Source organism: Actinosynnema sp. NPDC020468 (genome assembly GCF_040642015.1).
GTDB lineage: Bacteria > Actinomycetota > Actinomycetes > Mycobacteriales > Pseudonocardiaceae > Actinosynnema.
The window spans coordinates 7,092-107,207 of the sequence record NZ_JBFAEO010000027.1 but is presented as its reverse complement, the minus strand read 5'-3'; the positions used below and the strand labels follow the sequence as shown (position 1 = coordinate 107,207).

At 71.2% G+C, this 100,116-nt stretch carries 88 protein-coding genes and 1 riboswitch; of the genes, 47 read left to right on the top strand and 41 right to left on the bottom strand.

Annotation, left to right across the window (positions count from 1 at the left end; genetic code table 11):
* Positions 1 to 436 precede the first annotated feature (436 nt).
* On the top strand, positions 437 to 1,915 hold the full coding sequence (locus AB0G50_RS20630; RefSeq protein WP_360110858.1) for a histidine kinase N-terminal domain-containing protein: 1,479 nt from the start codon (positions 437 to 439) through the stop codon (positions 1,913 to 1,915).
* Between the two features lie 133 nt (positions 1,916 to 2,048).
* On the opposite strand, the gene AB0G50_RS20625 is transcribed toward AB0G50_RS20630, so the two are convergent.
* Both AB0G50_RS20625 and AB0G50_RS20620 read right to left on the bottom strand, forming a co-directional pair.
* A complete protein-coding gene (locus AB0G50_RS20625) occupies positions 2,049 to 2,303 on the bottom strand; it encodes a WhiB family transcriptional regulator (RefSeq protein ID WP_015104912.1) in 255 nt (84 codons plus the stop codon).
* Positions 2,304 to 2,528: 225 nt separating this feature from the next.
* Positions 2,529 to 3,473 (bottom strand): diacylglycerol kinase family protein, encoded by a 945-nt coding sequence (locus AB0G50_RS20620; protein ID WP_360110842.1) that lies wholly within the window; start codon positions 3,471 to 3,473, stop codon positions 2,529 to 2,531.
* 220 nt (positions 3,474 to 3,693) lie between these two features.
* Between AB0G50_RS20620 and AB0G50_RS20615 the strand changes: the two genes are divergently transcribed.
* The 3 genes from AB0G50_RS20615 to AB0G50_RS20605 all read left to right on the top strand — a co-directional run bounded on the left by AB0G50_RS20615 (position 3,694) and on the right by AB0G50_RS20605 (position 5,976).
* Positions 3,694 to 4,125 (top strand): hypothetical protein, encoded by a 432-nt coding sequence (locus AB0G50_RS20615; protein WP_360110839.1) that lies wholly within the window; start codon positions 3,694 to 3,696, stop codon positions 4,123 to 4,125.
* Positions 4,126 to 4,249: 124 nt separating this feature from the next.
* A complete protein-coding gene (locus AB0G50_RS20610; protein ID WP_360110837.1) occupies positions 4,250 to 4,990 on the top strand; it encodes a trypsin-like serine protease in 741 nt (246 codons plus the stop codon).
* 188 nt (positions 4,991 to 5,178) lie between these two features.
* Positions 5,179 to 5,976: an SAM-dependent methyltransferase gene (locus AB0G50_RS20605; protein ID WP_360110834.1), complete on the top strand. Its 798-nt coding sequence runs from the start codon at positions 5,179 to 5,181 to the stop codon at positions 5,974 to 5,976.
* Position 5,977: 1 nt separating this feature from the next.
* Here AB0G50_RS20605 and AB0G50_RS20600 read toward each other — a convergent pair whose 3' ends face one another.
* The 3 genes from AB0G50_RS20600 to AB0G50_RS20590 are packed head-to-tail and all read right to left on the bottom strand — an operon-like array spanning position 5,978 to position 7,750.
* Positions 5,978 to 6,466, bottom strand: coding sequence for a GNAT family N-acetyltransferase (locus AB0G50_RS20600; protein ID WP_360110831.1), 489 nt, complete (start codon positions 6,464 to 6,466; stop codon positions 5,978 to 5,980).
* Entirely contained in the window at positions 6,459 to 7,061 is a 603-nt protein-coding gene (locus AB0G50_RS20595) for a histidine phosphatase family protein (RefSeq protein ID WP_360110828.1), read from the bottom strand. The genes AB0G50_RS20600 and AB0G50_RS20595 overlap by 8 nt, the downstream gene beginning before the upstream one ends.
* Complete coding sequence (locus AB0G50_RS20590; RefSeq protein WP_360110825.1) at positions 7,058 to 7,750, bottom strand: uridine kinase; 693 nt, start codon at positions 7,748 to 7,750, stop codon at positions 7,058 to 7,060. The genes AB0G50_RS20595 and AB0G50_RS20590 overlap by 4 nt, the downstream gene beginning before the upstream one ends.
* A 115-nt stretch (positions 7,751 to 7,865) precedes the next feature.
* Here AB0G50_RS20590 and AB0G50_RS20585 point away from each other — a divergent pair, with 115 nt between their 5' ends.
* From AB0G50_RS20585 to AB0G50_RS20575, 3 genes are read left to right on the top strand one after another with little or no spacing between them, the layout of a single operon-like run.
* Entirely contained in the window at positions 7,866 to 8,423 is a 558-nt protein-coding gene (locus AB0G50_RS20585; RefSeq protein ID WP_360110822.1) for a PadR family transcriptional regulator, read from the top strand.
* Positions 8,420 to 9,295: a hypothetical protein gene (locus AB0G50_RS20580; RefSeq protein WP_360110819.1), complete on the top strand. Its 876-nt coding sequence runs from the start codon at positions 8,420 to 8,422 to the stop codon at positions 9,293 to 9,295. The genes AB0G50_RS20585 and AB0G50_RS20580 overlap by 4 nt, the downstream gene beginning before the upstream one ends.
* A 42-nt stretch (positions 9,296 to 9,337) precedes the next feature.
* Positions 9,338 to 10,327, top strand: a complete 990-nt coding sequence (locus AB0G50_RS20575; RefSeq protein WP_360110816.1) for a DUF3578 domain-containing protein — start codon at positions 9,338 to 9,340, stop codon at positions 10,325 to 10,327.
* Between the two features lie 25 nt (positions 10,328 to 10,352).
* On the opposite strand, the gene AB0G50_RS20570 is transcribed toward AB0G50_RS20575, so the two are convergent.
* Together AB0G50_RS20570 and AB0G50_RS20565 are read right to left on the bottom strand one after the other, a co-directional pair.
* Positions 10,353 to 10,664, bottom strand: a complete 312-nt coding sequence (locus tag AB0G50_RS20570; protein ID WP_360110813.1) for a HEAT repeat domain-containing protein — start codon at positions 10,662 to 10,664, stop codon at positions 10,353 to 10,355.
* Between the two features lie 156 nt (positions 10,665 to 10,820).
* On the bottom strand, positions 10,821 to 11,168 hold the full coding sequence (locus tag AB0G50_RS20565; protein WP_360110810.1) for a hypothetical protein: 348 nt from the start codon (positions 11,166 to 11,168) through the stop codon (positions 10,821 to 10,823).
* Positions 11,169 to 11,526: 358 nt separating this feature from the next.
* Here AB0G50_RS20565 and AB0G50_RS20560 point away from each other — a divergent pair, with 358 nt between their 5' ends.
* Entirely contained in the window at positions 11,527 to 12,084 is a 558-nt protein-coding gene (locus AB0G50_RS20560; protein WP_360110807.1) for an NUDIX hydrolase, read from the top strand.
* Here AB0G50_RS20560 and AB0G50_RS20555 read toward each other — a convergent pair.
* Entirely contained in the window at positions 12,058 to 13,404 is a 1,347-nt protein-coding gene (locus AB0G50_RS20555; RefSeq protein ID WP_360110804.1) for a helix-turn-helix transcriptional regulator, read from the bottom strand. The genes AB0G50_RS20560 and AB0G50_RS20555 overlap by 27 nt on opposite strands.
* Before the next feature lie 1,022 nt (positions 13,405 to 14,426).
* Between AB0G50_RS20555 and AB0G50_RS20550 the strand changes: the two genes are divergently transcribed.
* Entirely contained in the window at positions 14,427 to 15,551 is a 1,125-nt protein-coding gene (locus AB0G50_RS20550; protein WP_360110801.1) for a toll/interleukin-1 receptor domain-containing protein, read from the top strand.
* 689 nt (positions 15,552 to 16,240) lie between these two features.
* Here the strand turns inward: AB0G50_RS20550 and sodN are convergent.
* Positions 16,241 to 16,660: a superoxide dismutase, Ni gene (gene sodN, locus AB0G50_RS20545; protein WP_360110798.1), complete on the bottom strand. Its 420-nt coding sequence runs from the start codon at positions 16,658 to 16,660 to the stop codon at positions 16,241 to 16,243.
* Between the two features lie 103 nt (positions 16,661 to 16,763).
* Between sodN and AB0G50_RS20540 the strand changes: the two genes are divergently transcribed.
* A complete protein-coding gene (locus AB0G50_RS20540; protein WP_360110795.1) occupies positions 16,764 to 17,051 on the top strand; it encodes a S26 family signal peptidase in 288 nt (95 codons plus the stop codon).
* Between the two features lie 33 nt (positions 17,052 to 17,084).
* On the opposite strand, the gene AB0G50_RS20535 is transcribed toward AB0G50_RS20540, so the two are convergent.
* Positions 17,085 to 17,678, bottom strand: coding sequence for a dTDP-4-dehydrorhamnose 3,5-epimerase family protein (locus AB0G50_RS20535; protein ID WP_360110792.1), 594 nt, complete (start codon positions 17,676 to 17,678; stop codon positions 17,085 to 17,087).
* A 305-nt stretch (positions 17,679 to 17,983) separates the two neighbouring features.
* On the opposite strand from AB0G50_RS20535, the gene AB0G50_RS20530 reads away from it, so the two are divergent.
* Together AB0G50_RS20530 and AB0G50_RS20525 are read left to right on the top strand one after the other, a co-directional pair.
* The gene (locus tag AB0G50_RS20530; protein WP_360110789.1) at positions 17,984 to 19,165 is read left to right on the top strand and encodes an NADP-dependent malic enzyme; all 1,182 of its coding nucleotides are present in this window, start codon (positions 17,984 to 17,986) and stop codon (positions 19,163 to 19,165) included.
* A gap of 216 nt (positions 19,166 to 19,381) precedes the next feature.
* Positions 19,382 to 22,558 carry an EAL domain-containing protein gene (locus AB0G50_RS20525; protein ID WP_360110786.1) on the top strand — a complete coding sequence of 1,059 codons (3,177 nt, stop codon included), beginning with the start codon at positions 19,382 to 19,384 and terminating at the stop codon, positions 22,556 to 22,558.
* A gap of 77 nt (positions 22,559 to 22,635) precedes the next feature.
* Here the strand turns inward: AB0G50_RS20525 and AB0G50_RS20520 are convergent, their stop codons facing one another.
* Positions 22,636 to 24,189: a bis-aminopropyl spermidine synthase family protein gene (locus AB0G50_RS20520; protein WP_360110783.1), complete on the bottom strand. Its 1,554-nt coding sequence runs from the start codon at positions 24,187 to 24,189 to the stop codon at positions 22,636 to 22,638.
* 102 nt (positions 24,190 to 24,291) lie between these two features.
* Between AB0G50_RS20520 and AB0G50_RS20515 the strand changes: the two genes are divergently transcribed.
* The 4 genes from AB0G50_RS20515 to AB0G50_RS20500 are packed head-to-tail and all read left to right on the top strand — an operon-like array spanning position 24,292 to position 27,575.
* Positions 24,292 to 25,326 carry an ABC transporter ATP-binding protein gene (locus tag AB0G50_RS20515; RefSeq protein ID WP_360110781.1) on the top strand — a complete coding sequence of 345 codons (1,035 nt, stop codon included), beginning with the start codon at positions 24,292 to 24,294 and terminating at the stop codon, positions 25,324 to 25,326.
* Positions 25,327 to 25,375: 49 nt separating this feature from the next.
* Entirely contained in the window at positions 25,376 to 25,978 is a 603-nt protein-coding gene (locus AB0G50_RS20510) for an ABC transporter permease subunit (RefSeq protein ID WP_360110855.1), read from the top strand.
* Positions 25,975 to 26,694 (top strand): ABC transporter permease, encoded by a 720-nt coding sequence (locus tag AB0G50_RS20505; protein WP_360110852.1) that lies wholly within the window; start codon positions 25,975 to 25,977, stop codon positions 26,692 to 26,694. The genes AB0G50_RS20510 and AB0G50_RS20505 overlap by 4 nt, the downstream gene beginning before the upstream one ends.
* Positions 26,691 to 27,575 carry an ABC transporter substrate-binding protein gene (locus tag AB0G50_RS20500; RefSeq protein WP_360110778.1) on the top strand — a complete coding sequence of 295 codons (885 nt, stop codon included), beginning with the start codon at positions 26,691 to 26,693 and terminating at the stop codon, positions 27,573 to 27,575. The genes AB0G50_RS20505 and AB0G50_RS20500 overlap by 4 nt, the downstream gene beginning before the upstream one ends.
* Here the strand turns inward: AB0G50_RS20500 and AB0G50_RS20495 are convergent.
* Entirely contained in the window at positions 27,572 to 28,354 is a 783-nt protein-coding gene (locus AB0G50_RS20495; RefSeq protein ID WP_360110775.1) for an IclR family transcriptional regulator, read from the bottom strand. The genes AB0G50_RS20500 and AB0G50_RS20495 overlap by 4 nt on opposite strands.
* A 45-nt stretch (positions 28,355 to 28,399) precedes the next feature.
* On the opposite strand from AB0G50_RS20495, the gene AB0G50_RS20490 reads away from it, so the two are divergent.
* From AB0G50_RS20490 to hutI, 9 genes are all read left to right on the top strand, one after another.
* Complete coding sequence (locus tag AB0G50_RS20490) at positions 28,400 to 28,879, top strand: SigE family RNA polymerase sigma factor (protein ID WP_360110772.1); 480 nt, start codon at positions 28,400 to 28,402, stop codon at positions 28,877 to 28,879.
* Entirely contained in the window at positions 28,876 to 29,769 is an 894-nt protein-coding gene (locus AB0G50_RS20485; RefSeq protein WP_360110769.1) for a hypothetical protein, read from the top strand. The genes AB0G50_RS20490 and AB0G50_RS20485 overlap by 4 nt, the downstream gene beginning before the upstream one ends.
* 214 nt (positions 29,770 to 29,983) lie before the next feature.
* Complete coding sequence (locus tag AB0G50_RS20480; RefSeq protein WP_360110766.1) at positions 29,984 to 30,892, top strand: hypothetical protein; 909 nt, start codon at positions 29,984 to 29,986, stop codon at positions 30,890 to 30,892.
* A 45-nt stretch (positions 30,893 to 30,937) separates the two neighbouring features.
* Positions 30,938 to 31,735 carry a hypothetical protein gene (locus AB0G50_RS20475; protein WP_360110763.1) on the top strand — a complete coding sequence of 266 codons (798 nt, stop codon included), beginning with the start codon at positions 30,938 to 30,940 and terminating at the stop codon, positions 31,733 to 31,735.
* A gap of 134 nt (positions 31,736 to 31,869) precedes the next feature.
* Complete coding sequence (gene hutH / locus AB0G50_RS20470) at positions 31,870 to 33,375, top strand: histidine ammonia-lyase (protein WP_360110760.1); 1,506 nt, start codon at positions 31,870 to 31,872, stop codon at positions 33,373 to 33,375.
* Entirely contained in the window at positions 33,375 to 35,021 is a 1,647-nt protein-coding gene (gene hutU / locus AB0G50_RS20465; RefSeq protein WP_360110757.1) for a urocanate hydratase, read from the top strand. Before hutH ends, hutU begins: the two co-directional genes overlap by 1 nt.
* Positions 35,014 to 36,189 carry an allantoate amidohydrolase gene (locus tag AB0G50_RS20460; protein ID WP_360110754.1) on the top strand — a complete coding sequence of 392 codons (1,176 nt, stop codon included), beginning with the start codon at positions 35,014 to 35,016 and terminating at the stop codon, positions 36,187 to 36,189. The genes hutU and AB0G50_RS20460 overlap by 8 nt, the downstream gene beginning before the upstream one ends.
* Positions 36,186 to 37,466 (top strand): formimidoylglutamate deiminase, encoded by a 1,281-nt coding sequence (locus AB0G50_RS20455; protein ID WP_360110751.1) that lies wholly within the window; start codon positions 36,186 to 36,188, stop codon positions 37,464 to 37,466. Before AB0G50_RS20460 ends, AB0G50_RS20455 begins: the two co-directional genes overlap by 4 nt.
* Positions 37,463 to 38,611, top strand: coding sequence for an imidazolonepropionase (gene hutI, locus AB0G50_RS20450; protein ID WP_360110748.1), 1,149 nt, complete (start codon positions 37,463 to 37,465; stop codon positions 38,609 to 38,611). Before AB0G50_RS20455 ends, hutI begins: the two co-directional genes overlap by 4 nt.
* On the opposite strand, the gene AB0G50_RS20445 is transcribed toward hutI, so the two are convergent.
* From AB0G50_RS20445 to AB0G50_RS20430, 4 genes are all read right to left on the bottom strand, one after another.
* Entirely contained in the window at positions 38,608 to 39,423 is an 816-nt protein-coding gene (locus AB0G50_RS20445) for a helix-turn-helix transcriptional regulator (RefSeq protein ID WP_360110745.1), read from the bottom strand. The two genes, hutI and AB0G50_RS20445, sit on opposite strands and share 4 nt — an antisense overlap.
* A 405-nt stretch (positions 39,424 to 39,828) precedes the next feature.
* Positions 39,829 to 42,285, bottom strand: a complete 2,457-nt coding sequence (locus AB0G50_RS20440) for an NACHT domain-containing protein (protein ID WP_360110742.1) — start codon at positions 42,283 to 42,285, stop codon at positions 39,829 to 39,831.
* 92 nt (positions 42,286 to 42,377) lie between these two features.
* Complete coding sequence (locus tag AB0G50_RS20435) at positions 42,378 to 42,560, bottom strand: DUF6104 family protein (RefSeq protein WP_360110739.1); 183 nt, start codon at positions 42,558 to 42,560, stop codon at positions 42,378 to 42,380.
* 2 nt (positions 42,561 to 42,562) lie between these two features.
* Positions 42,563 to 46,267, bottom strand: a complete 3,705-nt coding sequence (locus tag AB0G50_RS20430; RefSeq protein ID WP_360110736.1) for a multifunctional oxoglutarate decarboxylase/oxoglutarate dehydrogenase thiamine pyrophosphate-binding subunit/dihydrolipoyllysine-residue succinyltransferase subunit — start codon at positions 46,265 to 46,267, stop codon at positions 42,563 to 42,565.
* A gap of 337 nt (positions 46,268 to 46,604) precedes the next feature.
* On the opposite strand from AB0G50_RS20430, the gene AB0G50_RS20425 reads away from it, so the two are divergent.
* Positions 46,605 to 46,958, top strand: a complete 354-nt coding sequence (locus AB0G50_RS20425) for a metalloregulator ArsR/SmtB family transcription factor (protein ID WP_360110733.1) — start codon at positions 46,605 to 46,607, stop codon at positions 46,956 to 46,958.
* Positions 46,955 to 47,437, top strand: a complete 483-nt coding sequence (locus AB0G50_RS20420) for an SRPBCC family protein (RefSeq protein ID WP_360110730.1) — start codon at positions 46,955 to 46,957, stop codon at positions 47,435 to 47,437. Before AB0G50_RS20425 ends, AB0G50_RS20420 begins: the two co-directional genes overlap by 4 nt.
* A gap of 81 nt (positions 47,438 to 47,518) precedes the next feature.
* On the opposite strand, the gene AB0G50_RS20415 is transcribed toward AB0G50_RS20420, so the two are convergent.
* The 6 genes from AB0G50_RS20415 to ald form a co-directional block, all read right to left on the bottom strand.
* Entirely contained in the window at positions 47,519 to 51,259 is a 3,741-nt protein-coding gene (locus AB0G50_RS20415) for an ABC transporter ATP-binding protein (protein ID WP_360110727.1), read from the bottom strand.
* Between the two features lie 86 nt (positions 51,260 to 51,345).
* Complete coding sequence (locus tag AB0G50_RS20410) at positions 51,346 to 52,221, bottom strand: ABC transporter permease subunit (RefSeq protein ID WP_360110724.1); 876 nt, start codon at positions 52,219 to 52,221, stop codon at positions 51,346 to 51,348.
* Complete coding sequence (locus AB0G50_RS20405; RefSeq protein ID WP_360110721.1) at positions 52,221 to 53,423, bottom strand: ABC transporter ATP-binding protein; 1,203 nt, start codon at positions 53,421 to 53,423, stop codon at positions 52,221 to 52,223. Before AB0G50_RS20405 ends, AB0G50_RS20410 begins: the two co-directional genes overlap by 1 nt.
* Before the next feature lie 48 nt (positions 53,424 to 53,471).
* Positions 53,472 to 53,840 (bottom strand): hypothetical protein, encoded by a 369-nt coding sequence (locus tag AB0G50_RS20400; protein ID WP_360110718.1) that lies wholly within the window; start codon positions 53,838 to 53,840, stop codon positions 53,472 to 53,474.
* A 5-nt stretch (positions 53,841 to 53,845) separates the two neighbouring features.
* Complete coding sequence (locus AB0G50_RS20395) at positions 53,846 to 54,028, bottom strand: hypothetical protein (RefSeq protein ID WP_360110715.1); 183 nt, start codon at positions 54,026 to 54,028, stop codon at positions 53,846 to 53,848.
* Positions 54,029 to 54,324: 296 nt separating this feature from the next.
* Positions 54,325 to 55,431, bottom strand: coding sequence for an alanine dehydrogenase (gene ald, locus AB0G50_RS20390; protein ID WP_360110712.1), 1,107 nt, complete (start codon positions 55,429 to 55,431; stop codon positions 54,325 to 54,327).
* Positions 55,432 to 55,629: 198 nt separating this feature from the next.
* Positions 55,630 to 55,721: riboswitch (glycine riboswitch) on the top strand.
* A 122-nt stretch (positions 55,722 to 55,843) separates the two neighbouring features.
* Here ald and gcvH point away from each other — a divergent pair.
* Together gcvH and AB0G50_RS20380 are read left to right on the top strand one after the other, a co-directional pair.
* A complete protein-coding gene (gene gcvH, locus AB0G50_RS20385; RefSeq protein WP_360110709.1) occupies positions 55,844 to 56,224 on the top strand; it encodes a glycine cleavage system protein GcvH in 381 nt (126 codons plus the stop codon).
* A gap of 6 nt (positions 56,225 to 56,230) precedes the next feature.
* Positions 56,231 to 57,589, top strand: coding sequence for an L-serine ammonia-lyase (locus AB0G50_RS20380; protein ID WP_360110705.1), 1,359 nt, complete (start codon positions 56,231 to 56,233; stop codon positions 57,587 to 57,589).
* A gap of 74 nt (positions 57,590 to 57,663) precedes the next feature.
* Here the strand turns inward: AB0G50_RS20380 and AB0G50_RS20375 are convergent, their stop codons facing one another.
* The 3 genes from AB0G50_RS20375 to AB0G50_RS20365 form a co-directional block, all read right to left on the bottom strand.
* Positions 57,664 to 58,437 (bottom strand): hypothetical protein, encoded by a 774-nt coding sequence (locus tag AB0G50_RS20375; RefSeq protein ID WP_360110702.1) that lies wholly within the window; start codon positions 58,435 to 58,437, stop codon positions 57,664 to 57,666.
* Positions 58,438 to 58,528: 91 nt separating this feature from the next.
* On the bottom strand, positions 58,529 to 59,014 hold the full coding sequence (locus AB0G50_RS20370) for a glutathione peroxidase (RefSeq protein ID WP_360110699.1): 486 nt from the start codon (positions 59,012 to 59,014) through the stop codon (positions 58,529 to 58,531).
* Positions 59,015 to 59,053: 39 nt separating this feature from the next.
* On the bottom strand, positions 59,054 to 59,410 hold the full coding sequence (locus AB0G50_RS20365) for an SSI family serine proteinase inhibitor (protein WP_360110696.1): 357 nt from the start codon (positions 59,408 to 59,410) through the stop codon (positions 59,054 to 59,056).
* A gap of 139 nt (positions 59,411 to 59,549) precedes the next feature.
* On the opposite strand from AB0G50_RS20365, the gene AB0G50_RS20360 reads away from it, so the two are divergent.
* The gene (locus tag AB0G50_RS20360; protein WP_360110693.1) at positions 59,550 to 60,830 is read left to right on the top strand and encodes an MFS transporter; all 1,281 of its coding nucleotides are present in this window, start codon (positions 59,550 to 59,552) and stop codon (positions 60,828 to 60,830) included.
* Here the strand turns inward: AB0G50_RS20360 and rdmE are convergent.
* Positions 60,816 to 62,345: an aklavinone 12-hydroxylase RdmE gene (gene rdmE, locus AB0G50_RS20355; protein WP_360110690.1), complete on the bottom strand. Its 1,530-nt coding sequence runs from the start codon at positions 62,343 to 62,345 to the stop codon at positions 60,816 to 60,818. The genes AB0G50_RS20360 and rdmE overlap by 15 nt on opposite strands.
* A gap of 26 nt (positions 62,346 to 62,371) precedes the next feature.
* Positions 62,372 to 63,382 (bottom strand): Gfo/Idh/MocA family oxidoreductase, encoded by a 1,011-nt coding sequence (locus tag AB0G50_RS20350; protein ID WP_360110687.1) that lies wholly within the window; start codon positions 63,380 to 63,382, stop codon positions 62,372 to 62,374.
* A gap of 219 nt (positions 63,383 to 63,601) precedes the next feature.
* Here AB0G50_RS20350 and AB0G50_RS20345 point away from each other — a divergent pair, with 219 nt between their 5' ends.
* The gene (locus AB0G50_RS20345) at positions 63,602 to 64,891 is read left to right on the top strand and encodes a bifunctional o-acetylhomoserine/o-acetylserine sulfhydrylase (RefSeq protein ID WP_360110684.1); all 1,290 of its coding nucleotides are present in this window, start codon (positions 63,602 to 63,604) and stop codon (positions 64,889 to 64,891) included.
* A complete protein-coding gene (locus tag AB0G50_RS20340; protein ID WP_360110681.1) occupies positions 64,888 to 65,937 on the top strand; it encodes a homoserine O-acetyltransferase in 1,050 nt (349 codons plus the stop codon). Before AB0G50_RS20345 ends, AB0G50_RS20340 begins: the two co-directional genes overlap by 4 nt.
* A 70-nt stretch (positions 65,938 to 66,007) precedes the next feature.
* Here AB0G50_RS20340 and AB0G50_RS20335 read toward each other — a convergent pair whose 3' ends face one another.
* Both AB0G50_RS20335 and AB0G50_RS20330 read right to left on the bottom strand, forming a co-directional pair.
* Positions 66,008 to 67,573, bottom strand: a complete 1,566-nt coding sequence (locus AB0G50_RS20335) for a cellulose binding domain-containing protein (RefSeq protein ID WP_360110678.1) — start codon at positions 67,571 to 67,573, stop codon at positions 66,008 to 66,010.
* A 288-nt stretch (positions 67,574 to 67,861) separates the two neighbouring features.
* A complete protein-coding gene (locus AB0G50_RS20330; protein WP_360110675.1) occupies positions 67,862 to 68,362 on the bottom strand; it encodes a hypothetical protein in 501 nt (166 codons plus the stop codon).
* A 159-nt stretch (positions 68,363 to 68,521) separates the two neighbouring features.
* Between AB0G50_RS20330 and AB0G50_RS20325 the strand changes: the two genes are divergently transcribed.
* The 3 genes from AB0G50_RS20325 (at position 68,522) to AB0G50_RS20315 (ending at position 71,025) form a co-directional block, all read left to right on the top strand.
* The gene (locus tag AB0G50_RS20325) at positions 68,522 to 69,640 is read left to right on the top strand and encodes a histidine kinase (protein WP_360110672.1); all 1,119 of its coding nucleotides are present in this window, start codon (positions 68,522 to 68,524) and stop codon (positions 69,638 to 69,640) included.
* On the top strand, positions 69,637 to 70,284 hold the full coding sequence (locus AB0G50_RS20320) for a response regulator transcription factor (protein WP_360110849.1): 648 nt from the start codon (positions 69,637 to 69,639) through the stop codon (positions 70,282 to 70,284). The genes AB0G50_RS20325 and AB0G50_RS20320 overlap by 4 nt, the downstream gene beginning before the upstream one ends.
* 63 nt (positions 70,285 to 70,347) lie before the next feature.
* Complete coding sequence (locus AB0G50_RS20315; RefSeq protein WP_360110669.1) at positions 70,348 to 71,025, top strand: alpha/beta hydrolase; 678 nt, start codon at positions 70,348 to 70,350, stop codon at positions 71,023 to 71,025.
* A gap of 740 nt (positions 71,026 to 71,765) precedes the next feature.
* Here the strand turns inward: AB0G50_RS20315 and AB0G50_RS20310 are convergent.
* Positions 71,766 to 73,772, bottom strand: a complete 2,007-nt coding sequence (locus tag AB0G50_RS20310) for a phospholipase A2 (RefSeq protein WP_360110666.1) — start codon at positions 73,770 to 73,772, stop codon at positions 71,766 to 71,768.
* A gap of 582 nt (positions 73,773 to 74,354) precedes the next feature.
* Complete coding sequence (locus tag AB0G50_RS20305) at positions 74,355 to 74,957, bottom strand: TetR/AcrR family transcriptional regulator (RefSeq protein WP_360110846.1); 603 nt, start codon at positions 74,955 to 74,957, stop codon at positions 74,355 to 74,357.
* Positions 74,958 to 75,141: 184 nt separating this feature from the next.
* On the opposite strand from AB0G50_RS20305, the gene AB0G50_RS20300 reads away from it, so the two are divergent.
* The 4 genes from AB0G50_RS20300 to AB0G50_RS20285 all read left to right on the top strand — a co-directional run bounded on the left by AB0G50_RS20300 (position 75,142) and on the right by AB0G50_RS20285 (position 80,733).
* On the top strand, positions 75,142 to 75,933 hold the full coding sequence (locus AB0G50_RS20300) for an SGNH/GDSL hydrolase family protein (RefSeq protein WP_360110663.1): 792 nt from the start codon (positions 75,142 to 75,144) through the stop codon (positions 75,931 to 75,933).
* Positions 75,934 to 76,057: 124 nt separating this feature from the next.
* Positions 76,058 to 77,662: a carboxyl transferase domain-containing protein gene (locus AB0G50_RS20295; protein WP_360110660.1), complete on the top strand. Its 1,605-nt coding sequence runs from the start codon at positions 76,058 to 76,060 to the stop codon at positions 77,660 to 77,662.
* A gap of 5 nt (positions 77,663 to 77,667) precedes the next feature.
* Positions 77,668 to 79,578 (top strand): acetyl/propionyl/methylcrotonyl-CoA carboxylase subunit alpha, encoded by a 1,911-nt coding sequence (locus tag AB0G50_RS20290; protein ID WP_360110657.1) that lies wholly within the window; start codon positions 77,668 to 77,670, stop codon positions 79,576 to 79,578.
* 3 nt (positions 79,579 to 79,581) lie between these two features.
* Positions 79,582 to 80,733 carry an acyl-CoA dehydrogenase family protein gene (locus AB0G50_RS20285; RefSeq protein WP_360110654.1) on the top strand — a complete coding sequence of 384 codons (1,152 nt, stop codon included), beginning with the start codon at positions 79,582 to 79,584 and terminating at the stop codon, positions 80,731 to 80,733.
* 27 nt (positions 80,734 to 80,760) lie between these two features.
* Here AB0G50_RS20285 and AB0G50_RS20280 read toward each other — a convergent pair whose 3' ends face one another.
* Both AB0G50_RS20280 and AB0G50_RS20275 read right to left on the bottom strand, forming a co-directional pair.
* The gene (locus AB0G50_RS20280; protein ID WP_360110651.1) at positions 80,761 to 81,516 is read right to left on the bottom strand and encodes a crotonase/enoyl-CoA hydratase family protein; all 756 of its coding nucleotides are present in this window, start codon (positions 81,514 to 81,516) and stop codon (positions 80,761 to 80,763) included.
* Positions 81,513 to 83,105 carry an acyl-CoA dehydrogenase family protein gene (locus tag AB0G50_RS20275; RefSeq protein WP_360110648.1) on the bottom strand — a complete coding sequence of 531 codons (1,593 nt, stop codon included), beginning with the start codon at positions 83,103 to 83,105 and terminating at the stop codon, positions 81,513 to 81,515. Before AB0G50_RS20275 ends, AB0G50_RS20280 begins: the two co-directional genes overlap by 4 nt.
* A gap of 86 nt (positions 83,106 to 83,191) precedes the next feature.
* Here AB0G50_RS20275 and AB0G50_RS20270 point away from each other — a divergent pair, with 86 nt between their 5' ends.
* Together AB0G50_RS20270 and AB0G50_RS20265 are read left to right on the top strand one after the other, a co-directional pair.
* Positions 83,192 to 84,523 carry an FAD-binding oxidoreductase gene (locus AB0G50_RS20270; RefSeq protein WP_360110644.1) on the top strand — a complete coding sequence of 444 codons (1,332 nt, stop codon included), beginning with the start codon at positions 83,192 to 83,194 and terminating at the stop codon, positions 84,521 to 84,523.
* A gap of 14 nt (positions 84,524 to 84,537) precedes the next feature.
* The gene (locus AB0G50_RS20265; protein WP_360110641.1) at positions 84,538 to 85,770 is read left to right on the top strand and encodes a cyclopropane-fatty-acyl-phospholipid synthase family protein; all 1,233 of its coding nucleotides are present in this window, start codon (positions 84,538 to 84,540) and stop codon (positions 85,768 to 85,770) included.
* Here AB0G50_RS20265 and AB0G50_RS20260 read toward each other — a convergent pair.
* Both AB0G50_RS20260 and AB0G50_RS20255 read right to left on the bottom strand, forming a co-directional pair.
* Positions 85,767 to 86,054: a chorismate mutase gene (locus AB0G50_RS20260; protein ID WP_360110638.1), complete on the bottom strand. Its 288-nt coding sequence runs from the start codon at positions 86,052 to 86,054 to the stop codon at positions 85,767 to 85,769. The genes AB0G50_RS20265 and AB0G50_RS20260 overlap by 4 nt on opposite strands.
* 7 nt (positions 86,055 to 86,061) lie before the next feature.
* Complete coding sequence (locus tag AB0G50_RS20255) at positions 86,062 to 86,616, bottom strand: helix-turn-helix domain-containing protein (RefSeq protein WP_360110635.1); 555 nt, start codon at positions 86,614 to 86,616, stop codon at positions 86,062 to 86,064.
* An 80-nt stretch (positions 86,617 to 86,696) separates the two neighbouring features.
* On the opposite strand from AB0G50_RS20255, the gene AB0G50_RS20250 reads away from it, so the two are divergent.
* Positions 86,697 to 87,077: a nuclear transport factor 2 family protein gene (locus AB0G50_RS20250; RefSeq protein WP_360110632.1), complete on the top strand. Its 381-nt coding sequence runs from the start codon at positions 86,697 to 86,699 to the stop codon at positions 87,075 to 87,077.
* 55 nt (positions 87,078 to 87,132) lie between these two features.
* Here AB0G50_RS20250 and AB0G50_RS20245 read toward each other — a convergent pair whose 3' ends face one another.
* The 5 genes from AB0G50_RS20245 to AB0G50_RS20225 form a co-directional block, all read right to left on the bottom strand.
* Complete coding sequence (locus tag AB0G50_RS20245; protein ID WP_360110629.1) at positions 87,133 to 87,960, bottom strand: trypsin-like peptidase domain-containing protein; 828 nt, start codon at positions 87,958 to 87,960, stop codon at positions 87,133 to 87,135.
* 221 nt (positions 87,961 to 88,181) lie between these two features.
* The gene (locus AB0G50_RS20240) at positions 88,182 to 90,260 is read right to left on the bottom strand and encodes an EAL domain-containing protein (protein WP_360110626.1); all 2,079 of its coding nucleotides are present in this window, start codon (positions 90,258 to 90,260) and stop codon (positions 88,182 to 88,184) included.
* 246 nt (positions 90,261 to 90,506) lie between these two features.
* Positions 90,507 to 91,433 carry an ABC transporter substrate-binding protein gene (locus AB0G50_RS20235; protein WP_360110623.1) on the bottom strand — a complete coding sequence of 309 codons (927 nt, stop codon included), beginning with the start codon at positions 91,431 to 91,433 and terminating at the stop codon, positions 90,507 to 90,509.
* 5 nt (positions 91,434 to 91,438) lie between these two features.
* A complete protein-coding gene (locus tag AB0G50_RS20230) occupies positions 91,439 to 91,915 on the bottom strand; it encodes a GNAT family N-acetyltransferase (protein WP_360110620.1) in 477 nt (158 codons plus the stop codon).
* Positions 91,912 to 93,060, bottom strand: coding sequence for an LLM class flavin-dependent oxidoreductase (locus tag AB0G50_RS20225; RefSeq protein ID WP_360110617.1), 1,149 nt, complete (start codon positions 93,058 to 93,060; stop codon positions 91,912 to 91,914). The genes AB0G50_RS20230 and AB0G50_RS20225 overlap by 4 nt, the downstream gene beginning before the upstream one ends.
* Before the next feature lie 363 nt (positions 93,061 to 93,423).
* Between AB0G50_RS20225 and AB0G50_RS20220 the strand changes: the two genes are divergently transcribed.
* From AB0G50_RS20220 to AB0G50_RS20205, 4 genes are all read left to right on the top strand, one after another.
* Positions 93,424 to 94,260, top strand: coding sequence for an amino acid ABC transporter permease (locus AB0G50_RS20220; RefSeq protein ID WP_360110614.1), 837 nt, complete (start codon positions 93,424 to 93,426; stop codon positions 94,258 to 94,260).
* Positions 94,257 to 95,018: an amino acid ABC transporter ATP-binding protein gene (locus AB0G50_RS20215; RefSeq protein WP_360110611.1), complete on the top strand. Its 762-nt coding sequence runs from the start codon at positions 94,257 to 94,259 to the stop codon at positions 95,016 to 95,018. Before AB0G50_RS20220 ends, AB0G50_RS20215 begins: the two co-directional genes overlap by 4 nt.
* Positions 95,015 to 96,856, top strand: coding sequence for an FAD/NAD(P)-binding protein (locus AB0G50_RS20210; RefSeq protein ID WP_360110608.1), 1,842 nt, complete (start codon positions 95,015 to 95,017; stop codon positions 96,854 to 96,856). Before AB0G50_RS20215 ends, AB0G50_RS20210 begins: the two co-directional genes overlap by 4 nt.
* Positions 96,857 to 97,018: 162 nt before the next feature.
* The gene (locus AB0G50_RS20205; RefSeq protein WP_360110605.1) at positions 97,019 to 97,612 is read left to right on the top strand and encodes a DUF2867 domain-containing protein; all 594 of its coding nucleotides are present in this window, start codon (positions 97,019 to 97,021) and stop codon (positions 97,610 to 97,612) included.
* Positions 97,613 to 97,630: 18 nt separating this feature from the next.
* Here the strand turns inward: AB0G50_RS20205 and AB0G50_RS20200 are convergent, their stop codons facing one another.
* The gene (locus AB0G50_RS20200; protein ID WP_360110602.1) at positions 97,631 to 98,545 is read right to left on the bottom strand and encodes a LysR family transcriptional regulator; all 915 of its coding nucleotides are present in this window, start codon (positions 98,543 to 98,545) and stop codon (positions 97,631 to 97,633) included.
* A gap of 298 nt (positions 98,546 to 98,843) precedes the next feature.
* On the opposite strand from AB0G50_RS20200, the gene AB0G50_RS20195 reads away from it, so the two are divergent.
* A partial coding sequence (locus AB0G50_RS20195) for an MFS transporter (RefSeq protein WP_360110599.1) occupies positions 98,844 to 100,116 on the top strand: 1,273 nt, incomplete at its 3' end.

Genomic DNA, 100,116 nt, shown 5'->3' with positions numbered 1-100,116 from the left:
GAGAGTTGCGGCGCCCCCGTGCCAAATGCGGTTGGGCTTCGCCCGGGCCATACGGGAGGGAAACACAGCGCTAGGGGTTTGCGCTGCGCGCCTGGCTGGGTTTGTTGCTGGTTTGGTCCTGGCATGCGTGTGGCCCGGGACTGGTGTCCCGGGCCACACGGCACGTGTGCCAACCGGTCAGGCGTTGGGGCGCTTACCGTGGTTGGCGCCGCCCTTCTTGCGGTCGCGGCGCTTGCGGGCACGCTTGGACATGGGGATCTCCTATAGCTCAGACTGCTTCACTCCAGTGTGTCACGCCCCCACCTGCGCAGAACAACGGGCCTGAGTCCGTGGTTGGATTGGACCACCGAGCTGAGGGAGTGACCATGGTGGTGCAGATCCGGGTGGGGATCGTCGGTGTCGGGTGCGGTTCGATCGGCGTCGGGGAGTAGCGGCCCTGTCCACGCTCACCGATCTCCTGGCCGAGCACACCAAGCTCTCCGGGCACGCCGTCGACCACCTCCAGCTGGTGGTCGCGGAGTGGCAGCTGCTCAGTGATCTCAGCTTCGCGGACTTCCTCATGTGGGTGCCGCTCGACGACGACACCTTCCTGTGCGTCGCGCAGGCCCGGCCGACGACCGCGCCCACCGCGCACCCCGAGGACGTGGTGGGGAGCATGGTCGACGCCGAGGAGCACCCGCAGCTCCGGCGGGCCATCGGCGAGCAGCGGATCTGCCGCGAGGAGGACCCGCGCTGGCACCTCGGGGTGCCCGTCCGGCGCGAGGTGATCCCCGTCCGGCGCAACGGTCAGGTGATCGCCGCGCTCAGCCGGAACACCAACCTCGCCGTGCCCCGGGTGCCGAGTCCGCTGGAGATCTCCTACCTCGGCAGTGCCGCCGACCTCTGCCAGATGATCGCCGACGGCACGTTCCCGACCACCGAGCCCAGCCCCGACGTGCACACCAGCCCTCGGGTCGGCGACGGGTTGATCCGGCTCGACGCGTCGGGCGCGGTCGTGTTCGCCAGTCCCAACGCGCTCAGCGCGTACCACCGCATGGGGCACGCGAGCGATCTCGTCGGCGTGCACCTCGCGCCGCTCACCCGGTCCCTCATCGGCGACCCGTTCGACGCGACCGAGGTCGCCCAGCGCATCCGGCAGGCGCTCGACGGTCAGCCGAGCATGCGCATCGAGGCCGAGAGCCGCCGCGGCGCGGCCGTGCTCTTCCGCGCGCTTCCCTTGCGCCCCAGGGGAAGCGCGGCCGGCGCGATCGTGCTGTGCCGCGACGTGACCGAGGTGCGCCGGCGCGACCGGGCGCTGATGTCCAAGGACGCCACCATCCGGGAGATCCACCACCGGGTGAAGAACAACCTCCAGACCGTGGCCGCGTTGCTGCGCCTGCAAAGTCGGCGCACCAGCAGCGAGGAGGCGCGCGAGGCGCTCGCCGAGTCGGTCCGCCGCGTCACGTCCATCGCCCTGGTGCACGAGACGCTGTCGATGTCGGTCGACGAGCGGGTCGACCTGGACGACGTGGTGGACAAGGTGATCCCGATGATGTCCGACGTCGCCGCCACCGAGTCCAAGGTCGTGGTGCGCCGCGAGGGCGAGTTCGGCATCGTCACCGCCGAGTTGGCCACGCCGCTGGTGATGGTGCTGACCGAGTTGGTGCAGAACGCCTTCGAGCACGCCTACGCGCCCGGCCAGCGGGGTGAGGTCGTGGTGAACTCCGAGCGGTCGGCCAAGTGGCTCGACGTGGTGATCTCCGACGACGGTCGGGGCCTTCCGCCGGGTTTCTCCCTCGAACGCACGGATCGGCTCGGCCTCCAGATCGTGCGCACGCTGGTGGAATCCGAACTGAGGGGCTCGTTGAGCTTGCGACGACGGCCCGCAGGCGGTACAGAGGCGGTCCTGCGCGTACCGCTCCGGGCGCGGCGTTAGACTGCTCCCCGTGCACACGTGACGACCTACCTCAGCGGAGTCACGTGGTCATGCGGGAGGGTGTGCAACACAAGCGAAAGGCCCGACACCTGGCACGGTGTCGGGCCTTTCGGCTCAAAGCTCTAGGTGAGGCTCAGGCGTTGCTGCGGGCCCTGGTCCGGGCGTTGCGACGCTTGAGAGCGCGACGCTCGTCTTCGCTCATCCCGCCCCACACACCGGCGTCCTGGCCGCTCTCCAGTGCCCAGGCGAGGCAGTCGGAGACGACGGGACAGCGGCGGCAGACGGTCTTCGCCTCGGCGATCTGAAGCAGCGCAGGACCACTGTTCCCCACGGGGAAGAACAGCTCGGGGTCCTCGTCGCGGCAGATCGCGCGGTGGCGCCAGTCCATTGGAACTACTCCTCAGCTAGGCGCGCGCGCAGGCGCGCCACTCGTCAGCGGTCGGTTTTGGGGTGCTTGTGAATGCTTTCACGAACGGCGGGGATGTCAAGGGTTTAGCACTAACCCGGTGAGTGAACTCACCCGAAAGATCGACTGAGTTCATCGGCGGTTTCACCCACCGAAGTCACCGCCTGCACTACGTCGCGAACGGGTAGCGAGTCGGTCACACGACGGTCACACAGCCACCGTCAGTGCGCCCGGCACGGAGGTGAACTCCACCTCGGTGCACTCGCCGAGCAGGTCCCCGTCGACCTGGAGGTTGACCGGGTCCGGGCTCGTGACCCGCACGAACCCGACGTCGTCACGCCGGAGCAGGTTGCCGCCCCTGGGGTTCCCGTCCGTCGCCAGAAGATGCGCGACGTACCTCATCACAGTCGGAAATCCGAGCGCGCGCAACGCGAAAACGCCCAAACCACCGTCGAAGGACGTGCTCGGGTTGAGCCGAATGGCCTTGCCGCCCAGGTAGGTCCACGGATCCGTGTTCGACACGAACGCCAGTCGAACACCCTCGACCGGAGGTTCGTCCGGGATGTTGACCGTCAACGAAGGTGCCTGTCGCCGTTGCGACACGTAACTGGTGAGTGCGGAGCGCACATAAAGAAGGGGTGAAGCCTCGCGGCCCTTGGCGCGTTGCGCCTCGACGCCCGCCACCACGTCCGCGTCCCAGCCGACGCCCGCGTTGAAGGTGAACCAGCGGTCGTGGTCCGCGCCGGCGCCCGCGGAGGCGACCTTGCCCAGCCCGACCTTGCGGCTGGTGCCGTGCTCGATGGCCTGGAGGAGTCGGTACGTCGCCTCGACCGGGTCGCGCGGCAGGCCGAGCGCGCCCGCGAACACGTTCGCCGAACCGCCGGGCACCACGCCCAGCATCGGCAGGCCGGGCACCGCGCCGCCGCGCAGCACGCCGTTGACGACCTCGTTCACCGTGCCGTCGCCGCCGTGCGCCACGACCATGTCGTAGCCGTCCACCACGGCGCGCGCGGCGGCGTCCGCCGCGTGACCGCGGTAGTCCGTCTCGACGATGTCGAGTTTCACGTCGCTGGCCAGCGCGTGCGCCAGCACGTCGCGACCGGCAGGCGTCGTTGCCGTCGCCTGCGGGTTGACCACCAGAAGTGCGCGCACTACTAGAGGGTAGGACAGCGCGTGACCTGTGACAGGTTGCGCTTCACCCGGTAGGAGGGTTCAGAGCGCACGAAAGTGGTCCAAATCTCCTTTCCCGCGTCGCACTGCGGAACGTCTGCGACAAGTGCACCCCGACCCGACCGCCGGCTCGCCGAAGACCCATTGATCTTCCGCCCTGGGGCGGTCGAACGGGACACGCCAACCGGGTGGCCTACGATGCGTGACGAGTACGCACGGTGAGGAAAGGCGCAGCGTGACGGTGGACGAGCGGGTTCCGGGCGCGGTGCGCGTGGCCGGCGTGCTGACCGCGGTGCAGGGCCTCGCCGGCCTCGGCTTCGCGGTCGTGCTGGTGGTGCACGCCTTCACCGCCTCCGAGACGGGCAACGTGCTGGGTGAGGCCGGCTACTTCGCGGTGCTCTGCGCCGGGGTGCTGGCGTGCGGGATCGGGCTGGTGCTCGGCCGCCGGTGGGCGCGGTCGCCCGCGGTCGTCGTGCAACTGCTGCTGCTGGGCGTGGCCTGGTACATGTACGGGCCGTCCGGGCGGCAGCTCTGGGGCGGGCTGCTCGCGGCGTACGTGGTGGGCGTGGTGGCGCTGCTGTTCACCAACGCGGTGCGCAGGTGGGCGCTGGGCATGGACGAATCGGACGAATAGGGCCATTCGTACGCCGACTGCCGTCCGGTTGTCCGCCGACTGACGACGGGTGTCGATCTTCACTGAGAAGCGTGACGCTGAGGGTGGTGAATTCACCACTCCCTGCGTTCGTCGAGGTGACCCCATGCGTCTCAAGCGCACCCTGACCGCGGTGGCCGGTGCGGCCGTCGCGGTGCTCTCCACCCTCGTAATGGCCCCGACCGCGTCCGCCGTGCCCGCCGACGGCGTCACGCCCTACATCATCGGCGGCGGCAACGCCTCCGACGCGCCCTGGGCGGCGCGCCTGTTCCACAACGGGCAGCAGAGCTGCTCGGCCACCATCATCGCCCCGCAGTGGATCCTCACCGCGCAGCACTGCGTGGCGAGCGGCGGCACGTTCTCGTTCCGGATCGGCAGCCTGGACCAGACCACCGGCGGCTCGCTTGTCACCGCCACCCAGGTCATCCAGCACCCGTCGGTCGACCTCGCCCTGGCCAAGCTCGAACGGTCGGTGACCGCGACCTACGCCCCGCTGGGCGAGACCTCCGCGGTCGCCAACGGCCAGACCGTGCAGATCTACGGCTGGGGCGCCACGTCGCGCTGCGGCTCGGAGATCAACTGCCAGTCGCGCTACCTCAAGGTCGCCGACACCAGGGTGACCACCGTCAACGGCCGGGACTACCGCGGCGGCGTCGCCATCACGGTGACCCGGGGCAACGGCATCGCCGCCGGCGGCGACTCGGGCGGCCCGATGTTCGCCACGAGCCCGGTCGACGGCAAGCGCTACCAGATCGGCGTCGCGTCCACGAGCGACCGCTCCAGCACGTCCAACTACACCGCGGTGACGCGCTACCGGCCCTGGATCAAGACCAACGCCGGCGTCTGACCTCCGACCCCCCGGCCGGGCCGTCCCATCACTCGGCCGGGGGTGTCAATCCGTTTGGATTTCGGGCACTCACCAGTCATAATCACCCTGCGTGTTCACTTTTGGCGGATGGACACGAACGGAGTAGCCGGATACGGTTCGGCAGGCGTTTTCACGCCACTCCGGTAGCCGGCAGGGTGAGGTGAGCGGTGCAGAACCCCCCGAGATGGGTGTCCACGAGCGGCGACCTGGAACGTCCGAACGCGGCCCGCCTGTACGACTACTACCTGGGCGGGGCGCACAACTTCGCCGTCGACCGCGAGTTCGCCGAGCACACCATGAAGCTCGTGCCGACCGCCGCGCTCGTGCAGCACTCCCGGGCCTTCCTGCGCCGCGCCGTGCAGGCCTGCCTGGCCGCCGGCATCCGCCAGTTCCTCGACCTGGGCTCCGGCATCCCGACCGCGGGCAACGTGCACGAGGTCGCCCACCGCGTCGACCCGACGTGCCGCGTCGTGTACGTGGACAACGAGCCCGCCACCGTCGCGCACGCCCGCACGATGCTGCGCGACAACCCGTGCGTGGCGTTCGCCGAGGCCGACGTGCGCGACCCGGAGGCCGTGCTCGGCTCGCCCGAGGTGCGCACCGTGCTCGACCTCGACCGGCCGATCGCGGTGCTGATGGTCGCGATCCTGCCCTACGTCCGCGACGAGGACCGGCCGGTCGAACTGGTCGCCGCGTACCGGGACGCGGTCGTGACCGGCAGCCACCTCGTGCTGAGCCACCTGACCGCCGACTACCGCCCCGAGGTGGCCGAGGCGCTGATGCACGTCGCCGCCGAGACGCAGTCGCCGGTGGTGGCCCGCGCCCGCGCCGCGATCGAACCCCTGCTCAAGGGCTTCGACCTGCTCGAACCCGGGCTCGTGCCGGTGACCGAGTGGCGTGCCGAGGAGGAGCCGAGCGCGGGCGACGAGACGGTCAGCTACGGCGCCGTCGGCGTGAAGCGCTGACTCAGGCCCCCTGCCGCGCCAGCGCCACCAGCGCGTCGTCGGTGACCCGCTGCACGGTCCACTCGTCCATGGGCACCGCGCCGATCGACCGGTAGAAGCCGATCGCGGACGCGTTCCAGTCCAGCACGGTCCACTCCAGCCGCGCGTACCCGCGTTCGACCGACAGCTGCGCCAGCGTCACCAGCAGCGCCTTGCCGAGGCCGGTACCGCGCCGGGCCGGGCTCACGTAGAGGTCCTCGAGGTAGAGCCCGTGCGTGCCGCGCCAGGTGGAGAAGCTCAGGAACCACAGCGCGATGCCGACGACCTCGCCGTCCACCTCGGCCACGTGGCCGAACAGCGCGGGCTCCGGCGCGAACAGCGCGTCGTGCAGCTGCCGCTCGGTGAGCAGGCACTCGTGCCGCGCCTTCTCGTACTCGGCCAGTTCCACGACCAGCCCGACGACGGCCGGCACGTCGTCCTCGCGGACGCGCCGGATCCTCGGGTCAGACACCGTCGGACTCCCACGCGGGCACGTTGAGCCGGCGGACCTGCGGGTCGCCGCGCTCGTCGCCCAGGACGGTGGTGCCGGCCGGGTCCAGTCCGAAGTGGACACCCTCGCTCGGCGGCAGGTTCAGCCAGGTGGCGATGAGCACGCGGCTGAAGTGGCCGTGGCCGACCAGGACCACGTCACCGCCCGCGAGCGCGGCCCGCGCCTGCGCGACGACCGCCTGCGCCCGCTCGGCGACCTGCTCGTGGGTCTCGCCGCCGGGCACCGGGTGCGTCCACACCGTCCAGCCCGGATCGGTCTCGCGGATGTGCGGCGTGGTCAGGCCCTCGTAGTCGCCGTAGTCCCACTCGGCCAGCGACTCGGTGCGTTCGGCGTGCAACCCGGCCAGCTCCGCGGTCCGCCAGGCGCGGGCGCGCGGGCTGGACAGCACGAGCGCGGGCGGCAGGTCGGTTCCGCGCAGCCGGGCGAGCACCGCGCCGGCGCGCCGGGCCTGCTGCACGCCCTCGTCGGTGAGCGGTACGTCGGTGCGGCCGGTGTGGCGACCGCTCTCCGACCACTCGGTCTGGCCGTGCCGGAGCAGGTAAACGTGTGCGGTCACGGTCTGGATCCTAGTTCCGGACGTTCGTACGCGGTGTTGTCGATGATCACATCGGCGCGTCGCACGGGGTCCACCTCGGCGAGGTACAGGCGTGCCGCGGGCAGGTACCGGTGCCGGTGGAGTTCGTCGTCGCCGTCCCGCCGCCGGGCGCGTTCGAGTGACGTCTCCGGGGTCACCTCCAGCCAGATCCGGAAGTCCCAGTGGTCGTCGAGCTCCGGGCGGAACGCGAACATACCGTCGAGCAGCAGCACGGCGGTGTCGGTCGTGGTGGTCGTGACGGCGCGGTGGTCGACCTGGGTGAGCGGGTCGATCGAGGTCAGCGCCACCGGCTCGCCGCGGGTGAACGGGCCGAGCAGCAGTTCGCGGACGGCGGCCAGGTCGTAGGCGTTGCGGTAGTAGCCCTCGCCGGTGAAGCGGTCGTAGAGGTGCCGGTCGCGCCACGGCTGCTTGAAGTCGTCCAGCGCGGCCCGGTGGACGTCGCGGCCGTGCCGGGTGAGGTGGTGGGCGAGTTCGTGGCCGAAGCTGGTCTTGCCCGCGGCCGACAGCCCGTCGACGGCCACCTTGAGCCGGCCCGGGCGCAGGGCGTGGATCCGGGCGGCGAGGTCGGTCAGGAGCGCCGTGCGCCCGGGTGAGGCCGGTTCGGGCACCGGCTGCTGCCACGTGGAGGGTCCGAGGTGCACGTCTGCCACGGGGTCGAGGCTAGCCGCCGGCGACCCCTGTCCGCCCGCCGTGTTCGCGGGGTGGACGCCGGGGTGCGGCGTTGAGCGGGTGGCGTTAGTCGAAATCGACTGATAGTTTTCTGATATGCCACGTCGTGCGTTGGACAACCCGTTGGTGCTGGCGGTGCTCGGGTTGCTGCTGGAAGGACCGTCCCATCCGTATCAAATGCTCGCCGACCTGCAAAAACGTGGTTCCTCGCGGTTGAACAGGGGCACCCTGTACGACATCGTCGACGCGGTCGCGGCCGCCGGGTGGATCGCGCCGGAGGACCGGTCGCGGGCCGGGAACCGACCGGAGCGGACCGTGTACGCCGTCACCCCGTCGGGGCTCACCGAGTTGCGGCGGCGGTTGGACGAGCAGATCCGCACGCCGGAACGCGAGTTCTCCCGGTTCCTGGGCGCGGTGAGCTACCTGGGCGCGTTGGGCGCCGAGGGCGCCGCGGACGCGCTGACCGAGCGGGCGGAGCGCCTTTCGTCGCGGATCGCGGCGGATCGGGAGGTGCTGACCTCGATCGTGTCGTCGGGCGTGGCGCGGCTGCACATGATCGAGGGCGAGTACGCGCTGGCGGTGGCGCAGGCCGAGCTGGACTGGGTGACGACGGTCGTCGCGGAGATCCGGGCGGGTGAGCTGACGTGGCCGTGAGGTTCGGGGCCTATCCCGGTGGGGTGCTCGGCGGTCCGTTCGACCCGCCGGGGGAGACGGTGCGGTTGCTGGACGAGCTGGCCGGCGGGCGGCCGTTCCTGGTGCGCACTTATGTGCCGTTCACCGACACGACCGTGCTCGGTTCACCGCACCCGACCACGACACCGTCCGCCGGGTTGACCGGGAACGGCCGAATGCTCGACCTGGTGGCCCAATACCAATCCCGTTCGGGTGACGTGGACGGTTACTGCCGGTTCCTGTGCGACCTGGTGGACCAGTACGGCGCGGTGACGCGGTGCCTCCAGGTGACGGAGGAGCCGAACTTCGTGGGCGACCCGTCGTTGGACGGCGACTACCCGGGGGTGCTGGACGCGCTGCGCGAGGGCGTGTCGGCGGCCCGCGCGCACGCCGCCCGGTCGGGCCTGACCCTGGAGGTCGGCTTCAACACCACCGTCCTCTTCGGACCGTCGGCGGACTTCCTGTCGCGCCTGGGCCGGGTGGACGTGGACTACGTGGGCCTGGACCTGTTCCCGGACGTGTTCGTCCCGGCACCCGACCTCCCGGTGGCGGCACTGCTGACCCACCACCGAACCCTGCTCTCCGAGGCGGGCTACGCGAACGTGCCGCTGCACATCACCGAACACGGCTGGCCGACCGACGGCGACCGCTCGTGGGACCGCCAGGCGGAAGTGGTCGACACCGTGGTCCGCGCGGCGGTGGCGGCGGGAGTGCACACCTACACCCACTTCGCCCTCCGCGACGTGGCCCCGTCCCTCCCGGGCCCGTTCCACGAGTACGGCCTGGTGGCGTGGGACCACACCCCGAAACCCGCCTTCGAGGTCCTCCGCACTTTGGTGTCGGAATTCGGCTAGTCCCGCCCGCAGACGTGTGGATATTCCGGCTACGGTCGGGTGATGCGCGAGGTGCTGGAGCGGCTGTTACCCCTGCAACCCCTGTTCAGCGACGCGAGCACGCCGGACATGCGGGAACGCGGCCGCCTGCTCAACGAGGGCATCCGCCCGTGGTTGGCCGACCGCGCGCCACTCCTGAACGCCGAACTGCCGTTCCCGATCGCGGACCTGGAGGTCGGCTCGAGCGACGGCATCGGCCGGCGGAGCCGCATCCCGTGGGCGAGGGTGCACTCCGCCGGCCACTCGCCGAACGCGACGTCGGGCTGGTACGTCGTCCTGCTGCCGCACGCGTGGGGCGAGTGCGCGTACCTGTGCCTGATCCAGGGCGCGATGGACGAGCAGAACGAACACCCGCGCCCGGTGGCGGAACTCGAGCGGCGGGGCAGGTGGGCGCGTGCGCAGCTGTCCGACCACCTGCGCACGCGCCCGGACCTGCTGCACGCGATCGACCTCGGCGCGCCGAAGTTCAAGCGCGCCAAGGCTTACGAGGTGAGCACCGCGCTGGCGTTCGGCTACCCGGCGGGCGCGGTGCCTGCGGAGTCGGTGCTGGAGGCGGACCTGGCGTTCCTGCTGGGCGCGCTCAGCGCGTTGTACCGGGAGGAGGAGGACGTGCCGGAGCGGGTTTTCCTGACACCGGCCGATCGTCGCGCGGTGCGGCGGCGGGCGGTGGAGGTGACGTCGGAGTTGTTGCGCGACCAGGGGTACGAGGTGTCGGACATGGGCGGGACCCGACCGTACGACCTGCACGCGCGCAAGCCGGGCAGCCGGGTGTTCGTACTGGCCCGGGGCACCACCGAGCCGTCCGCCGACATCGAAGTCGACCTGACCGCGGACGAGGCCGCCGTGCGCCCGAACACCCTCCTGTCGATCGTCACCGCCGTGAAGGTGGACCCCACGACGGGCACCGTGTCCGGCGGAACACCCCACCTGCACCACAACTGGCACCCGGACCCGACCCGCCTGATCCCACTGACCTACCGATACCGCGTATGAGGTCCTCGAGTCAGCCCGACCCCCGTCACTGCCCGTTGGCCAGCTCCCGCCACAGCTCTTGTCGAGCCTCTCTGGTGTCGAGCAACTCCAAGCCCCTCCTCGCCCAGTCCCGCAGCGCCTCGTCGTCGCCGTGGAGCTGCTCGACCAGCAACGGAAGGGCTCGCTGGGACCGGGCTTCTCCGATGAGTTCGAGCAACCAGCACCGAAGCCCGTGATCCCCCTCGTGCCGGAACTCGACCACCAACTCCTCGACATGCTCACCGACGTGCGCCCTTAGCATCCCGAACCCGTCCTCCTGAGCCTGTGGATCCTGCCGCCGCATCAGCTCCATCGCCATCCGAAAACGCTTGGTCGCTTCCATATTTCCCCTCTCCCGCATCCGATTATCGGACTTCGAACAGATCATCGAATTGCATCGGCGCAAGCGCGGTCAGCGCGCCCCCGATGAAGGCTGGTCAGGCTTCGGGCGTGACCACACGCCCCGAAAGGCCGGCTACAGGGCGGAGCCCGCACCGACGAACGCGTTCCGGGCGGAGTCAGTCAGCCCCACCCACCACCTGATGGACAGCCCGTCCTCCGAGGTGGACCGCACAGCCTCAGCTCGTGGCCGCACGATCCCGAACTGCTGGAGGAAGTCACACGCCAACCGAGTCGAGGACTCGTCCCGACCGATCGCGACCGCCAAGCCCTCCCGCAACACCTCGCGATCCGCCTGGCCGTGGAGCTCCACGACGACCGCCTCGATCGTGTCGTTCAGTTCGTCCGGGAACCCGAAGGCCGGCAAACCATCCGACGTGACATCACCGGCCTCGAACTCCTCTTCCTCCGCGAGGCCGTCCATGGTCATCCCGTCACCCGCCCCGCAGCACAGCGGCCCTGAACTCCCTCGGCCGTGCCCGCCTCGGCGCTTTCCTCCACCTGGAGAACCACGTACAACCTCATCGGCCTCTTCTCCACGTGCAACCCGGAACCTGCCAAACCAGGTTGCCGCGAATGGAAGCCGAACCCCATGACGGCGGCTGTTGGGTATATCAACGCCACTCTTGGATCCTGGCGGGCCGGGTTTGGTGACGAGAATCCGCATCGAGTTCATTCCACAGTGCTCACCCGGGCGTCGTGCCAGGAATGGTCACACTTTCCTCCGACCAGCCCACCCGAAACCGCGGTCCGACAGATCCACTCGGGTAGCGTTGCGACACGTGGCCGACGAGCAGACCCCCGCCGAGTTGACCCGCTGGACGATCCACGGCGAGCGCCTGGTGGACGACACCCGCAAGCTCAACGTCAGCATCGCCGAGGTCGAACTACCCGACGGCGTGCACTTCGAGCAGTGGGTCCTGCGGATGCCCAAGGCCGTCATGACCCTGGTCCTGGACGACGCCCGCGACCACGTCCTGATGATCTACCGCCACCGCTGGATCATGGACCGCTGGACCTGGGAACTGCCCGGCGGCTACCTCGACCCGGGCGAGGACCCCGCCGCGTGCGCGCAACGCGAGGCGATCGAGGAAACCGGCTGGAAGCCCCGCAACGTCACCCAGCTGACCACGTTCCAACCTCTCACCGGCACCGCGGACTTCGAGAACCTGATCTACCTCGCCGAGGGCGCGGAGGACACCGGCCAGCCCGCCGACGTCAACGAGGCCGAACGCGTCGCCTGGATCCCGCTGGACAGGATCAAGGACATGCTCGCCAACGGCGAGATCATCGGCGCCGCGGCCCAGATCGGCCTACTGCACGTGCTGGCCTTCCGCTGACCCCGTGATCCCCGCAGCCCGCATCCCCGCGAACAACTCCTCCACGGCTGGCTCACCGCGGAACGGCACCAACCGCGTCACCACGTCCATCAGATACGCCACGGTCCGCACGGAGTCGAACGTCCCGGCCATCCGCAACGCGGCCAACCCGACCTCGCACGCCTCCTCCACCCGCCGCTGATCGGCCAGGATCGAGGCGAGCAACGCCGTGTTGAACAACCGCCCCCGCTCATACCCCTCGATCATCTTCAACGACCGCCGAGCAAACCCCTCAGCCTCATCAGGCCGCCCCAGATCCCGGAAACAGTGCGCGAACTTCGCCGCCAGGTATGCAGCGTCGAAGTACCCCAACCACTCCGGCACCTCCCCATCGGCCGCGGAGAACAACCGCTCCGCATCGTTCAACGCCGCAACGGCACCCTTCACGTTGCGCTGCAACGCAAGCCCATGCGCCTCCATCACCGCGGCCTCGGCCTGAAGCACCCCGAACGGCGTCCGAGAAGCGGTCACCCGAGCCCCACGCGCCAAGTCGACCGCCAACACCGGCACCCGACAGAACGCCGCGTGATGACTCATCCCGGCCAACATCTCCGCAGCCAACGCGTCGTCCCCGACCTCCTTGCACAACGCCAACGCCTGCCGCAGATGCCGCCGCCCGGAATCCACATCCCCGGTGTCGTAAGCCATCCACCCCGCGAGCTGGTTCAACTCCGCAACCGCAGCAAACAACTCCCGCCGCACCCCGTCCCGAAACCGCCCACCCCGCAACATCGGCACGGCCTCGCCCACCAGGTAGTTCCCCACGACCGACCGAGCGTGCCCACCACCAAACCGGTTGTCCAACTGCCGAAACGTCCGAGTCATCCCCCGCATGACCTCAACCTCCGGCAGCCCGACACCCCGAGCATCAGGCACGAACGGCACGGTCTCGGTGAACCACCCGAACCCACGACTACCACCGCCCCCACGACCCGAACCGGGAGCCTCACTCAACCGAAACCAGAGAAGCGCTTCAGGCACCCGAAGCGCCCGAGCCCACCGCTCAAGCTTCACCAGCTCCTGAGGAGCCCGAACCGCCCGCTCCAGGTTGGACACCTGCCCTTGCGACAGGTTCAGCCACCGGGCGACCATGTCCTGGGTCAACGGCGGGTTGTGCGCGTACCGGTAGGCGTAGATCACCCGCCCAAAATGGCGATCAACGAAGGCATCCCGAAAATCAGACGCCATCCAAAACTCGGTCGGCTTCTCAGGAGCACGCACCAAGCGTTCGTCCTGCCGACCACAAGCAGCGCACAGCGAGCAGTTGTTGTCAGTCGCCAACTTCGCCCCACACATCGAACACCACCGACGCGTCCGCATCACCACCACCGCTCTGAGCCGTGAAGACGAGTGTAGCCACCTGTACGGCCAATGACCTGCCTTTATGAACGAGATCGATATTCCATTCGGTGATTCACCCGTTTGGTGACGCAGTGCCATCCGTGCAGGTTGCGACCACGACATTTGTCGGCCAAGAGTAGATCCGATTGATGCTTTCCCGTCAGTGGTGAAGATAAGGAGTTGCCGTCGATCAATCGCGTTGTTCGACGGCAACGGGTTGCCCGCGCGAGCCTTCCCTCGGCACTGGCCAGCCACAGATCGGGCCCAGATGCGGCCACAGTGCCGCCAGGTCAGGGCGATCCGGCTCCGTCCGCGTGCTGACGGTTGGTGCTGGCCTGATGGTGGCTCCCGTGTAGTGCTGACCGCCCAAGGCCACCTGGCGGTATCCGAGCGTGCCGCGCAGGGCTTGGGCACCTGGTGCCGTTGTCGGCGAGGAACGACCGGCCCCGAAGAGTGCAGAAAAGGATCAAAGAACCACTTGCCGAGCGGCAAGCCGACCTGATGCGAGGACAGGCACTTCCCTCCCGACTCTGCGGGAGACTGAGGTCCGTGCTGCGCCCAAGTCGACATGATGACGCGAATGCCTGCTTTTCGAGACTGTGTCGAGCCTGATCGGTACGGTTCTCTCATGTATAGTCCATGCGCACGAAACGCCTTCTCGCACGTGCCGGTATGGCCATCCCGCGCACCGTCGCAATGCTTCGAAGGTAAATGTAGTTTCCCGGCGTTGACCGAGATGGTCCGCGTCGGCTCGGGGCGCTCGGAGGGAAGAATAGAAATACTATTAGTGCTTCCTCGTTCGCCAGTGTGGGCCGCAACCATTGGTCGGCGACTAGCAGGCGGCAAGTAGGCGCGCCTTCCTTCGGCACGTGTCCTGGCGTAGCCCTCGCTCGCCGGGCCATATATGCGCACCTCTTCGCCTGGCGACGCCGTCTGTGCTCAAGTCAATTGAAGGAGTACCCTTGTCCGATGTCTACACCTTTTTCTCGTATGCGCGTATCGATAATTCGGCAACGCATGACCGCCTCCGAATGCTGAGTGAGGACATCGCTACCCAGTACATGAGCATGTCCGGACTGAAGGCCGATGTGTTCTTCGATAGCGAATCGATTTCCTTGGGTGAAAGGTGGCGTCAGCGCATCGAATCCGGCCTCGTGGCCTCCACCTTTTTGTTCGCCATCATTTCCCCTGCTTACATGCGTAGCCTTTGGTGTCGCGACGAACTTCGGACTTACCTCACGCTTGTTGGCGGCGGGCAAAGCAGGATGATCGTTCCGCTCCTTCTGTATCCGATGGAGGAAATCGATCGCCGTTTTCCAGGCGACGAATTGTGGAACGAGATCAAGGAGCTCAAGTTTCGGTCGATCCACAGTTTGCGTGCCGAGGAGCGCGGATCGCGGGAATGGATGTTCACGGTAATCGAAATTGCTAGCAAGATGGACGAAATTGTTGGCCCTCTAAATATGAGTGCATCGAATCCGGAATCGAATGGCGTCGGCCAAGTACTCCTTCTGGGGAAATCAACCCCGAGTGGCGAACTTGCCAGCCCGGCCGGCATTCTTGAGTTGCAGGCCGCAGCGGAGAATGCACTACCCCGACTGACGGAGGTGGCTGCCAGGTTCAGCCACTTCGTGAACCAGGTCGGCGACGAGATGACCGCTGCCACTCCACGCGCCCGGCAGGCGACTTCCTTCAAGGACAAGCTTGCGGCTGCGAACTCTCTCGCAAGCAAGTTGGAACCAATCGCAGAAGCGGCATTGGGTGCATCTAACGAGATGCGCCAAATTGTCGCAGATGTTTCGCCCGGGATTTCGGCCATCCTCGGGCAGGTGGCAAATTCGCCAACCGAACGAGCAGACCCGGGCATGCAGGAGTTTATCTCGAATGTGAAGGGGATGATCGAGGGAATTGCTGCTTCCTATGAAAGTTCGATTGTATTTCGTGACTCGATGGAGGGGAACAAGGGGTTTTCCAGGAGTCTTGACCGGGTTTTGATCACTCTTCAGGACTCGCTTCTCGCCATGGTCGATCTGAACGCAATGGCGCAGGCGTGGGGGGGAATTATCGAATCCTTCGAAGAGGACTAGGCGGTGTCGTACCCCTCCCTTTCGGGAGGCGTCAAACGATCACCGCCGCCGCTACGCAGAGCAGGCGGGCGCAGGGAGATCGACGGGTTGACGGTTGTCAGGAGGGTGGTACTCGTCCGCACAGCGGAGCCGACACTGTTCGGTGTCGAAACGCCGAACAGTGAACGTGTACGGCGGAGTGTCGGTGAGCTGGTTCAGTTTGGTGCGAGTGGGCCAGGCACCCGTGAGATGCGTGGTTGTGGTGGGGAGCCCCGCCTGATTCCCAAGTCGCATCGTCGTCCGCCGACTGTCGATCGGCCGATGTGCCGCTGCGGATCTAGGTGGGTTTCGCGGGGCTACCGGCAGGACCACGACGCGCCACGCGTGCACGTCGCATCCGGCCTGGATGACAACGCTTCCCCTGGCATTGGTCGCAACGTCGTGAGTGTTCGGCGGTTCGGCCAGGCCGCAGGTGGACATACCGGGCCTCGCCTCCCGAGTTGTCGCCGCCTAGTGCTGACCACGCGCGGATCGGTCTCACGTGTGTCGGGCACGGTGTTGGTCAGGCCTGACCGCTGCCGCCGTCCACAGTGGGCTGATCTGCCCGTCCGGAGATCATGGGACAGCCTTGGGTCACGGCGGAGAACGAAGAACGACGCCGGCCGGGCGGAGTGGTGTCCGTCTGGCCGGCGTCGCGGTGGAGAAGAAGGTCAGGCCGCGGCCTTGGTCTCCCAGAAGATCTTGTCGATCTGGGCGATCAGGTCGAGCAGTTCCTGGCCCTTCGCCGGGTCCATCGAGCCCTTCGTGCCGGAGGCGCCCGCGGCCTTGGTGGCGCGGTTGAAGAGGTCGTGGAGGTCCGGGTACTTCTCGAAGTGGGGCGGCTTGAAGTAGTCGGTCCAGAGGACCCACAGGTGGTGCTTGACGAGTTCGCTGCGCTGTTCCTTGATCAGGACGGCGCGCTCGCGGAACTCCGGGTCCTCGTTCGCCTGGTACTTCTCCTGCACTGCCTTGATCGATTCCGCTTCGATCCGGGCCTGCGCCGGGTCGTACACACCGCACGGGAGGTCGCAGTGCGCGGTGACCTCCGTGAGCGGGCGGCGGAGTTCACGGATGTACGACATGAGTCGCATCATTTACTCCCTGACAGTGGATGCTCCGACGTGCCGAACCCTACTCCCGGGGCTCTCGGCGGGCAGGTGGAGGTGATCGTTGGCACGACCTGGCGGACACCCGTTGCCGCTGGTTCGGGTGGTCGGGCCGTCGATGGTCCCGACCCTCAGGACGGGCGACCTCGTGATCGTCTCGTATCGCGGGAACCCGGCGCCCGGCGACGTGGTGCTGGTGCGGTGGGCGGCGCGGCCGGGGCAGCTCTCGGTCAAGCGGGTGGTGCGGGCGGAACCGGGTGGGTGGCACGTCGAGGGGGACAACCCGTTCGGGTCCACCGACTCTCGGACGTTGGGCGCGGCCGAGGTGGTCGGGGTGGCGCGGTTCCGGTTGTGGCCCCGGCCCCGGCGGTTGTGAGGACTCCCCGGGAGGGGAGTCCTCAGGGGCGACTCAGGACTTCAAGGACGCGTACCAGGTCTGGCAGTCCTCGTACGACGGCAGGAGGCCCTGCGCGAGCGCCTCCTCCAGCGACGGGGCCAGGGTGTCCTTCTCCGACAGCACCGGCTCGACGTCCGCCGGCCACGGCAGGTCGAGCGTCAACGGGTTCAGGCCGCGCTCGGCGCGCGGGTTGAAGCCCTCGGTGCACAGGTACGACGTGATCGTGCCGTCCTCCAGCGCCATCAGCGCGTGGCCGAGGCCCTCCGGCAGGTAGACCGAGTTGAACTTGCCCGGCTCCAGCACGACCGCGTCCCACTCGCCGAACGTCGGCGACCCCGCGCGCACGTCGACGACCACGTCCAGCAGCCGCCCGCGCGGGCAGTACACGTACTTCGCCTGCCCCGGCGGCACGTCCGCGTAGTGCACCCCGCGCACCACGCCGCGCCGCGACTCGCTGTGGTTGGTCTGCGCGACCTTCAACGGGTGCCCGACGGCCGCCGCGAAGGCCTGCTCCTGGAACGGCGCGACGAACAGCCCCCGGTCGTCGGGGAACACCGATGGGGTGAACTCGAAAGCGCCGGAAATTTTCAGCTCACGTGCCTGCATGGCGCACACCCTAGAACGGCCGGGATCTTGACCGATCCTGCCTGCGTAAACCGACCGGTCGGTGCAGAAAACCGGACGTACGTTCTGTGAAACCCCCTCTGAACTGCGGAAAGAGTGTGATCCCCGCCGCAGACAGCCGCCGTTCGCACTGCCACACTGACCCGCACACCGCCGCCAGGGCCGCCGCGTGGTCGTAATCCGACCGACGTCCAAGCCCGAAAATCTTTCCGTAATGGCCCCGTCGATCCGCGATTACCACGCCGGTCCGGTGCGCCGAACGCTCGCGCACCGCAGGAGGGACTCCCGTGACCGCTCTGAACGACCCGCTGACCACCGAACCGACCGACGAAGAGATCTTCGGCGCCCACGTGGGCGGCAAGCTGGAGATCGGCGCCACCGCCTCGCTCGCCGACCCGCGCGCGCTGGCCATCGCCTACACACCCGGTGTGGCTCGGGTGAGCCGGGCGATCGCCGACGACGCGAGCCTCGCCGCGAAGTACACGTGGGCGCACCGCCTGGTCGCCGTGGTGAGCGACGGCACGGCGGTGCTGGGTCTGGGCGACATCGGCCCGAGCGCGTCGCTGCCCGTCATGGAGGGCAAGGCGGCCCTGTTCAAGGCGTTCGGCGGGCTCGACTCGATCCCGCTGGTGCTGAACACGACGGACGTGGACGAGATCGTGGAGACCCTGGTCCGGCTGCGGCCGAGCTTCGGCGCGGTCAACCTGGAGGACGTCTCGGCGCCGCGCTGCTTCGAGTTGGAGAAGCGGCTCATCGAGGCGCTGGACGTGCCGGTCATGCACGACGACCAGCACGGCACCGCGGTCGTGGTGCTGGCGGCGCTGCGCGGCGCGAACACCGTGCTGGGCAAGGACCTCGCGAACCAGCGGGTGGTCGTGTCCGGCGCCGGCGCGGCGGGCGTGGCGTGCGCGAAGATCCTGCTCGCGGCGGGCATCGGCGAGGTCACCGTGGTCGACTCGCGCGGCATCGTGCACGCCGGTCGCGACGGGCTGAACCCGGTGAAGGCGGACCTGGCCGCGGTCACCAACGGGAGCGGGCTGCGCGGCGGCATCGCCGAGGCGCTGGTCGGCGCGGACGTGTTCGTCGGCGTCAGCTCGTCCACGGTGCCCGAGGAGCTGATCGCGACCATGGCGAAGGACTCCATCGTCTTCGCGCTGTCCAACCCGGACCCCGAGGTTCACCCGGACGTGGCGGGTCGGCACGCGGCGATCGTCGCCACGGGTCGCAGCGACTTCCCCAACCAGATCAACAACGTGCTCGCGTTCCCGGGCATCTTCCGCGGCGCGCTGGACGTGGGCGCGCGTCGGATCACCGAGAACATGAAGCTCGCGGCCGCCGACGCCATCGCGGCCGTCGCCTCGGACGACCTCGCCGCCGACCGCATCGTGCCCAGCGCCCTGGACCCCAGGGTCGGACCCGAAGTCGCCGCCGCCGTGGCCTTGGCAGCACGGGAAGACGGAGTAGCCTGACCGCTGTCGGAGTTGGGAGAGCTCCGGCCGCGTCCGTTCTCGCCCTCGGAAGACGAAACCACTCTTGTGCCGTTTCGTTAGCCCGTTGAGGGGTGGGCGATGACGCTCCGAAACGATACGGTCCCTCTCCTTGGGTGAACAGCCCGTGGAGAGGGACGCCGTGCCGCCGGAGCGTCTGGCCGGTTCGTCCCTGCCGTAGACACGGAAGGTGGGACCGTGCCCAAGCGGGTTGGACGCGCTCCGGTGGTGCTCGACCCTGCGCGGCCACCGCACACCCCGGTCGCACTCGACGGGATCGAGTTGCCGGAGGGGCCTGCTCTGCTGTGCGACCACAAGGGCGTCGTGATGCGGGCGAACGCGGGCGCGGTCGAGCTGGCCAAGGCCGCGGCCGGCGGCCTGGTCGGTCGTCCGCTGGGCGAGCTGCTGCTGGGCGACCCGACCGACCTGCGGCTGCACCGGACCGACGGCACGCTGCTGCCCGTCCGGGTGGCCCGCTACCCGGTTCCCGGCGCGGGCTTGCAGGCGGTCCTGCTGGTGGACGTCTCCGACCTGGCCCGCTCGGCCGCCGAGCTGCGCGACGAGCAGCGCCGGCTCGAGGCCGTGCAGCGGGTCGCGCGGATCGGCTCGTGGGAGTACGACCCGGTCACCGGCGTGACGGTCTGGTCCCAGTCGCACTACGAGATGATGGGCCTGGACCCGACCTCGACCGTGCCGGGCGCGCAGGCCGTGCTCGACATCGTGCACCCCGACGACTACGACATGGTCGCGAGCTACTGGGCGAACCGGGAGCTCGACGGCAACCCGATCGACATCGTCTACCGGATCGTGCCGCCCGACGGGGGCCTGCGGTGGATCCGCGGCGTGGCCGAGGCGAAGCTGCGCTCCGACGGGCGGACCCAGTTCATCACCGGGTACATCCAGGACATCACCGAGCAGTGGCGCACCGACCGCGAGCTGGCCACCGAGCGCGCCCGGCTGCTGGAGGCGCAGCGGATCGCGCGCATCGGCAGCTGGAGCTACGAGATCGGCACCGGCATGGTGCACCGCAGCGAGGTGCTGCTGGAGATGTACGCCGAGGTCGAGCTGGTGCCCGACGAGGACCTGCTGTGCGGCGTGCACCCGGACGACCGCGCGATGCTGGAGGACCTCAAGCGCGCGCTGCTGCACGCGAAGGACGGCGCGACCAGCGAGGTCGAGGTGCGCAGCGCGTTCGCGGACAAGGTCTACGTGTGCCGGGCCCGGGCCGAGCTGGACGGCGGTCGGGTGAAGCGGCTGCACGGCACCATCCAGGACGTCACCGAGGCCCGCGCGCTGGAGCGCCAGCTGCGCGAGGACCGGCGCCGGCTCGCCGACGCCCAGGCCGCCGCCCGGTTGGGCGTGTGGGAGTGGAACCTGCAAACCGGCGACGTCGTGTGGTCGGACATGCTGCACGACCTGTTCGGCGTCGAACGCGGGCAGCGCACCCGCTACCAGACCTACCTCGACCTGGTGCACGACGACGACCGGGTGTGGGTGGACGAGCTGTGGCAGCACCTGGCGACCGACGGCGAGCCCGTGCAGGCCGAGCACCGGATCGTCCGCCCGGACGGCCGGGTGCGGGTGTTCCGCAGCCACGGCGTGGTGGTGAAGGGCCCGGACGGGCTGCCGCTGGCCGTCGGCACGGCGCAGGACATCACCGAGCAGCGCGCCGCGGAAACCCGGATGAAGCGGTCCAGCCAGCGGTTCGCCGACCTGGTGTCGCTCACCCCGGTCGGCATCGGCCTGTTCGATGAAGGTGAACGGCTGGTCGACGCGAACGACGCGTTGTGCGACCTGCTCGGCATGGACCTGGAGCAGTTGCGCGGGATGACCGCCGAGCAGCTGACCCTGCCCGAGGACAACCCCAACCGGCTCCGGTCGGTGGAGCGGATGACCGCGCTCGGCGCCGACCGCACGCACAAGATCCCGCAGCGCATCCTGATCCGGCCCGACGGCGTGCTGGTCTACTGCGAGCTGCACATCGCGCTGTCCGTGCAGGACGACGGCCGCCGGTTCTGGCTGATCGTGTTCCAGGACATCACCGAGCGCCGCCGCACCGCCGAGGCGTTGCGGCACCAGGCGACCCACGACGAGCTGACCGGCCTGCCCAACCGCGCGCTGGTCAAGGAGCTGCTGGGCGGGCTGCTGGAGTCGCCGGACCGGGCGCGGGTGGCGGTGCTGTTCTGCGACATCGACAACTTCAAGCGGGTCAACGACTCGCTGGGCCACGACGCGGGCGACGAGCTGCTGGTGGCGTTGGCGCGCCGGTTGGAGGGCGGGCTTCCCGAGCGCTGCACGGCCGCGCGGTTGTCCGGCGACGAGTACGTGATCATCTGCGAAGACATCGACGAGGTCGGCGGCGTGGACGCGCTGGCGACCAAGGTGGCCGGGTTGTTGCGGACGGCGGTGCCGGTGCACGGCCAGCTGGTCCGGGTGTCCGCGTCGATCGGCGCGGCGGTGCCCAACGGGTCCCGGGCGACCGGCAACGACCTGCTGCGGTTCGCGGACGCGGCCATGTTCGAGGCCAAGCGGGCGGGCGCGGGTCGGGTGTCGCTGGCGTCGGCGGCGCTGATCGCGTCGGCCGACCGGCAGGTGCACCTGGAGGGTCAGCTGCGGGACGCGCTGGCCAACGACGGCCTGGCGCTGCACTTCCAGCCCGTGGTGGGCGTGGACGGCGCGGTGCAGACCGCCGAGGCGCTGGTCCGCTGGCCGCACCCGGACCGCGGGCTGTTGCCGCCGGACATCTTCCTGCCGGTGGCCGAGCAGGGCGACCTGCTGCGCGAGCTGGACCGGTGGGTGCTGCGGACGGCGTTGAAGGAGGCCTCCACCTGGCCCGCGCCGAACGGGCAGCCGGTGTCGGTCGCGGTGAACCTCGCCGGGCTGGTGCCGGGCGACCCCGAGTTCGTGGACATCGTTGCCAACACCATCGCCGAGACCGGCATCCCGTGGGACCGGGTGGTGCTGGAGCTGGTCGAGACCGCGCTGGTGGACCTGCCGTCGCGGGTGCGCCAGTCGATGGACGAGCTGGTGGCGCGCGGCATCCGGTTCGCGGTGGACGACTTCGGCACCGGGTACTCCTCGCTGGCCCGGCTCAAGGACCTGCCCGCGCAGATCATCAAGGTGGACCGGCGGTTCGTGTCGGGTGTCGGCAACGACTCGTCGGACTTCGCGGTCGCGCGGGCCGTGGTGGACATGGCCCGCGCGATGGGCCGCAAGTGCGTGGCGGAGGGCGTGGAGACGGCGACCCAGTTCCACGTGCTGCGCGGGGTGGGCGTGGACGCCTACCAGGGCTGGCTGTTCAGCAGACCGGTGCCGCCCAAGGAGTTCCGCGCGGTGCTGGCCCTGGGTCCGCTGCACATCCCGCGCGCCGGCTGACCGGGCCGGACCGGGCACGCGGGTGTGCGCTGCCGCGCGGGCCGGTCGCGGGGGAGTCGGCCCGGCGCGGGGTGCGGTCAGCCGGTGGGTCGGGCGGGCTCGGTGGTCAGGGCGGACTCGCGGATCAGGGGCAGCAGCTCGGCGATCCGGTGGCGGGGCAGGTCGATCAGGCGCTCGTCCAGGTCGTCGTGGTCCGGGATGCGGTCGCGGGCTTCGCGCTTGCTGATCCGGCACGCCACGGTCAGGGCTTCGCGCCACACGTTGCCGAGCTTGCCGTGCGCGCGCATCAGGACCTCGCGCACGGCGAGGCCACCGGCGTCCAGGGTGCCCGCCAACACCTGGTCCGCCACCACGACGCAGTGCTTGCCGTCCGGGGTGGACCGCAGGAACCGCAGCGCGAACCTGGTGTCCACCAAGGACTTCAGGCCCTGCTGGCCGGCCGCGGACGCCACGTCCGGGTGGTTGTTCGGCACCAGCGCGGCCATCCGGCCCGGTGAGCAGGCGAGCAGCGTGCGCAGCAGCCACGGGCCCGGGTCGCCGGACAGGTCGACGGCCAGCGACGCGGCGCCCTTGCCGACCGGGTCGGCCCAGCCGGGCTGCCGGGGTTTGGGCGGCGGCGTGGACTCCGGGCGCGGCGCGAGGTCGACCAGGGCGGCCAGGGCCTCGGAACTCGGGCCGGTCGCCTCGATCGACTGCGGGCCGTGGGTGTAGATCGCGGTGCGGCCGGGCGTGACCGAGCGGCGGGACGTGGGCCGGCACACGTACAGGTCGGCCGCGCTGCCGATGGCCTGCGCGCCGTCGAACCGGTGGAAGTCGGGCAGGATCGCCTCGAACACCAGGCCGAGCCGCTGCAACTCCTGCTGCACCTTGAGCCCCAGCGCGGGCGCGCGGTCGCTGAAGCCGTACGCGAGCAGCACCCGGCCGTCGGCGCCCAGGCACTCGACCGCGCGGCCGGCGAACAGGCCCATGCCCTCCGGCGTGTACGGCGGGTCGCTGAACACCAGGTCGGCGGTGTCCACGACGGACGGTGGCACGCCGAACCGGAAGTCCGCGTGCAGGGTGCGCACCGGCCAGCCGCGGTCGTCCGCGCGGGACGAGATGTAGGCCAGCAGCCGGTCGTCCACGTCGACCACCAGCACCCGCACGTCCGGGTTCACCGCGCACACCGCGAGCGAGGTGAGGTCGTGGTCGCCGAGGCACAGCAGGGTCCGGCCGGCCAGGTCGTAGTGGGTGTCCAGCCACAACGCGCGCTTCAGCGCCGTCTCGGCGGTCGCCTGCACGTGGTCCAGCGCGGCCAGCGGCGGCGGCACGTCGGCGATGTCGGACAGCAGGGTGCGCAGGTCCTCGACGTGCCGGGACACCAGGGCGTCCAGCGGGTCGACCGGGTCGGCGAAGTCGAGGAACTCCGCGTAGTCGGCGCTCGGCGCGAGCCGGAACCGGTCGCGGTCGGTCTCCAGGTCGCCGGACACCGCCGCCAGCAGCTCCTGCACGGTGCGCCTGGGCACCGCGGGAAGCCGCACCAGTTCGGCGAGGGTGTGCCAGTCGGACGCGAGCAGCGCGAGGACCCGGCGCAGCTTGCGCGCGTGCGCGCCGCGCTCGGACAGCAGAGCGCGGACTAGTTCGGTTGCCACAACCGGAGCAGCCTACTGACCGAATCCTGGAACGCCGTGCCGCGGTCGTCCCGACGGGCTAGTGTCGTTCGACGCTTGACACACCGGCAGGGAGGACATCGGGTGATCGAGTTCCGCGACGTCACCAAGCGGTACGACGACGGGACCACCGCGGTGAACGGTCTGGACCTCACGGTGGAGGCGGGCACCATCACGGTCTTCGTGGGACCCTCCGGGTGCGGCAAGACCACGTCGTTGCGCATGGTGAACCGGATGATCGACCCCACGTCGGGCACCGTCCTGGTGGACGGGAAGGACGTGCTGAAGGTCGACCCGCCCACGCTGCGGCGCGGCATCGGCTACGTGATCCAGCAGGCCGGGCTGTTCCCGCACCGGACCGTGCTGGACAACGTGGCCACGGTGCCGCTGCTGTCCGGTTGGGACAAGCGCAGGGCCCGTTCCCGCGCGGCCGAGCTGCTGGAGCTGGTCGGCCTGCCGACCGAACTGGGCAGGCGCTACCCGGCCCAGCTCTCCGGCGGTCAGCAGCAGCGCGTCGGCGTGGCGCGCGCGCTCGCCGCCGACCCGCCGGTGCTGCTGATGGACGAGCCGTTCAGCGCGGTGGACCCGGTGGTGCGCGAGGGCCTCCAGGACGAGCTGCTGCGCCTGCAGGCCGAGCTGGACAAGACGATCGTCTTCGTCACGCACGACATCGACGAGGCGGTGCGGATCGGCGAGAAGGTCGCGGTGTTCCGCGAGGGCGGGATCCTGGCCCAGTACGCGCCGCCGGCGGAACTGCTGACCCGGCCCGCGGACGACTTCGTGGCGAGCTTCGTCGGCAAGGACCGCGGCTACCGCTCGCTGTCCTTTGTGGACGCCACCGGCGTGGAGATCACGAAGGAGCCCACCGCGGACGAGGGCGGCGACGGCTGGCGGCTGGTCGTGGACGGCGACCGGCGGCCCCAGGGCTGGCGCGCGCCGGACGGCGCGGAGGTGCCCGGCGGCTCGCTGTACGAGGTCGGCGGCCCGGTGCGCGGCGCGCTGGACGCGGCGCTGTCCTCGCCGTCCGGGCTCGGCGTCGTGGTGGACGCGGAGGGCCGGTACGCGGGCGTCGTGCGGGCGCACCAGGTGATCGACGTGATCGAGAGCCGCCGTGGGTGACATCGTCAAGTACCTGAGCGACGCCGGCACCCGGGCGGCGGTGCTGGACATGCTGCTCCAGCACGTCTACCTGTCGCTGCTGCCGCTGGTGATCGCGGTGGTGCTGGCGATCGTGCTCGGGTTGCTCGGCCACCGGTACCGGCAGGTCAACAGCACCCTGGTGACGCTGGCGAACGCGATCTACACGGTGCCGTCGCTGGCCCTGTTCGCGATCATCCCGGCGGTGATCGGCACCCAGGTGCTCGACCCGCTGAACGTGGTGATCGCGCTGACGATCTACACCACCGCGCTGCTGGTGCGGCCGGTCGTGGACGCGCTGGACGCCGTGCCGACGCACGTGACGGCCGCGGCGACCGCGATGGGCTTCCGGCCGTGGCGGCTGTTCCTCACGGTGGAGCTGCCGCTGTCCGTGCCGGTGCTGGCGGCGGGCGTGCGGGTCGGCGCGGTGAGCAACATCAGCCTGGTCAGCGTCGGCGCGCTGATCGGCACCGGCGGGCTCGGCGTGCTGTTCACCGACGGGTTCCGGCAGCGCTACCTCGCGCCGATCGTCATCGGCATCGTGCTGACGCTGGTGCTCGCGCTGGTGGTGGACCTGCTCTTGGTGGGCCTGCGCCGGCTGCTGACGCCGTGGACGAGGGCGGGGCGGGCATGATCTTCGCGGACGCGTTCGCGTGGCTGCTCGACGCGGCGAACTGGACCGGGCCGAAGTCGATCCCGGTGCGCATCGGCATCCACCTGCTGTACTGCCTGGGCGCGGTGGTCGGCGCGTCGCTGATCGCGGTGCCGCTGGGCCTGTACGTGGGGCACACCGGGCGCGGCGGGCTGGTGCTCGTGGGCGGCAGCAACGCGTTGCGCGCGCTGCCCACGCTCGGCCTGGTGACGTTCCTCTACCTGATCGCGGGCGGTGGCACCGTCGGCGTGCTGATCGGGTTGATCGTGCTCGCGGTGCCGCCCATCCTGGCCGGCGCGTACGCGGGCGTGCAGGAGGTCGACCGCGGCGTCGTGGACGCCGCGCGCGGCATGGGCATGACCGGCGCGCAGCGGTTGTGGCGCGTCGAGGTGCCCAACGCACTGCCGCTGCTCGTGGGCGGGGTGCGCAACGCCACGCTCCAGGTGGTCGCGACCGCGTCGGTCGCGGCGTACGTGGGCATCGAGACCCTCGGCCGTCCGCTGATCGACGGTTTGCGGGTGCTCGACTACGGGCAGTTCGTCGGAGGCGCGATCCTCATCGCGCTGCTCGCGGTGGCGCTCGACCTGCTGCTGGCCCTGGCCGGCAGGTTCGTCGTGCCGAAGGGTTTGCGGCTGTCCGCACAGCCGAGGCGCCGCAGGAAAGTGGCGCCCGTTCAAGTGGGAGGTAGTACGGCATGAAGCGCACGATGGCCGTCATCGTCGCGGCGGCAGCGCTCTTCGCCTCCGCGTGCGGGTCCAAAGAGGACCTGAGCGGTGCGAACTCGACCACCGCGTCCGGTGAGGTCGTGGTCGGCTCGGCCGACTTCACCGAGAACAAGATCCTGGCCGAGATCTACGCCGGCGCGCTGCGCGGCGCGGGCGCGAAGGTGTCGGTCAAGGCCGGCATCGGCGCGCGCGAGCTCGTCGTGAAGGCGTTGCAGGACAAGTCGCTCGGCGTGGTCCCGGAGTACACCGGCAACCTGCTGAACTACTTCGACAAGAGCAACACCACGACCAAGACCGACGAGGTGTACACGGCGCTCAAGTCGAAGACCCCGTCGGGCCTGGAGGTCCTGGACAAGGCCGCGGCCGAGGACAAGGACGTGCTGGTGGTCACCAAGGCCACCGCCGACGGCGGCGTGAAGTCGATCGCGGACCTCGGTTCGGACAAGTACGTGCTCGGCGCGGCGGGCGAGTGGGCGCAGCGCTGGCAGACCAAGATCGCCGATCTCTACGGCGTGAAGTTCAAGGAGATCAAGACCACCGACGCCGGTGGCCCGGTCACCGTGGACGCGCTGAAGAACGGCACCGCGCAGGTCGCCAACCTCTACACGACGTCGTCGGACATCGCGGCGAACGGCTTCGTGCAGCTGGAGGACCCCAAGTCGCTGTACCCGGCGCAGAACATCGTGCCGCTGCTGCGTTCCGGCGCGGTGGACGACAAGGGCAAGGCGGCGCTGAACAAGGTCTCCCAGGCGCTCACCACCGACAAGCTCGCCGAACTGGTGAAGCGGGTGGACGTGGACAAGGAGACCGCCGTGAACGTGGCGGCGGACTTCCTGACCAAGGAGAAGATCTAGGCTTCACGACGGCCGCCGATGCGCTCAGTGAGCGCGTCGGCGGCCTTTGTCGTCTCCTCGGCCAGTTCCGGCCACACCTGGCCGCACTCGTCGTCGCACACGTGCCGGAAGGTGACCGTGATCGCCGCGATCGGGCGGCCGCCGTGGTCGAACACCGGCGTGGCCACCGAGGCGAAACCCGCGGTCACGTAGCCGTCCTCGACCGCCCACCCCCGGCGCCGCTCGGTCGCGAGCAGCCGGCGCAGACCCGGCAGGTTGCGCGGGCCCCGGCCGGTGCGGTCCACGAAGCTGCCGGCGGTCGGGAACAGCGCCCGCACCTGCGCGTCCGGCAGCCGGGCCAGCATCGCCCGACCCGACGCCGTCAGGTGCGACGGCAGCCGCACGCCCACGTCGGACACGATCGTCGCCGGCCGTCGAGGCTGCTCCCGCAGCAGGTAGAGCGCCTCCGCGCCGTGCAGCACGCCCAGGTGGGCGGTGAAGTCCACCGCGTCCACCAGCCGCCGCAGCAGCGGCCGCGCCAACCGCTCCAGCGGGTCGTGGCGCAGGTACGCCGACCCGAGTTCGAACGCCGCCACGCCAAGGCCGTACCGGCGCTCCTCGGGGAAGTGCGTGGCGAAGCCGGCCTCGGTCAGCTCGGCCAGCAGGTGGTAGGTCGTCGACCGGGGCAGGCCCAGTTCGCGCGCCACCGTCGCGGCGGACAGCGGACCCGGTCGACCGGCGAGCAGTCGCAGCACGGCCAGTCCCCGCCGCAGCGCGGGCACGTCGCTGCTGACTCCCATGCACGACATTCTCAACAAATCGGGGCTTCCGCGCATTGGAGGGGTATGACGACGAGCTTCGAGGAGTTCGCGGCAGGGCAGGTGACCCCGCTGCTGCGGTACGCCACGGCGCTGGCGGGGGATCCGCACCTGGCCCAGGACCTGGTGCAGGAGTCGTTACTGCGCGCCCAGCAGCGCTGGAAGCGCATCGGCGACCTCGCGCACCCGGCCGCGTACCTGAAACGCATGGTCACCAACGAGTTCCTGTCGTGGCGGCGCAGATTCGTCCGGCACGCGCCACTGGCCGAGGACGCCTCGACCGCGGACCCGACCCGGGCGGTGGACGAGCGGGACGCCATGGCGCGCAGCATCGCCCGGCTCACCCGCAAGCAGCGCGTGGCGATCGTGCTCCGGTACTTCGAGGACTACGAGGACGCGGCGATCGCCGAGGTGCTGGGGTGCGCCGAGGTGACCGTCCGCAGCCACATCTCCCGCGCGCTGACGACGTTGCGCGCGGAGCACAAGCAGAAGGAGGCGGCGCTGTGAACGACGTCGAGGACCTGATCCGCGACACCCTGCGGCACCAGGCCGACCGGGCGTCGGGCGAGGGGGAGGTGCTGGCGGCCCTGCACCGGCCGCGCCGGGCGACCAGGGTGCCCTGGGCGGTGGGCCTCGCGACGGTGACGGCCGCGGTCGTGGTGGTGGCGGTGGTCGAGGGGGTCCGGTCGGGCGGCGTGGACACCGCGGGACCGGGCACGAGCGCGAGCGCGGCGGCGACCACCGTGCCGGAGACCCCGCTGGGGTTCACGCCGTCGTTCCTGCCCGAGGGCTTCAAGGAGGTCAAGCGGGAGGTGACGCCGACCAGCGTCAACCGGGTGTGGCGGGACCGGCAGTACTACGTGGTGTCGCTCACCGTGGTCACCGTGGACGCGGCGCACCCGAAACCGGCCGACGGCGTCTTCCCGGACGTCGAGGGCCCGGCCGAGGTCTTCGGCCTGGACGCGGGTCACTACGGCAAGCTCATCGTCACCGGACCCGACGGCGAGGCGGAACGGGTGCGGGTCCGCGACTCGATCCACCCCGTCGCCGACACCTTCCGGTTCCCGGTCGCGGTCGAGGGCGCGGAGAAGGCGACCCTGGAGCTCGAGGACGACCACCCGTCGCTCGACGTCTGGTTCCCCGAGGAGCACGCGTTCCGGCGGCTCTGGCTCGGTCCGCGCGCGAACACCGGCCAGTGGGCGCGGGACACCACCGCCCGCGGCGGGCCCGCGAAGGTCGGCTACCCCGACGGCACCATCTCCGCGCAGGTCGGCGACGACCCGAACCGGCAGTTGACGATCATGACGACCCGGCCGGCCTCCGATGCGCGCCTGGTGGAGCTGATCGAGGGGTTGGTGGTCGACCCGAACCCCGACCTGGCCTGGCTCGGCTCCTGACGCGCCACCACGTCTTCCCGCGCGCCGACCGGGTCGCGCGGACCACTCGAGAACGAAGGGGGGAATTCGTGCACACCACCGAGGACCGCGGCGTCCACGCCGTTCGGGTGCGCGCCGGCCGGGTTCGCGGAGGTCGAACCGGACCCGGACCCGGGCTGGACCGGGAGGTGACGGCCGGGTGCCGTCGCGAGGACACGAGCAGGGAGGAGGCACTGTGATCGACATCGGGAAGCCGGCCCGCGACGCGGCTCGCGGTAGCCGGGCGCGGCGGGCGGTGGTGGGGTTGGCCGCGCTCGCGGCGGTGGTCACCGTCGTCGGCACGGCGGACGCCGGACCCGGCACGGCGACGCCGACCACGCCGGTCGCGACGTCCGCGCCGGCACCGAAGAGCACCGTGCAGGCGTGGCCGAGGACCGCGTCGGTGCCGACCGTGCCGCCGACGACGCCGAAGCCGGGCGTGTCGACCACGCCGGTGGTCCCGTTCCTTTACGCGCCCACCTGGTTGCCGGAGGGGTACGTGGAGAGCGAGCGGTCGTCGTCGGCCTTCGGCCCGGGCGCGGGCGTCAAGCGGTTGTGGACCCACCCGACGGGGGCGACGGTCTCCTTCGCCGTGGTGAAGCCGACGGACCCGAACTTCCCGCGCACCGGCCTGTACAGCGGGCCGGACGGGATGGCCGAGTACTTCGAGCTGGACGCGGAGCACGTCGGCGTGGTCGGGGCGTGGGGTCCCGACGAGACCCCGACCAGGAAGCGGATCCGGGAGTCGGTGCGGCCCTCCGACGGGGTCTTCCGGGCGCCCGCGGGCGTGGCGGGTTCCGAGGGCACGGCCGTGTACGGCCGCGACGGCGCCTGGAACTCGGTGACCACCTACACCCGACCCGGCCACCCCGAGCGCTTCTACGCCCGGCTCACCACCGACTTCGGTTTCCCGCCCGAGGCGGTGCCGACGACGGCGCGGGGCCTGCCCGCGACGGTGAGCTACAACCGGATCCACCTGGAGCTGGAGCCCGGGCGCTGGCTCCTGGTCGAGGCCGCCTGGGGGCTCACGACCGAGGAGCTCGTGGCGCTCGCCGAGGAGATCGAGATCGACCCGAACCCGGACCTGGGCTGGATCGGGAAATGACGGCCGAGAGCCGTTTTTCGCACGACGAGAGCAGGGGGAAGCACTGTGATCACCATCGAGAAGTCGAACCGCACGACCCTGGGGCGTCGCCTCACGGCGGGCCTGGCCGCGGTGGCGGCGGCGGTGGCCGTCGTGGGTGTGGCGAACGTCGGCCAGGCCGCGGCCACGCCGACGACGACGACCGTGCAGTCGCACCCGTTCCTCTACGCGCCGACCTCGCTGCCGGCGGGGTTCGTGGAGGTCCAGCGGTCGGCGTCGACCTACGGGAACACCGTCCGGCGGGTGTGGCGGCGCGAGTCGCCCGCCGCGCAGATCGCGTTCACCGTGGTGGACCTGGACCCGAACTCGTGGGAGTCGCCGACCGGCGAGTACACCACGGGCGACGGCTGGGCGCGGAACTTCGTGCTGGACGAGGGCCACTTCGCGCGGCTGTCGGTGACCGGTGACCTCGACGTCGAGGCGACCTGGTCGCAGGTGAAGGACTCGGCGCAGCCGGACGGCGGCTCGTTCCGCGCGCCGCTGGCGATCGACGGCGAGAACTACGCGACGGTGTACGCCCAGGACGGCACCTGGAAGTCGTTCACCAGGTTCTCCCTGAACGGTTCCTGGCAGGAGCGGGGCGTCCGGTTGACCACCGACGGTCCGACCGACCCGAACGCGCAGCCGACCACGGCCCGCGGCCTGCCGGCGCTGGTGAGCTGGGGTGCCCTCTACGTCGAGGTGGAGCCCGGCCGGTGGCTGGTGGTCGAGGGCGCCTACCAGGAGTCGGCGGCGAACCTGGTGGGGTACGCCGAGGACGTGGTGTTGGACGCCACCCCGGACGTGTCCTGGACCAACCCGTGACGGCGTGACCGCGCCCGAGCGCTGATCGACGGCCGGCCGCACCCCTCGGGGCGCGGCCGGCCTGTCTGGTATCCCAGACCCCTTCGGCCGGTCTCCGGTCGTGCGGAACGGGCCGCCGGGTTGTGATGGACGGCATGCAACCCGTCGTGCAGTTGGGTCCGGAGACGTTGACCCGCGAGGACGTCCTGGCCGTCGCCCGGGAGGACGTGACCGTGCAGGTCACGGAGGCGGCGCGGGAGGCGGTCACGACCGCGCGCGCCCACATCGAGCGGCTGGCCGACGCGGAGACGCCCACGTACGGGGTGTCGACCGGGTTCGGCGCGCTGGCCGTGCGGCACATCCCGCCGGACCGGCGCGCGGCGCTCCAGCAGTCGCTGGTCCGCTCGCACGCGGCGGGCGCCGGGCCCGAGGTCGAGCGCGAGGTGGTGCGCGCGCTGGTGCTGCTGCGGCTGAAGACCCTCGCGTCCGGGCACACCGGCGTGCGGCTGGACACCGTCGAGGCGATGTCCGCGATGCTCAACGCCGGCATCACGCCCGTGGTGCACGAGTACGGCTCGCTCGGCTGCTCGGGCGACCTGGCCCCGCTGTCCGCGGCGGCGCTGGCGCTGACCGGCGAGGGGTTCGTCCGCGATCGGTCCGACGCGCTCGTGCCCGCCGCGCAAGCGCTTGCGGACGCCGGGATCAAGCCCGTGCGACTGGCCGAGAAGGAAGGCCTGGCGCTGATCAACGGCACCGACGGCATGCTCGGCATGCTGGTGCTCGCGCTGCACGACCTGCGCTACCTGCTCGACGTCGCGGACCTCACCGCCGCGATGAGCGTGGAGGCGCTGCTGGGCACCGACCGGGTGTTCGCCGCCGACCTGCACGCGCTGCGCCCGCACCCCGGCCAGGGCCGCTCGGCCGCGCGGATGGTCGAGCTGCTGCGCGACTCGGAGATCATGGCGAGCCACCGCGGTCCGGACTGCACCCGCGTGCAGGACGCGTACTCGCTGCGCTGCTCGCCGCAGGTGCACGGCGCGGCCCGGGACACCGTGGCCTACGCGGAGACCGTGGCGGACCGCGAGTTGGCCGCGGCGATCGACAACCCGGTGGTGCTGGCGGACGGCCGGGTCGAGTCGAACGGCAACTTCCACGGCGCGCCGATCGCCTACGTGCTGGACTTCCTGGCCATCCCGGTCGCGGACGTGGCGTCGATCGCCGAGCGCCGCACGGACCGGATGCTCGACCTCAACCGCTCGCACGGGCTGCCGCCGTTCCTGGCGCACGACCCGGGCGTGGACTCCGGGCACATGATCGCCCAGTACACCCAGGCCGCGATCGTGTCCGAGCTCAAGCGGCTCGCGGTGCCCGCGTCGGTCGACTCGATCCCGAGCTCGGCGATGCAGGAGGACCACGTCTCCATGGGCTGGTCCGCCGCGCGCAAGCTGCGCAAGTCCGTCGACGGCCTGCGCACCGTGCTGGCCGTCGAACTGCTCACCGCCGCGCGGGCGCTGGACCTGCGCGCGCCCCTCAAGCCCGCGCCCGCCACCGCGGCCGTCGTCGCGAAACTGCGCGAGAGCGTGCCCGGACCCGGTCCGGACCGCCACCTCGCGCCCGAGATCGCCGCCGCCGAAGACCTCATCCGAACGGGAGCACTGTGATGGTGGAAGCCGCCCGCGGCACCGAGTTGACCGCGCGCAGCTGGCCGACGGAGGCCGCGCTGCGCATGTTCCACAACAACCTCGACCCCGAGGTCGCCGAACGGCCCGAGGACCTCGTGGTCTACGGCGGCACGGGCAAGGCCGCCCGCGACTGGCCGTCGTTCCACGCGATCAGCCGCGAGCTGGCGCAGCTGGCCGACGACGAGACGCTGCTGGTGCAGTCCGGCCGACCGGTCGGCGTGATGCGGACCCACGAGTGGGCGCCGCGCGTGCTGATCGCGAACTCGAACCTGGTGCCGGACTGGGCGAACTGGCCCGAGTTCCGCAGGCTCGAGGCCGAGGGCCTGACCATGTACGGCCAGATGACGGCCGGCTCGTGGATCTACATCGGCACCCAGGGCATCCTCCAGGGCACCTACGAGACGTTCGCGGCCGTGGCGGACAAGCGGTTCGGCGGCACGTTGAAGGGCACCCTGACGGTGACCGCCGGCCTCGGCGGCATGGGCGGCGCGCAGCCGCTGGCCGTGACGATGAACGAGGGCGTGGCGCTGTGCGTCGAGGTCGACCCGCACCGCGCACAGCGCCGGGTGGAAACCCGCTACCTGGACGAGGTCGCGGACGACCTGGACGACGCGATCGCCCGCGTGCTGGCGGCCAAGTCCGAGGGCCGGGCGCTGTCCGTCGGCGTGATCGGCAACGCGGCCGAGGTGCTGCCCGAGCTGCTGCGCCGCGAGGTGCCGGTGGACATCGTGACCGACCAGACCTCGGCGCACGACCCGTTGGCGTACCTGCCGATCGGGGTGTCCACAGAGGACTGGTCGGACTACGCGGCGAAGAAGCCCGACGAGTTCACCGACCGGGCGCGGGCGTCGATGGCCGAGCACGTGGAGGCGATGGTCGGGTTCCAGGACCGCGGCGCCGAGGTGTTCGACTACGGCAATTCGCTGCGCGGCGAGGCGAAGCTCGGCGGGTACGACCGGGCGTTCGAGTTCCCGGGCTTCGTGCCGGCCTACATCCGGCCGTTGTTCTGCGAGGGCAAGGGCCCGTTCCGCTGGGCGGCGCTGTCCGGCGACCCGGCGGACATCGCGGCGACCGACCGCGCGATCCTGGAGTTGTTCCCGGAGAACGAGAAGCTCGCCCGGTGGATCAAGATGGCCGGTGAGCGCGTGGAGTTCCAGGGTCTGCCGGCGCGGATCTGCTGGCTGGGCTACGGCGAGCGGCACCTGGCCGGGTTGAAGTTCAACGAGATGGTGGCGTCCGGCGAGCTGTCCGCGCCGATCGTGATCGGCCGCGACCACCTGGACTGCGGCTCGGTCGCCTCGCCGTACCGGGAGACCGAGGCGATGGCCGACGGCTCGGACGCGATCGCGGACTGGCCACTGCTCAACGCGCTGGTCAACACCGCGTCCGGGGCCACCTGGGTGTCGATCCACCACGGCGGCGGCGTCGGCATCGGCCGGTCGATCCACGCGGGTCAGGTGACCGTGGCCGACGGCACGGAGCTGGCCGCCCAGAAGATCGAGCGGGTGCTGACCAACGACCCGGGAATGGGCGTGATCCGGCACGTGGACGCGGGGTACGGGATCGCCTCGGACGTGGCCGCGCGCAAGGGCGTGCACATCCCCATGGCGGGTGGGAATGACTGACCTGGCGGACCTCGCGTCGGTCGGCCGGGACACCCGGCGCGGCGGCTACTCGCGGCACGGGTTCGACTCCGTGGAGCTGGAGCTGCGGACCTGGTTCGAGGAGGAGGCCGGTCGGCGCGGGCTCGACGTGGAGCGCGACCGCAACGGTAACCTGTGGGCGTGGTGGGGCGCGCCCGGTCCGGACGCGGTGATCACCGGCAGCCACCTGGACTCGGTGCCCGGCGGCGGCGCGTTCGACGGGCCGCTGGGCGTGGTGTCCGCGTTGCAGGCGGTGGACCTGTTGCAGGCCAAGGGTTTCCGCCCCGCCAAGCCGTTCGCGATCGTGGTGTTCGTCGAGGAGGAGGGCGGGCGCTTCGGCGTGGCGTGCCTCGGTTCCCGGCTGCTCTCCGGCGCGATCACGCCCGAGGCCGCGTGCCGGCTGACCGACGCCGACGGGGTGTCGTTCGGCGAGGCGGCCCGGGCGGCGGGCTACGACCCGGCGTTGATGGGCCGTGATCCTGTCGCGCTGCAACGGATCGGGCGGTTCGTGGAGCTGCACGTCGAGCAGGGCCGCGGCCTGGAGGTGCCGGTCGGGGTCGCGAGTTCGATCCTGGCGCACGGCCGGTGGCGGTTCTCGTTCCGCGGCGAGGGCAATCACGCCGGCGCGACGCTGATCGAGGACCGGCGCGACCCGATGATCCCGGCCGCGCAACTGGTCGTGGCGGCGCGCAGGGCGGCCACCGCCGGCGCCCGGGCGACCGTGGGCCGGCTGGTGCCCAATCCCGGCGGTACCAACGTGATCGCGTCGTCGGTCGACGTGTGGCTGGACGCGCGGGCCGGTGACGACGCGCGCACCCGCGAGGTGGTCGCCGAGATCACCGGGGCGGCCCGGAGCGCGGCGGCGGACGAGGGGTGCGCCGTCGAGGTGACCGAGGAGTCGTACGGCGACACGGTGCACTTCGACCCCGCGTTGCGCGACGAGTTGGCCGGGGTGCTGGGCGGCGTGCCCGCGCTGCCGACCGGTGCCGGCCACGACGCGGGCATCCTGGCCGCGCACGTGCCGACCGCGATGCTGTTCGTGCGCAACCCGACCGGCGTCAGCCACGCGCCCGAGGAGTACTCCTCGCCGGAGGACTGCGCGGCGGGCGTGGTGGCGCTGGCCTCGACGCTGGAGCACCTGGCCCGGTGAAGAGCTACTGGTGCGAGCGCGCGTGGTTGCCGACCGGGTTGACCGACCGGGTGCTGGTGCGGGTGTCCGCGTCCGGCGACATCACCTCGGTGTCCACAGTGGACACCATCCCCCTCGGCGTCGAGCGGTTGTACGGGGTGGTGCTGCCGGGGTTCGCCAATGCGCACTCGCACGCGTTCCACCGGGCCCTGCGCGGCCGGACGCACGGTGACGGCGGCACGTTCTGGACGTGGCGCGAGCGGATGTACGCGCTGGCCGAGCGGTTGACGCCGGAGAGCTACCTGCGGCTGGCGCGCGCGGCGTACGGAGAGATGGCGGTCGCGGGCGTGACGGCGGTGGGGGAGTTCCACTACCTGCACAACGGCGGCAACGAGATGGCCGAGGCGCTGCGCCAGGCCGCCGCCGACGCCGGTGTCCGGTTGACCCTGCTGGACGCGTGCTACCTCGCGGGCGGCATCGGGCAGCCGGTGAGCGGCGTGCAGGAGCGGTTCTCCGACGGCACGGGGGAACGCTGGGCGCAGCGGGTGTCGGGGCTCGCGCAGGACGCGAACACCCGCGTCGGCGCGGCGATCCACTCCGTGCGCGCGGTGCCGCGGGAGGAGTTGTCGCTGGTGGCGACCGCCTTCCCGGACCGGCCGCTGCACGTGCACCTGTCCGAGCAGCCCGCCGAGAACGAGGCGTGCCTGGAGGCCTACGGGCTCACCCCGACCGCGCTGCTCGCGGAGGCGGGCGCGCTCGGTCCGCGCACCACGGCCGTGCACGCCACCCATCTGTCCACAGAGGACATCGGGCTGCTCGGCGGTTCCGGCACCGGCGCGTGCTTCTGCCCCACCACGGAGGCCGACCTCGCGGACGGCATCGGCCCGGCCCGCGAACTCGTGGACGCGGGCAGCCCGCTGTCGCTGGGCAGCGACCAGCACGCCGTGGTGGACCCGCTGCTCGAGGCGCGGGCGCTGGAGCACGGCGAACGGTTGCGCACCGGCAACCGCGGCCGGTTCACGCCGGCGGAGTTGATCGACGCGCTGACCAACCACGCCTCGATCGGTTGGGACGCCGGGAGGATCGCGGTCGGCGCGCCGGCCGACCTGGTCGCGGTGCGGCTGGACTCGGTCCGCACCGCCGGGGTCGACCCGGCGCAGGTGGTGCTCGCCGCGCACGCCTCCGACGTGGCGGTGGTGGTGTCCGGTGGACGGGTGGTCGCGCGCGACGGCGTGCACGAGGGGTTGGGTGACGTGGCGGTGCTGTTGCGGGAATCCGTGCGGGAGTTGACGACGTGACGAGCACCCTGGTGACCGGCATCGGCGAGCTGACCACCAACGACGAGGAGCTGGGCCGACCGTCCGACGCTGCGCTGGTCCTCGTCGGCGACCGGATCGCGTGGGTCGGCGCCGCCGCGGCCGCGCCCGACGCCGACCACCGGGTCGACGTCGGCGGTCGGGCGGTGCTGCCGGGGTGGGTGGACAGCCACACGCACCTGGTGTTCGCGGGCGACCGGACCGCCGAGTTCGAGGCCCGGATGGCCGGAAAGCCTTATGCCGCAGGGGGAATCGCGACCACGGTGCACGCCACCCGCAGCGCGTCGGACGAGGAGTTGGCCGCGACCGTGCGCCGGCTCGTCCGCGAGGCCGTCGCCCAGGGCACCACCACCCTGGAGACCAAGACGGGCTACGGGCTCACCACCGCCGACGAGGTGCGGTCGGCCCGGATCGCGGCCGAGCACGTGGACGAGGTGACGTTCCTGGGCGCGCACCTGGTGCCGCCGGGCGCGGACGCCGACGAGTACGTCGCGCTGGTGGTCGGCGACATGCTGGCCGCCGTGGCGCCGCACGTGCGGTGGGCCGACGTGTTCTGCGAGAAGGGCGCGTTCGACGCGGACCAGTCCCGCGCGGTGCTGGAGGCGTGCGCGGACCGGGGTCTCGGCCTGCGGGTGCACGGCAACCAGCTCGGCGAGGGACCGGGGGTGGCGCTGGCGGTCGAGCTGAGCGCGGCCAGCGTGGACCACTGCACCTACCTGTCGGCCGCGGACGTGGACGCGCTGGCGGGGTCGACCACGGTCGCGACGCTGCTGCCCGCGTGCGACCTGTCCACCCGGCAGTCCCTGCCGCCCGCCCGCACGCTGCTGGACGCGGGCGCGACGGTCGCGCTGGCGAGCAACTGCAACCCGGGCAGCTCCTACACCACGTCGATGGCGTTCTGCGTCGCGACGGCCGTGCTCCAGATGGGGTTGACGGTGCAGGAGGCGGTGTACGCGGCCACGAAGGCGGGCGCGGTGGCGTTGCGCCGGGAGGACGTGGGCCACCTCGCGGTCGGCGCCCGCGCGGACCTGCACGTGCTGGACGCGCCGTCGGTCACCCACCTCGCCTACCGCCCCGGCGTGCCGCTCACGCACGCGGTGTGGCGCAAGGGGGAGCGGGTCGTCTAGAGGTCGGCCAGGTAGTCGTCGAGCGGGGTCAGCGGTGCCCACAGCTGCTCGAAGTGCTCGCTGAAGTAGCGCAGGAACACCGGGCTCTCCACGCTGAGCCCGCTCAACCCCTGCCTGGCCCGCCCGGAGAACGCGAGGAACGTGGTCGAGTCGTCCAGCAGCGCCATGTTCAACCCGTCGGCGCGCGGCGACCACGCCATCACCCGCGCCTCGTAGTTCAGCACGTCCCGGGTCGCCGCGAAGTGCTGCCGCAACCAGTCCGCCATGAGCCGCTCGGGCTGCCCGTCGGTGGACCGCACGCCGATGATCCGCCGCACCGACCGCGCGCCCGGTTTGCTCGCCCACTCCAGCATCGTGGCGAAGTACCGCGCGGCGGCCTCGCTCGTGTACTGGGTCGGCGGGTGCTGCCGGATGTAGGTGACCCGGATTTCCGACCGGGTTTCCGCAATTCGGCGGGCGCCCGCGCCGTAGAACTCCTCGTTGTCCCGGTACCAGGTGACGTCGAGCGAGTGGCGCCCGCCGAACAGGTCGCCCTCCTGCTCGCCGATGTCCGGTTCCCGGGTGCCGAGCGAGATGTCCAACCACAGGTCGTGCAACCGGGTGATCTTCTGCTCGTCCGCGCCGCATTCGCGGGCGTACTTCTCCACGAACTGCCACCTGGGCAAACGGTGCCCGTTGAGCACCGCGGACACCGACTGCCGGCTGTACCCGATCTTGTGCGCCAGCGCCTGTTCGCTCGGGTTCCCACACCGGAGTCGCAATTCGCGCAATTCGTCAAGGAGTGGAATCACGTGCGGCAGTGGGCCCGGCATGGCTGCCCTTCCGTGAGTGCTCGCGGATGTCGCCATGATGTCACACGACTGATCTTCATTGAGCGTACTTGTCCGCCGATCGCGCATTGCGACCCGATCGGGGGTGACACTCGGCGGCACAACCAACCGAGGGGATTCACCGTGAAGACGGAACACTGGTCGATCCGGGTAGCACCACTCGTCGGCGCCTGGGTCGCCGCCGCGCAGTGCTTCGGCGCGAGCCGCGAAGCAGTCCTGGCCGGCTGCGTCCTGGCCCTGGGAACCGCCCTACGCCGCCACGAGTGTTGCCGCGCACCGGACGTGATCGAACGCGAGGTGCTGTTGTGGACCTGCGGCGGCCCGCCGATCGTCCGCCACGAACGCGTCTGCCGCGCGTGCGGCCACCTCCACTCCCGAACGTGAGCCCTACTCGTCGCGGGCGAGCACGATCGCCTCGTTCATGGGTAACCGCCCACTCGCCCGCCCTTCCACGAACCGCACCACGCGTGCCACGGCCACCAACCGCTCCGAGGTTTTCGGGTCGACCTCACGACGTAGACAGTGCAGAGCGAGCCTCACCTCGGCCGCGACCGCCGCGGTCGGCTCGGTCTCCCCGCGCAGCAAGGGAACCGCGGTGGCCTGTAACCACCGCACGCAGACGCCGGCCCACGACTTCCGGTAGGTCGGCAGAGCCGCCACCGTCGCGGCTGCCCGCTCGGGTGACCACAGGTTCGGGAAGTCCGGCAGCGGCGTCTCGGTGCCGAACTGCCCCAACCAGCCGAACAGATCGGTCCGCAGGTCGGTGAGGTCGGCCAGCGCCTTGCCGAGCACGTCGACCAGTGCTCTCGCGGCATCACCCGGCAGGCGGGCCACGAAGTCGGAGGCAAGCGGCCACGCCCGGTCGGACACCTCCACGGCGGCCTGGGACCTGATGCGCGAGAACAGGTTCACGGCTTCGATGTCGGCCACGTAGGGCCGATCCCGGACTGCGTTCTGAGGATGTAGGACGACGATGATGTCGCGTAGCCTCTTGGCTTCCGCCAGCAGGAGGTGGGCGGTCATCAGGTCCTTGGACGTGAGCGAGGGTTCGGTCATCTCATCCCACCGGTAGGACTGCTCACCTGAGAAGTGCACCATCCGCCTCTCCAGTGCGCGGACGACCACCGGTATCCCGACCTCCTCCTCGCTCGGCAACCGGTGCGCGATGCCCGTGATCGCGCTCGCCCACTCCGCGAACCCCAGCGCGTCCTCCTGCCAGATCCCGTACCACCGCCGCTCACCATGCCCCTTGTGGTTGCGGTACAGGGAGTACAGCTCCGGCGTGATCGGCTTGACGCACACCAGCCCACCACTTGGCGCGCGCACGACCTGAGACAGGTGCCGGCTCACCAACACCGCGCCCAGATGCCGACGTCGGTCCTCCGGCACGGCCGGATCAACCGCAGCCGTCGCCAATCCCGCCAACTCCGCCTTCAACTCCGGCGCGAGTTCGTTGCTCTCCTCCGCGCAGTGCAGCGCCAAATCCAGCGCCCGCACCGACTGCGACGCCAGGCACGCCCGCACCACCGCGTCCCCGTCGGACCTCGCCACGTACAGCAGCGTCGTCTCGCGCCACCAGAGGTCGTCCACCGACGCCGTCAGCGAACCTCCCAAGCCCTTCTCCCGCAGGTGCGCGGAAGCCAGGTACTCCTGGAACGTCTGGTGCGCGAACGCGTACTGCCCGTTCTCCCGCTCCACCAGCAAACCCGACGACACCACCTCGGCCAGGAAGTCGGCCGCGCCGACCTCATCGGTCATCCGGCGCAACGCGGGTTCGAACCGCGACAGTGCGGCCTCCCGCGGCACGTCGCGGACCCGTTTCACCATCATCCAGTAGGCCAACCTGCGCACCAGCGCGACCTTCCGGTCGCCGGTCAGCGCCGACGGCAGCCGCTTGGCCTCCTGCCTCCGCCACAGCAACGCCTGGCAGATCTCCTGGTACAGGTCGGCCCGCCCGGCCGGCAGCGCGCCCCGGAACAGGTGCACGTTGACGAGCATGGTCAGCAGCAACGGGTTCACCGTCAGGTCGTGCAGGGAAGGGTTGTGCGCCAACAACTCCAGCAGCGCGTTCGCGGCACGGGCGGCCGCCGCCGCGGTGTCCTCGCCCTCCTGCGCCCGGTGCCGCTCGACCACCCGGTACCAGCCGTGCACGAACCGCGACACCTGCTCCTCGGTGAAGTGCCGCACCTGGAACGCCGTCGCGCCCGCCAACGGCGCCGACTCGTACCCGCCGGGCCGGGACGTGAGCACGAAGTCGTTGCGGGAGTAGCGCTGCACCTGCCGCTCGACCCAGCGCGACACCCGCACCCGGTGCTCCTGGTCGGCGACCTCGTCCAACCCGTCCAGCAGCACGACGCACGCGCCGTCGGCCAACCTGCGCTCGAACCACGGCACACCGCCCGGCGGCCCGTTGCGCGCGACCTCCTCGCCTGCCAACGCCGACAGCGCCACGTCGGGCGACTCCACGATCGCGGCCACGTGGTCGCGCAGGTACAGCAGCACCGGCACCCGCCGCGCACCCCGCCCGCGCGCGAGCCGCTGCGCGGTGTGCCGCAACAAGGTCGTCTTGCCGCTGCCCGGCGCGCCCACGACGGCGAGCACCGCGGGCTCCGACCGACCCAGCAGGTCCCCGATGGCCCACCGCCGCGCCGCCCGCGCGGGCGAGGTGCCGAGCACGTCGCCCGGAACCTCGTGCACCGGCCGCGGCACGAGGCTCAGGTCAACGAACACCTCGTCCAGGCGCGGGTTGTGGAACCCGCTGGTCGCCAACCCCTTGAGGTCCACCGCGCGCAGCCCGGCCGTCAGCCACTCCCGGTACCGGCGGTCGAAGCGGTCGAACCACACAGCGGTATTCCTTCCGACGGGGAAAAGCGCCGGTGGAAGCGGAAAGGGCACCCGCGGTGTCCGCGAGTGCCCTTCCTGCCGAACGGGGACCGTCAGTCCTCCGGGTCGTCCTCGTCGTCCCGCGCCAGGAATGTGGCCAGGCGCTCGACGGCCGTCTCGAACTCCGGGTTGCGGTCCACGAACACGCGCAACCGGTCGGCCAGCCAGGCGAGGGTGATCTCCTCCTCGCCCCGGCGGGCCTCCAGCTCCTCGATGCCCCGGTCGGTGAAGTACACGGTTACTCGAACGCCTTCGTGATGACCTCGCGCTGCTCCACCTCGTGCACCTTCGAGGAACCGGCCGACGGCGCGGCCATCGGACGGCGCGAGGCGCGCTTCAGGGAGAACCGCGAGGGCAGCAGCTCCGGCAGGGCCAGACCGTAGAACGGCCACGCGCCCTGGTTCGCCGGCTCCTCCTGCACCCACACGATCTCGGACGCGTTCGGGTAGCGCTCCAGCGCCAGACCCAGCTTGCGGGCCGGCACCGGGTACAGCTGCTCGACGCGCACGACGGCGGTGTCCTTCTCCGCGCGCTTCTCCTGCTCGGCGGCCAGCTCGTAGTAGATCTTGCCGCTGCACAGCAGGACGCGCTTCACGCCGGCCGGGTCGATGCCCGAGGGGTCGTCGATCACCGACTGGAAGCGGTCCTCGATGAACGGCTCGACCGGGCTCGTCGCGACCTTCGAGCGCAGCATCGACTTGGGGGTGAAGACCACCAGCGGCCGGTTGACGCCGTCCAGCGCGTGCCGGCGCAGCAGGTGGAAGTAGTTCGCGGGCGTCGACGGCACCGCGATCGTCATCGAGCCCTCCGCGCACAGCTGGAGGAACCGCTCGATGCGACCCGAGGTGTGGTCGGGACCCTGGCCCTCGTGGCCGTGCGGCAGCAGCAGCACGACGTCGGAGACCTGACCCCACTTGGCCTCGCCGGAGGAGATGAATTCGTCGATCACCGGCTGGGCGCCGTTGACGAAGTCGCCGAACTGCGCCTCCCACAGCACCAGCGCGTCCGGGTTCGCCACCGAGTAGCCGTACTCGAAGCCCAGCGCCGCGAACTCGGAGAGCACCGAGTCGTAGACCATGAACTTGCCCTGCTCGTCGGACAGGTTCTGGAGCGGCGTGTACTCCTCGCCCTTCTTGCGGTCCACCAGCGTGGCGTGCCGCTGCACGAACGTGCCGCGCCGCGAGTCCTGGCCCGCCAGGCGGATCGTGCGACCCTCCAGCACCAGCGACCCGAACGCCAGCAGTTCGGCGAACGCCCAGTCGATGCCACCCTCGCGCGCCATCTTCGCCCGGCGCTCCAGCACCGGCTTGACGCGCGGGTGCGGGGTGAAGCCGTCGGGCAGGTTCACGTGCGCGTCGGCGATGCGCTCGATCACCGAGCGGTCGACGCCGGTGGGCAGCTTGGCCGGGACCTGCTGCTCCTGCTCGATCGACGGCGACGTCTTGATCGGGTGCTTCTCCAGCTCGCGCACCTCGTTGAAGACGTGCTCGAGCTGCGAGGAGAAGTCCTGCAACGCCTTCTCGGCCTCTTCGACCGAGATGTCGCCACGACCGATCAGCGACTCGGTGTAGGTCTTGCGCACCGAGCGCTTGGTGTCGATCACGTCGTACATCGCCGGCTGCGTCATCGAGGGGTCGTCGCCCTCGTTGTGGCCGCGGCGGCGGTAGCAGACCATGTCGATCACGACGTCCTTGTTGAACGCCTGCCGGTAGTCCACCGCCAGCTTCGCGACCCAGTAGCACGCCTCCGGGTCGTCGCCGTTCACGTGGAAGACCGGCGCGCCGATCATCTTCGCGACGTCGGTCGAGTACTTCGAGGACCGCGAGTTCTCCGGCGCGGTGGTGAAGCCGACCTGGTTGTTGACCACCACGTGCACCGTGCCGCCGGTGCGGTAACCGCGCACCAGGGCCAGGTTCAGCGTCTCGGCGACCACGCCCTGACCGGCGAACGCCGCGTCGCCGTGCATCGCGACGGGCAGCACCGAGAAGCCCTCGCCGCCCTTGTCCAGGATGTCCTGCTTGGCCCGGACGATGCCCTCGAGCACCGGGTCCACGGCCTCCAGGTGCGACGGGTTGGCGGTCAGCGACACCTTGGTCTCGCCGTCGCCGAACATCCGGAAGTACTTGCCCTCGGCGCCGAGGTGGTACTTCACGTCGCCGGAGCCGTGCGCCTGGCCCGGGTCGAGGTTGCCCTCGAACTCGCGGAAGATCTGCGAGATCGGCTTGCCGACGATGTTCGCCAGCACGTTCAGCCGGCCGCGGTGCGGCATGCCGATGACGACCTCGTCCAACTCGTGCTCGGCGGCCTTGTCCAGCACCGCGTCGAGCAGCGGGATGACCGTCTCGCCGCCCTCGAGCGAGAACCGCTTCTGGCCGACGTACTTGGTCTGGAGGAAGGTCTCGAACGCCTCGGCGGCGTTGAGCTTCGACAGGATGTACTTCTGCACGGTGGCCGGCGGCTTCTCGTGCGGCACCTCGACGCGCTCCTGGATCCAGAGGCGCTCCTCGGGCTCCAGGATGTGCATGTACTCGACGCCGACCGTGCGGCAGTACGAGTTGCGCAGCACGCCCAGGATGTCCCGCAGCCGCATCCGCTCCTTGCCGGCGAAGCCGCCGACCGGGAATTCGCGGTCCAGGTCCCACAGGGTGAGGCCGTGCGAGAGCACGTCCAGGTCCTGGTGGCTGCGCTGGCGGTAGTTCAGCGGGTCCGTGTCGGCCATCAGGTGGCCGCGGGTGCGGAACGCGTCGATCAGCTCGATGACGCGCGCGGTCTTGTCGACCGCGCCCTCGGGGATGTCGGCGACCCAGCGGATCGGCTCGTACGGCAGCCGCAGCGACGTGAACACGTCGTCGTAGAAGCCGTCCTCGCCCAGCAGCAGCTGGTGGATCCGCTTGAGGAACTCGCCGGACTCGGCGCCCTGGATGATCCGGTGGTCGTACGTGGAGGTCAGCGTGATGATCTTGCTGACGCCCATGTCGGTCAGGGCCTGCTCGGAGGTGCCCTGGAAGTGCGCGGGGTACTCCATCGCGCCCACACCGATGATCGCGCCCTGACCCGCGGTGAGGCGCGGAACCGAGTGGTTCGTGCCGATCGTGCCCGGGTTGGTCAGCGAGATGGTGGTGCCGGAGAAGTCGTCCGAGGTCAGCGACCCCGAACGGGCCTTGCGGATCAGGTCCTCGTAGGCCTGCCAGAACTGCGTGAACGTCATGTTCTCGCAGCCCTTGACCGACGCCACGACCAGCGTGCGGGTGCCGTCCTTGCCGGGCAGGTCGATCGCCAGGCCGAAGTTCACGTGCTCCGGCGTGACGACGAACGGCTTGCCGCCGACGTCGGCGAAGTGCCGGTTCATGTTCGGGTACGCCTGGAGCGCCCGGACCACCGCGTACCCGATCAGGTGGGTGAAGGAGACCTTCCCACCGCGGGTGCGCTTGAGGTGGTTGTTGATCACGATGCGGTTGTCGGCCAGCAGCTTGGCCGGCACGGCGCGCACGCTGGTCGCGGTCGGAACGGTGAGCGACAGCTCCATGTTCTTCGCGATCGCGGCGGCGGCGCCGCGGAGCTGCTTCTGCTCCTCGGTGGCCTGCTCCTTGACCGGCGCGGCCTTGGCGGCCTGCGCGGGCGCGGGCTTGCCGGTGGGCGGCAACGACGAGGCCGGCTTCGGCTGGGCCGGCGCCGGTGCCTTCACCGCAGGCTTGGGGGTCGGCTTCGTGGCGGTGGCGGTGGCGGTGGTCGCGCCCGGCGTGTCGCCCCCGGAGCCCGAGCCGTTCTCCGCCCCCGTCGCCGCACCCGCGCCGTTGCCCGACCGCTGCGTCGACTTGTAGTCGGCGAAGAAGTCGTGCCAGGCGGGGTCTACGGACGAGGGGTCCGCGAGGAACTGCTCGTACATCTCCTCGACCAGCCACTCGTTGGGGCCGAACTGTGAAGCAGGACTGCTGCTGGACACGGCCGGTGCTCGCCTCTATCCATCTCGCTTGTGGTGTTGACAGAACTCATGGTCAGGCTAGTCCCCCGACCGGTGCACTTCATAAGCGGGACGGGCCGGGCAACGAGGTCTCGGTCACAGGATCGATCAGGACATCGATCGTGTTAGTCGACTTGGGCATCGCTTGAGGTAGAAGCCTTGTCCGTCTCATCAGGCCCGGCTATCGGGACACCCTCCGACGGTAGTCCGACCGTGGCCGGCCGAACCATCCGCCAGGCGTATTCAACCGCCAGGTTGACAACACCCGCACACCCTTCTACCTTGATGTTCAACCACCCGGTTGAGAAAGAAGGTTCCGGTGGACGACCAGCTGTCCAGGGTCTTCTCGGCGCTGGCCGACCCCATCCGGCGCGACATGGTCGCCCGGCTGGCGGTAGGCGACGCGACGGTGAACGAACTGGCCGAGCCGTACGCCGTGACCGTGCAGGCCGTGTCGAAACACCTGAAGGTGTTGCAGGACGCGGGCTTGGTGACGCGGACGCGCGAGGCCCAACGCAGGCCCGTCCACCTCGAAGCGGAGGTGTTCGACCTGATGACGAGCTGGATCGAGCGGTACCGACGCCAGGCGGAGGAGCGCTACCAGCGCCTCGACGCCGTCCTGGCAGCCATGACCGAACAGGAAACCCCCGAAGCCGAAGGCGAGGCGTCATGACCGCCACCACCCACCCCGAAACGACGATCACCGCGGACCCGGCCCTCCCGCTGATCCGCATCGTCCGAGAGTTCGCGGCCCCGAGGGAAGCCGTCTTCCACGCCCACGTGGACCAAACCCTCGTCACCCAGTGGCTGGGACCGCGCCGCCTGGTGATGGACGTGGACCGCTGGGACGCCGAAACGGGCGGCGCCTACCGCTACACCCACCGGGACGACAACGGCACCTACGGCTTCTACGGCTCGTTCCACGAGGTGCGGAAGAACGAACGAATCGTCCAAACCTTCACCTTCGACGGCTACCCGGACGGCGTCTCCCTGGAAACCCTGACCTTCGAAGACCTGGGCGACAACCGGACGAGGCTGACCGGCACCTCCATCTTCGAATCCCTGGAAGTCCGCGACTACGTCCTGGCAAGCGGAATGGAAACCGGCGTCATCGAGGGCTACGAACGCCTGGACGACCTGGTGGCCAAGTAGCAGCGAAGTCGCGCCCGACCAGCCTTACACCTCTCTGGCGGTCAGCCCGTCCGGCGAGGACGCTTTTACGCTCTTCACTCCCTAAACCCGAGCCACCCCGTACCCCCACAACGACGCATAAACCCCACCCGAGGCCAACAACTCGGAATGCGTCCCCTGCTCCACGATCCGCCCCTCGCCCAACACCACGATCCGATCGGCCCGAGCCGCCGTGGCCAACCGATGCGCCACCACAAAAGTGGTCCGCCCGGCCCCCGAAACGACATCCCCGGCCGCCAACACCGCGGCCTCGGTACCAGGATCCAACGCCGCGGTGGCTTCATCCAGCAACAACAACACGGGGTCCACCAACTCGGCCCGGGACAACGCCACCAACTGCCGCTGCCCGGCGGACAACGACTGCCCCCGCTCCCCGACCTGCTGCCGGAACCCCCGGGGCAACGCCGAAATCACCGGCAACGCCCCCACCGCCCGAACGGCACCCTCGACCTCCCCGGGCAACGCCTCGGGCCGCCCGTACGCCACGTTGGACGCGACATCCCCACCGAACAAATGGGCCTCCTGCGGCACCACCCCCAAATACCGCCGCAATGACCCGAGATCATATTCCCGAACATCCACCCCATCGATCAAAACCTGCCCGGAGGACACATCGTAAAACCGGGCAACCAACTTCACCAAGGTGGACTTCCCGGCCCCGGTCTCCCCGACCAGTGCCACGGTCTCCCCGGCCCGAACGACCAACGAAACCCCGTCCAACGCCGGTCGCCCCCCGCCCTGATAGGCAAACGTCACATCCCGCAACTCCACCTCCCCCCGCAAGGAGGTCACCACCACGGGATCCGCGGCAACCGGCACCGAGGTGGGAGTCCGCAACAAATCCCCGATCCGCTGCAACCCCACCCGAGCCTGCTGGTACCCGTCGAACACCCCCGACAGCTGGTACAACGGCGCGAAGAACAACCCCAAGTACAACACGAACGCCAACAACACCCCGGGCGACAACGACCCCTCGGCCACCCGAAACGCCCCGACGACCAGAATCCCGGCCTGCGCGACACCGGACAACAACGTCAAAAACGGAAAATAGGTCGCGATGTACCGCTGAGCCCGAATCCGGGACCGCCGATAGGCATCGGACCGCGCCGCGAAGTCCCGAGCCGACCGCTCCTCCCGCGTATAGGCCTGGGACACCCGCAACCCGGACACGTTCTCCTGCAAATCGGCGTTGACCGCACTGACCCGCTCCCGGGCCTCCGCGTACGCCACCGACGACAACCGCTGGAACACCACCGTCGCCACGACCAGCACCGGCAGCACCCCCAACGCCACCAGCGCCAACGACGGATCCGTCACCACCAGCGCCACCGCGATCCCCCCGACCGTCAGCACGCTGATCACGAACGTGGTCAACCCGGTCTGGAGGAAACTCGACAACGCGTCCACGTCGGTGGTCATCCGGGTCATGATCCGACCCGCCATCTCCCGCTCGTAGTAGTCCAACCCCAACCGCTGCAAGTGCGCGTAACTGCGCACCCGCAACAGGTAGAGCAACCGCTCGCCCACCCGGGACGTCACCACGGTCCCCACCGCCGACGACACCCACCCGAACCCGACCAGCGCCAACCCGATCAGCGAGGCGACCCACAACCACCCGACCGCCCCACCCACCACCCCACGATCGACACCGAGCCGAACCAGGTTCGGCAGCCCGATCGCCAACGCCGAATCGACCAGCAACAACCCGGCGACCCCGACCATGGCCCACCGCACGGGCCGCACCAAAGTCCACAACCGGAACCCCGGATCCTCGGCCCGCGGATCCTCCCCGCCCAACTCCGGCCGCTCGACGGCCGGCGGCAACGCCCGAACCCGCGCCATCAACTCCGGCGTGGGCGGCGTCCCCCCGACCAGCGCCGACGTGGTCCCGCCACCCCCACGCCCACGTCCACCGCCACTCCCGCCCGACGACGACCCCCGCACCACCCGATTCCCGGCCCGCACCGCCAACTCGTCCTCGTCGGGCTCGGGCTCCGGCCACAGCGCCGCGGTGACGCCGTCCGGCCCGGGCTCCACGTCCACGACCCGCACCGCGGACTCGATCACCTCACCGGGCCCGGCCAACAACTCCCGGTACAACGCGCACCGCCCGCGCAACTCGGCGTCGGTGCCGACGTCGACCACCCGCCCCGCGTCGAACACCGCGATCCGGTCGGCCAACGCCAACGACGACCGCCGGTGCGCGATGAGCAACGTCGTCCGCGTCGCCGTCACGGCCGCCAACGTCCGGTGGATCGCCGCCTCGGTCGCCGCGTCCACCGCCGACGTCGCGTCGTCCAGCACCAGCACCCGCGGATCGGTCAACAACGCCCGCGCCAGCGCCACCCGCTGCCGCTGCCCGCCCGACAACGTCAACCCCCGCTCGCCGACCAGCGTGTCGTACCCGTCCGGCAACGCGCTGACGAACCCGTGCGCCTCGGCCGCCCGCGCCGCCGCCTCCACCTGCTCGTCGGTCGCGTCCGGCACCCCGTAGGCGATGTTGGCCCGCACGGTGTCGGAGAACAGGAACGCCTCCTCGAACACCACGCCCACCGTCGACCGCAGCGACCCCAGCCGCAGCTCCCGCACGTCGACGCCGCCCACCGACACGGAACCCGAGTGCACGTCGTAGAACCGGGGCAGCAGCAACGACACCGTCGACTTGCCCGACCCCGCCGTGCCCACGATCGCGACCGTCTCGCCCGGCGCGATCCGCAGGGACACGTCCGTCAGCACGGGCTCGGCCCGGGTGTACCCGAACGTGACACCAACCAACTCGACCGCCACCGGGCCGGCGGGCACGTCCCGCGCACCGTCCTCCACGTCCGGCTGCGAGTCGATCAACTCGTAGACCCGCTCGACCCCGGCGCGGGCCAGCTGCGCGGTGACCATCAACCCGGAGAACAACCGGGTCGGCCCGACCAGGTTCGCCACGTACGTCGCGAACGCCAGGAACGTGCCGAGCGTGACCTGCCCGTGCAGCGCGAGGTACCCGCCCAGCGCCAGCACCCCGACCTGACCCACGTACGGCAGCGCGGTCAACGTCGCCGAGGGCCGCGCGGTCAACCGGGCCGCCCGCATCCGCTCGGCGAACAGCGTCCGGGCCCGGTCCTCCAACCGCGCGATCTCCCGCGCCTCCTGCCCGAACCCCTTCACCACCCGCACGCCGGTGACGGTCTCCTCGACCTGCTGCGCCACGTCCGCCGCCCGCTGCTGCGCCGACCAGGTCGCCGGGAACAGCGTCAACCGGCTGCGCGCGGCCACGAACGCGACCGCCGGCACGACCACCAGCGCGATCACCGTCAGCAGCGGCGACAACCAGAACATGGCCCCCAGTGCGGCCACCGCGAAAACCACAGTGCCGAACGCGAGGGGCGTCATCGACAGGAGGCTCTGCACCAGTTGCAGGTCGGTGATCGACCGCGACACGACCTGGCCGGTCCTCAGGACGTCCTGCTTGGCCCCGTCCAAGCGCTGGACCGCGCCGAAGACGGCCTGCCTCAGATCGTGCTGCACATCAACAGCGAGCCGGCCCCCCAGATACCGCCGGACAAACGCGGTGCCAAAGGTCAAAACTTCCAAAACGACGAGAACAGTCGCCAACAGGCCCAGTCGATCAGTCCGCCCGGCCACGGCGTCATCAACGGCGAACTTGATCAAAAGGGGCCCGACCGCCTGCAACCCCGTACCCACAACAGCGGCCAACACAGACCAGACCACCAGCGGCCGATGCTTCCAGCACGCCGTGGCAAGTCTGCGAATCCAGCCGTCCGAAGTGGTCACAGGTCCACAGTAGGTCGGACCCCCGACAGTTTCCGATCAGGCGACTCAGCTCACGCGAACCCTCACGCGACCCGGCCGCCCAGCCCTTACGTGATGTCCTTGCGCTGCGTGGACGCCCACCCGCCGGCGAAGAACAACGCGGTCCAGGCCAGGAAGATCAACCCGGAGATCCACCACTCGAACGCCCCGAGCCCACCGGCGAAGAACCGGGTCGCCTGGACCACCTCGTCCGGCACCACCCCGGCCGCCGACAGGAACAGCGACGACGCCACCGACCCGGTGATCCCGTTGACCGACCCGTTGGGCAGGTACCCGATCAACCACGGCGCGCCCTGCGAGCTGAGCACCAGCTGGATCAGGTTCTCCACGATCAGCATGTACAGCAGCAGCACCACCGTCGTGCCGACCACGCTGCCCATCAACGCGCCCACGCCGACGCCGAACATCGTCATCAGGATCGACGCCACGAGGCCCACCGCGCACATCGCGAGCCAGCCGCCCGCGTCCGGCAGCGCCGACGGCGAGGAGGTCAGCGCGATGCCGATGCTCACCGACGCCACGATCACGATGCCGTAGAACGCGCCCCACGCGATGTAGACCAGCATCTTCGCGGTCAGCGCGGCGACCCGGTTGGGCGCGGTGAGGAACGTGGTGGTGATGGTCCGCCGGTTGATCTCGTTCGAGATCGCGAGCCCGCCGAAGATCATCGGGAAGATCGTCGCCACGTTGATGCTGCGCGCCATGCCGAACAGCGACAGCTGCCACTGGCTGGGGTCCAACCCGAAGGCGTTGGTCAGCTCCTCGGCCTCGGAGCTGCTGAACACCTCGAGGATGCCGTCACCGATCGCGCCCGTGCCGAGCGCCCAGCCCAGCGCGATCACGAACGTCGGGATGAGCAGTCCCCACCACAACCCGGTGGTGGTCGTCTTGCGGAACTCCGCCTTGACCAGGTTTCCCAGCATCACGCACCGCCCCCGAGACCGCCCTGGCCGGGCTGGTCGTACCCCTGCTGCCGATCCTGCTGGTACCCCTGCGGCGGCGTGCCCGGAGGCGGTACCGCGGGAGGCGGTGCCACCGGAGGCGGCACGACCGGCGGGGGAGCCTGCTGGTACCCCGGCTGCTGGTACCCCTGCGGCGGCGCGTAGTAGCCCGAACCCGGCGGCTGCCCGCCGTACGGGTTCTGCGCCGCCGGGTCGCCGTACGGGTTCGGCGCCGCGTACGGGTTCGGAGCCCCGTACTGCTGCTGTGGCGGCGGCGCCGCGTACTGACCGCTGGTCAGCTGGAAGAACAGCCGTTCCAGGTCGGCCTTCTCCTCCTGGATGCCGTACACCGACACGCCCGCCTTCAGCGCGAGGTCGGCGACCCGCTTCGCGTCGACGCCCGCGATCGCGATCCGGCCGTCCGGCACCTGCTCGATGCCCGAGATGCCCTCGGCCTGCAACGCGGCCACCAGCGCGCCCGGGTCCGACGGCTGCACCAGCACCCGGCTCTGCTGCGAGTCGCGCAGGTTCGCCAGCGGGCCGTAGTACATGGTCTGGCCGCGGCTGACGATCACCACCTGGTCCACCGTCTGCTCGACCTCGGCCAGCAGGTGGCTGGAGATCAGCACCGTGCGGCCGGACCGGGCGTAGGACTGGAGGAACTGCCGCAGCCAGGCGATGCCCTCGGGGTCGAGGCCGTTGGCCGGCTCGTCCAGGACCAGCACCTGCGGGTCGCCGAGCAGCGCGGTGGCCAGTGCCAGCCGCTGCTTCATGCCCAGCGAGAACCCGCCCGCCTTGCGGTCCGCGGCCTGGCCGAGGCCGACCAGTTCCAACACCCGGTCCGCCTGCTGGTCCGGCACGCCGATCGCGGCCGCGTACACCCGCAGGTGGTTGCGCGCGGTGCGCTTGGGGTGGAACCCCTGCGCCTCCAGCACCGCGCCGACGACCCGACCCGGGTTGCCGAGCTGGTGGAACGGGCGCCCGTTGATCAGGCCGATGCCCGCGGTCGGCGTCACCAGCCCGAGCAGCATGCGCAGGGTCGTCGTCTTGCCGGCGCCGTTCGGACCGAGGAAGCCGGTCACCGAACCGGGTTCCACCGTGAAGCTCAGATTCTGCACCGCTGCGACCGGACCGAACTGCTTGGTCAAGTTCTGCACCACGATGCGGCCACTGCCGTCGTGCACGCGTCCCTCCCGAGTGCTCCTACCGGGGGTCATCCTGCCCTAGGCGGATCACTCGGGTCGGGCGTGTCGTGGTTTCCGCGTCACCTCCGGTAGATCCCGGGTGGTGGTGACACGTCCGAACGGGTAGCGCAGCGGTCGCCTGCGCTCGCGGTGCGGCACGCCCTCGCCGATGAGGTGCTGGTGCGCCATCGTCCACACCTGGCACGGCCACCGCTTGTGCCGCAGCACGCCGACGCACGCGAGGCACCGGCTGTCCGGATCCGGTTGGTGCACGGTCAACAGCAGCCGCCAGCCGTCGGCGAGCCGGTGGATCTCGGAGCGCGCCAGCGGCACCAGCGCGTCGGCCTCGCCGCTCTCGGCGACCTCGTCCAGGTGGGCCAGCCGGCGCAGCACGGCGGCGCGGAGCGCTTCGTCCACCCCGATCACATCCGGTCCGCGGCCTGGTCGAGCAGGCGGTGCAACCGACGGGTCTGGGTGACCGACATCACAGCCGATTCGCCGGGCGGGGCGACGAGCAGCACCCGGTCGTCCTCCACCACCACCGTCACCGACCGGTCTCGGCCGAACGGGTCGTGGCAGTCGATCCAGCCCTGCGGGTGTGCCATGAGCGCTCCGATCCCTGCGGCGGAAGGTCTGCCTGAGGCATCGGTCGAGACCGTGTCGTGACTGACCCGTTACGACGCGAATTCACTCGTTTGCTTGAGGCACAACCACGGAACGTGCCCTGACGCGGTGAAGAATTGGCCACGACTCGACCCCCGCGCCTGGGCAGCGGACCCCGTTCCCGGCTAAGATTGGCCACGCGGCCCGCTCCCAGTGACCCCCAGGCTGGTTGAGCGGGCCGCCTCACGTTGAAAGGGCCGCCCGCGGTTGTGCGGGCGGCCCTTTCCTGTTGCGGCGATCAGCTCTCGAAGGCCGTGAACTCCAGCTCGTGCGCCTGCGCGACCGGCTCGTTGGTCAGCAGGCCCTCGTGCACGTTGAGGCCGGGCGCCAGGGCGGCGTCGGCGGCCAGCGCGGCACGCCATCCCTTGTCCGCCAACGCGACCGCGTACGGCAGCGTGACGTTGGTCAGCGCGTAGGTCGACGTGCGGGGCACCGCGCCGGGCATGTTGGCGACGCAGTAGAAGACCGAGTCGTGCACCTGGTAGGTCGGGTCGGCGTGGGTGGTCGGCCGCGAGTCGGCGAAGCAGCCGCCCTGGTCGATCGCGATGTCCACGAGCACCGAGCCCGGCTTCATCTGCGCGACCAGCTCGTTGCTCACCAGCTTGGGCGCCTTCGCGCCGGGCACCAGCACCGCGCCGATCACCAGGTCCGCCTCGCGCACGGCCTGGTCGACCGAGTAGCGGTTGGACGTGACGGTGCGCAGCCGGCCCTGGAACAGCGAGTCGATGTGCCGGAGGCGGTCCACGTTGGTGTCGAGGATCTCCACGTCCGCGCCGAGGCCGACGGCGATGGTGGCCGCGTTGAGGCCCGCCACGCCGCCGCCGATCACCACGACCCGCGCCGGGTGCACGCCGGGCACGCCGCCGGGCAGCACGCCGCGCCCGCCGGAGGGCTTCATCAGCGAGAACGCGCCGACCTGGGGCGCGAGCCTGCCCGCGACCTCGGACATCGGTGCCAGCAGCGGCAGCGCGCCGTTCGCGGTCTGCACGGTCTCGTAGGCGATGGCCGTGGTGCCGGAGTCCAGCAGCGCCCGCGTCAGCGGCAGGTCGGCGGCGAGGTGCAGGTAGGTGAACAGCACCTGGCCCTTGCGCAGCCGGGGGTACTCGACCGCGATGGGCTCCTTGACCTTGAGCACCAGGTCGCCCTCGGCCCACACGTCGTCCGCGGTGGCCAGCACCTTGGCGCCGGCGGCGAGGTACTCCTCGTCGGTGATGGCCGAGCCCAGACCCGCGCCGGCCTCGACGAACACCTCGTGCCCGCGGGAGGACAGCTCGTGGGCGCCCGCGGGGGTCAGCGCGACGCGGTACTCGTGGTTCTTGATCTCGCGGGGAACTGCGATCCGCACGGTGGGCTCCTTCGCTCCTACTCGGTACGCCAAAGGTCGGGTACCCGGTGCGCCCTGTCATCGTGCCGGGAGCACGAACGGCGAGGTCCGCGTTTGTGCGAGGTGAACAAGGGCCGCCGCGCGTTGACACCCGTCGTGGTCGGCACCTAGCGTTCGGGTCACTCCAACTGAACATCGGCCGCGGCGCCCACCTGCGCCGGAACCCGCGCGGGAGAGTCCTCGGCACGACCGGGGCGCCGAAGGAGCAAGCACCCCGCACACTCTCAGGCAGCGAGAACCGCGCGGGCGAGGCGACTCTGGAAAGCGTGCCCCGCGGCGCGCACCCACGGTGCAAGCCGCGACGATGCGGTGAAGCTCTCAGGTCCCAGGACAGAGCAGGGGACCTGGAACCCACCTGTCAGGGAGCGCTGCCGTGACCTTTCCCGAACACCTGCTGTACACCGCCGAGCACGAGTGGGTCGACTGGGTGCCGGGCACCCAGGAGCCCGTGTCGGTGGGCATCACCTCCTACGCCGCGTCCTCGCTGGGCGACATCGTGTTCGTGCAGCTGCCCGAGGTCGGCACGGTCGTGCAGTCCGGCGACGTGTGCGGCGAGCTCGAGTCGACCAAGTCGGTGAGCGACCTGTACGCGCCGGTCAGCGGCGAGGTGGTCGAGGTCAACACCGCGGTCGGGGACGACCCGTCGGCGATCAACGACGACCCGTACGGCGAGGGTTGGCTGTTCAAGGTCACCGTCACCGACGCGCAGGGCCTGCTCACCGCCGCGAAGTACGCGGAACTGACCGAGAGCTGAGCGGCCGTGGCGATCAGCGTCTTCGACCTGTTCTCCATCGGTATCGGGCCGTCCAGTTCCCACACGGTCGGCCCGATGCGAGCCGCGACCATGTTCATCGATCGATTGCCTCTGAATTCAGTCGACCGGGTGCATGTGGAGCTGTTCGGCTCACTCGGTGCAACCGGACATGGTCACGGCAGCCCGAAGGCGGTGCTGCTGGGTCTGGAGGGTCACCGGCCGGAGGAGGTCGACCCCCGGGAGGCCGAGCGGCGGGTGGCCGAAATCCGGGCGACGGGCCGGTTGCTGCTGGGTGGCGTGCGGGAGATCGCGTTCCGCGAAGACACCGACCTGGTGATGCACCGCCGCAAGTCGCTGCCGCTGCACCCGAACGGGATGAGCTTCGCCGCCTACTCGGGTGATGCGGTGGTCGACTCGGCGGTGTACTACTCCGTCGGCGGCGGCTTCGTGGTGGACGAGACCGCGACCGGCGCCGACCGCATCAAGCCCGACACCACCCCGCTCGCCCTGCCCTTCCGGACCGGGGACGAGTTGTTGGCGCGCACGCGCGAGCACGGCCTGTCGATCAGCGAGGTGATGCTGGCGAACGAGCTGTCCTGGCGGCCGGAGGCCGAGGTGCGCTCGTCGCTGCTGCGCATCTGGGGCGTCATGCAGGAGTGCGTGGCGCAGGGGTGCGTCGAGACCGGCGAGCTGCCGGGTGGTCTGAAGGTGCGGCGGCGCGCGGCGGAGATGCACGCGCGGTTGGCCTCGGAGCACTACGCGACCGACCCGCTGCGGGTGATGGACTGGGTGACGCTGTTCGCGCTGGCGGTGAACGAGGAGAACGCCGCCGGCGGCCGGGTGGTGACGGCGCCGACGAACGGCGCGGCCGGGATCGTGCCGGCGGTGCTGCACTACTACGCCAGGTTCGTGCCGGGCGCGTCGGACGACGGCATCGTGCGGTTCCTGCTGACGGCCGGCGCGATCGGCGTGCTGTTCAAGGAGAACGCGTCGATCTCGGGCGCCGAGGTCGGGTGCCAGGGCGAGGTCGGGTCGGCGTGCTCGATGGCGGCGGGCGGGTTGGCCGAGGTGCTGGGCGGCACGCCGGAGCAGGTCGAGAACGCGGCGGAGATCGCGATGGAGCACAACCTCGGCCTGACGTGCGACCCGATCGGGGGACTGGTGCAGATCCCGTGCATCGAGCGCAACGCGCTGGCGTCGATCAAGGCGATCACGGCGGCGCGGATGGCGCTGCGGGGCGACGGCTCGCACTTCGTGTCGCTGGACAAGGTCATCAAGACCATGCGCGAAACCGGCAAGGACATGAAGGTGAAGTACAAGGAAACGGCCCGCGGCGGTCTCGCGGTGAACGTCATCGAGTGCTGATTCCCAGGTCCTGATTTCGCGACGCCCCCCGTCCCGCGCCCGAGCGCGCGGCGGGGGGCTTTCTCGCGGCGGGCTCAGGCCTGGCCGACGAAGATCGCCTTCCCGGAGCCGAAGTCCGGTTGCAGGGCTATTTGGAGTTCGCCCGGTTCGGCGGTCACCGCGAAGGAGACCTGGTAGGTGTAGGACTTTCCCGGCAGCACCGTCGTGGATTCGAAGTCGGTGTCGCAGGGGCCGTCCAGGTCGAAGATCGAGTCGGCTTTGCGGCCGTTGAACTGGGCGTCCACCCCGATCGTCAGAACGGCCGTCCCGAAGGGTTTCGCGGAGCCGTTCACCACGGTGATCGCGACCTTCGCCGCCCTGGTCACGTCCGACGGCGCGGCGTAGCGGCCCGGGGTGCAGGTGGTCGGGGCGGCGACCTCGACCGCCAGGCCGCCGGGCCACGTGTAGCGCTCGCCCCACGTCGGCGCCCTCCGGGCGGCGGGCGGCGGGGCGACGACGCCTTCGGCCCGGGCCGAGGCGCTCGCCGGGGTGACCGTGCCGCTGTCCGCGGCCCCGTCCAGGGTGTTGACCAGCGCGGACTGGACCATCACGGACACCACGATCGCCACGACGCACAGCACCACGGCGATCGCGGCCATCGCTCGCCGGGTGCCGGCCAGGGCGATGATCCCCAGGACCGCGCCGACGAGCGCGCCCACGGCGGTGAGGATGTTCAGCAGGGGGACGAGGGAGCAGACCAGGCCCGTGACGCCGAGGACCAGGGCCGCCACGGCCAGGCCCGCGAACTTCGTCGGGTGCGCGGGCGCGGCCGGGGGGAACGGGTGGTGCGGTGCCGGTGGAGAGGCCATGGCGCACGTCCTCGGTCGGTGTACGCCGTTTTTCGGGAAATGGGTGCCCGGTGTTATCCGGGCGGTCTCACACGATCGGGTGATAACGCGATTACGGCAGCACGGATTCGATCGCCTTCAGCACGACCTCGTCTTCGGGCTCGGTGCGCGGCCGGAACCGGGCGGTGATCTCCCCGGTGGGCGACAGCAGGAATTTCTCGAAGTTCCACTGCACGTCGCCCGCCTCGCCGTCCTGGTCGGCGGCGGCGGTCAACTCCGCGTACACCGGGTGGCGCTCCGGGCCGTTCACGTCGATCTTCTCGAACAGCGGGAAGCTCACCCCGTAGGTGGTCGAGCAGAACGTGGCGATCTCCTCGGCGGTGCCCGGCTCCTGCCCGGCGAACTGGTTGCACGGGAACCCGACCACCGAGAAACCGCGCGCGGCGTACCGCTCCTGCAACCGCTCCAGGCCGGCGTACTGGGGCGTCAGGCCGCACCGCGACGCGACGTTCACCACCAGCACCGCCTTGCCGCGCAGGGAACCCAGGCTCGACGGCTCGCCCGACAGGGTGGACACCGGGATGTCGTGGATGCTCATGACACCCAGGCTACGAGTCGCCCGGCGACCGGGTGAAGATCAGAACTTGAACACCGTGCCGGTCGCCGCCTCCAGGACGCACGAGTTCGAGTAGGTCTTGAGGAACCGCCGGGTCTCGCCGCGCCAGTGGCCGATGGCCCGCACCGTCACCGGGTTCAGCTCCATCGTGCACGCGACGCCCTCGGTGCCCAGCTGGTCGAACGAGCCGTTCGCCAGCGCCAGCTCGGCGCACGCCTCCTCGGCGCGCGGGTGCGACCCGCCGGGCGGCGAGCAGTCCAGGTTCACCACCCGGATCGTGCTCGACCGGTTGAGGGCCAACAGGAATCCCGACTCGGCCGGGACGGAGGTGCTCGGTACCAGCGCGGCGAGCGCCGCGACCAACGGAAGTACGCCCATGACCCCCACCCTGACCTGCGGGGCAGCCCCGTTCCAGCCCGCTCACCGCATCGTGTGAAGTCCCGAATGCCCACCCGGACGAGTGTGATGTGAGTCACGACACGGGCCGGTACCAAGATCGTCGCGCCAAGGTCGGTGGATGGGGTCCGACACCGTGCGCAGGGTCGCGTTCGCCTCCTCGGTCGGCAACGCGGTGGAGTTGTACGACTTCCTGCTCTACGGCACCGCGTCCGCGCTGGTGTTCGACAAGCTCTTCTTCCCGTCCTTCGACCCGAGGGTGGGCACCCTGCTCGCGCTCGCCACGTTCGGGGCGGGATTCCTCGCCAGACCACTCGGCGGCGTGGTGATCGGCCACTTCGGCGACCGCGTCGGCCGGCGCGCGATGCTCGTGCTCACCCTCGGCGCCACGGGCCTGTGCACGGCGCTCATCGGCCTCCTGCCCACCTACGACACCCTCGGCGTCGCCGCGCCGCTGTTGCTCGTGCTGCTGCGCGTGGTCCAGGGCTTCTTCCTCGGCGGCGAGCAGGGCGGCGCGACGCTGATGACCGTCGAGCACGCACCGCCGGGTCGCACCGGCTGGTACGGCAGCTGGACGTTCCTCGGCTCGCCGCTGGGCCTCCTGCTGGCCAACGCGATGATGGGGCTGTCCACCGCGATCTCCGGCGACGCGTTCCCGGACTGGGGCTGGCGGCTGCCGTTCCTGTTCAGCCTGGTGCTCGTGGGCGTCGGCCTCTACGTCCGGCTCTCGGTGCAGGAGAGCCCGGTGTTCCGCGAGGTCACCCGGGAGCGCGGCGCGCTGCGGCTGCCCATCGTCGAGGTGCTGCGGACCGCGTGGCGCCGGGTGCTGCTGGGAGCGGGAGTGAACCTGGGCTTCACCATGTTCGTGTTCGTCATCGCGACGTTCGCGGTGTCCTACGGCACGAAGCAGCTCGGCCTGCCCCGGTCCGAACTCCTCACCGCGGGCCTGGTCGGCTCGGCCGCGCAGGCGGTGGCGATCCTGGTCTTCGCCAGGCTCTCCGACCGGGTCGGGCGGCTGCCGGTGATGCTGGCCGGCGCGGTTTTCCTGGCGGTGTGGGCGTTCCCGCTGTTCTGGCTGCTGGACGCGGGCCGGCCGGTGGTCGCGCTGACCGTCGCGTTCGCCGGCTCCGCGGCCCTGTTCGGACCCATGCCCGCCTACTACGCCGAGCTGTTCGGCGCCCGGGTCCGCTACAGCGGCGTGTCGGCGAGCTACCAGCTCGGCGCGGTGCTGGGCGGCGGGTTGTCGCCGTTCCTCGCGCAGTGGCTGCTCGGCCTGGCGCACGGCGGCTCGTGGTCGGTGTCGGCGTACCTGGTGGGCGGCGCGGTGATCAGCACGGTGTGCCTGCTCGCGATCGGCGAGACGCTCCGCCGCGAGCAGGCGCCCGCGTCAGCGGGACAGTAGCGCGTCCAACGCCCGGGACACCGCGCCCGCCGGGTCGGCCGGCAGCTCCGCGCACCGCCACGCCACCACGCCGTCCGGCCGCAGCAGGGACGCGCCGTGCGCGCCGACGCCCAACCGGTCGAGGTCACCCTCCAGCACGGCCACCCGCACCTCCGCGTCCTCCCACGCCGGGTCCGCGGTCAGCAGCGCCCACCCGCCGGTGAAGTCCACGGTGGACACTTCACGGCCGGCGTGCCGCACCACCACGTGCGGCACCCGGTAGCCGGGTCGGCCGGTGGCGTGGAACGGGTCCTCGGCGAACGCCGGGTCGTCGTCCTCGGCCAGCACGGCCGTGGACCGGTGCCGGTAGCCGAGCACGAGCGTCGTCGGGTCGATCGCGTCCGGCACGTCCGGGCCGGCCAGGTGCGGGGCCATCCGCTGCACGTAGTTGTGGAACGACCCGTCCACCACCAGCTTCGCGTACGGTCGGCGCTCGGCCTCGTAGGTGTCGAGCAGCGCCTCGCCCGCCTCGCCGCGCAGCACCGCCGCGAGCTTCCACGCCAGGTCGTACCCGTCGCCGACCGCCGTGTTGCCGCCCAGGCCGCCGGTCGGCGGGGTCACCTTGGCCGCGTCGCCGACCAGGAACACCCGGCCGGACCGGAACGAGTCGGCCAGCCACGCGGCCATCTCCCAGGACGTGATGTCCACAATGGAGGGTTCGAGGTCCGGCACGTCGGTCGCCACCCGCAGCAGCTCCACGCACCGCTCGGGCGGGAAGTCCGCGGGCGACTCGCCGCGCGCCGGGTCGTACTCCACGGTGAACACGTTGCGGCGCATGGTGTTCGTGGCCACGAACGCGCCGGTGAACGCCGGGTTCCGCAGGTAGTACAGCGTCCCCTTGTCGGCGGCGATGTGCTCGGACAGCTCGGCGTCGAACACCACTCCGACGTGGTGCGCCAGCGGGCCGCGCCCCCGCCGCGCGATGCCCAGCGCCTCGCGGACCGGGCCGCGGTGGCCGTCCGCGCCGACCAGGTACCGCGCCCGGACCCGCTGCTCCACGCCGGTCTCGCGGTCCAGCAGCACCGCGGTGACCCCGGTCGCGTCCTGCTCGAACGACCGCAGCTCGGTGCGGAACCGGATGTCCGCGCCGAGTTCCCGGGCCCGGGCCAGCAGCACCGGCTCGGCGAAGTCCTGGCTCGTCATGCCGAACCGCTCCGGGCTCAACCCGACGTCGAGTTCGTCCGCCTCGTGCACGATCGTGTGGAACACCCGACCCCGCAGGCTTTCCGCCACCTTGATCACGATGCCGGCGGACACCCCGGTGCTGCCCTCCAGTACCGCGTCGGCCACGCCGCCCACCCGGTACAGCTCCATCGTGCGGTGCGTCTGGCCGGTCGCCTTCGGGTGCGGCGACGTGCCGCCGTGCTTGGCGACGCCCAGGACGTCGACCCCCAGTCGGGCCAGGAACAGCGCGGTCGACAACCCGCCGAGCCCCGCGCCCACCACCAGTACCTCTACCTGCCTGTCCTCTCCCATGCCTGAAATCTTAGAAGCTAAGAGACTTAGGAATCAAGGTGAACGACGCGACCCGTGCGCGCCGACCGCGCCGCCGCCTCCAGCACCTCGAGCCCGGTGATCGCGTCCTGGGCCGGAACCGGGCTGCGACCTGCGGCGACGGCCCGGTAGAACTCCTGGTACGCGCCCGGCTCGGTGCGCACCGGACGGCCGAGGACGGTGCCCCGGGCCGCCTCCGGCTCCTCGCCCCAGCCCGGACCGCCGGGCACCTCGCCCGCCCGAAGCGCGTCCTCCTGCGGGTCGAGCCCGTGCTTGAGGTAGCCGCCCCGGTCGCCGAGCACCCGGAACCGGGGACCCGGGTCCGCCGCCAGCGCCGACGCCCACAGGTGCGACACGGTGCCGCCGGCGTGGGTCAGCGCGACGAAGAAGTCGTCGTGCGCGAGCGCGTCCGGCCGCAGCACGCGCAACTCCGCGTGCACCGACGTCGGCCGGCCGAACAGCGCCACCGCCTGGTCCACCAGGTGGGAGCCGAGGTCGTACTCGATCCCACCGAGGTCCGCCGGGTCCGCCGACTCCTTCCAACTGTCCTTGACGGCCGGTCGCCAGCGCTCGAACCGTGACTCGAACCGGTGAACTTTGCCGAGCGTCCCGGACTCGATCAACCGGGCCGCGGTGCGGAAGTCGCCGTCCCACCGGCGGTTGTGGAACGGCGCGAGCAGCAGGTCCCGTTCCGCGGCCAGGGCGACCAGCGAACGGGCTTGCGCGGCGGTCGCGGCGAACGGCTTGTCGACCACCGCGCCCAGCCCGAGTTCCAACGCCCGACGCGCGTGCGCGGCGTGGAACCGGTTCGGCGTGGTGACCACCACCAGGGCGAACTCGGCCGCGCGGTCCCACAGCAGGTCCACCGAGTCGATCACCTCGGCGGTCGGGTACCGGGCTTCGACGGCCTCCCGGCGGCTGGTCACCACGGCGGTCAGGGACAGGCCCGGGACGCTCGACAGGAACGGCGCGTGGAAGGCGGATCCGCCCAGCCCGTAGCCGATGAGTGCGGTGCGCATGGTGAGGAACCCTAGGCTTCCCACGTCGTGGACGTGCTGTCCGAGACCATCACCCGGGGCTACCTTCGACGGCATGAGTCTGCCCCTGGCGCTTCGTCGCGTCGACCGCGCGCGGGTCACGGGCATGGCCTGTCGCCTCGGCTGATCCACCCTGTCCCTGCGCGTCGTCCCCGTTCGTCGCGCCCGTGCCAATCCCCAGCCTTGACAGGAGTCCACGGCATGTCCTGGTCGTTCGACACCAAGCAGGTCCACTCCGGAGCGTCACCGGACCCGGCCACCGGCGCCCGCGCCACCCCGATCTACCAGACCACCTCGTTCGTGTTCCGGGACACCGCGCACGGCGCGGCCCTGTTCTCCCTCGCGGAGCCGGGCAACATCTACACCCGGATCAACAACCCGACCCAGGACGTGCTCGAGCAGCGGGTCGCCGCGCTCGAGGGCGGCATCGCGGCCGTCGCGTTCGCGTCCGGCCAGGCCGCCGAAACCGCCGCGATCCTCAACCTCGCGCGGGCGGGCGACCACCTGGTGTCCTCCGCGTCGCTCTACGGCGGCACGTACAACCTGTTCCACTACACGCTGCCGAAGCTCGGCATCGAGGTGTCCTTCGTGGACGACCCCGACGACATCGACGCGTGGCGCGCCGCGATCCGGCCGAACACCAAGCTCCTGTTCGGCGAGTCGCTGGCCAACCCGCGCAGCAACGTCCTCGACATCGAGGCCGTCGCGGCGGTCGCGCACGAGGCGGGCGTCCCGCTGATCGTGGACAACACGGTGCCCACGCCGTACCTGCTCCGGCCGCTGGAGCACGGTGCGGACATCGTGATCCACTCCGCGACCAAGTACCTCGGCGGCCACGGCAGCGCGATCGCCGGCATCGTCGTGGACGGCGGCAAGTTCGAGTTCTCCGACCCGGAGAAGTTCCCCGACTTCAACGAACCCGACCCGAGCTACCACGGCCTCCAGTACTGGCCGGTGCTCGGCCACGGCGCGTTCGCGGCCAAGCTGCGCGTGCAGGGCTTGCGCGACACCGGCGCGGCCATCGCGCCGCTGACCTCGTTCCTGGTCATCCAGGGCATCGAGACGCTGTCGCTGCGCATCGAGCGGCACGTGGCCAACGCGCAGGCGCTCGCCGAGTGGCTGGAGGCGCGCGACGAGGTCGACAAGGTGCACTACGCCGGTCTGCCGTCCTCGAAGTGGCACGGTCTGGCGCAGAAGTACCTGCCGGGCGGCGCGGGCGCGATCGTGTCGTTCGAGCTGCACGGCGGCGTCGACGCCGGCCGCGCGTTCGTGGACGGGCTGGAGCTGTTCTCCCAGCTCGCGAACATCGGCGACGTGCGCAGCCTGGTCGTGCACCCGGCGTCGACCACGCACAGCCAGCTCACCGCCGAGGAGCAGGTCGTCGCCGGCGTCACGCCGGGTCTGGTGCGGCTGTCGGTCGGCATCGAGGGCGTCGAGGACCTCAAGGCGGACCTGGAGGCAGGTTTCCGGGCCGCGAAGTCGGTGCTGTGAGCTCGTCCGCACCCACCCCTCCCGCCGCCCGAGGGTGGCGGGAGGGTGACCCGGTCGGCCGCCGGCAGTGGTTCGACGGAACCCTGCCGGGGCTGCCCGTGCGACTGGCCTACGAGACGTGGGGTTCGCTCAACGCCGACCGGTCCAACGCGGTCCTGGTCGAGCACGCGCTGACCGGCGACTCGCACGTCTCGGGCGTGGTCGAGCCGGGTCACCCCACGCCCGGCTGGTGGAACGGGCTGGTCGGCCCGGGACTGGCGCTGGACCCGGCCGAGTGGTTCGTGGTGGCGCCGAACGTGCTGGGCGGGTGCCAGGGTTCGACCGGTCCGTGGTCGACCGCGCCGGACGGGCAGCCGTGGGGCGACCGGTTCCCGCGGGTGTCGGTGCGCGACCAGGTCGCCGCCGAGGTGCTGCTGGCCGACCACCTGGGCATCGCCTCGTGGGCCTCGGTGCTGGGTGGCTCGATGGGCGGCATGCGCGCCCTGGAGTGGGCCGTGACCTGGCCCGACCGCGTGCGGTCGCTGCTGGTGCTCGCCGGGCCCGCGGCGTCGTCGGCGGAGAACATCGCGCTCGCGTCGCCGCAGTTGCACGCCATCGCGCTGGACCCGGTCGGTGGGTTGGGCGTGGCGCGGCGGATCGCGCACATCTCCTACCGCAGCGAGCCGGAGCTGGCCGCGCGGTTCGGGCGGGACGTGCAGCCCGACGGGCGGTTCGCGGTGGAGTCCTACCTCGACCACCACGCGGCGAAGCTGATCACGCGGTTCGACCCGGCGTCGTACGTGGTGCTGACCGAGGCGATGAACGGCCACGACGTGGGCCGCGGCCGGGGCGGGGTGGCCGCCGCGCTGCGCCGGGTCACCGCGCGCACCATCGTGGCGGGCATCGACTCGGACCGGCTCTACCCGCTGTCGATGCAGGCCGAGATCGCCGCCGCCATCCCGTCCGCCGACCACCTGCGGGTGGTCGCCTCGCCGTACGGGCACGACGGGTTCCTGATCGAGATCGACCAGGTCTCCGCCCTGGTCCGCGAGCTGCTCAAGGTCTAGCCCGGCAACGCGCCCGGGCACCGCGGACCGTGGGGTCCGGCGGTGCCCGGGCGGTCGGACTCGCGGGTGGCTAGAAGCCCGCGGTGATCTTGGTGAACTCCCAGTCGGTCTGCGGGACGCCCGAGCAGTTGGACGACACCTGGCCGTCGCAGCCGCCGCGGTCCCGGTTGACCGCCCAGTAGGTGAACCGACCGAGGCCGTTGGACTTCGCCCAGTCGCGCAGCTGGGTCCAGGTGGCCGTGGTGGTCACCTCCTTCTGGTCGGACAGGCCGTTCATGCCGGAGATGCCCGAGTGGGCGAACGCCACCGCGTCCGACCAGCCGTTGACCGACTTGAGCTTGTCCTTCAGCGCCGTGGTGGCCGCGATGGTGTCGGTCTTGACGTCGGTGCTGCCGAAGTCGAACGGCATCAGCGTGTACACGTCGATGTCGGAGCCGATCGCCTTCGCCCGCTCGATCAGCCGGTTGCCGGTGGCGCTCGGACCGGTCTTCGTCGTGGGGATGGTGACGATGGTCTGGATGCCCGGGTTGGTCTGCTTGACGATCTTCAGGGCTTCCAGGATCCGATCCTGCACGGTCGCGTTCTCGAACTCGTCCGTGTTCTCGATGTCGATGTCGATCGCCTTGAGCTTGTAGGCGTCGATCACCTTCTGGTACGCGCCCGCAAGCGCTTGCGGGGTCGAGCAGTTCGGGCCGAGCTTGTTGCCGCTCCACCCGCCGAACGACGGGATGACGTCACCGCCCGCCGCGCGGATCTGGTTGATCGTGGTGGCGTCGACGCCGCCGGTCAGCGGTCGCTGGCCGTCCCACGCCGGGTTGCAGCCGTTCTGCGCCAGCACGAACGCCAGCGTGAACCACTTGATCCCGGTCGACTGCATCAGCGGCGCGACCGCGGGCGGGTTGCCCCAGCCCAGGAACAGGTAGGGCGCCGCGCGGCCGCCGGGAGGCGGGTTGGTGCCCGGCAGCGTCGTGACGCTGACCGCGTTGGACGCGGGCGAGGTGTTGCCCGCCGCGTCGCGCGCCTTCACGGTGAAGGAGTACGCGGTCTGCGCGTTGAGGTTGCCGACCGTCGCGGTGGTGCCGGTGACGGTGGTGTTGAGCGTGCCGCCCACGTAGACCTCGTACCCGGTCACGCCCACGTTGTCGGTGGACGCGTCCCAGGCCAGGGACACGCTGTTGGTCGCGACGTTCGTCGACCGCAGGTTGCCCGGGGTGGTCGGCGGGGTCGGGTCGCCCGGGTTGCCGCCGCCGGTGCAGGACGCGCCGTTGATCGTGCAGTTGAGCGGCGCGCCGGAACCGGTGCCGGTGAACCCGAAGGTCCGGGTGGCGCCGACCGCGACGGAGCCGTTGTACTCGCGGTTGGTCGCCACGACGTGCTGACCGGTCTTGGTGATCAGCGCGTCCCAGTACGAGCCCAGCGTGGTGCCCGACGGCAGGTCGAACTCGATCTTCCAGCTGGTGATCGCGCTCGGACCGCCGTTGGCGACGGTGAACTTGCCCTCGAAGCCGCTGCCCCAGTCCTGGGGTTTGGCGAACGTGGCGGTGAGGCCCGCGGCGGCGTCCGCCGCGGGGACGAAGAGCAGGGAACTCAGTGCCAGCGCGCTCGCGGTGAGCAGCGCAGCCGATCGTGATCTCATGGAAGAACTCCTCGGCGGGATTGCAGGGAGGAATCACGCGCCCACCGCGGAGACTGGTCTAGACCAAAGCTCCCTGTCAAGAGTTCATTACTCTTCGCCGCCGCGCACTCGATCGTTACCGGCCGGTCACCCGCTGTGCGCCGACCGCGGGTTCGGGAGTGGGGCGTCGGTGGGTCCGGGTGCCGGCCGAGGGCGCCCGGCCGCGGGTTCGGAGGTCGGTCGGGAGTGCGGCCGGGTGGCGGCCGACCGCGGGTTCGGAGTTCGGTCGGAGTGGGTCCGGGTAGCCGGTCACTCCTCGAGCGCGGTCGCGATCCAGGGTGCCACCGGGAGTTCGCGCTGGTCGCACTCCACGGCCAGCTTGACCGTCCAGCGCAGGGCCTGGAGGACGACCGTCGCCAGTTCCTGCGGGCGGCCGTTGGCCAGCGCGATCTCGATCTGCTCGGACGCGGCCTCCTCGTCGCCGTGCACCTCGGCCAGCAGGGTGCGGATCGCGGTGCGCACCGGAGGGTCGGCGTCGTCGATCGGGACCTCCTGGCCGTCCTCGTCGAACACCTGCATCTTCACCGGTGTCGCGCCGCCCGAACCCAGCACGGAGACCATGCCGCTGCACTCCGAGAACAGCAGCAGCACCAGTTCCCTGATCTCCTCGTTGCCCTCGGGCGAACCGCTCAGGTACCCGGTGACCAGGTCCACCGCGACAGCGTCCTCCCCGACCTTGGTGGCGGCCAGGGCTTCGCCGGCCACGGCCTGGAGCCGTGCCCAGCGGTCCGGATCTCGCTGCGGGTGCATTCAGCCATCTTCCAACACGGGTCGCGGGTCCACAGTTCCTCCGCACTGCCTACCGGTTGGTGATCGGGTACTGCAACGGGTTGTCCGGCGGGGTGCTACTCGGGTATGTCACTCCCCGGTCCGGTGTGCCGCCGCACGCCGCCGCCTAGCATCGACCGGGTGATCCGCACCTTCCTGGAGGTCGTGCTGCTGCCCGACCGGGCGCGGGTGTTCGGCGACTCCCGGTTCCGCCGGGTCGGCTACGGCGTCGTGTGGGCCTACGCGCTGGTGATCGCGATCGGCACGGCCACCGACTACGTCGAGTTCCAGGAGCCCGCCGGGTGGTGGCCGCTGCTGTTCGCGCTCACCGCCGGTCCGCTCGCGCTGCTGCCGTTCTCCGCGCTCACCGCCTGGCGGGTGGCGACGCTGGGTCTGCTGCCGTTCCACCTGCTGCTCACCTCGGAACCCGCGCTCCTCGGGCCCTGGCAGTGGTGCTGGTACCTGCCGGTGGCGCTGTTCGTCGGGTTGACCCACTCGGGCCGGGTGACGCTGCTCGTCGCGGCGCTCACCGGCGTGGCGCTGTGGGCCGTGGCGCCGGGCAAGCACGAGTACTTCCTGATCACGACCGGCACGCTGGCCGTGGTGTTCCTGCTCGGGTTCGCGCTCGGCTCGCGCGGCCGGGCCGAGCGGCGGTTCCACGCCGAGCGTGACGAAAAGGTCGCGTTGCAGGAGCGGGCCCGGATCGCGCGCGAGATGCACGACGTGGTCGCGCACCACATGTCGATGGTGGTGGTGCGCTGCGAGACGGCGCCCTACCGGCTCGCCGGGTTGTCGCCCGCCGCGGCGCGCGAGTTCGGCGAGCTCGGCGAGGCGGCCCGGTCCGCGATCGGCGACATGCAGCGGCTGCTCGGCGTGCTGCGGACCTCCGGGCAGGTGCTGGAAACCGCGCCGCAGCCCGGGTTGCGGCAGGTCGTGGACCTGTTCCCGGACGCCGAGGTGGCCGACGTCGAGGTGTCGGAGGCGGTCGGGCTGACCGCGTACCGGGTGGTGCAGGAGGCGTTGACCAACGCGCGTCGGCACGCGCCGGGCGCGCCGGTGTCGGTGCTGGTCACGGCGGCGGACGGGGTGGTGGACGTGGTGGTGCGCAACGGCGCGGGCGGCCCGTCGCTCGGCGGTGGCGGCGGGCACGGGTTGGCCGGCATGCGGGAACGGGTGGCGGTGCACGGCGGCTCGGTCGAGGCGGGCGCGCGGGACGGCGGGTTCGAGGTGCGGGCGTGGATCCCGCTGGAGCGGCCGTGATCACCGTGCTGGTGGCCGACGACCAGGAGATGGTGCGCGAGGGCTTCTCGGCGCTGCTGGACGCCCAACCGGACATCTCGGTGGTCGGGTCGGCGGGCGACGGCGCGACGGCGGTGGCCGAAGTGCGCCGGCTGCGGCCCGACGTGGTGCTGATGGACGTGCGGATGCCCGGGATGGACGGGTTGACCGCGACCAGGCTGCTCGCCGACGACCCGGTGCGGGTGCTCGTGCTGACCACGTTCGACCTGGACGACTACGTCTACGAGGCGCTGCGGGCGGGCGCGTCCGGGTTCCTGCTCAAGCACTCGCCCGCGCGGGAGCTGCTGGACGCGGTGCGGGTGGTGGCCCGGGGTGACGCGCTGCTCGCGCCGTCCGTGACGAAACGGCTCATCGAGGACTTCGTCCGGGCCCGTCCCGAGGTCGTGGTGAAACCGGCGGCGCTGTCGGCGCTGACCGAGCGGGAGACCGAGGTGCTGCGGCTCGTGGCGACCGGGTTGTCCAACACCGAGATCGCCGGGCGGTTGTTCCTGGCCGAGCAGACGGTGAAGACGCACGTGAGCCGGGTGCTCGCGAAGCTCGGGGCGCGGGACCGGGCGCAGGCGGTGATCGCGGCCTACGAGTCGGGGTTGGTCGTACCGGGGTAGGGCCTGGATCTCGGGACTCCGGTGTGACGATCGGCGCGGGGTGGTCCTCCTAGCTTCGGCGGCATGAGAGTCGGGTTGCTCGTCCTGGTGCTGGTGTTCGTGACGCCCGGGGGTGGGGTTGATTCCTTCGTCGGACGTGTTGCGGTGTACGGGGATGCTGGTGCCGCGCACGTCGCCGTGGTGGTGCCGGGGTCCGATGTGGACGGTGCGCGGTTCGACGCCACGGTGGGGCGGATGGCCCGGTCGTTGCACGACGTGGTCGGGGCGGACGTCGCGGTGGTGGCGTGGCTCGGGTACCGGACGCCCTCGGGGCTGGGGGTGGACGCCGCGTCCGGGCGGTTGGCGCGGGCCGGCGCGGAGGCGTTGGTGCGGTACGTGCGGTCGTTGAGCGGGCACGTGCACCTGTTGTGCCACAGCTACGGGTCGGTGGTGTGCGCGATGGCGGTGCGGGACGTGCGGGTGGACGACGTGGTGTTCCTGGGCAGTCCGGGGGTTCGGGTGTCCACTGTGGACGAACTGGGCACGTCGGCTCGGGTGTGGGCGGCCCGAGGGGCGCGGGACTGGACGCGGTGGGTGCCGGCGGTGCGGGTGGGCGACCTGGGGCACGGTGCCGATCCGGTGTCGCCGTCGTTCGGGGCGGTGGTGTTCGACGTGGGGGACGCGCGGCACGACGGGTACTTCGAGTCGGGGAGCGCGTCGTTGCGGGCGTTGGCGGCCATTGCGCGGGGTGGACGGCCGTGAACCGGGATCGTGTGGTGGACGCGGCTCGGGCGATCGCCGTGGTGGGGGTGGTGGTCGGGCACTGGCTGGGTACGGCGGTGGTGGCGACCGGGGACGGCCTGGTGGACGTCCGGCCCGGGTCGGTGCCGGCGGGGTGGGTGTTCCAGGCGCTCGGGTTGTTGTTCTTCGCGCAGGGGTTCGCGGCGGAGCGGTCGCGGGTGTCGTGGTGGGGCGCGGTGCGGCGGGTGTCGGGGCCGGTCGGGGTGCTCGTCGGGTGCTGGGCGGTCGTGCTGGTCGGGTTGGCGGTGCGCGGGGTGCCGCAGCAGACCGTGGTGACGGTGGGGCTGCTCGCCGTGGAACCGGTGTGGTTCCTGGTGGTGTGGGCGGTGTTGCGCGGGGTGACGCCGTTGATGCGGTCCGGGTGGGTGCTGGGGTTCGCGGTGGTGCCGGCGGTGGTCGGTGGGTGGGCCGGGCTCGTCGCGGTGTGGTGGGTGCCGTGGCAACTCGGGGTGTTGTACGCCCGGCACGGGTGTGCGCGGTGGGGCGGTGCGGTGTTGTTCGCGGTGGGTGTGGCGGTGGGGTACCCGTTGGCGGTCGCCCAGGTGGGCCTGGTGCTCGCCCTGCGGCCCCGGTTCCGGGTGGGGTGGGTGGACCGGCGGGGGTTGGCGGTGTACCTGGTGCACCAGAGCGCGTTGCTGGTGGTGATGTCGGTGGGCGCTGCGTTCGGGCCGCTGCGCGGGTTGCACGAGGTGCCGGACGGGTTAGGGGTGCTGGAGCGCCTGGCGTGGTTCCCGGTGTTCGTCGGGGTGGCGCTGGTCCTGCTTCGGTATGGCGGCCAGCAGCGCGGCGGCGATCGTGACGCCGTGCAGCGCGACGACGGGCGCGGTCGGCTCGAGGACGAGCAGCGCGGGCACGCAGGCCAGGGCGGTGAGCAGCCAGGGGCGGCGGCCGTCGCAGGTGCCGTTGCGGGCGGCGTGCAGCAGGTACCAGCCGAGCAGCAGGTGGATCAGGTTCTGCATCGGGTCGACGTCCAGCACCACGAGGGTGGCGGGTTCGCCCGCGAAGCCCGTGACGACGAAGCCCAGCACGCCGAGGACGCCGTAGCCGACGCCGAGGGTGGCGGCCAGGCGGGCGCGGTGGGTTTCCCTGGTGTGGCACAGGGAGTGCGTCGTGGTGCGCTCGAAGCGGTGGAACGCGAGCAGGACCGGGAGGAGCAGGAGCACCAGCAGGACCGGCCAGCGCGGGCGGCCCAACACCACGTCCAGGGTCGTCGGGGTGTCCAGCAGGCCGAGCAGTCCGACCGCGGCGGCCAGCGCGGTCAGGTAGGCCACGTACACGGTCATCGGCGCGCGGCGGGCGTAGTCGACCACGCTCCACGGACGGTGCCCGGTCAGCCACGAGGTGATCCGGTCGCGGAGGAGAAGCGCCACGCAGATCTGGCCGAGACCCAGGACGAGCAGGCAGATCGTGGGCGGGCTGAGGTTCGACCCCGGTTCGCCCGGGATGGGCATCATCGTCCTGGGGTAGCCGCCGAAGGTGATCAGGGCGAGCAGGGCCGGGACGGTGGCGAGCGCGAGCGCGGTCAGCACCCGGCGGGGTAGCCGCTGGAGGGTGCCGTCCGCGTAGTGGAAGCCCAGTTGTTGGAGGAACAGCGCGCCGAGGACCAGGTTCAGGTAGCCGCCGGTGCGCCAGTCCAGGGTGACCCGGCAGGTGTCCACGACGATCATCGCGGCCAGCAGCGCCACCGGGGTGGCCAGGCGGGCGTCGCGGTGCAGCCGGGCCATGACCGGGGTGGCGGCGACGGCGACCAGGTAGAGGCCCAGGAACCACAGCGGGTTCGCGATGAGCCTGCCGAACATCTCGACGCGGGACTTGTCGACGTCGAGGAGTTCCAGCGGGAGCGGGAGGACCAGCCAGGACAGCACGAACGCCAGCACCGGGCGGAGTTGGCGGCTGATCCGGATCGCCAGGTAGCGGCCGTAGCCGCCGTGGTCGGCCTGGACCGCCTGCCAGCTGAGCAGGTTCGCGTGGCCGCCGGCGAAGTAGAAGACCGGGATCGCCTGGAGGGCCCAGGTCAGCAGCCACATCCAGGTCGCGCTCACGCCTGACCAGTGCAGGACGGTGAGCAGGGATTGGCCCACCACCACCGTGCCCAGGCCGATCAGGCGGAGGAACGTGGCGTAGCGGTCGGGCTGGGGGGTGGTGGGGTGAGTGGAGCGGGAGGGGCTCGTGGGTGGGGCCGGCGAGGTGCGGCCTCGGGGGAGGCGCGGGCGGTCGGGGCGGCCCGGGAGGCCCGGGAGGCGGGAGATCAGCAGGAAGACCACCACGGCGCTGCCGAAGCCCCACGCCAGGACCGGTTCGTGGCCCGGTGGGCCCCAGCGTTGGCGCCAGGAGTTGAACTGGAGGCCGGCCGCGTAGAGGGTGGCGACGGCGTGGCACCGGGTGCCGCTGTTCCTGGGGTTGAGGTCGCACTGGGCGTGCATGTCGTCGGCCAGGCGGGTGTCCAGGGATTTGCGGGCTTGTGGGGGGAGGGGGTGGCCCTTCGCCTCGGCGTAGCGGAGGAGGTCGTAGCCGAGGTCGTGGGCTCGGCACGCGATTCCGAAGTCCCATTCCGTGTCGCCGGCCGGGCCCGAGCAGCCGCCCGTGGGGTCGGTGGCGCGTTTTGTGCCGTCCGGGGCGATGACGAGTCGGGGGTTGCGGGCTGTCACCTCCGCGAAGTCCGCGGGGAAGGTCGTGCGGGGGTCTGTCACCCGGTTGGGGGTGGTCATCGCTGTGACGGCGTGGGCTGCGGTGGCTGTGTCGCCTTCGAGGGGGCGGGTGTCCGAAGCGCCGGCCGGGCGGGAGGCGATCACTCCGCAGACGAAGACCGCCAGGGTGATGAGGAGGAATCTGAACCACGCGGGCAGGCCGGCCAGTAACCGGAGTCCTGGCCATCCACCGGCGTTCGTCCTGCTGTCGGTCATCGGCGGTTCAGGTTACGGATCCTTGAACGGGGTGCCAACCCGTGTGGTGGTGGGGGGTGTCTGGTGGGGGTGGCTCGTGTGTGGGGGGTGTCTGGTTGGGAGTGGCTCGCGTGTGGGGTGTGTCTGGTTGGGCGTTGGCCTGCGTTTAGGGCGTCCTCGCCGGACGGGCTGACCACCAAGGAGGTGAAGGGCGTCGTGTTCTCCCCGTATGGCCTGCCGGAGGCAACCACATGCGTCAAGGGGGCAGATCGTTTTTTGGCCGGCGGTAGCGCTGAATGTGCCCCCTTGACACATGCGGTTGGGCTGCGCCCAGGCCATACGGGGAGAACACGAGGCCACTGGCTTGGTCGGCGCGACCGTGGCGCTGGGCTTGCGCGCCCTGCGGGCTTACGGGTAGGGGACTGGGGCCGTTACGCCTGTTAGGGCTGCCTCCGACATCGTGCGTAGGAGGGTGGCCATTTGGGTGCGGTCCAGGTGGGCTGAGTGGGGGGTGGAGTTGATCAGGCCGAAGACTGCGTGGGCGGCTGCTCTTGCCGTTGGTTCGTCCACGGTTGGGGTTGTGCGGCGGATTGTGTCCACCCAGACCTCTACGTAGCGGCGTTGTAGGGCTCGGACTCGGCGGCGGTCTTCGTCTGTCAGGTTTGCCAGGTTGCGGCTTTGGACGGTGATCAGGGCCGGGTCGTCCAGGGCGAAGTCGACGTGCCAGCCGATCAGGGCCTGGAGGGCCGATTCCGGGTTCTCCGCTGCGGTCACCCTGCCCTGGCCGCCGTCCAGCAGGCGTTCGGAGATCGAGGTCAGCATCTCGCCTAGCATCGCGTCCTTGGACTTGAAGTGGCGGTAGAGGGCCGGGCCGGAGATGCCCACGGCCGCGCCTATGTCGTCGATGCCCACTCCGTGGAACCCGTGGCGGGCGAACAGCTCGGCGGCGGCGTCCAGGATCTGGTCGCGTCGGCTCGGCTTCACTCCATCGGTGGCTGACACGAACTCCATCTTAAGGTGCGCGACGGAGTTGCATAAACGAGCGTTAACGGAATCGTTGTGGGTGATCATTAACGGGGTGCTGAAACAGGCCGTTAACTCTTGACATTGGCCTTTTGGATTGCGGTACGTACTGGTATCACTTGTCGTGCTCCGCATCACACCCTGTGTTGTTTCCCCTCCTCGGGAGGCTTCGATGCGTCCTGTCCGCATGGTGGTCGTGGCGGTCCTGACCGCCGCCTCGGCCCTCCTGGCCACGGTTCCGGCGCAAGCCGCCGCGGCTGCCAACTACGTCGCCCTGGGCGACTCCTACTCCTCCGGGACCGGCACCGGGTCGTACTACGGTGACAGTGGCTCCTGCAAGCGCAGCCAGTACAGCTACCCGGCGCTCTGGGCGGCCGCGCACGGTCCGGCCTCCTTCAAGTTCGTGGCGTGTTCCGGTGCCAAGACCGGGGACGTGCTGGCGAACCAGGTGGGCGCGTTGTCCGCCGCCACGACGTTGGCGACCATTTCGGTCGGTGGCAACGACGCCGGGTTCACCGACGTCATCACCACCTGCACCCTCGGCACCGACTCGGCCTGCACGAGCCGGGTCGACCAGGCCAAGGCGTACGCCACGGGCACCCTGCCGGGCCTGCTGGACAACGTCTACGCCCAGATCCGCGGGCGGGCGCCGTCGGCACAGGTGGTGGTGCTGGGGTATCCGAGGCTCTACAAGGTGCCCGGTTCCTGCTCCGTGGGGTTGAGCGACACCAAGCGGGCCGCCATCAACTCGGCTTCGGACACGTTGCACTCGGTCATCTCCGGGCGGGCCTCGGCCAGGGGGTTCGCCTACCGGGACCTGCGCGGTGCGTTCGCCGGGCACGAGATCTGCTCGTCGGCGTGGTGGCTGAACAGCCTGTCGTGGCCGGTCGAGGAGTCGTACCACCCGAATCGGGACGGGCAGCGGCTCGGGTACCTGCCGCAGTTGACCGCCGTCACCGGCTGAGGTCGGCGCGGGGAGGGGGACCGTGTGAGCGGTCCCCCTTTTTCGGGTTCGGGGGTCGGTGGACGTCCTCGTTAACAGGCGCTAACCTGGTCTCAGGTTAACGACTGCTAACCGCGAGGAGCCGATGGACGCCCCAGTGCTGCGCAGCACCGCCGACAAGTCCGGTGACGCGTTCCGCCGCCACAGCGAGGAGCACGCGGAGCTGGTCGCCGAGTTGCGCGGCAAGCTCGCCGTCGCCGCGCTGGGCGGTCCCGAGAAGGCCAGGCAGCGGCACGTCGACCGCGGCAAACTGCTGCCGCGCGAGCGCGTGGACACGCTGCTCGACCCCGGCTCGCCGTTCCTCGAGCTGTCCCCGCTGGCCGCGGACGGCCTGTACGGCGGTGACGCGCCGGCCGCCGGTGTCATCACCGGTGTCGGGCGGGTGTCCGGGCGCGAGGTGGTGGTGGTCGCCAACGACGCCACCGTCAAGGGCGGCACGTACTACCCGATGACGGTCAAGAAGCACCTGCGCGCGCAGGAAGTGGCGCTGCACAACAACCTCCCGTGCGTCTACCTGGTGGACTCCGGCGGCGCGTTCCTGCCCCGCCAGGACGAGGTCTTCCCGGACCGGGAGCACTTCGGGCGGATCTTCTTCAACCAGGCCACCATGTCCGCGCGCGGCATCCCGCAGATCGCGGCCGTGCTCGGGTCGTGCACCGCCGGTGGCGCGTACGTGCCGGCGATGAGCGACGAGGCGGTCATCGTGCGCGGGCAGGGCACGATCTTCCTCGGCGGGCCGCCGCTGGTGAAGGCCGCGACGGGCGAGGTCGTGACGGCCGAGGAGCTGGGCGGCGGCGAGTTGCACTCGCGGACCTCCGGCGTGACCGACCACCTGGCCGAGGACGACGCGCACGCGCTCGCGATCGTGCGGTCGATCGTCAGCACCTTCGGGCCGCGGTCGCCGCGGCCGTGGACGCGGGAGCCGAGCGTCGAGCCCGTGGTGGACCCCGCCGAGCTGTACGGCGTGGTGCCGACGGACAGCCGCACCCCGTACGACGTGCGCGAGGTCATCGCGCGGGTGGTCGACGGCAGCCGGTTCCAGGAGTTCAAGAAGGAGTACGGGGCGACGCTGGTCACCGGGTTCGCCCGGATCCACGGGCACCCGGTCGGGATCGTGGCGAACAACGGGATCCTGTTCGGCGAGTCGGCGGTCAAGGGCGCGCACTTCATCCAGCTGTGCGATCAGCGGAACGTGCCGTTGGTGTTCTTGCAGAACATCAGCGGGTTCATGGTCGGGCGCGAGTACGAGGCCGGCGGGATCGCCAAGCACGGCGCGAAGATGGTGACGGCCGTGGCGTGCGCTCGGGTGCCGAAGTTCACCGTCGTGATCGGTGGCTCGTTCGGCGCGGGCAACTACTCGATGTGCGGGCGGGCGTACTCGCCGCGGTTCCTGTGGATGTGGCCCAACGCGCGCATTTCGGTGATGGGCGGCGAGCAGGCGGCGTCGGTGTTGGCGACCGTGCGGCGCGACCAGCTCGGTGACGAGTGGTCGGCGGAGGACGAGGAGGCGTTCAAGGCGCCCATCCGCCGGCAGTACGAGGAGCAGGGCAACCCGTACTACTCGACCGCGCGGTTGTGGGACGACGGCGTGATCGACCCGCGTGACACCCGCACCGTGCTGGGCCTGGCGCTGTCCGCCGCGGCGAACGCGCCGGTCGAGCCGGTGTCCTACGGCGTCTTCCGGATGTGATGGCGATGTTCACTAGCGTTCTGGTGGCCAACCGCGGTGAGATCGCCGTTCGGGTGGTCAAGGCGTTGCGGCGGTTGGGTGTTCGCTCGGTGGCGGTGTACAGCGACGCCGACGCGGACGCGTTGCACGTGCGGTTGGCCGACGAGGCTGTGCGGATCGGGCCTGCCGCCGCGCGGGAGAGTTATCTGTCGGTGGATCGGGTTGTGCAGGCGGCGCTCGACACCGGGGCGCAGGCGGTGCACCCGGGGTATGGCTTCCTGGCGGAGAACACCGAGTTCGCTCGGGCCTGTGAGAAGGCCGGGTTGGTGTTCATCGGGCCGCCCGCCGAGGCCATCGAGGCCATGGGCGACAAGATCCGGGCGAAGTTGACCGTGCGGGCGGCGGGGGTTCCGGTGGTCCCGGGGCGCACCGAGCCCGGGATGAGCGACGACGACCTGGTCGACGCGGCCGGGGAGATCGGGTTCCCGGTGCTGCTCAAGCCCTCCGCCGGCGGTGGTGGCAAGGGCATGCGGCTGGTGAAGGCCGAGGGGGAACTGCGCGACGCCATCGAGTCCGCTCGGCGGGAGGCTCGCGGGTCGTTCGGGGACGACACGTTGTTGATCGAGCGGTTCATCTCCAACCCTCGGCACATCGAGATCCAGGTGTTGGCCGACGCGCACGGCAACGTGGTGCACCTCGGTGAGCGGGAGTGCAGTCTCCAGCGGCGGCACCAGAAGATCATCGAGGAGGCGCCCTCGCCGTTGTTGACGGCCGAGGTGCGCGCGGAGATGGGCGCGGCGGCGGTCGAGGCGGCGCGGTCGGTGGGGTACGAGGGCGCGGGCACCGTCGAGTTCATCGTGGACGGCGCGGCCGGCGACTGGTTCTTCATGGAGATGAACACCCGGTTGCAGGTCGAGCACCCCGTGACCGAGTTGGTGACCGGGGTGGATCTGGTCGAGTGGCAGCTGCGGGTCGCCTCCGGCGAGGTGTTGGACGTCCCGGTCGGGTTGACCGGGCACGCGGTCGAGGCCCGGGTGTACGCCGAGGACCCGACGCGCGGGTTCCTGCCGACCGGTGGCACGGTGCTGCTGCTGCGCGAGCCGGACGACGTGCGGGTGGACTCGGCGTTGCACGAGGGGTTGGTGGTCGGCAGCGACTACGACCCGATGCTGGCCAAGGTGATCGCGCACGGTGCGACGCGGGAAGAGGCGTTGCGGCGGTTGCACTCCGCGCTGGGGCGGATGGTCGTGCTCGGGGTGACCACGAACATCCCGTTCCTGCGGGCACTGCTGTCCGATGTGGACGTTCGGGCCGGCGCGCTGGACACCGGGTTGGTCGAGCGGAAGCTGGACGGGCTGGTGGCGGCGGAGCGGCCGGTCGAGGTGGTGGCCGCGGCGGCGTTGGCGAAGCGGTTGGAGCTGGGCGGCGACGAGCCCTGGGATCAGCCGACCGGGTGGCGGATCGGCGAGCACGCGTGGGCCACCTGGCGGATCGACGGTGTCGACGTGCGGGTGCGCGGCGACGAGGTCGTGGTGGGCGACGGGGAACCGTTGTCGCTCAAGGCTTTCTGGCGTGGCGGTGAGCTGGTGGTCGGCGCGCGGCGGTACGCCGTGGCGCGGGCGGGGAACGTGCTGTGGCTCGGCGCGGACGGGCACGCGTGGGCGTTGCCGGAGACCGAGCGGACCTACGGCGCGGCCGCCGCGGCCGGTGCCGGCGGGCCGGTGACCAGTCCGATGCCGGGGACCGTGCTCGTGGTGCGGGTGGCCGAGGGTGACGTGGTGACCGCCGGGCAGGCGCTGTTCGTGGTCGAGGCGATGAAGATGGAGCACACCGTGACCGCACCGGTCGACGGCGTGCTCACCGAGGTGAACGTCCAGGCGGGCCAACAGGTCGCGCTGGAGGAGACGCTGGCCGTCGTGGCCACCCACCAGGAGTGAGTGATGTTGGACTTCCGCCTTGACGAGGAGTACGAGGCCCTGCGCAAGACCGTCGAGGAGTTCGCGCGGGAGGAGGTCGCCCCGGTCATCGGCGACCTGTACGAACGCGAGGAGTTCCCCTACGAGATCGTCGCGAAGATGGGGCGGATGGGGCTGTTCGGGTTGCCGTTCCCCGAGGAGCACGGCGGCATGGGCGGCGACTACTTCGCGCTGTGCCTCGCGCTGGAGGAGCTGGCCCGGGTCGACTCGTCGGTCGCGATCACCCTCGAGGCCGGTGTCTCGCTGGGCGCGATGCCGTTGTACCGCTTCGGTTCCGCCGAGCAGAAGGCGGAGTGGCTGCCGCGGTTGACCTCGGGCGAGGCGCTGGGCGCGTTCGGGTTGACCGAGCCCGGCGGTGGGTCCGACGCGGGCGCGCTGATCACCACGGCGAGGCTCGACGGCGACGAGTGGGTGCTCAACGGCACCAAGGCGTTCATCACCAACTCCGGCACGGACATCACCGGGCTCGTCACGGTGGCCGCGGTGACCGGGCGCAGGGAGAACGGCAAGCCGGAGATCTCGGCGATCCTGGTGCCCTCCGGCACGCCCGGGTTCTCGGTGTCCCGCAAGTACTCCAAGGTCGGCTGGAACGCCTCGGACACCCGCGAGCTGTCCTTCCAGGACTGTCGCGTGCCGGTGGCGAACCTGGTCGGCGAGCGGGGGCGCGGGTACGCGCAGTTCCTCCAGACCCTGGACGAGGGTCGGGTCGCGATCGCCGCGCTGGGCGTGGGTCTCGCGCAGGGCTGCGTGGACGAGTGCCTGAAGTACGTGCGCGAGCGCGAGGCTTTCGGGCGCAAGATCGGCGAGTACCAGGCGATCAAGTTCAAGATCGCGGACATGGAGGCGCGCACGCACACCGCGCGGCTCGCGTACTACCAGGCGGCGGGCAAGATGCTGCGCGGCGAGCCGTTCAAGCGCGAGGCGGCCATCGCGAAGCTGGTGTCGTCGGAGACCGCGATGGACAACGCGCGCGAGGCCACCCAGATCTTCGGCGGGTACGGGTTCATGAACGAGTACCCGGTGGGCCGGTTCTACCGGGACGCCAAGATCCTCGAGATCGGCGAGGGCACCAGCGAGGTGCAGCGGATGCTGATCGCCCGCGAGCTGGGGCTGTAGGCGTTCTCCCGGCGGGGCGGGCGCGGGTCAGAACGCGCCGTGCCTGCCCTCGCCGGAGCGGAAGCGGGACAGGCCCTCCTCGACCTCGGCCAGGGAGACCAGGCCGTGCGCCAGCTCGTTGGCCAGCGCCTCCTCCTCGGGGAGGTCTTCCTGCTCCAGCAGCGAAAGCCGGTCCTCGCGCAGGCAGGTCTGTGGGAACGCGGCGATGTCCCGGGCCAGCTTCTCGGCTTCGGCGCGGGCGGTGCCGGTGGGCACCACGCGGTTGGCCAGTCCGATGCGCAGGGCTTCGCCGGAGTGCACCGGGCGGCCGGTCAGCACCAGGTCCAGCGCCCGGGACGAGCCGATCAACCGGGGCAGCCGGACCGTGCCGCCGTCGATCAGCGGCACGCCCCACCGGCGGCAGAAGACGCCGAACACCGCGTCCTCGTCGCACACCCGGAGATCGCACCACAGCGCCAGTTCCAACCCGCCCGCGACGGCGTGCCCCGACACGGCCGCGATCACCGGCTTGGACAGCCGCAGCCTGGTCGGGCCCATCGGGCCGGACGGTGAGCGCGGGTCGTTGGCGCGCGGGGTGTCCAGGGCCTTGAGGTCCGCGCCCGAGCAGAACACGCCGCCCTCGCCGTGCAGCACGGCCACCGCGGCCGACGGGTCGTCGTCGAACTCGCGGAACACCTCGGTCAGCGTGTGCGCGGTCGGCCCGTCCACCGCGTTGCGCACCGCCGGGCGGTTCAGCAGCACGGTGAACACCGGCCCCGACCGCTCCACCCGCACCGCGCTCACGGTTTCGGTCGCCCCCGTTCGACAATCGCACCGAAGTCCACCCCGCGCGGCAGCGTGCCGAACGCCACGCCCCAGTCGCCGGACAGCCGCGACGCGCAGAACGCGTCCGCCACCGCCGGGTGACCGTGCCGCACGAGCAGGGAACCCTGCACCGCCAACGCCATCCGCTCCACCAGCCTGCGCGCCCTGGTCTCCAGGTCGTCCCGGTCGGCCAGCTCAGTCTTCAGCGCGTCGACCGCCGCGTCCAGCCTCCGGTCGGCTCCGCGTGCCGCGTCCAGCTCGGCCAGGAACTCCGCGACGGCCTCGGGTTCGCGGGCCAGCACGCGCAGCGCGTCCAGCGCGGCGACGTTGCCCGAGCCCTCCCAGATCGACATCAGCGGCGACTCGCGGAACAGCCTCGGCAGGCCCGAGTCCTCGACGTAGCCGTTGCCGCCCAGGCACTCCAGCGCCTCGGCCGCGTGCGCCGGACCGCGTTTGCACACCCAGTACTTGGTGACCGCGAGCCCCAGCCTGCTGCGCGTGCCCGCGAGCCACAGCGCCGCCGTGGTGGCCGCCTCCGACTCGACGGCCAGGTCCGCCAGCACGTTGCGCATGGCGGGCTGGTCGACCAGGTCGCGGCCGAACGCCCGGCGGTGCGCGGCGTGGTGGGTGGCCTGCACGAGCCCGGACCGCATGCCGGCGGCGGTGCCCAGCACGCAGTCGAGCCGGGTGCTGTTGACCATCTCGATGATGGTCCGCACGCCGCGGCCCTCCTCGCCGACCGGCCAGCCGACCGCGTCGTCGTACTCGAGTTCGGCGGAGGCGTTGGACCGGTTGCCGAGCTTGTCCTTGAGCCGCTGGAGGAACATCGCGTTGCGGGTGCCGTCCGGCAGCACCCGCGGCAGCACGAAGCAGGACAGGCCCTCGGGCGTCTGCGCCAGGGTCAGGAACAGGTCGGACATCGGGGCCGAGGTGAACCACTTGTGCCCGGTGAGCCGGAAGTGGTCGCCGTGCCGGCGCGCGGTCGTGGTGTTCGCGCGGACGTCCGAGCCGCCCTGCTTCTCGGTCATCGACATGCCCGCGAGCAGGCCGCGCTTGCCCTCGGGGGCGCGCAGGCCGAAGTCGTACTCGGTGGACGCGAGCAGCGGCTCGTACCGCGCGGCCAGCTCCGGGGCGGCCCGGAGCGCGGGCACCGAGGCGTAGGTCATCGACACCGGGCAGCCGTGGCCGGCCTCGGCCTGGCTCCACACCAGGAACTTCGCCGCCCGCGCCACGTGCGCGCCCGGCCGGTCGTCGCGCCACGGCGTCGCGTGCAGGCCGTGCGCGACGGCGGTGGTCATCAGCTCGTGCCAGGCGGGGTGGAACTCCACCTCGTCCACCCGGTGCCCGTAGCGGTCGTGGGTGTGCAGGACGGGCTCGTGGGTGTTGGCCTGCCGGGCCAGCTCCCGCACGTGCCGGGACCCCGCGAGCAGGCCCAGTTCGCGCAGTTCCGGTTCGGCCCACCCCGCCCCGCCGCGCCGCAGCCCGTCGAGCAGCGCCGGGTCGGCCGAGACGTCGTGGCCCTCCAGCGGCGGCGCCTGGTTCGTCACCCGGTGCGTGGAGTGCGTCATGCTCGCAGGGTACTACCGGTGGGTAACTTCGAGACCTGTCAAATTTGGGGGTGCTGATCTTGCCGCGTCGGCCTAACGTCGTCCGGGTGAGCGAGCACAGTCAGGCGGTGGCCGCGCTTCGCGACCAGTACGCGGCGATTCCGGCGGGGTCACCCGTGCGGCTCGCCAAACCGACGTCCAACCTGTTCCGGTTCCGCGACGCGCAGGCGGGCGGGCTCGACGTCGCCCGGTTCGACCGCGTGCTGTCGGTGGACCGGGACGCCCGCACCGCGCAGGTGCAGGGCATGACCACCTACGAGAACCTGGTCGACGCGACCCTGCCGCACGGGCTGATGCCGCTGGTCGTGCCGCAGCTCAAGACCATCACCCTCGGCGGCGCGGTGGCCGGGCTCGGCATCGAGTCCAGTTCGTTCCGCAACGGGCTCCCGCACGAGTCGGTGCGCGAGCTGGAGGTGATGACCGGCGACGGCGAGGTGGTCGTGGTCGAGCCGGGCGACGACCTGTTCCGCGGGTTCCCGAACTCCTACGGCACGCTCGGTTACGCGCTGCGACTGGAGATCGAGCTGGAACCGGTGTCCCGGTACGTCCGGTTGCGGCACGTGCCGTTCGGCAGCGCGGCGGAGTGCGCCGAGGTGATCTCGGCGGTGTGCGCGGACCGGTCGTACCAGGGCGAGCCGGTGGACTTCGTGGACGGCACCGTGTTCTCGGCGGGCGAGCAGTACCTGACGCTGGCGGACTGGGTGGACGAGGCGCCGTTCACCTCCGACTACACCGGCAATGGGATCTACTACCGGTCGGTGCAGCGCGAGCGGGTGGACTACCTGACCGCGCGGGACTACCTGTGGCGGTGGGACACCGACTGGTTCTGGTGCTCGCGGGCGTTCGGCGCGCAGCGGCCGCTGATCCGCAGGCTGTGGCCGAAGAAGTACCTGCGGTCGGACGTGTACCGGCGGATCGTGGCGTGGGACCGGCGCACCGGGTTCAGCGGGAAGCTGAGCAAGGCCGTGCAGGAGCCGGTGATCCAGGACGTCGAGATCCCGGTGGCCCGGCTGGCCGAGTTCCTCGACTACTTCCACCGCGAGGTCGGCATCGAGCCGGTGTGGCTGTGCCCGCTGCGGTTGCGCGGCGCGGACGCCTGGCCGCTCTACCCCATGGATCCGGGCGAGCTGTACGTCAACGTGGGTTTCTGGTCCACAGTGGACCTCCGACCCGGTGAGGAGATGGGCAGCCGCAACCGGTCGATCGAGGCGAAGGTGACCGAGCTGGGTGGTCACAAGTCGCTGTACTCCGACTCGTACTACGGCGAGGAGGAGTTCTGGGAGCACTACAACGGCGGGATCTACCAGGAACTGAAGAAGCGGTACGACGCGGACGGCCGGTTGCCCGACCTCTACGCGAAATGCGTGCTGCGCAGGTGAAGGGAGCCGGGTACATGCGGTTGGCGGAGGTCTTCCAGCGGGCGGTCGGCGGCGACCGGTCCGTGGGTTTCAGCGCGTACGACGGCAGCGCGGCGGGACCGGCGGACGCGGACGTGCGGATCGAGGTGCGCTCGCCCGACGCGTTGTCCTACCTGGCGTCCGCGCCGGGTGAGCTGGGGTTGGCCCGGGCGTACGTGACGGGCAACCTGGAGATCATCGGCGACGTGTACGGCGCGCTGACGAGGTTGTCCGAGCTGTCGCTGGGCGAGATCCCGTGGTCGGAGCGGCTGGAGCTGCTCACCACGCTGGGCAGGCAGCGGTTGCGGTCCAAGGTCGAGATCCCGCCCCAGGAGCGCAGGCTGCACGGGCTGCGGCACTCCAAGGCGCGCGACCGCGAGGCCATCGCGCACCACTACGACGTGTCGAACACCTTCTACGAGTGGATCCTCGGCCCGTCGATGGCCTACACCTGCGCGGTGTACCCGACGGCGGAGTCCACTTTGGAGGAAGCCCAGTTCGCCAAGCACGACCTGGTGGCGCGCAAGCTCGGGCTGCGCGAGGGGATGCGGCTGCTCGACGTCGGCTGCGGCTGGGGCGGCATGGTGATGCACGCGGCGCGCGAGTACGGCGTGCGGGCGCTGGGCGTGACGTTGTCGCGCAACCAGGCCGAGTGGGCGCAGAAGGCGATCGTGGAGGCCGGGTTGTCCGACCTCGCCGAGGTCCGCTACCTGGACTACCGGGACGTGCGGGAGTCCGGCTTCGACGCGGTCAGCTCCATCGGGTTGACCGAGCACATCGGCAAGGCGAAGCTGCCGGGCTACTTCTCCTCGTTGTACGCCAAGCTCAAGCCGGGCGGCCGGATGCTGAACCACTGCATCACCCGCCCGGACAACCGGCAGCGGGCGCGCACCGGCGGGTTCATCAACCGGTACGTGTTCCCCGACGGCGAGCTGGTCGGGCCCGGGCACCTGGTGTCGCTCATGCACGACACCGGTTTCGAGGTGCGGCACGAGGAGAACATCCGCGAGCACTACGCGCTGACGCTGGCCGGCTGGTCGACGAACCTCGACGCGCATTGGGACGAGGCGGTCGAGGAGGTCGGGCTCGGGCGCGCCAGGGTGTGGCGGCTCTACCTCGCGGCGTCCCGGCTCGGGTTCGAGCGCAACAACATCCAGCTCCACCAGGTGCTCGGGGTGAAGCTGGACGGCACGTCGTCGGGCATGCCGCTGCGGCCCGACTGGGCCTAGTCCCTGAACACGGCCTTCGCCAGCTCCAGCTCGGTGAAGGCCGTGATCATGGCCCGCCACACGGCTTCCGCGACCGCCGGGCTCAGCCCGGCCTCCTGCGCGCGGGCGCGGGCCAGCGCCACGACCTGCTCGACGCGTTCGGGCGAGCGCACCTGCTGCTCGTCGGACTTGAAGCCGGCGGCGGCCTCGACCAGGGACTGGCGGTCGCCGAGCAGTTGGACGAGGGCCGAGTCCAGGGTGTCGATGCGCTCGCGGACCTCGGACAGTGACTGCGGAACGGTCATGTGACGATCATGCCGGGTGCGGCCGCATGCCGTCGCGGAACACGTCGAGGACCGCCGCGAGCGCGATCGGGTCGTCCTTCGCGTGCTCGGCCGCCCTGGCGAGCCCGACCAGCAGCGCGGACAGCGCGGCGGGCTCCAGGTCCGGGCGGACCGCGCCCACCCGCTTCGCGCCGGCCAGCAGGTCGCGGAACGCGCGGCGCAGGTCCGGCGCCACGTCGACGGCGACGTCCGCGACGTCCACCCCGGCCGCGACCAGCGCTTCGGCCGTGGCGTTCTTGGCCGCCGCCCAGTCGACCGCCTCTGTGATGAAGGCGAAGAACGCCTCACCCGGTTCCCGGTGCGCCATCAGGGTTTCCGCGCGGTCGACCAGCCGCTCCAGGCGGGTCACGTAGACCTCGCGGAGCAGCGCCTCCTTGGTCGGGAAGTGCCGGAAGACCGTGCCGACGCCGACACCCGCGGCCTTGGCGATGGTCTCGGTGGACACCCCGTGACCCCTGGCCGCGAACAGCTCGTCGGCGATCTCGACCAGTCTCGCCCTGTTCCGCACCGCGTCCGCGCGCACCCGACTCCTCCTTGACAAACGGACTGATCACTCCGAAACTGAACCGGAGCAGTCAGTCCGAATAGTAGGGGGTACCGGAGATGTCGCTGTCACCGCGTGAGGTGAACGAGGCGCTGCTGTCCCGGATCGCGGCCGGGGAGTGGGACTCGCTGGAGGAGCTGTACGCCGAGGACGCGGTGATCGTGCTGCCGTTCGAGGGGCGGCGGCTGGAGGGGCGGGAGGACCTGCGCGGTCGGGTTCGGCGCAACCGGGCCGCGCAGTGGGACATCGAGGTGGCGAACCTGGTCGTGTACGACACCGCCGACCCGGAGGTGATCGTCACCGAGTGGGACTTCCGCGGCACGGTCAAGGCGACCGGTGAGACGTTCGAGCTGGCCAACGTGCGGATCACCCGGGTGCGCGACGGCCTGATCGTCGAGTCGCGGGACTACCACAACACGGCGGCGCTGCCCGCGGCCTGACGCGCCGGAGGGCTCGGTGGCCCTCGCGGTCACCGAGCCCTGCTCCGGTCCGGCGTCACGTCAGCTGGGTGGCGATCTGCTTGGCCACGTTCGACGGGATCGCGAAGCCGATGCCCACGCTGCCCGCCTGGCTGTCGTCCGACGCCGGCGAGTAGATCGCCGAGTTGATGCCGACGACCTGGCCCTCGGCGTTGATCAGCGGGCCGCCCGAGTTGCCCGGGTTGATCGACGCGTCGGTTTGGATCGCCTGGTAGCTGACCTGCTGGCGGCCGGTGCCCGGCACGGTCACGGTGCGGTCGAGCGCGCTGACGATGCCCGACGTGACGGTGCCCTGGAGACCCTCCGGCGAGCCGATGGCGACCACCTGGTCACCCACCCGCACCGAGCCGGAGTCGGCGAACGTGGCCGGCGTCAGCCCGCTCACGCCTTCCGCCTGCACGACGGCCAGGTCGCTGGTCGGGTCGGTGCCGACGACCGTCGCGGGCACCGTCTTGCCGTCGCCGAGCGTGACGGTGATCTCCCGCGCGCCGGACACCACGTGGTTGTTGGTGAGGATCCGGCCGTCGGCGGTGAGCACCACACCCGAGCCGAGACCCTCGCCCTGCGTGGACGACACGTTGACCTGCACCACGCTCGGCAGCACCTTGGCCGCGATCGCGCTCACGTCCAGGGCCGCCGTGCCCGAGGACGCCTGGAGCGCCACCGCCGTCGAGGACGTGGCGGCGGGCGCCGAGGCGTTCGAGTACCCGACGACGCCACCCGCCGCGCCGCCGAACACCGCCGCGATCAGCGCCGCCGACGTGACCACCGTGCCGGTGCGCCGCCAGAACGGCGCCCGGACCTCTACCAGGGACCCGCTCATCGCGGGGAAGTCGTTTGCCATGGGTCAACAATGAGCCCGCTGGTTGTGAGGAACCTGAGCGTCAGCCCAGCGCTTGCCAAGAATCCGTCCCGGTCGGGTGACAGCCCGGGTTCGGTCGCGAGGGCAGAGGCGGCCGTGGTCGGGGTGAAGCGGGTCGGGTCGGTGTCGCGAGGGCGGGACCGGCCGCGTCGGGCCGGGTGTCGCGCGGCCGGACGTCAGACCGCGCGGTGGCGGGGTTCGCGTCAGTCCGGCCGCCGGGTGCCCTTCGGGTCGGCGAGCAGCGCGGTCACCTCGTCCGCGGTGAGCAGGCGGTCGCCGAACAGCGGGCCCTGGGCCGCCGTGACGCCCAGCGCGGCGAGGCGGTCCGCCTCCGTCTCGGTGCGCACGCCCGCCGCGTACCGCGCCACGCCCAGCGTGGCGGCCCACTCCAGCAGCGCCAGCGACGCGCTCTCGTCGATCGGGTCCGCGTCCCCCGCCAGCCCCTGCACCGGCGCGCCCGCGAACTTCACGCCCTGGAGCGCGATGCGGCGCAGCCGGTCGACCGGGATGTTGCCGCCGCCCACCTGGTCCAGCACCAGCCCGACGCCGTGCTCGGCCAGGATGTTCAGCTCCTCCACCTGGTCGTCGCCGAGCGCCGAGGGCAGCAGGCCGCCCAGTTCGAACCGCAGCTTCGCCGCGGGCAGCCCGGCCTCGCGCAACGCCTTGCGCACCTCGGCCACCAGTTCCGGCTCCTGGCACACCCGCGCGGGCAGGTCCATCGACACCACGGGCGCGGCCGCGCCGAACTCCGCGTGCCAGGCGCCCGCGTGCGCGCACGCCTGCTCCAGCGCCCACCGGCCGAGTTTCACCACCATCCCGGTGCACGACCACAGCCCGGCCAGCTCCGGCGGGTCCAGCAGGCCGTACTCGGGGTGGTCCCAGCGCAGGCACGCCTCCACCGCCACCAGTTCGCGGTCGGGCAGCGAGTGGACCGGCGCGTAGTCGACCCGGAAGTCGCCCTGCTCCAACCCGCCCGCCACGGACGCGGCCAGCACCAGCCGGCGCCGGTCCCGGCGGTCGCGGTCCCGGTCGTAGAGCGCCCACTGCGCCTTGCCGTCCTCCTTGGCCCACCGCACCGTCACGTCCACGCACCGCATCAGCTCGATGGCGTCCGCGCCGCGCGCCGGCCGCACCACGATGCCCACCGACGCGGTGACGCCCAGCCCGTGGTCGCCCACCCACACCGGCTCGGCCAGCAGGTCCACCGCCTCCTCGGCCAGCGTCACCGCGGTCGCCACGTCCACCGGGTTCTCCACCAGCACGCCGAACTCGTCGGCGCCGATCCGGGCGATCCGGCCGACGCCGTCGAACACCCGGCGCAGGTGCCCGGCGACCCCGGTCAGCACCCGGTTGCCCACCTCGTGCCCGAACGCGTCGTTGACCACCCGGAAGCCGTCGACGTCGAACACCAGCAGCGCCAGGGTGTCCGGGCCCCGCGTGCCGACCGCGCCCTCCAGCCAGCCGAGGAACTGCGCGCGGTTGGCCAGGCCGGTCCGCACGTCGTTGAGGCTCTGCCGCAGCAGCTGCACCTGGAGCGCGCGCACCTCGGCCAGGTCCTGGATCACCAGCACCTGGTGGACGGCCGTGCCCTCCTCGTCGCGCACCAGCGACGCGGCCACCAGCACGTCGACCACCTCGCCGTCGCCGCGCAGCACCCGGCGCTCGGCCTTGGTGCTCTCCAGCGCGCCGGTCGCGAGCATGGTGGTCATCGAGGTCAGCGGACCCCGGTCGTCGGGGTGGAAGAGGTCGAGGACGGCCGCGCCGACGGTGTCCCGGGTGTGGCCGAGCAGCGTGAGCAGGGCGTCGTTGAAGTCCAGCAGGGTGCCGTCGAGGCCGGTCACCGCGATCGCCACCGCCGAGTTGTGGAACACCGCGCGGTACTTCGCCTCGCCGGCGCGCAGCGCGACCTCGGCGTCCCGGGCCGAGCGCAGCGCGAGGGACTTGCTGTTCTCGTGCTGGTCGAGCGTGTGGTCCCGCAGGCCCTCGGCGAACCCGGCGGCGACGGACGCGAGCGTCGCGGCCACCCGGTCGGCAGGCACGCCCAGCGCGGGCAGGTTGGCGCCGAGGAACACGAGCGTGCGCTCGAGGGCGGCGCCGGAGTGGAAGCCGTGCCCGATCAGCGAGCGGCCCACCGCCTCGCCGGAGCCGGGTAACCGCCCGGTCAGCCGGACCAGGATCCCGACCAACCGGTCCGGGGGAGGCCCGCCCGGTGTCGTCGGCGCGAGGGCGCCCGCCCAGCGGCGAGCGAAGTCGAACGCGTCAGCTTCTCCGACCGTGTTCATCCGGGCTCTGCGGCGCCAATCGTCCGGTGGTGCGACCGGTGCGCTCGCGTATTCGGATCAATGCGGTGCGCCGGCCTGCGTATTCCTGTCCGAAGTCACTCGAATGGAGGAATATGCGGTGTTCTGGTCGGCGCCGAGCTTACCGACCTCCGCCCGTGCGGGCGCAAGACGGCATGTAGGGGGTGGGCGGACCGGGACCGGCGAAGTGTCCCGGTCCGCCCGGCACGTGGTCCGGCGAGCCGCAGCTCAGGCGTGCTCCGCCGGGCTGATCTCGGACTTCGGGATCGCCGAGTCCTGGGTTCCCCATTTGTCGAGGATCTTCTTGTACGTGCCGTTCTCGATGAGCTTGTTCACCGCTGCCTGGAATGCGGGCAGCAGCGGGGAGCCCTTCTGGAAGGCGAATCCGACGTCGAGCCGCTTGAACTCGCCGAGGAACTCCAGGTTCGGCTGCTGGGTCGCGGCGTAGCGCAGGCCGTTGATGGTGCTCATGATCACGTCGATGTGCTTCTGCTGGAGGCCGAGGTAGACCGCCGCGTTCTCGGAGAACACCTGCACCTCGTAGGCGGGCTTGCCCTCGTCGGCGCAGACGTGCTTCTCCCGCTCCAGCGTGGCCTCGAACGTGGTGCCCGCGCCGGTGCCGATCTTCAGGCCGCACAGCTGGTCGAGCTTGGTCACCTTGGACAGCCGGTCGTCGTCCTTGCGGACCGCGAAGCCCTGGCCGTCGTTGATGTAGGTGACGAAGTCGATCGTCTTCTTGCGCGCCTCGGTGACGCCGAAGTTGCCGGTGCCGACCTGGTACTTGCCGCTGGTCAGCGCGGGCAGGATCGCCTCGAAGCTCGCGACCTCGCGGTCGACCTTGACGCCGAGCACCTTCGTCGCGGCCTCGGCGATGTCGATGTCCAGGCCGAGCGCGGTCTTGTTGTCGTCGGCGAAGTAGGCCGACGGACCCGTGCCGCCGACCGAGGCCGCGAACTTCACCGTGCCCGCGTCGCGGACGTCCTGCGGCAGCAGCGCGGCGATCTTGTCGTCCTTGACGACCTCGGCGACCGGGTTCTCCGACGGCTTGATCGCCGCGCCGGTCGGCGCCGTGCCGCCGTCGGCGGGCGAGCCGCAGCCGGTCACCACCAGCGCCAGCAGCATGGTCAGGCTCAGCAGGCGTCTCTTGGTGCGCACTTCCGTCACCCCAGGGCTTTCTCGAAGGGCAACGGCCCGTCGGTCGGTGGTTGCGCCACGTCGAACAGCGGGGTGTACCCCGTGGCCAGGTACAGCCGGACCGCCTCGGGTTGCCGCGGTCCGGTGGTCAGGTACATCCGGTCGTACCCGGCCTCGACGGCCGCGCGCTCGAGTTCCGCCATGACCCGCCGGGCCAGGCCGCGCCTGCGGTGCGCGGCGGCCGTCCAGATCCGCTTGGCCTCGGCGGTCCGCTCGTCGTAGGCCTTGAACGCGCCGCCCGCGATCGCGACGCCGTTCTCCAGCAGCAGCAACAGGGTTCCGCCCGGCGGCGTGAACAGCGAGGGCGAGTGCCGGGTCATCTCCCGGATCGCGCCCGGGCCGTACCGGGACGTGTACTCGTGCAGCAGCTCCGCCATCATCGGCTCGGCGGCCGGGTCGTCCGGCGCGACCCGGCGGACCTCGATCGTGGGTGAGGCACTCACCCGTCGACCGCGATCGACTCGCGTCGTGGCTCGACGACCGCCTTCTCCGCCTTCGCCTTGTCGCGCTTGGCGACCTCCTCGCGGACGATCGGGATCACGTACCGGCCGAAGTCGATCGCGTCGTCCACGCTGTGGTAGCCGCGGGCGGAGATGATGTCCACGCCGAGGTCGTAGTAGTCCAGCAGCGCCGCGGCGACCGTCTCCGGCGTGCCGACGAGCGCGTTGGAGTTGCCCGCGCCACCGGTCGCGGCGGCGGTGGGAGTCCACAGTGCACGGTCGAACCGCTCGCCGCGCGCGGCGATCTCCAGCAGCCGCTGGGAACCCGTGTTCTCCGGGTTGGTCAGCGAGTGCCGCCGGGTCAACGGCGTGGTGCCGCCCGAGGTGCGCGACTTGATCGTGTCCACGATCCGGTGCGCCTTCTCCCAGGCCAGTTCCTCGGTGGCGCCGAGGATCGGCCGGAACGCGGCCTGGATGCGCGGCACGTCGGCGCGGCCGGCCTCCTTCGCGTGCTGCCGCACGGACTCGATCTGCGCGGCGGTGTCCGCGAGCGGCTCGCCCCACAGGCAGAAGATGTCCGCCTCCGCCGCGCCCGCCCGGTAGGCGGCGGGCGAGGAGCCGCCGAACGACACGTTCGGCCGCGGCTGCTGCACCGGGAACACGTCGCTCACGAAGTCGGCGAACCGGTAGTGCTCGCCCTCGTGGTCGAACGCCTCGTGCGAGGTCCAGGCCTTCTTGACGATGCCGATGTACTCGCGGGTGCGCGAGTAGCGCTCGTCCTTGGTCAGGTAGTCGCCTTCGCGCTGCTGCTCGTGGTCCGTGCCGCCGGTGATGAAGTGCACCGTGAGCCGGCCGTCGCTGATCCGGTCCAGGGTGGCGAACGTCTTCGCGGCGAACGTGGGGTAGGACACGTTCGGCCGGTGCGCCAACAGGATCTGGAGCGTGTCGAGCCGGGACGCCACGAACGCGGCGGCCTGCGCGGGGTCGGGCGAGCCGGAGCCGTACGCGAACAGCACGCGGTCCCAGCCGTGCTCCTCGTGCGCGCGGGCCAGGCGCAGGGTGTAGTCCTTGTCGAACGAGGCGCCGGTCCGCGTGCTCGTCTCCGAGCCGTCGTTGGTGCCGCCGATCCCCAGGAACTCAACAGGCACGTCAGTACCTTCCACGTGATTTGGTGCGAGGGTGCGGAACTGCGGGTGGTGATGGTCGAACGTCGACGCGCCGACGGCGTTGAGGGAGACGCGGAGGGTGCCGACAGGCCTGCTGGGGCCGCGGTCAGCGGGGACACGAGGCGGACCACACGCGACCGAAGTCGATGTGACCGCGAATAACCAGCCTCAGGGTGCCCACGACTTCCAGTACAACCCGGAGGTGCCGGATCGTCAACGCCGGTTCGACCGGCGTCCAAATCCCGGAATCCCTTGACTTCCTCGCCACCGCCCCACCTACGATCGACGTGCGGCGTTGAGGGACGCGGCACCCACCTGCCCTCCCTCCTGCCCTGGAGTTGCCGAATGAGCGCCCCCGCCGAGGTCGCGCCTGGGACCACCAGCCGAGTTGCCGCGAAGATCGTCCCGTTGCGCCGTCCGTGGCGCTGGGTGTCGGCCGGTCTGGTGATCGCGGGCCTGCTGCTGGTGCTCTGGTCCGTGTCCACCAACGAGAACTTCCAGTGGGACGTCGTCGGCCAGTACTTCACCGCCGAGGCGGTGCTGCGGGGGTTGGGCACCACGTTGTGGCTCACCGGGCTGACGCTGGTGCTGGGCTTCCTGATCGGCGGCGTGCTCGCGGTCATGCGGTTGTCCGGCAACCCGGTGCTGGTGGGCGTCAGCTGGGGTTACGTCTGGCTGTTCCGGTCCGTGCCGCTGCTGGTGCAGTTGCTGTTCTGGTTCAACATCGGCGCGCTGTACCCGGCGCTGTCCGGCTCGTCGGCGGTGATCGGGCCGTTCACCGCGGTGATCATCGGTCTGGTCCTGCACGAGGCCGCGTACTGCGCCGAGGTGGTGCGCGGCGGCATCCTCTCGGTGGACAAGGGTCAGGTCGAGGCGGCGCTCGCGCTGGGCATGCGGCGCGGCCGGGTGCTGCGCCGGATCGTGCTGCCGCAGGCGATGCGCGCGATCGTGCCCGCCGCGGGCAACCTGCTGATCGGCACGTTGAAGGGCACCTCGATCGTCAGCGTGCTCGCCGTGCAGGACCTGCTCTACTCCGTCCAGCTCATCTACAACCGCAACTACCTGATCATCCCGCTGCTCCTGGTGGCGACCCTCTGGTACGTCGTCGTGACGAGCGTGCTCGGTGTCGGGCAGCACTACGTGGAGCGCTACTACTCGCGTGGCGCGGGAAGGCTGTCGTGACGATCGCGGTCCAGGTCACCGACCTGCACAAGAGCTTCGGTGGCACGAAGGTGCTGCGCGGCGTCGACCTCGAGGTCCGGCGCGGCGAGGTCACCTGCGTGATCGGGCCGTCCGGCTCGGGCAAGAGCACGCTGCTGCGCTGCCTGAACCACCTGGAGAAGCAGGACCACGGCGAGATCGAGGTCGACGGCGAGCTGATCGGCTACCGGCGTGAGGGCGACCGGTTGCACGAACTGGCCGAGCGCGTGGTGGCCCGGCAGCGGACCGGGATCGGCATGGTGTTCCAGGGTTTCCACCTCTTCGCGCACCTGACCGTGCTGGAGAACGTGGTGGAGGCGCCGATCGGCGTGCTCGGCGTGCCGCGCGAGGAGGCGCAGGAGCGGGCGCGGGCGCTGATCGCCCGGGTCGGGCTGGCGGGCCGTGAGGACTCCTACCCGCGTCAGCTCTCCGGCGGTCAGCAGCAGCGGGTGGCGATCGCGCGGGCGTTGGCCATGCGCCCCAAGGTGATGCTGTTCGACGAGCCGACCTCCGCGCTCGACCCCGAGCTGGTGGGCGAGGTGCTGGAGGTGATGAAGGCGCTGGCCGCCGAGGGCATGACGATGGTCGTGGTGACGCACGAGATCGGCTTCGCCCGCGAGGTCGCGGACACGGTGGTGTTCCTGGACGAGGGGCAGGTGGTCGAGTCCGGACCGCCGTCCGAGCTGTTCGACAACCCCAGGCACGCCCGGACCCGGGAATTCCTCGCGAGGGTCCGATGACCGTGCCGGTGCTCGTCGTGGTCGGCGCCGGACCGCGGGCGGCCGGACTGCTGGAACGCCTGGGCGCCAACGCCTCCGAGCTGGGCGGCGGCCCGGTCGAGGTGCACCTGGTCGACCCGTTCCCGGCCGGTTCCGGCCGGGTGTGGCGGCACGAGCAGTCCGCGCTGCTGCGGATGAACTCGATGGCCGAGGACGTCACGATGTTCACCGACTCCAGCGTCGAGTGCGCGGGCCCGGTGGTGGAGGGTCCGTCGCTGGCCGAGTGGGCGGCCGACGCCTCGCTGTCCGATGTGGACCTCGACCCCGAGGTGCGCGCCGAGCTGGTCGCGATGAAGCCGACCTCGTTCCCCAGCAGGCGGTTGCAGAGCGCGTACCTGAAGTGGTTCCACGCGCTCGCGGTGAAGTCGTTGCCGCAGGGCAGTTCCGTGCGCGTGCACCGGGACCGGGTGGTGCGGCTCTCCGGCGGTTCCCAGGTGCGCCAACGGGTGTGGCTGGAGGGACGCGAGGGTCCGCTCGTCGCGGACGTGGTGCTGCTCGCGCTCGGCCACCTCGACACCGAGATCGCGCCCGAGCACGCCCGGCTGGCCGAGTACGCCGCCGGGCACGGGTTGACCTACCTGCCGCCGGACTACACCGCCGACACCGACCTGTCCGCGGTGCCCGCGGGCGAGGACGTCGTGGTGCGGGGACTGGGTTTGGCGTTCGTCGACCTGGCCGTGCTGCTCGCCGAGGGGCGCGGCGGCACGTTCGACCGGCGCGACGGCGTGCTGCACTACACGCCGTCCGGTCGGGAACCGCGGCTGCACGCCGGGTCGCGGCGCGGTGTGCCGTACCACTCGAAGACCGGCTACCGGTTGCAGGGCGCGCCGCCCGAGCCGCCCCGCTTCCTCGACGTCGACGCGCTGCTGGCCCGACCGGGCGAGCTGGACTTCCGCGCCGACGTGTGGCCCGCCATGGCCAAGGACATCGCGTTCGGCTACTACCGCGAGCTGTTCACCGGGCACCCGGACCGCGTGCTGCTGCCGTGGGAGGAGTTCTCCGCGCGGTTCGCCGCGCTCGACTGGTACGACGAGCGGACGCGCGCGCTGGAGACGGCCGCCGTGCCGGACCCGGTGGACCGGCTCGACTTCGAGCGGCTGGACCGGCCGATCGCCGGCCTGGAGTTCGGCTCCGCCGAGGAGTTCCAGGACTACCTGCGCGGGTACGTGGTGGCCGACGTCGACCGGCGGTCGGACTCGCGGCACAGCGCGGACCTGGGCGCGTTCCTGGCGCTGCTGGGCGTGTACGGCAAGCTGCCCCGGCTGCTGGCGTCCGGTCGGCTGCGCGGCGAGCACGGGTGGTGGCACGGGTTCTTCAGCTACCTCGCCAGCGGACCGCCGCCGGAGCGGCTCGAGGAGCTGCTCGCCCTGTCCCGCGCGGGGATCGTGTCGTTCCTCGGCGCGGACACCTGGGTGCGCGCCGAGGACGGGGTGTTCCTCGCGGGCAGCGCGAGCGTGCCGGGGCACGTGGTGCGGGCGACCGGGCTGATCGAGGCCCGACTGCCCGTGCACACCCTCGCGCACACCGCCGACCCGCTGCTGAAGTCGTTGCGGGACAACGGGGAGGTGTTCGAGGAGGAGGGGCAGATCCGGGTGTCGCCGGAGGACAGCCGGCTGCTCGACGCCGACGGTCGCCCGCATACCAGGCGGTTCGCCGTCGGCCCGTACACGAACAACAAGGCCTACGCCGCGTTCGCCCGGCCGCGCACCAACGCGCCGGCGTTCCGGCAGAACGACGAGGTGGCCCGCGCGGTGCTGAAGTTCCTCGCGGCGCGGGGGTTGTCCTCCTCGGTGGCCTAGCGCGGTGCCCGGTCCGGGGCCGTGGTCCGGCGTCGTCGGGAGGGTGCCCGCGGTACTTCGCCACCGCCGCGGCGCCCCGGGCGGGTACCGTTCGCGCCGGGACCGCCCACCGGCGACGTCCCTGCTGGTGCGGACCTTCACCGACCTGACGGAGACGACGGCATGAGGCTCCCCGACACCGCGCACACCCTTCGGCCGTGGCGCATCCACGAGATCGCGCCCGACTTCCACCTCGAGGACGTCTGGGCGCTGCCGACACCCGGCGGTCCCGAGGACTTCCCCCGTCTGGTGCGGCTCGCCGCGAACCGCGACTCGGCCGACACGCCCTCCTCGGCCGCCCGCGCGCTGGTCGCGGTCCGCCGCCGGCTGGGCGCGTGGTTCGGTTGGGACGCAACGGGATCCGGCGTGGGGTCCCGGGTGGTGACGCTCCGCGAGCGGTTGCCCGCCGACTTGGCGGCCGCACCGCCCGGCCCGGTGTTCGCCAACCGGCCCTTCACCTCCGTCTACCTGACCGGGACCGAGTGGGCGGCGGAGGTCGCGAACCGCACGGTGCACGCGGTCGTGCACCTGGCCTGGGTTCCCGACGGCGCCGGGGGTCACCGGGGTCAGATGGCCGTGCTGGTCAAGCCGAACGGCGTGCTGGGGCGGGCCTACATGAAGGCCATCGCGCCGTTGCGGCACCTGGTCGTCTACCCGCCGCTGATCCGGCACTTCGGCCAGGCGTGGCGGGCGACGCCACCGAGCGGGCCGGCCTAGGTCCGCCTCGAACCGGTGCTAGCGCGCCCACTCCGGCGTCCAGGTGCCGGGTTGCCGGCGCGCGGTGCCGAGGTGGTCGCGCAGCGCGGCCAGGGCCGGGTGGGCGTTGTCGGCGTGGTGGACCAGCGAGTGCGGGTACACCGGCGCCGGATTCTCGATCGGGACGTGCCGCAGCCGTGCGTCGGCGGGCGGGGTGACCGGCGTCTGCTCGCCCAGGAGTGTTGCCACGTCGGCGGATTCGGCGATTTCGTCCAGCTGGGCGTCGAGGCCGAAGTGGGGTCCCCTGGCGTCGATCGCGAGGTCGAACGCGGCGGCGAGGTCCGCGTAGTAGGCGGCCCACTCGGTGCCGACGGCGATGCCGGGCATCCAGATCCGGTGCCCGGCCAGGTCCGCCGGGGTGATCGTCGTCGCGTCGGCCAGCGGGTGGCGCGGACCGGTGACCAGGTGCAGGCGCTCGGTGAACACCTCGGTGGCGTGCAACCCCGCCGGGAGCCGGCGCGCGTCGACGGCCCGGAACGACGCGTCGACCGTGCCGGAGCGGACGGCGGCCAGGGCGGTGTCGGCGTCGAACAGGGTCACCACGTCGAGTTCCACCGCCGGGTGCGCGCGGTGGAAGTCGTGCAGCAGCCCGGCGGGCGCGGCGCGTCGGCCGATGACGTCCACCCGCAACGCGCGCCGGCCGGGCCGGACCGACGCGATCGCCTGGTGCTCGGCCAGCAGCAGCGCCCGCGCGTGCGGCAGGAACGCCTCGCCGTCCGCGGTCAACCGCACCCCGCGGGGCGTCCGGGCGAACAACCGCGCCCCGAGCCGCTTCTCCAGCGCCGCGACGCGTTTGGACACCGCCTGCTGACTGATCGTCAGGTCGTCCGCCGCCTCCTGGAACCGACCCGCGTCCACGACGGCGACGAAGGTGCGCACGGCATCGAGGTCCACGCCGGCCGACCCTAGTCGCCCCGGACCGCGCCGCCGGGCGAGGGGCGGTCGGGGCTCGCCGGGCGGTTCGTCGGACGACTGGTGTCCGCCGGGCGGGGTTGGGCGGCGCCGGTACGAGCACCGCGCGAGGCGCGGATTCGTCCCGAGGCGCGGGCGGGACGATCGCGGTGTGACGGGTCCCTGGGCGGTCGTGGGCGCGGTCCACAACCGGCGGTTGTGGGTTCGTGCCTCGGCGGTTGTTTGACCTGCGCGTACGTCTGTCGGTTGGGTCTTCGCCGGGACGAGGCGAGGAGGCCGGGTGGGCAGGGCGCTGGGGCGGCGGTTCGGGTGGTTGTGGGCGGCGTACGGGGTGAGCGCGTTCGGGACGTGGCTCGCGTTCGACGCGGTCGCGTTGACCGCGATCCTGGTGCTGGGCGCGGGTCCGGCGGAGGTGGCCGGGCTGGCGGCGGTCGGGCGGGCGGTCGGCGCGGTGGTGGCGGTGCCGTCGGGGCCGTGGGTGGAGTTCCGGCGCAAGCGGTCGGTGATGGTGGGGATGGACCTGGTGCGGTTCGGCGCGGTGGTCAGCGTGCCGGTCGCGTTCGTGGTGGGCGCGTTGACGTTCGGGCAGCTGCTCGTGGTGTCGGTGGTGGTCGCGGCGGCGGACATCGCGTTCCGGGCGGCGTCGGGCGCGTACCTGAAGTCGTTGGTGCGGCCCGAGGACCTGCTGATCGCCAACGGCCGGTTCGAGTCCACGACGTGGACCGCGACCGCGCTCGGGCCACCGGCGGGCGGGGTGGCGATCGCGCTGTTCGGCCCGGTCGCGACGCTCCTGGTCGACGCGGTCAGCTACCTGTTGTCCGCCTTGGGTTTGCGCGCGATCGGCGGCCGCGAGCCGCGTCCCGCCCGAGGCGGCACCCGGTTGGGCCGCGCCGACCTGGTCGAGGGCTGGCGGTTCGTGCTGGTCCACCCGGTGCTGCGGCCGTTGCTGGTCAACACGGTCCTGGTCAACGGGCTGGTCCTGGCGACCTCGCCCCTGCTGGCCGTGCTGATGCTGGGCGACCTCGGGTTCGCGCCGTGGCAGTACGGGCTCGCGTTCGGCGTGCCGTGCCTCGGCGGGCTGCTCGGGTCGCGGCTGGTCACCCGGCTGGTGACCCGGTTCGGCGCGCACCGCGTGCTGTGGTGGTCGGGCGCGCTGCGGGCGTGCTGGTCGCTCGGGTTGGCGTTCGTGGGACCGGGCGCCGGCGGGCTGCTGCTGGTGATCGTGGTGGAACTGGGCCTGATCACGTGCATGGGCGTGTTCGTCCCGGTGTTCGCGACGTCCCGGCTCGACCTGCTGCCGACCGACCGGGTCGCCCGCGCGCTGTCCGCGTGGTCGGTGACGGGCAACGCGGTCACCGCCGCGATGACGGCGGCGTGGGGCGTGCTCGCGGTGCTGACCGGGCCGCGGATCGCGATCGCGGTCGCCGGGGTGCTGCTGCTCCTGACGCCGTTCTCGTTGCCGCGCAACCAGAACCGGGCGCCCCCCCCGCCGCGGGCGGCCCGCGGCGGGCAGGCGGCCGCGGGGTGGGGGGCCCGGAAGAGGAGCACGGGCG

What these genes read in the sequence shown, in the direction of transcription:
- AB0G50_RS20245 (WP_360110629.1), bottom strand. Translation starts at nt 87,960, where the DNA reads ATGGCAAACGACTTCCCCGCGATGAGCGGGTCCCTGGTAGAGGTCCGG.
- AB0G50_RS20240 (WP_360110626.1), bottom strand. Translation starts at nt 90,260, where the DNA reads ATGAACACGGTCGGAGAAGCTGACGCGTTCGACTTCGCTCGCCGCTGG.
- AB0G50_RS20260 (WP_360110638.1), bottom strand. Translation starts at nt 86,054, where the DNA reads ATGACCGTTCCGCAGTCACTGTCCGAGGTCCGCGAGCGCATCGACACC.
- AB0G50_RS20360 (WP_360110693.1), top strand. Translation starts at nt 59,550, where the DNA reads ATGGGGTCCGACACCGTGCGCAGGGTCGCGTTCGCCTCCTCGGTCGGC.
- AB0G50_RS20445 (WP_360110745.1), bottom strand. Translation starts at nt 39,423, where the DNA reads ATGCCGGGCCCACTGCCGCACGTGATTCCACTCCTTGACGAATTGCGC.
- AB0G50_RS20250 (WP_360110632.1), top strand. Translation starts at nt 86,697, where the DNA reads ATGTCGCTGTCACCGCGTGAGGTGAACGAGGCGCTGCTGTCCCGGATC.
- AB0G50_RS20490 (WP_360110772.1), top strand. Translation starts at nt 28,400, where the DNA reads ATGACGACGAGCTTCGAGGAGTTCGCGGCAGGGCAGGTGACCCCGCTG.
- AB0G50_RS20285 (WP_360110654.1), top strand. Translation starts at nt 79,582, where the DNA reads ATGTTGGACTTCCGCCTTGACGAGGAGTACGAGGCCCTGCGCAAGACC.
- AB0G50_RS20420 (WP_360110730.1), top strand. Translation starts at nt 46,955, where the DNA reads ATGACCGCCACCACCCACCCCGAAACGACGATCACCGCGGACCCGGCC.
- AB0G50_RS20370 (WP_360110699.1), bottom strand. Translation starts at nt 59,014, where the DNA reads ATGAGCATCCACGACATCCCGGTGTCCACCCTGTCGGGCGAGCCGTCG.
- AB0G50_RS20410 (WP_360110724.1), bottom strand. Translation starts at nt 52,221, where the DNA reads ATGCTGGGAAACCTGGTCAAGGCGGAGTTCCGCAAGACGACCACCACC.
- AB0G50_RS20265 (WP_360110641.1), top strand. Translation starts at nt 84,538, where the DNA reads ATGCGGTTGGCGGAGGTCTTCCAGCGGGCGGTCGGCGGCGACCGGTCC.
- AB0G50_RS20345 (WP_360110684.1), top strand. Translation starts at nt 63,602, where the DNA reads ATGTCCTGGTCGTTCGACACCAAGCAGGTCCACTCCGGAGCGTCACCG.
- rdmE (WP_360110690.1), bottom strand. Translation starts at nt 62,345, where the DNA reads ATGGGAGAGGACAGGCAGGTAGAGGTACTGGTGGTGGGCGCGGGGCTC.
- AB0G50_RS20330 (WP_360110675.1), bottom strand. Translation starts at nt 68,362, where the DNA reads ATGCACCCGCAGCGAGATCCGGACCGCTGGGCACGGCTCCAGGCCGTG.
- AB0G50_RS20500 (WP_360110778.1), top strand. Translation starts at nt 26,691, where the DNA reads ATGAAGCGCACGATGGCCGTCATCGTCGCGGCGGCAGCGCTCTTCGCC.
- AB0G50_RS20310 (WP_360110666.1), bottom strand. Translation starts at nt 73,772, where the DNA reads ATGACCACCCCCAACCGGGTGACAGACCCCCGCACGACCTTCCCCGCG.
- AB0G50_RS20205 (WP_360110605.1), top strand. Translation starts at nt 97,019, where the DNA reads ATGAGGCTCCCCGACACCGCGCACACCCTTCGGCCGTGGCGCATCCAC.
- sodN (WP_360110798.1), bottom strand. Translation starts at nt 16,660, where the DNA reads ATGCGACTCATGTCGTACATCCGTGAACTCCGCCGCCCGCTCACGGAG.
- AB0G50_RS20610 (WP_360110837.1), top strand. Translation starts at nt 4,250, where the DNA reads ATGCGTCTCAAGCGCACCCTGACCGCGGTGGCCGGTGCGGCCGTCGCG.
- AB0G50_RS20535 (WP_360110792.1), bottom strand. Translation starts at nt 17,678, where the DNA reads ATGCAGGCACGTGAGCTGAAAATTTCCGGCGCTTTCGAGTTCACCCCA.
- AB0G50_RS20290 (WP_360110657.1), top strand. Translation starts at nt 77,668, where the DNA reads ATGTTCACTAGCGTTCTGGTGGCCAACCGCGGTGAGATCGCCGTTCGG.
- AB0G50_RS20495 (WP_360110775.1), bottom strand. Translation starts at nt 28,354, where the DNA reads ATGGGAGTCAGCAGCGACGTGCCCGCGCTGCGGCGGGGACTGGCCGTG.
- AB0G50_RS20625 (WP_015104912.1), bottom strand. Translation starts at nt 2,303, where the DNA reads ATGGACTGGCGCCACCGCGCGATCTGCCGCGACGAGGACCCCGAGCTG.
- AB0G50_RS20300 (WP_360110663.1), top strand. Translation starts at nt 75,142, where the DNA reads ATGCGTCCTGTCCGCATGGTGGTCGTGGCGGTCCTGACCGCCGCCTCG.
- AB0G50_RS20585 (WP_360110822.1), top strand. Translation starts at nt 7,866, where the DNA reads ATGCCACGTCGTGCGTTGGACAACCCGTTGGTGCTGGCGGTGCTCGGG.
- hutU (WP_360110757.1), top strand. Translation starts at nt 33,375, where the DNA reads ATGGTGGAAGCCGCCCGCGGCACCGAGTTGACCGCGCGCAGCTGGCCG.
- AB0G50_RS20350 (WP_360110687.1), bottom strand. Translation starts at nt 63,382, where the DNA reads ATGCGCACCGCACTCATCGGCTACGGGCTGGGCGGATCCGCCTTCCAC.
- AB0G50_RS20365 (WP_360110696.1), bottom strand. Translation starts at nt 59,410, where the DNA reads ATGGGCGTACTTCCGTTGGTCGCGGCGCTCGCCGCGCTGGTACCGAGC.
- AB0G50_RS20460 (WP_360110754.1), top strand. Translation starts at nt 35,014, where the DNA reads ATGACTGACCTGGCGGACCTCGCGTCGGTCGGCCGGGACACCCGGCGC.
- AB0G50_RS20275 (WP_360110648.1), bottom strand. Translation starts at nt 83,105, where the DNA reads ATGACGCACTCCACGCACCGGGTGACGAACCAGGCGCCGCCGCTGGAG.
- AB0G50_RS20570 (WP_360110813.1), bottom strand. Translation starts at nt 10,664, where the DNA reads ATGGCGATGGAGCTGATGCGGCGGCAGGATCCACAGGCTCAGGAGGAC.
- AB0G50_RS20575 (WP_360110816.1), top strand. Translation starts at nt 9,338, where the DNA reads ATGCGCGAGGTGCTGGAGCGGCTGTTACCCCTGCAACCCCTGTTCAGC.
- AB0G50_RS20335 (WP_360110678.1), bottom strand. Translation starts at nt 67,573, where the DNA reads ATGAGATCACGATCGGCTGCGCTGCTCACCGCGAGCGCGCTGGCACTG.
- AB0G50_RS20295 (WP_360110660.1), top strand. Translation starts at nt 76,058, where the DNA reads ATGGACGCCCCAGTGCTGCGCAGCACCGCCGACAAGTCCGGTGACGCG.
- AB0G50_RS20510 (WP_360110855.1), top strand. Translation starts at nt 25,376, where the DNA reads ATGCTGCTCCAGCACGTCTACCTGTCGCTGCTGCCGCTGGTGATCGCG.
- AB0G50_RS20565 (WP_360110810.1), bottom strand. Translation starts at nt 11,168, where the DNA reads ATGGACGGCCTCGCGGAGGAAGAGGAGTTCGAGGCCGGTGATGTCACG.
- hutH (WP_360110760.1), top strand. Translation starts at nt 31,870, where the DNA reads ATGCAACCCGTCGTGCAGTTGGGTCCGGAGACGTTGACCCGCGAGGAC.
- AB0G50_RS20375 (WP_360110702.1), bottom strand. Translation starts at nt 58,437, where the DNA reads ATGGCCTCTCCACCGGCACCGCACCACCCGTTCCCCCCGGCCGCGCCC.
- AB0G50_RS20305 (WP_360110846.1), bottom strand. Translation starts at nt 74,957, where the DNA reads ATGGAGTTCGTGTCAGCCACCGATGGAGTGAAGCCGAGCCGACGCGAC.
- AB0G50_RS20395 (WP_360110715.1), bottom strand. Translation starts at nt 54,028, where the DNA reads ATGGCACACCCGCAGGGCTGGATCGACTGCCACGACCCGTTCGGCCGA.
- AB0G50_RS20315 (WP_360110669.1), top strand. Translation starts at nt 70,348, where the DNA reads ATGAGAGTCGGGTTGCTCGTCCTGGTGCTGGTGTTCGTGACGCCCGGG.
- AB0G50_RS20505 (WP_360110852.1), top strand. Translation starts at nt 25,975, where the DNA reads ATGATCTTCGCGGACGCGTTCGCGTGGCTGCTCGACGCGGCGAACTGG.
- AB0G50_RS20210 (WP_360110608.1), top strand. Translation starts at nt 95,015, where the DNA reads ATGACCGTGCCGGTGCTCGTCGTGGTCGGCGCCGGACCGCGGGCGGCC.
- AB0G50_RS20220 (WP_360110614.1), top strand. Translation starts at nt 93,424, where the DNA reads ATGAGCGCCCCCGCCGAGGTCGCGCCTGGGACCACCAGCCGAGTTGCC.